Source organism: Methylophilus sp. DMC18, assembly GCF_056314005.1.
In genome coordinates, this window is sequence record NZ_JBQUZE010000004.1 from 229,659 (window position 1) to 345,001 (window position 115,343).

A 115,343-nucleotide genomic window follows, 5' to 3' on the forward strand; every position below is an offset into this window, starting at 1 on the left:
CCGGTTTGCGTAAACGGCGTTGTAATTTCCGACATTGGAGACACCAGTTCCCCATTCACGATATAAGGCTTGGTGGTCCCTTTCACGATGGGCTCCAACTTGGGCGTCACCGAGGTTTCCAGTGGAATGTTCGGATCAATGCCTTCGGTGGCATTGCCAGTGCTCTCGGGTTTGGGGTCAATATTAATGACTTTGGGTGCGCCTAGGGGCGCACTGCTGCCCGGCAATACCGCAGGCGGCGCAGGCGAGGCTGCGGGCGCGGCAGGGCGTGGCGTGGGCACGGGTTTTATTGGCGCAGGCGCCGTTGGACGTGACGGCATGCTGCTTTCGCAGGCAACCAGCCCGGCAGCCAGCAGCACGATAAAGAGTCTTTGTAGGGACAATGACATCGAGGTCCTTCAGTGGTTTCTGGCCACGTTAATCGGTGGCTACCAGCCGTTTATGCGACTGCACGCTCATCAGCAAACCCAGGCTTAGCCCTAAGGTCAAGAGTGAGGTGCCGCCATAACTGACCAGCGGCAAGGGAATGCCGACCACAGGCAGAATGCCGCTCACCATGCCCATGTTGACGAAGCAATAGGTAAAAAAGGTGGCGGCAATGCTGCCAGCCAATAAGCGGGAAAAAGTACTCTTGGCTTGTGACGCGATGATGAAAGCGCGGCCAATAATAATGGCGAACAGCAGCAATAACAGGCTGCAGCCTACCAGACCAAACTCTTCTGCAAACACGGCAAAAATAAAGTCTGTGGTGCGTTCTGGCACAAAGTCTAACTGTGACTGGGTGCCGTTGAGCCAGCCTTTGCCGGTCATGCCGCCAGAGCCAATGGCAATGGTGGCCTGAATAATGTGATAACCCGCGCCAAGCGGGTCCTGGCTAGGATCGATGAGAATTTCCACCCGCCGCCGCTGATAGTCATGCAGCATGGACCATAAAATGGGCAGCGCCGCGCCAAAGGCAATCGCGCTGCCAAAAATAAATTTCCAGCTCAGACCAGCCAGAAAAATCACATAAAAACCGGCGGCAAAGACCAGGGTGGCGGTCCCGAGGTCGGGCTGCTTGGCAATCAGCAAGACCGGCACCAGCAAAATGACCCCGGCGACGACATAGTCCGTGGTGCGTAACAAGGATTCACGTTTTGAAAAATACCAGGACAGCATAATCGGCACGGCCAATTTCATGAGTTCCGAGGGCTGGATTTTGGTCACGCCCAGATTGAGCCAGCGCCTGGCGCCATGGCTAATATCGCCGACCAGCGCTACCGCAATCAACAATGCCAGCCCGAACAAATAGGCGGGCAGGGCAATGCGTTCAATGTGTTGCGGCTGTGTGTTTGCAACCAGAAACATCACGCCCATCATTACCAGGATATTAATCAGCTGTGCATTGACCTTGAGCAGGGACTGGCCCGAGGCGCTATAGAGCACCATGAGCGCAACCACTAGCACCATGAGAACGGTGGCCAGCAAGATGGAGTCAATATGGCGGATAAAATGGCCGATCCACTGTTTAATCATGCTCTTCCTCCTCAACGACTGGGGGTGTGTTCTGTGCTTGTGTTTCGGCGGGCACCGCAGGGGCTGCCACTGCGGGTATTTTGCCCAGCAAATAATAGTCCATCACCTTGCGTGCAATCGGCCCCGCCGCCGAGCCACCGTGGCCACCGTTTTCCACAATGACGGCCACGGCAATTTTGGGGTCTTCAGCCGGGGCGTAAGCAATAAACCAGGCGTGGTCGCGATGACGTTCTGCAGTGGCTTTTTCGTTATATTTTTCATTTTGCTTGATACCCACCACTTGCGCCGTACCGGTTTTGGCAGCGATGTCATAGCCTGCATTGGCGCCCACTGAGGCTGCTGTGCCTCCCGGGCGTGTCACATCCATCATGCCCAGTTTCACAATCTCCAGATTCTCCGGGCTCAGGTTCAACTGGTCCGCCACTTTATGCGGCAACATCCTGACTTCGTTGGTTTTGGCATTCACAATCGCATTGACCAGATGCGGCTGGATGGCCTTGCCACTATTGGCCAGCGTGGCCGTGGCGTAGGCCAATTGCATGGGCGTGACCAGCGTATACCCCTGACCAATGCCTACAATGACAGTTTCACCCATATACCAGGGCTGTTTGAAGCGTCTTTGCTTCCAGCCCGGCGTCGGCAGCAAGCCCGCCAATTCGCCCTGGATATCAATATTGGTTTTTTCACCAAAACCAAAATGTCTGACAAAGTCGGTCAGCCGGTCTATGCCAAGCTCGACGGCCAGCCCATAAAAAAACGTATCGCAAGACACGGTAATCGCCTTGCGCATATCGACCGAACCATGGCCGGATGGTTTCCAGTCGCGGTAGCGGTGATGGCTGTTGGGCAGCATGTAGTAGCCCGGGTCGCTGATGGTAAACGGCGGTTGCCGCTTGCCTGATTCCAGCCCGGCCAGCGCGACAAAGGGCTTGAAGGTGGAACCAGGCGGGTAAATCCCCTTCAAGGTGCGGTTGATCAGCGGTTTATCCAGCGAATTGTTCAACAGGTTCCAGTTATCAAAATCAATGCCATCCACAAACAGGTTGGCATCAAACGACGGCATGCTGGCCATGGCCAGGACTTCTCCTGTTTTGGGTTGGATCGCCACCAGCGCGCCGCGACGTCCGGCAAACTCCTGCTCGGCGATTTCTTGCATTTTGGCGTCCATGGACAACACCACGTTGTTGCCCGAGGTGGGCGAGGCGCTTGACAGCACGCGCACAGCCCGGCCATCTGCATCAATTTCTACCTGCTGAAAGCCGGTGACGCCATGCAGCTCGGTTTCATAGGCTTGCTCGACGCCCGCCTTGCCAATATGCTCAGTGCCTTTGTAGTTCGACAGCTGGTTGTTTTCCTTGAGCTGCTTGAGATCGTGTTCATTGATCCGGCTGATATAGCCGATACCATGCGTGCCCAGGGTGCCATAGGGGTAATGGCGGAACAGGCGCGATTTGAGCTCAACGCCAGGAAACCGGAAGCGGTTCACGGCAAACTTGGCGGCTTCGTATTCATTAAGGTGGGTGCGGATCGGAATGCTTTCAAACGTATGGCTTTGCGCCCGCAGTTTTTTAAAGCGCTTGAGATCCGTTGGCGAAATCTCGACCAGTTTGCCCAGCTCGGCAATTGTGTCCTGCAAGTCTTCGGTTTTGGAGGGCGTGATTTCCAGCGTATACACAAAAAAGTTATGCGCCAGAATAATGCCGTTACGGTCAGAAATCAGGCCACGGTTCGGAGTGATGGGGACAATCGAAATCCGGTTGTTTTCTGCCAGTGTTTGATAATAGTCATAGCGAAAGACTTGCAGAAAATAAAAGCGGCCCAGCAGCGCAGAAAACGCTGCCAAAACCAACAGTACCAGAAAAACCAGACGAACCCGGAACTTGTGCTGTTCGTTTTGATGGTTTTTGAGTTCAGTGCTATACCCCATGTGCTTACAATTTCTTCGGGCGGGTCAGTTCGCCAAACCAGATAATCATGAATTGCCACAGTATCAGGTCAGACACGATGGGGAAGGCGTAGGTCCAGTCGGGCAATTCGCCGCCGGCAAACAGCTTGAGCAGCAAAATCAGCCCGCGCTCTACGCCAAACAAAAACAACACATATAAATAGAGCTGCCAGCGATTGAACAGCACCAGCCTGCGTTGATAGATCAGGCCGAGAAAGGCGGTGATTGCAAATGTCAGGGCATGTTGTCCGAGCAGGCTGCCCGTGGATAAGTCCACCAGCAAGCCAGCAAACCACACCCAGCCAATATTGCAGTGGTAGGGGGCTTGCAACAGCCAATACAGCATGATGACCAGCAGAAAATCTGGGCGCACAATAATGCCCGCATTTGACCAGGGGTAAAGTTGAAAAATCAACCCGACCAGCAAGGTGAAAAAGAACGTGCTGAACTTAACCGGTTTCATCGACGCTCCGGTGTGGTTGGTGGAGTGGGCGGCGCCACTGGGTCAGTAGGCGTTGCGCTGTCTGGTTGTGCGGTCATTTCGGTGTCTGGCGGCTGTCCGGCATCCAGTACGGGCGGTGTGGTGACCGGGTTGGGGTCAACCAGCGCATTGTTCTTTTGCAAGACATCCACCACTGACTGATCCAGGTGCTGCGCGTTGTTGCGTTGCAACATGGGGCGGCTTTCGGACATCGGATTGGTGGCCGGAGACTCTGGCACTTTGAGGATCAGCACATGTTTGTGGTTATTCACGCCGGCAATCGGGCGGCTGATGATCTTGGCAAACGGCGAATCCTGGCTTTGCTTGATCTGGGTGACGATAGCCACTGCCAAACCGGCGGGATAGACGCCGTCAATGCCCGAGGTTACCAGTTTGTCACCAACCTTGATGTCGACGCTGGTGGGCAGGTAGGGAATGTCCAGCGTGTTGCGTTTGCCCTCCCCAAAGGCAATGGCGCGTAATTGGTTGCGCTCGATCTGAATAGGAATCGATAGTTTTTTATCCGTGATCAGCGTGACTTCGCTGGTGAACGGATACACCCGGGTGATCTGACCCACCACGCCCTGTTCATCAACCACCGCTTGCCCGGGGGTGATGTGGTGGTGACTGCCACGGTTCAGCGTGATGATGTTGCTAAATGGGTCGCGCCCCATATGCATGACTTCACCCAGCGTGGCTTCCGGGATAATCGGTGCATCCCCGGCCAGCAATGTGCGTAAATGCGCATTTTCGGCATCGACAGTGGCCAGGCGCTGCAAGGCTGCATGATCGATCAGCGCCTGCTGTTTGAGCTTGAAGTTATCCTGAATCAGCTGGTTATGCGAGGTAAAGTAGGTATTGATGTTGCGCCCCCATTCGTTAGGGGCGCTGGCGATCACTTCAAGCGGGTGCAGGGCGGTACTGAACCATTGCCTTACCTGGCTCAAATAATCAAAGCGTGCATCGACCGCCATCATGACCAAAGACAGCGTACAAAAAAACATCAGGCGCGAGAAAGGCTTGGGCCCCTGGATAAAAAAGGCCGGCGACTCTTGCGGATCAAGCTGTTGGTGGATGCCTTTAAGCATAGTCAGGGTCGCGCCAACTGGGTGCGGATTTATTCGCTAGCGAATACGTTGCCCAGCTTGTCCATTTCCTCAAGTGCGCGGCCACAGCCACGGGCGACACAGGTCAGTGGATCTTCAGCCACGATGACTGGCAAGCCGGTTTCTTCTACCAGCAAACGGTCCAGGTCGCGCAACAAGGCACCACCACCGGTCAACACCATGCCTTTTTCGGCAATGTCTGCGCCCAGCTCTGGCGGCGTTTGTTCAAGTGCCGATTTCACTGCACCGACGATGGCATTCAGCGGCTCAGTCAGTGCCTCAAGAATCTCGTTGCTGGAGATGGTGAATTTGCGCGGCAAGCCTTCAGCCAGGTTGCGGCCAGTCACTTCCATTTCAAGCACTTCAGAGCCGGGGAAGGCGGAGCCGATTTTTTTCTTGATCGCCTCAGCAGTTGGTTCGGAGATTTGCATGCCGTAGTTACGGCGGATGTAGTCAATAATCGCCTGGTCAAACTTGTCACCACCGACGCGCTCGGACTTGGCGTAGACAATGCCGCCCAGTGAGATCACGCCAACTTCAGTCGTGCCGCCACCAATATCGACGACCATGGAGCCGGTGGCTTCGGCCACAGGCATATCGGCACCAATCGCAGCGGCCATCGGTTCTTCAATCAGAAACACCTGCTTGGCACCTGCGCGCTCGGCAGATTCTTTAATCGCACGACGCTCTACCTGGGTGGAGCCCACGGGGACGCAGATGATGATGCGTGGGCTGGGAGAGAACCAGCGAGATTCGTGTACCTTGCGGATAAAGAACTTGAGCATTTGCTCGGTGATGGTGAAGTCGGCGATCACACCGTCTTTCATCGGGCGGATGGCCTGAATGTTGGCTGGCGCGCGGCCCAGCATGCTTTTTGCATCAGAGCCGACTGCCAGCAGCACTTTTTTGCCGTTGGGGCCGCCTTCGGTACGAATCGCCACCACTGAGGGCTCATCCAGCACCACCCCTTTGCCGCGTACGTAAATCAGCGTGTTGGCGGTGCCAAGGTCAATGGCAAGGTCATTGGAGAAGTAGCTGTTGATTGAACCGAACATGTTTTATCCTGTGAAAATTCTGACTTTGGTGCTGCCCGCTGGGTGCGGCATAAAATCAAGGTATAATAGCGCAAAACGCACATGAAATTAAGATGTGTTTTCAAAATCTTATAGACAATTAACCACACATGGCACTGAATCTAGATGATATCAAGCGTATCGCGCACCTGGCCCGCATCGAGGTCAGCGACAGTGAAGCGCAAGAAACCCTAAGCAAACTTTCCGGTATTCTGGGGCTGATTGAGCAAATGCAGGCGGTGGACACCACCGGCATCACCCCAATGTCGCACTCGCAAGACGTGACACAGCGTCTGCGTGAAGACGTGGTGACTAAAACCAACCAGCGCGAACTGTTTCAATCCATTGCACCAGCCACGCAAGATGGCTTATACCTGGTGCCCAAAGTCATTGAATAAGCGCTTGCCAGCCCCTGCTTTGACGGTTCATTTTTACGGTTTCCATTATGATAAACAGTAGTTTAAAACAGCTGGGCCAGCAGTTGGCCAGCAAACAAGTTTCCAGCGTGGAGTTGACGCAGGCCTATTTGCAACGCATGGCCAAACTCAACCCCAGCATCAATGCCTATGTCACCATAGACGAACAAAAAACCCTGGCGCAGGCGCAAGCGGCAGATGCCCGTATCGCCGCCGGTACAGCCGGCCCGCTCACTGGCATCCCCATCGCGCAAAAAGATATTTTTTGTGCCCAGGGCTGGCGCACCACCTGTAGCTCCAAAATGCTGGAAAACTTTATTGCCCCCTATGACGCGCATGTGATCAGCCAGTTTGATGCGGCCGGTGCAGTGAATCTGGGCAAAACCAATATGGATGAGTTCGCCATGGGTTCCTCCAACGAAACCAGTTATTTTGGCGGCGTCAAAAATCCATGGGACTTTGATCGTGTGCCTGGCGGTAGCTCTGGCGGTTCCGCGGCGGCTGTGGCCGCCCGCTTGTGTGCTGCGGCCACCGGGACAGATACTGGCGGTTCCATCCGCCAACCCGCTTCATTGTGCGGCTTTACTGGCCTTAAACCAACTTATGGCCTGGTCTCCCGTTACGGCATGATCGCTTTTGCTTCGTCGCTGGACCAGGCAGGCCCCATGGCCAAGTCGGCTGAAGACTGTGCGTTGATGCTGAATGTCATGGCCGGTTTTGACGAGCGTGACTCCACCAGCGTGCAGCGCGAGCAAGAAGATTACACGCGTGGCTTGAGCGCCATGCAAGGCACGCAGCCGCTCAAAGGCTTGCGGATTGGCCTGCCCAAAGAATATTTTGCCGAAGGTTTGAATGCTGACGTGGCTAAAGTGATTGAAACGGCGATTGCAGAATACAAAAAGCTGGGTGCAGAGATTGTCGAGATCAGCTTGCCAAACAACAATCTGTCGATTCCAGTCTATTACGTGCTTGCCCCAGCCGAGGCATCGAGCAACCTGTCACGTTATGACGGCGTCCGTTATGGTCACCGTGCGGCGGAATACAATGACCTGCTCGACATGTACATGAAGTCGCGCGCAGAAGGTTTTGGTGCCGAGGTCAAGCGCCGTATCCTGATTGGTACCTATGTGCTCAGTGCCGGTTATTACGATGCCTACTACCTCAAGGCTCAGCAAATCCGCCGCCTGATTGCCCAGGACTTTGTGGAAGCCTTCAAGCAGTGTGATGTAATCATGGGCCCGGCCGCGCCTTCAACAGCCTTTAAAGCCGGTGAAAAAACCAGCGACCCCGTCGCCATGTATCTCGAAGACTTATACACCATTGCCGTGAACCTGGCGGGCTTGCCAGGCATGAGCATCCCGGCCGGGTTTACCACCAGCAGCGAAGGCAAGGCCTTGCCGGTTGGTTTGCAGATTATTGGCAATTATTTTGATGAGGCGCGCATGCTCAATGTCGGCCATGCCTATCAACAAGTCACAGACTGGCATACACGCATGCCAGTCGGTTTGGAGAACATCTAACATGCAGTGGGAAGTCGTGATCGGGTTGGAAACCCACGTACAGTTACAAACCAAGTCCAAACAGTTTAGCGGGGCCTCCACCACTTATGGTGCGGCGCCAAATACGCAAGCCTGTGAGGTGAGTATCGCGCTGCCAGGGGTGTTGCCTGTGCTCAACAAAAAAGCCGTGGAATGCGCGATTAAATTTGGCCTGGCGATTGATGCCGAAATGGCGCCACGCAGCGTATTCTCACGTAAAAATTATTTTTATCCCGATTTGCCCAAGGGCTACCAGATCAGCCAGTTTGAGCTGCCGGTAGTGGGCAAAGGTCAGCTGACCATTCAGGTCCCAGCGGGCAAAAATACCGAGGCCTATGAGAAGGTGATCAATATCACGCGTGCGCACCTTGAAGAAGATGCTGGTAAATCTGTGCATGGTGCCGTCGAAGGCATGTCCGGCATAGACTTGAACCGTGCGGGGACGCCCTTGTTGGAAATTGTCACCGAGCCCGATATGAGGAGTGCCGCCGAAGCGGTCGCTTATGCCAAGAAGTTACATGAGCTGGTGCAGTGGATAGGCATTTGCGACGGCAATATGCAGGAAGGTTCTTTCCGTTGTGACGTCAACGTCTCGGTGCGCCCCAAGGGAACTGAAAAGTTCGGTACCCGCCGCGAGATCAAAAACCTGAACTCATTCAAGTTCATGCAGCAAGCCATTGAGTATGAGACCCAGTGGCAAATAGAAACGCTGGAGGATGGCGGCACCATTCAGCAAGCGACTGTCCTGTTTAACCCGGACACCGGTGAAACGCGCGCCATGCGTACCAAGGAAGAAGCCAATGATTATCGCTATTTCCCTGACCCGGACCTGCTGCCGCTGGAAGTGACTGAGGCCGATAAAGCACGCGTGCGCGCCGATATGCCAGAGTTGCCACAAGCCTTGCAGGCGCGGTTGGTGAGCGAGTACCAACTCTCTGCTTATGATGCCAGCACATTGACGGCTTCACGCAGCATGGCTGATTATTTTATGGCCACGGTACAAGCAGGTACCGAGCCCAAACAGGCGGCTAACTGGCTGATGGGCGCGCTTTCTGCCAAGCTCAATGCGGAAGAAAAAACGATTACTGACAGTCCCGTCTCTGCCCAGCAGTTGGCTGCCTTGCTCAAGCGTATTGCAGACAATACGATCTCCAACAACGCTGCCAAACAGGTGTTTGAAGGCTTGTGGGCATGCGAGGGTGAAGTCGATGCCATTATCGAAGCCAAAGGACTCAAGCAAGTGTCTGATACAGGCGCGATTGAGGCCATCATCAAAGAGGTGCTGGCGGCGAACCAGGCCATGGTCGATGAGTACAAATCTGGCAAGGAGAAAGCCTTTAATGCGCTGGTTGGCCAGTGTATGAAAGCCTCTAAAGGCAAGGCGAATCCGGCGCAGGTCAATGAGCTTCTCAAGAAGATGTTGGGCTAGTCCCTTAATTGGCAGTTGGATAAAAAAACAAACCCCGCTTTTGGCGGGGTTTGTTTTTTGACACGACTCTCTAAGCTTTGTAGCTCAGGATTACTTGCAATGCTCTTTGTCGTGATGGTCTTTGCAATGCTCATCTGCAAAAGAAACATTTGAGAATACGGCCATCATTACCAATACTAAAGCTGCGAATTTTTTCATTCTGATCTCCTGTTAGCATTTCAAGTGTAAAGTCATTTGCTGCCTGCGCATGACGACCGTCACACGCATAACTGATTATCGGCTGGCAAGCATCAAACTAAAACTGGATAAACTCGGATTAGCCCCCTTAGTTCATCTATTTGCTATTGGCCCAGGGCATGGCAAATCAGCTGCCATGAGATCGTCATAAAGCCGATGGTGGTGAGCACGAAGCTGATGGCAGAATAGACTTTCCATTTGGTTTTGCTCCAGAAGTCGGGATCAAATGCGGCAATCACAAACACGGTCGGGTTGGTAAAGCCGCCGATAGCCACGCACACACAGGCAAAATAATGCAACTCTATGCCTGCGGCCTTGGCTGCGCCATAAAATCCCAGTCCAAACAGGGCCATAAGGGCGTAGTCGACATGGGCGCGTATCATGGTTTTATAGTCCACCAAAAACTCGCCATCTATACCCTTGATCGGAAACCAGCGGGCAAAAGTCATCAGCCATGCAGACAAAATCAACGCAGTGATACAAGCCACTGCACCTATTAATAACACGTTCATATTTTCTCTCCTGAGCCTATTAAAAAATTAACCCGTGATGTTTTTTGTGTCGGGCAGGTGAATTGTAGACAGGTCTGTCTACTTGTCAAGCGCAGGCAGACGCAAAACTTTGTTTTACTTGCGTTATCAGGCGTTTTCCCGCACAATTCGTCCGTTGCTAGGGGTCTGTAAATACTTCATTTTGTGAGGTTTTTGCAGTGAGAGTTACCCTTCGAACCTGATGCGGGTCATACCGCCGTAGGGAATGCAAGTCTTCGCATCCTTACGTCTTTTCTTTTAAGGATGCCTAATGAACGCTATTGATAAGAACATCAAATTCGTCAACGCGGATGCCAAAGTTGACGAAGCTGCTACCAAACCGTTTGCCAAATCGCGCAAAATTTACGTTGAAGGTTCACGCCCTGATATCCGTGTGCCATTTCGTGAAATTTCACTGAGTGATACCCCTTCCAGCTTTGGTGGGGATACCAATCCACCTGTGGTTGTGTATGACACTTCCGGCCCTTACACTGACCCGAATGTAGAGATCGATATCCGTAACGGTCTGCCAGCGTTGCGTGCGCAATGGATTATGGAGCGGGGTGATGTAGAGCAGCTGGATGGCCCGACGTCTGAATTCGGTCATCAGCGCCTGGTCGATCCAGAGTTGTCACAAATGCGCTTTAACCTGCATCGCAAACCGCTGCGTGCCAAAGCGGGTAAAAATGTCAGCCAGATGCATTATGCGCGGCAAGGCATCATCACACCCGAGATGGAGTTTATCGCCATCCGTGAAAACCAGCGCCGTGAAAACATGAGCGAACTGCTGCAAACCCAGCATCCGGGCCAGAACTACGGTGCCAGCATTCCTAAAGTCATCACACCTGAATTTGTGCGTGACGAAGTGGCGCGTGGCCGTGCCATTATCCCTGCCAACATCAACCACCCGGAAATCGAACCGATGATTATTGGCCGTAACTTCCTGGTCAAGATCAACGCCAACATCGGTAACTCGGCGCTGGGTTCTTCCATCTCAGAGGAAGTGGAAAAAATGGTATGGGGCACCCGTTGGGGTGGCGATACCGTGATGGATCTGTCCACCGGTAAAAACATCCATGAAACCCGTGAGTGGATTATCCGCAACTCACCGGTGCCAATTGGTACCGTGCCTATCTACCAGGCGTTGGAAAAAGTGAACGGCAAGGCCGAAGACCTGACCTGGGAAATCTTCCGCGACACGCTGATTGAACAGGCAGAGCAGGGCGTAGACTATTTTACGATTCACGCTGGTGTGCGCCTGGCATACATTCCCATGACCGCCAAACGCATGACCGGTATCGTGTCACGTGGCGGCTCTATCATGGCCAAATGGTGTCTGGCGCATCATAAAGAGTCTTTCCTGTATACGCACTTTGAAGAAATCTGCGAGATCATGAAGCAGTATGACGTGTCATTCTCGCTGGGTGACGGCTTGCGTCCAGGCTCTATCTACGATGCCAACGACGAAGCGCAATTTGCCGAGCTGAAGACCTTGGGTGAGTTGACCCAGATTGCCTGGAAACATGACGTGCAATGCATGATCGAAGGCCCGGGTCATGTGCCTATGCACCTGATCAAGGAAAACATGGACCTGCAACTGGAGCACTGTGGCGAAGCCCCGTTCTACACGCTGGGCCCATTGACCACCGACATTGCGCCAGGCTATGACCACATTACTTCCGGTATCGGTGCGGCCATGATCGGCTGGTACGGCTGCGCCATGCTGTGTTATGTGACCCCGAAAGAGCATCTGGGCTTGCCGGACAAGGAAGACGTCCGCGTAGGCATCATTACCTACAAGATTGCGGCGCATGCCGCTGACCTGGCCAAAGGCCATCCAGGCGCCCAGATCCGGGACAATGCCTTGTCCAAGGCGCGTTTCGAATTCCGCTGGGAGGACCAGTTTAACCTCGGGCTTGATCCTGAAAAAGCCAAGGAATTCCACGATGAAACCTTGCCGCAAGAAGGTGCCAAACAGGCACACTTCTGCTCCATGTGTGGCCCGCACTTCTGTTCAATGAAAATTACACAGGATGTGCGCGACTACGCCGATAAACTGGGGGTGGATGAACAGGTGGCGCTGGAAAAAGGCATGCAGGAAAAAGCCATCGAGTTTGTGAAAAAAGGCGCTGAGGTTTATCAAAAAGTGTAATTTTTTGGTGCCTTAAGCTTGTAAAAACCGGCCTCGTGCCGGTTTTTTTATGGCCAGCAATCTTGTCATTTAGTCCACAAAATGACTGTTTTTTGCGCCATGTCGCCATGGTCAAACGCGCTATAGTTTGCCATCACAATCGCGGTCAGGAGACTGCACATGCCAGACAATCTGCACACCAGTATCGTCAGGGATTTTCGGCAAACTTTGCTGTGGCCCGTGCAATTGATGACTGATCATCTTGTCCCCGGTGCCGTAGATGCGCCCTGGGAAACGCTCAATGCCATCAAGGATTCGCCCTGGGTAGAAATTGAGGACGATTTTTTACACAGCGCCCCGCACTTAAGTGAAACGCGCTATCAAGAATTCGTCACCTTTATGCCTTTTGCCCAGCGTTTTTTGTATGGCGAGGGCAAGCATGGCCATGCAGCTGGCGGCTATGGCGAATCGCCACTGCATATTTTTAGTCGTCAGGATATCCGTGCCGTCCGTATCACCTTGCCAGAGCATGCGACCCCGCTTACTTTGCGCGTTGCGCATATCGAGCTATATTTCTTTTTTGATATTGATGTTGCCATGCTGGCGCTTGAAGTCACTGCCAGTGATCTCGCGCTCAACGACGCTATGGAAATCCTCTACCGTCTGGGCCGCACCTATCCCAATTACTGGGATGATACCGGCGAGGGCGGGCATTGCGCAAAACGGGTGGAGTGGCTGGATCAGCACGATCAGGTCATTGCTGCCTCTGATTATGAAGACAAGGCCCGCTACCTGGCCTTTGTGAAAGAGAATCACGTCCCTTGTGTCTCATTGCACTGGTCAGCACTGATGTCGCCGCTCGTGCAACATTACTCCGGCCAGTCTGGCGAGTTGCGTTACCGTGAAATTGAATATCAGCGCATGCCCTTGATGGCTTATCTGGCGTTTGACGATGTGAGTACACTGTCGCGCGGAGACTTGATCCGGCTGGGTCTGGTTTGCCAGCCCTGGCATTCAGATACCTTGCCGTTTAGTGAGCAGTTTTTGCAAGACTTTGAGCAACAGCATTGCTATGACCGCTACTGGGATGAGGTCCGCCAAGACCCCTGGAGCACCACGCGCATAATGTGTACCGGCCAGAATTTTGTCGTGGTCGGCAGTCATCAGCACCGCGTGTTCAGCAATGACAAAAACGGCATCAAGCGCCATTACCAAAACCAGTATTTTCTATTGTTCTTAATCGCCCATTTTCAAAAAGCGGCCTTGCTGATGCTGTCAGACCGCATGGTGCAAGCCATCAGCCGTCTGAATATGCAGAGTGAGGACTCGGTCAAATCTTTCCGCAGCAACATCCGTCATGTCACGGCCGTGTTTCTGCGTTTTACCCACCGCTACTGGTTTGAAAATGTGTCTGATCAGGCCGTCGCCAAAGACCTGTTTGCCTTGATGCTCAAGCAACTGGATTCGGTCAGCCTGTTTGAGAAAACTCGCCGCCGCATTATGGATATGGCCGAATATCTGGAAGGCGAAGAAATCAAGCGGCAGGCGGATACGGTCGTCCGCCTTACCGTGGTCACTATTCTGGGCCTCATCGGCACCATGACCAGTGGCTTGCTGGGCATGAATTTAATCGACCTGACCCAAACCAGTCTGCTGGAGAAGCTGGCATATTTTGGTATCGTCTTTGTGCCTGTCAGCCTGCTTACTTTTTATACTGTGATTAAATCGCGTCGGTTGTCATTGTTTCTGGATGCGCTTTCTAATGAGAGCACAGGCATGCGCTATAAATTATCAAAACTGGCCCGTGTATGGAGCGGTCAATTAGAGGACCGTTAGTGATTCTGTTGGCGTGAGCCTGTTTCAGCCATACAGGTGTTAAAAAGTGAATCTTCAACGCATTCTTCTATCCATCAATATATTGATGACAATATGGATAGGAGAACACGATGAGACGCAGACTCTATTTTGTTTTACCCAATCTTCACAGTGCTCAGGCCGTGATGAATGAATTACTGCTTGATCGCATTGATGAAAATCACATCCATTTTCATGCCCGGCATGAACATTTGCTAGCGCAATTACCAAAAGTCGGTGCCGTAGAAAAATCCGATGTTCTTTATAGTGCGATGGCCGGGTTTGTCTTTGGCGCAATCGTTGGCTTGTTAAGCGGCTTACTCGCCTGCTTTTTCCCATGGTGGTTTGGCGAAGTTGCTTTCACCGTGATTCCGTATTGCATGGTCATTGGAGCACTCGCCTGTGCTGCGTGGGCAGCGGCCATCGCGACTGCGGCACCCGGGTATCGCTTGCGTGCCCACAGTCAACAGCTGGAGCAAGGCAATATCCTCATGGTTGTATCCGTCCCATTGCGCAGGTTACGCGAGATCAGGCAGCGCCTGATGCTACGCCATCCTGAAGCCTTGTATGGCGGTGTTTGGCCCGCCGAGCATCGCTTGTTTCCTTGAGCATACCTATGGTTTGCTGGCATTCACCTGGCGAGCAATCTCAGCGCATTGGTTGCCTAGGCACTTACTTTCAATAGCCATCTAAATAATGACATATGCCGTTAGGTATATACCAAACTACGTATATCGAGAGATTCTTTCTTGTCTGCTGGCTGGCAAAATGCAAACCATCGTGATTGAGCAAACATGTAAACGAGAAGACATGAATCACATTAACCGTATAAGGAGACACATGATGCGTAAATTTATTTCTGTGGGTTTTATGGTTTCAAGTTTGTTCGTGGCCTCAACGGCCGTGGCATTTGAAGGTGAGAAAAATATTCAACAAACCGCGCATACACAGCATTTTTTAAGCAAACGGCCTTATGCCACACCTGCCGTGGTGGCTAGCGCAGCGGCTGATCAAGCCTGGGTAGGTGCGACTTTGGTTGTAAATCCTGCATCCGCACAAGCGCAGCAAGTGATGAAAATGCATCAATTGTCCAAACGTGCGTTTTAGTCAGGTAGTTGTCAGGTAACTATGCCACCATAATCCTGACCGTTACTCACCCTAACGGTAAAAACTATTAAAGAATGAGCGATTTAAGGAGCGTAAAATGAGTAAATTGTTATTAGCAGTTCTGGTAACATTTGGCTTCATGGCGAATGTTCAAGCAGGCGATACCTCTGACGCTGAGAGTGGTGTACACAATCTGCATCAGAACCACTTCCTCGGCAAGCGGCCTTACAGTAAAGCCCCACAGGCAAAACAGCAAAGCCCTGAAGATAAATGGGAAGGCACAGGCTTGATCACAGATAACCCGGATAAAGGTTTGGACAAGCACCAGCAAATGCGCCTGAACTTTATTGGCAAGCGCCCTTACATGGGCTCACCGGCAGACTGAATTTAATTGAGTGCTGTTGAGCGCGGGCTGTGCCGGTGCAACAAAAACCCTTCATGTGATCCATGGAGGGTTTTGTTTTTGAGCCTGTGCTCAATCAGCTTCCAAGGCGTAAGAAGGATGCTAAGCCTTGAGGATGACGGGAGAAAGCTCAAAACTCCCGTTGTCATGACTCACTAATAATTGCTGATCTTGTATGGTGACGCTCATGCTCAGGCTGCGTGAGGCAGCGGCGGTCAGGGCACTGGTCTCTGGCAGGTTAATCACCGTGACATTATCCAGTTTAAGCATGGCTTTTTGGTGTTGCTCCCACCACATCTCTGCAGTTCTGCCACCATAAAGCACTTGCACCACTCGCTTGGCTTTTCCGCAGGCTTTGCGAATCTCACGCTCGTCAGGCAGGCCGACGCCTATCCAGCGTTCTATTGCCCCGGTAAGGTCTTTTTGCCAGAGATCCGGCTCATCGTCGTCACTCAGGCCTTTGCCAAATTGCAAGGCTTCGTCCGCATAGAGCACAAACGCCAGCAGTCTGACCATCAGTCGCTCTTCTGTTTCCGAGGGGTGCTTGGCCAAGGTCAGCATATGCGTCTGATAGTAATGCCTGTCCATATCCGCAATATTGAGATTGATTTTATAAATGGTGGATTTGAGAGCCATGGCGACTGCCTGCGATTAAAAAGTGCAGCGAGTATAACAAACTAAACTATGCTCTTAAGCGCTTTGTAGCCAGCCAGATACAACAAACTGCTTGCGCTTTTTTAGAATCTTCATAAAATTGAAAATAAAACGTTTTATTTTTATTTTATGGATACGCAGGACGACATGCCTTCTACACGCACAGCCGCTGCCAAACCTAAGGTGGGGCGGCCAAAAACCGGGACAACACAGGAGCGGCACGCCCAATTTCTGGCGCAGGCCCTCGAACTGTTTATGACCGAGGGTGTGGCACGGACCAGTATTGCACGGATTGCCGCAACCTGTGGCGTCTCGACGCGAACCATCTATGAGCGTTACAGCAACAAGGATGCGTTATTGATCGCTGCGCTCAAGCACATGGTGGAGCAGGATGTGCGTGCCATGACCAATCTTGAGCAGTTAGCCGACCCGTCGCTGGCCACGGTGCTCACGCATATCGGGCGACTGATGTTGAAAAAAGTCCTTGAACCGCGCATGGTGTCCTTTTTTAGAATTGCGATTTCAGAAGTATCACATTTACCGGAGTTGGCGAGGGCAGTCAAAGAAGTGGGGCCGGAGCGCATCTATCAAATGTTGGCAAATATCTTTAAAACGTATGCGGATAAAGGCGAGTTGCCACAACTGAATTTTATGCGGGCGGCTGAGTCTTATTGCGAGCTACTGATCGCCGGCCCTCGCCATAAAGCATTATTCGGGGTGCAAGAAGCAGATTGGGATGCAGAAGCACACATTGCATTTGTGGTGCAGTTATTCTTGAGAGGATTACACGGGATGGAACAAAAATGAAGCAGCCTGTCTTAAAGGTTGCGGTAAACCTGCGTCGCCTGCCGCTATGGTTGGCTGTCGTGTGTTTGCCGCTGGCGAGTTGCTCGGTGATGGATGAATATATCCGCCCAAAACCCAAGGTAGCTACAGAATGGCAAGCGCCGTTGCCGCATGGCGGCAATCTGGCGTCGCTGAACAATTGGTGGGGGCAATTCAACGATCCTGTGCTTGACCATCTGCTCACTGAGGCACAGAAAGAAAGTCCCTCGCTTGAAATTGCGCTGGCCAATATCCGTGTGTCGCGCGCCAATGTCTTGTCTGCCCGTGCGCAAGGGATCCCTGATTTAACCAGCACCGGCAGTGCCACCAAGAGTAAAGGCGGTGGTGGTGGCGCGTTTCCGGCCAGTACCATTGAAGTTGATTCGATTTCACTGGATGCCAGCTGGGAAGTGGATTTGTTTGGCAAGGTGAAAGCCGCCAAGCAGGCAGCCAAAGCGCAACTGGAGTCCAAGAAAATTGCCTGGCACGATGCACGCTTGAGCCTGGCCGCCGAGGTAGCAAATAATTATGTGAATTACCGTGCCTGCCAGGCATCGGTAGACGCCCTGCAACAGGCCTATGACTCTCGTAAAGAGACCGCGCGTTTGACAGGCATTTCTGCCAAGGCTGGTTTCTCCGCTCCGTCAGACCTGGCACTCGCAGAGGCAGCGACACGCGCCAGTGAGTCTACGCTGGATGGGCAGCAAGCCGAATGTGATGGACTGGTAAAAGCGCTGGTGGCGTTGACCAATTTGCCTGAGCCTGAGTTGCGTCAATGGTTGGCGAAAGGCAAAAGCTTGCCAGAGCCTGCCATGTTTGACGTGCAGGCCTTGCCGGCCAGTTTACTGACCCGGCGCCCAGACCTGGCCATTGATGAGCGCAACTTGGCGGAAGCCAGTGCCAATATCGGCGTCTCCAAAGCCCAGATGTACCCTAGCCTGACCCTGACCGGATCGATCGGCTATCGCCGCACCAACTTTAATGGCACGGTGACACGCACCGACTCCTGGTCGTATGGCCCTTCTCTCAAGTTGCCGATTTTTGATGGAGGCACTTTGCGTGCGGATCTGGCAGAAGCGCGTGCCAATTACGATAGCTTGCTGGCAACCTATCAGCAGGATGTGCGTAATGCTGTCAAAGAAGTAGAGCAGGCTTTGGTGAATCTGGAAAGTGCTACCCGCCGCGCTACCTCCGAGCAGGCCAGTGCCCAGCAATATCAGCAATATTTCAAGGCCGCCGAGATCAACTGGAAATCAGGCGGGCTGGATTTATTGTCACTCGAAGATGCCCGCAGGCAAAAAATTAATGCCGAGCTGAACGTTATCACCCAGCAAAAAAACCGTGTGTTGCAGTGGATTGCGCTATACAAGGCATTTGGTGGTGACTGGCTGGAAACACAGGCGACGGTGAAACCCATCATCCTCAAGCCCATGGAAAAAAGGTAAATAAAAATGGCGAGCAGACTGACAAAAAAAACCAAATTCTTAATCATTGCGGCCGTGCTGGTGGGTGTGAGTGCCTGGTTCTGGCAACATCCGCGGCATCAGGCCGAGCTGGCAGAAAAACGTGCTAACCGCGCGGCCGTCAATCAAACTGAAACAGAACATGCGCCGCAGTCAGCGGGCAAGGGCAAAGCCGCCTTGAGCGTGGAGGTCACCCGGCCCGTGAAGGTGCAATGGCAGACGACTCTGATGCTAAATGGCAGCGTCTATCCCTGGCAAGAGGCCCTGGTCAGTGCGGAAATAGCTGGATTGCGCATACAGCAAGTGCTGGCCGATGTCGGCGCGCAAGTGAGCAAGGGACAGTTGCTGGTTGTCTTGGCCGATGAAACCGTCAAGGCGGATTTGCAAAAACAGCTCGCCACGGTTGAAAAAGACAAGGCCGCGCTGGCTGAAGCAAAGAGTAATGCAGACCGTGCGCGTGAAATCAAGGACAGTGGCGCGCTATCGGCGCAAAAAATCAATGAATACATGATTGCCGAGCAGACGGCACGGGCCAATCTCGCCTTGTCCGAGGCGGAGCTGGAGAACCAGAAAATCCGCTTGCGCCAGACCAAAGTGGTGGCGCCTGACGATGGGGTCATTTCATCACGTTCTGCCAATTTGGGGAATGTGGTGTCGGCCGGGGCGGAGTTATTCAGACTGGTGCGGCAAAGTCGTATTGAGTGGCGCGGTGAGGTGAATGCGGATCAGCAAAATGCTTTGCATGCCGGACAAGCGGTCAACCTGAGTTTGCCGGGCGGCAAGAAGGTAGCCGGGACCGTGCGGTTGATTTCGCCGACCGTCGACAACAATACCCGTAATGCGCTGGTGTATGTGGATATCCCCAAAGGCAGTGCCAAGCCTGGCATGTATGTGCAGGGACAGGTGGATATCGGCCAGCAGCAAGGGTTGGCGGTCCCACTGAGTGCCGTCACCTACCGCGATGGCTTTGCCTATGTGTTTGAACTGGCGCCATCCGGGGCTGACGGTATCAGCCAGGTCGCACAGCGCAAGGTACAAACCGGCCGTACCCGCGAGCAGCTGATAGAGTTGCTTGGTGGCGTGGAGGCAGGGGCCTCGCTGGTGCTCAGTGGTGGCGCTTTTCTCAACGATGGGGATAGGGTCAAAATCGTGACGGTGACCAAACCTGAGGCTGCAAAATGAATTTTTCAGCCTGGTCTATCCGCAATCCGGTTCCCGCCATTCTGCTGTTCGTGGTGTTGAGCTTTCTTGGTCTCAAATCACTTAATCAATTAGGCAAACAGAACTTTCCGGATATTGAGCTGCCGGTGATTTCGGTCAGTGCGACGCTGGAGGGCGCGGCCCCGCCACAGCTGGAAACCGAAGTGGCCCGCAAGATTGAAGACAAGATTGCGACCATTGGTGGGATCGAGCACATGACCACCAAAATCACCGATGGCAGTGTCAGCATCAGTGTGCAGTTCACTATAGATACCAACAGTGAAGAGGCGCTGAATCTGGTACGCAATGCGGTTGATAGCGCCCGCTCGGAGTTGCCCGCTGCGGTACTGACGCCTACCGTGTCTAAAGTGACGACCTCCGGCAGCGCGATCCTCACTTTCGTCGCCTCGGCTGACAATATGGATGAAGGCGAGCTATCGTGGTTTGTTGACAACGAAGTGAGCAAGGCCATGCTGGCAGTGAATGGCGTGGGCAAGATTACGCGTACCGGTGGCGTAGACCGCGAAGTGCAGGTTAATCTTGATCCGACCTTGATGGCGGGTTTGGGCGTCAATGTCAGCGATGTGTCTGCACAGCTCAAACGCGTACAGCAGGATGCCTCGGGCGGGCGAGGGGATATTGGCGACAATATTCAGTCGGTACGCACCCTGGGCGCCTTGCATAGTGCGGATGAAGTCCGCAATCTGGATATTCCCATCGGCGATGGTCGCCACATCAAGTTGTCGCAAGTGGCGGAGGTGATTGATACCTATGCCGAGCGCACCACCTATGCGAGCTATGATAGCAAGCCAGTCATCCGGTTTGAAATTACGCGTAGCAAAGGCACCAGTGAGGTGACGGTGGCCAAAGATGTGCGTGCCGCGCTGGAAAAATTCAGGGTCTTGCATCCACAAGTGAAGATTGTGGAGGCCTTTAACATGGTCAAGCCGGTAGAAGATAACTATCACGGCTCCATGCAATTGCTGTACGAGGGGGCTTTGCTCGCTATTCTGGTGGTGTGGTGGTTTTTGCGCGACTGGCGCGCCACCATTATTGCCGCCGTCGCTCTGCCTTTATCCATGATCCCGACCTTTGCATTTATGCAATATTTCGGCTTCTCGCTCAATATTCTTACTTTGCTTGCCATGGCGCTAGTGGTGGGGATTCTGGTTGATGATGCCATTGTGGAAATCGAAAACATTGTCCGCCACCTGCGCATGGGCAAATCCCCTTATCAGGCCGCCATGGAGGCCGCTGATGAAATCGGCTTTGCGGTGATTGCCACTACATTTACGCTGGTGGCGATTTTTCTACCCACCGCATTTATGGGCGGTATTCCGGGTAAATTCTTCAAGCAGTTTGGCATTACGGCGGCCATTGCGATCATGGGCTCGCTGGTCGTCGCCCGCTTGTTGACGCCGATGATGTCAGCCTATTTGTTAAAACCGCACCCAGTCAAGGAAGAACAAATCTCTGGCTTTATGCGCGCTTACTTACGCAGTGTGGAGTGGTGTTTGCGCCACCGCAAAACCGTGGTGCTGGCATTTGTATTGTTCATTGTAGGCTCATTGAGTTTGATGCCACTGTTGCCCAAAGGCTTTGTGCCTTCCTCTGACAGTAGCCAGACCAAGGTCAATATTGAGTTGCAGCCGGGGACCGCGCTGGAACAGACGCGCGAAGTGGTTAGTCTGGCAGAGCAGATCGTCAAGCAGCACCCGGAAGTGAAGGCGGTGTTTAGCGCAGCGGGCACGGCCAGCACCGGTGGAGGTGGGCCCAATGCTTCTCAGAATAGTACGGATGTGCGCAAGGGCAGCTTGGTGATTAGTCTGACGGATCGTAGTGAGCGGCATCAGAAGCAATCCGAAATTGAAGCCGAGTTACGTGAGCGACTCAAGGCCTTGCCGGGCGCACGCGTCAACGTCGGCATTGGGGAATCCGGTGAAAAACTGCAGATCACACTGGCCAGCGATGATGGCATTGCGCTGGGCAATGCCAGCCAACAGCTGGAGCAACAATTGCGTACCTTGAGCGGTGTCGGCAACATCACATCCAGTGCCAGCCTGCAACGGCCAGAGGTGCAGATCATCCCCGATATCGACAAGGCCGCCGAGCTGGGGGTGACGGTAGAGTCGATTGCACAGGTGATTCGCATTGCTACCTCTGGCGACTTCTCCAATACCATGCCCAAGCTCAATTTGCCTCAGCGCCAGGTGCCAATCCGGGTGCGATTGGGTTCCAGTGTACGCACCAGTTTGCAAGAAATTGCCCAACTGCGGGTACCCGCACGCAACGGCAGTGTCAGTCTGGAAACCGTGGCCACCGTTCGCATGGGCAGTGGGCCGCAGCAAATTGACCGTATGGACCGCATGCGTAATGTGACCTTCGATATCGAACTCAACAAGCGTCAGATTGGTGAGGTCATGCGTGAAGTACAACAGCTGCCCGCCATGCAATCGCTGCCGCCCAGCGTGAAGCAGCTGGAGTCAGGTGACGCCAAACGCATGAACGAGTTGTTTGCCAGCTTTGGCGGCGCCATGGTCATCGGCGTGATGTGCATCTATGTGGTGCTGGTCTTGCTGTTTGGCGACTTTCTGCAACCAGTAACCATCTTGGGGGCGCTGCCCTTGTCACTGGGTGGGGCCTTCTTTGCCTTGCTGGTCACCCACAACAGCTTCTCCATGCCGAGTGTGATTGGGTTGTTGATGTTGATGGGTGTGGTGACCAAAAACTCGATCTTGCTGGTGGAGTACACCATCATGGCCAGAAAAGAGCGCCAGTTAAGCCGGTTTGATGCGATTATCGATGGGTGCCATAAACGTGCGCGGCCGATTGTCATGACCACCATTGCCATGGCTGCCGGTATGCTGCCGATTGCACTGGGCTGGAGTGCGGATCCTAGCTTCCGCGCGCCAATGGCGATTACGGTGATTGGCGGATTAATTACTTCAACCGTGCTGAGTCTGGTGGTGATCCCGGTGCTGTACACCTACGTGGATGATTTACTGGGATGGTTGAGGGGCGTAAGCAGCTGGCTTAAGAAGCATGCTTAGTGCACCCGCACGAAATGGTGATTACGATAGTGATGAGGGTGGGTATGCGTTACAACAGCTGTTGCAACACTAACTCCTAAATATCGAGGAGCTCTTTAAGCTTTAGCTATTGAGCGCACATTCCACTCGCATAGTTACAACGCGTTGTAGGTGATCCCGAACATCCTGTCTCATAGGCTGACTCTCGGAATCCCGCATAGCGCTGCCCCAGTGGCTATTCGGAAAGTGTTTGTCACTCTCGAATCTTGGCAACACATGCCAGTGCATATGCGGCGTTTTATTACCCAGGCTAGCCAGGTTGATTTTATCCGGTTGTATGACTTCCCGCAGTGCAGTTTCGACAGCAAACACGACTTTCATGGTGCGTGCTCGCGCTGCGGGAGGCAGGTCGGTCATTTCTTTGACGTGTGCAATTAATTCCACCCGGCAATAGGCAGGGTAATCTGCGTCGTGCAATAACACTACCCGGCAAAAATCATCCTGCCATAGCAAGTCGTAGGGGGTTGGTTGGCACAGCGGGCAATCACGCATCAGGAAACGGCCAGCATTCTATCCAGTGTGAGTTTGGCCAGTTTGGCTTCATGCGCGGGCACTTTAATCTGGTTGACCACATTGCCGTCGGCCAGGTTTTCCAGGCACCAGGCCAGGTGTTGCGGGTCAATACGCGCCATGGTTGAGCATTCGCAAACGACATGGCTCATGAACTGTACCAGCTTGTTTTGCGGTTTCATTTCTTCGGCCAGGCGTGTGACCAGGTTCAATTCGGTGCCTACCAGCCATTTCGTGCCAGGCTCGGCTTCACTCACGGTACGCAAGATGTATTCTGTAGAGCCAACATAATCTGAGTTGATGCAGACCTCAAACGCCGTTTCCGGGTGAGAAATGACTTTGCCATCTGGATGCTGGGCGCGGAACTGGTCGATATTCTGTTTGCGGAACATCTGGTGTACTGAGCAATGACCTTTCCACAGCAGGATTTTTGCGTCTTTGATTTGCTGTTCGGTCAAGCCGCCCATGGGCAGATCTGGATCCCAGACAGGCATTTGCTCTAATGGGATACCCATTTTGTAGCCGCTCCAACGGCCCAGATGCTGATCCGGAAAGAACAGGATTTTTTCGCGCTGGCTGAAACCCCACTCCAGGATTTTGGGGGCGTTGGTGCTGGTGCACACAATGCCGCCATGTTCACCACAGAAGGCTTTCAGGTCCGCCGCGGAGTTGATATACGTGACCGGTGTGATGGTCTCATCAAAATTAAGCACTTTGCTGAGTTCTCGATAGCTACGCTCAACCTTGGCCAGATTGGCCATGTCTGCCATGGAGCAGCCTGCGGCCAAGTCTGGCAAGATCACGACCTGATCCGGGCGGCTCAAGATGTCAGCCACCTCGGCCATGAAATGCACACCCAGAAAGACGATGTATTCCGCATCCAGGCTGTCACAATATTTAGACAGTTTCAGTGAGTCACCAGAGTAATCCGCATGGCGGTAAACACTCTCGTGCTGGTAATGGTGGCCCAGAATCACCAGTCGCTTACCCAGCTTTTCGCGGGCAGCCAGAATACGGGCCTGACAGTCATCGTCTTTGGCCGACTGGAACTTTTCAAATTTGATAGTGGCGGTTTGCATGGTCATAGCCATTAGTTGAGGGTAAAACGCTATTTTACAACCGATGTGGATTTATCCCAATTGCAAAGCTGGCAATTACAGTGTTAAACGGTGTTTTTCACCCAGCCGTCTAAGGGCATCCACATTCGTCCAGCTGAAGACTTTTTTAGCCGCTTGCCGCCAGTCTACCCATTCATAGCGCGTGTGTTCGTCTGGCGCCAGCGTGACTGGTTGTGGTTCCGGCAGACACAAGCCAAACAGGTGCTCGGTGTTTTGAGTGACGCCGGGCGCATATCGGTGACGCCAATGCGGATAGATTTCATACACATTGCTGGCGTGCCAATCTTCAAAGTCGTAAGCCAGCGCGTCCAGGCCGGTTTCTTCCCGCACTTCGCGAATCGCTGCCTGATAGGGCGATTCTTCTGCTTCTATGCTCCCGGTCACTGACTGCCAGTATCCCGGTTTGTCCGTACGCTCCATCAACAGTACTTGCAAATCTGGCGTATGAATCAACACCAATGCGGAAACGGGAATCTTGAAATGTTGTGTCATAAGGAGGATTGTCTATAAAGCCCGCGGCCTTGTCCATGGCTGACGGTGTTTACAATAGACTCTTTTTTGTCAGGATGCGTTCAGTGAAAGATTGTCGTAAGCAGATAAGCCTACTATGATAAGGATAATCAGGTGTATACCATAAAAATTTAAGTGATGAGCACAGGGATAGGTGTTATGTTGAGGCGTCAGCAGGGCTGGCTTTGCGTGTTGCTGATGGTCTGTTTTGAGGCGGTTGCGGATTCCGGTGTCGCTCCAGCCATTGCATGGGACCAGCTCAGCCTGCAGCAGGCGGAACTTGTGTTTGCAGGCAATAACCGTGATCTGCTTGCTGCCAAGCGGGCGATTGAAAGTGCAGAAGCCGATACCCTGATTGCTGGCCAAAAACCAAACCCGGTCTTGTCACTCGGCCTTTCCAGTCTCAACCTCAATCGCGGCCAAGGCAATAAAAACCAAAACGGCAAACGAGACCTGTTGGATCAAACCTATAACTCGGCGGTGCAGGTCACTCAGTTGTATGAGCGTGGTGACAAGCGGGCACTGCGTTCTGCCGTGGCGGAAAGTGCGGTCAAAGCGAGCCGGCTCGACCTGGGGGAAACCTATCGTCAACAGGCATTGGCCATGGCCACGGCCTATTTTGATCTCAAACTTGCCCAGGAAAGTCTGCTCATTCAGCAGGCGAATGTCAGTAGCTACGAGAAAACACTGCAGGCAGCGCAATTACGTCTGAAAGCAGGCGATGTGGCGTCGGCCGATGTAGCGCGCATCCGGGTAGATGCCCTGCGGGCCAGCAATGATTTGCGCCAGGCTGAGGCGACTGTGCAAAAAGCGCAAACCATGCTGGCTTACTTGCTTGGCAAGGATCAGGATGCGAGTAAGCTCCGTGTGACGGACCCCTGGCCCGCCCTGATTACAGAGCCCTCGGCCAATCCAGCGGCTGAGAAAGACACTGGCTGGTTACCACAACGTCCGGATGTGAAGGCTGCTGAAGCGCGCATGGAGCAGGCCCAGCAGACCAGAAAGCTTGCGGAGTCGCTCAAGGTCAGAGATTTTACCTGGTCGTTTGCTTACCAGCATTTTCCCGGGCAGGAGCCTGGATCGGCACCAGATACCATAGGCGCTTCATTGAGTATTCCCTTGTTTACCAATTATCAGTATGAGGGCGAGGCCGCACGGGCTGAAGTTGGCTATACCAGTGCAATCGAGGCCAGAGAGCGCGTGCAGGCGGCGGCGATTGCCGAAATGAGGCAGGCCAAAGCAGATTTGGATGCCGCGATTGATAAAAATCGACGTTTTGACCAGAGCATTCTGCGTGAAGCGCAAAATGCAGCAGACGCGGCAGAGTTTGCCTACAAGCATGGCGCCATGAATGTCATGGATTTGCTCGATGCACGACGTATTTTACGCACGCTCCAACTGGAGGCAGTCAGTGTCAAAGCTGATTATGCCAAGTCCCTATCCGCCTGGTTAGCGGCCACCCGCCAGGCATTTGTCTATCAAGAATAATTTTATGATGCGCTCATTCACTTCCATGGCTTCCCCTCCTGCTACCGTCAAGGCGATGCGCCAGTTCGTATTTATCTTGTGCGCGATAGTGGTTTGCATGGCTTCAGCCATGGCGGCAGACAAAAATGCCCGCGTGCCCGCGCAGCCTGCCAACCAGATTGTACTGACGCCGGGTTCGCCACAATTAAACAGTCTCAAAATTGAACCCGTCACCGAGATCCCGGTGCCGGTGACCGAGCCGCTCAACGGCAAGATTGTGTTTGATGAAAACCGGACAGCACGGGTGTATTCGCCGGTGGCCGGACGAGCGCTGAATATTCAGGCACAAATAGGCGAAGCCGTGAAAGCCGGTCAGCCCTTGCTGGTGATGGACTCGCCGGATGTGGGGGCAGCGGTCGCGGATGTGCGCAAAGCACAGGCAGATTTGGGACTCAAACAACAGGCGCTGGAGCGTAGCCGCATGCTGGTAGAGGGCGGCGTGCTGGCCAGAAAAGACATGGAAGTCGCACAGGCGGACTGGGCGAGTGCGCGTGCAGAACATGAGCGCGCGATGGCGAGGTTGAAAAACCTGCGGGTGTCGACCGGGGCCAGTGATCGCTATGTCGTGCGCTCGCCAATCGCGGGGGTGGTGGTTGACCGGAAAGTGAATCCCGGCAGCGAGGTCCGCCCCGATGCGGCAGATCCTTTGTTTTTGATCACGGACCCCAGCCACGTCTGGGCCAGTATCGATTTGCCAGAGCGGGACTTGAGCCGGATTTCGCAAGGGCAAAAGCTCAGTGTCCAGGTGGATGCCTATCCTGACGAGGTGTTTGACGGCGAAATTAAAACAATAGGCATCATGGTAGACCCGACCACGCGACGTATTCCTGTGCGTTGCCTGCTCGACAGCAAAGGCAAGCTCAAGCCAGAAATGTATGCGCGCATCACGCCGCTGGATACCAGCCAGCATCGCGTCATCCGCGTGCCCAACAGTGCCCTGATTACCGAGGGACTCTACAGCTATGTCTTTGTAGAAGAGCAGCCCTTGCATTTTAGCAAGCGTAAAGTCGTGCTGGATTTACAACGGCGGGAATATGCCACCGTGAAAACCGGCTTAAACCCGGGTGAGCGCATCGTGACCAGCGGCGCCATTCTGCTCAATTCAGATTTGTCCGTGAGTAAATAGGCGATGTTAAAAGGCTTGATCACCTTCTCACTGCAACAGCGTGTATTTCTGCTGATTGGCGCGGTTGTGCTCATGATTTTCGGCTGGTTTGCGGTGCAAAACCTGCCAATTGAAGCTTTCCCCGATGTTGAAGATGTGCACGTGATTATCGTGACACAATCACCAGGGATGGCGCCAGAAGAGGTCGAGCGCGTTGTTTCACTGCCGATTGAGCATGGGATGAGCGGGGTACCTGGACTGGCACAAATCCGTTCGGTGTCTATTACCGGGCTCTCCGTGGTCACCCTCACTTTTGCCGAGCGCACGCAAGATTATTTTGCGCGGCAGCAGGTGTTAGAGCGTTTACAAGGGGTGAGCTTGCCCATCGGCTTGCAACCCACGCTGGCACCGCTGACGACGGCGGTGGGGGAGGTTTACCGCTATTTGGTTGAAGCGCCGGCAGAAATGCCGCAACGCGAAATCCGCGCTATCCAGGACTGGAAAATTATCCCGCAACTGCGCATGGTGCCAGGGGTGGCTGATATCACCAGTTTTGGCGGGACGGTCAAGGAATACCAAATCAAGCTGGATCCTTACCGCTTGAAAAAGTTTGATGTGAGTATTGATCAGGTTAACCAGGCGGTCAGCAACAACAGCAGTAACGTGGGTGGCGGACTCATGCACAGAGGCGACGAGTCGCTGGTGGTGCGTGGCATCGGCCTGTTTCGCAGTCTGGATGATATTGCGCAATCCGTGGTGGATACGCGGGATGGCAAGCCTATTCTGGTCAGCGACCTTGGTCAGGTGGTGATTGGTGATCGCCCCCGTTCAGGCATCGTTTCCTTTAATCAGCAGGATGACATTATTGAAGGCATCGTGCTGATGACCAAGGGCCAGAATGCCGCCAAAGTGATCGACGCCTTGCGCGAGAAGGTGGATCTGGTCAATCAGACCCTGCCGCCCGGCGTCAAAATCGTGCCTTTTTATGACCGCACCGGCCTGGTTCATCACACCGTACATACTGTGGCAGAAAACCTGATTGTCGGCGCGTTGCTGGTGGTGACGATTCTGGTAGTGTTTTTGCGCAACTGGCGCGCCGCCCTGATTGTAGCTTCGGTGATTCCGTTATCCCTGTTATTTGCCTTTATTGTCATGGATTTACGCGGTGTCTCCGCCAACCTGATCTCGCTCGGAGCGGTAGACTTTGGCATCATTATTGATAGTGCAGTGGTACTGGTAGAGGCGCTGATGGTGCGCCTGGCGGTGGCTGAGGTGGATAAAACACAGGGCAATATGGGGCTAGCCTGGCGCATGCAGACACTTAAAAGCACGGCGATTGATATGGGGCACCCGATTCTGTTCTCCAAAGCCATCATCATCACTGCCTTTTTGCCGATTTTTACCTTTCAACGCGTAGAAGGAAAAATTTTCTCGCCGATGGCATTCACCTTGAGTTTTGCCTTGCTGGGCGCCATTATCCTGACTTTGACGCTGGTGCCAGCCTTGTTGTCATACACCATGAAGCGTGAGGATATGGCGGAAAAGCACAGCCACTGGATGCAAAGCTTGCAAAATGCCTATCGTCATATTTTGCTTAAAACCCGCAAATGCCGCGCATGGGTGGTCATTTTATCCGGGGGCATTTTGGTTATATCCGTGCTCTCTGCGCCCATGTTAGGCTCTGAATTCCTCCCCAAGCTGGATGAAGGCAATATCTGGCTCACCGTTGATCTGCCACCCTCGGCTGGCCTGGAAAAAACTAAAGAGATCGAGCGAGAAATCCGCAAGATTCTGAATAGCTACCAAGAGGTGAGGTTGGTGGTGTCGCATGTCGGACGGCCAGATGACGGTACCGACCCTAAGGGCCCCTACCACATGGAGATTCTGGCTGATCTTAAGCCGCACAGCGAATGGAAGTTTGCCGATAAGGAATCGCTGATCAAGGATATGTCGCGCCGTATCCACGAGATTCCGGGCGTGCCCACCAACTTTTCGCAAGTGATTCAGGACAGTGTGGAAGAGGCGTTGTCTGGCGTGAAAGGTGAAATTGCAGTCAAGATTTTCGGCCCGGATTTAACGATTCTCGAGCAGAAAGCGGCAGAGGTGGTCGATGTCATTAATCACGTGCGTGGCGCAACCGATGTGGCGGCAGTCCGCATTTCAGGCAACTCTGAGCTCGATATCACGCTTAACCGTGCCCAATTGTCGCGCTATGGCCTGATGGCGGGCGATGTTAACAATACGGTACAAACCGCTTTAGCCGGCAATCCGGCCAATACGTTTTACGATGGGGACCGGCATTTTGATGTTACGTTAAGGCTGGACAGACCTTTCCGCGATTCTGTGGATGATATTGACGAGTTACCGATTGCCTTACCAAATGGAAACGGTAGCATCCCGCTCAGCGAGGTGGCCGAGGTGACCATCAAAGAAGGGGCTTCTCGTGTCAGCCGCGAATCAGGCTCGCGTATTGTCTCCATCAAAGCCAATATTACAGACCGCGATCAGGGCAGTTTCGTGCAAGAAGCCATGCAGCAGGTCGAGGCAAAGGTCAAGCTGCCGCCTGGCTATAGCATGACCTGGGGTGGACAATTTGAAAACCAGCAACGGGCCATGAAGCGGTTGATGGTGATTGTGCCCTTGTCTGTGTTGTTGATTTTTGTCTTGCTGTTTTGGGCATTCAAGTCGGTCAAAAATGCCTTGCTGGTGTTGCTGATGATTCCATTTACGCTGGTGGGCGGCCTGGCGGGGCTGGCCGTGGCCGGACTGCATTTGTCTGTCTCTGCCGCCGTCGGCTTTATTGCGCTGGCCGGCATTTCGGTGCAAAACGGGGTGATCATGGTCGAGCAGATCAAGAGTTTGATGCGCGAAGGCAGAGAGCTGTCGGAATCGGTGATTGAAGGCGCAGTTGCCCGCTTGCGCCCGATATTGATGACGGCCTTGATGGCCGGGTTGGGCTTGATGCCAGCGGCGCTCTCGCATGGCATTGGCTCCGAAACCCAGCGGCCGTTTGCGGTGGTGATTGTCGGTGGGTTAATTACCGCGACCTTGTTCACACTGTTGTTGTTGCCTTTGTTGTTCCCGCTGTTTTCCGACCTGCGCCGTCCGCGCGCTGAATAACCACCAATTTGGTTCTATGAAACCAGAGTGGTGGTTGATATCAATCAATTCGTGTGGGCGAGTGCGCCCCATGTCTAGATTTATTCAATTAAAATCAAGTGCTTGGACTGTTTAAATGATTTGGCACAAATCATGCATACGTGAATAAGTGTAGTGGAATTCAATCGCAATGGCAGTTAACAACAATCACATGCGAGTTTCCCGACTATCCTTTCCCGAGGATATTGCTTGTCCCAAGCTGAAATGGCTTGGGCTTTTTTTTGCCGGTGGCCGGTCGGAATTTTTTGATGTGTGGATGGTGCCGGAGAAGGGAATCGAACCCCCGACCTTTTCATTACGAATGAACCGCTCTACCAACTGAGCTACACCGGCAAACAAGGCGAACATTGTTTGCCAATCTTAGCAAGGGACGGCCAGCCAATCAATGCGGCAAGCGTTTAAACCGTGCTGCGCTTCTCTGCATTGACCAGGTTTTTGGGCAGCTGGAACACGACGTTTTCCACTACCCCTTGCAACTCTTCCACCTGGTTAGCCCCCATGTTTTTCAAAGCAGCAATCACTTCCTGTACTAACACCTCAGGTGCTGAGGCACCGGCAGAAATGCCGATTTTCTTTTTACCTTGTAACCAGCCTGCTTGCAGGTGGCTGGCATTATCGACCATATAAGCTTCTACGCCCTGGTTTTTGGCAACTTCACGCAAACGGTTTGAGTTAGAGCTATTGGGTGAGCCGACAATAATCACCAGATCACAGTCTTTGGCCATGATTTTGACCGCGTCCTGCCGATTTTGCGTGGCGTAGCAAATATCATCGCTTTTGGGTGCCTTAATGTTGGGGAAGCGTGTTTTGAGGGCGTTGATGACCTGAGTGGCGTCATCCACCGATAAGGTGGTTTGTGTCACATAGGCCAGTTTGTCAGGGTCGGTGACGGTGAGGGCGGTCACCTCTTCCGGGGTTTCCACCAGATACATGCCTGCTTCGGACTGGCCCATGGTGCCTTCGACTTCTGGATGGCCTTTGTGGCCGATCATAATGATCTCCAGACCATCTTTGCGCATTTTGGCGACCTCGATATGCACCTTGGTCACCAGCGGACAAGTGGCGTCAAACGCCGTCAGGCCGCGCGACTCTGCCTCTGCGCGCACCGCCTTGGAAACGCCATGCGCACTAAAAATCACAATGCTGCCTGCCGGAATTTTTTCCAGATCATCAACAAAAATGGCGCCTTTGTTGCGCAATTGACCCACGACAAATTTGTTGTGAACCACTTCATTGCGCACATAAATCGGCGCGCCGAATTTTTCGAGTGCCTGTTCGACAATAATAATGGCACGGTCTACGCCCGCACAAAAGCCACGCGGGTTGGCCAATACGATCTCAGGTGTCACTTCTGTTTGCATAATGAATTCCGTCAAGAGTCTGCTGCTGTCTGTGCCTGCAAGTGCCAAGGTCAACCACAAGGGCTGGCAGGCATCAGGTATAATCTGCATTTTTGTTGCTCACTTAAAGCCCATGTTATGAAAAACACTGCTACCTTGCTGATTACCTGCCCGGATACCAAAGGGATTGTGGCGGCGATTGCGCAATTTTTGTATGAGCACAATGCCAATATTTTACACGCAGACCAGCATCAGGATGCGGAAAATAATCTGTTTTTGATGCGCGTCGAGTGGGACCTGACCAATTTCAATGTGGCGGTGGCCGATTTTGAGCAGGCGTTTGGCCCGGTGGCGCAACGCTTTGCCATGACCTGGCAACTCAAATTGTCTGAGCAAAAAACGCGCATGGCGATCATGGTGTCGCAATATGATCATTGCCTGGTAGACCTGCTGCACCGCCATCATAGTGGCGAGCTGGCCTGCGAGATTCCGCTCATTATCAGTAATCATAAAGATACGGAAAAACTGGCGCAGTTCTATGGCATCCCGTTTCACTATTTGCCGATGACCAAGGAAACCAAGGCTGAGGTTGAAGCGCAGCAGTTTGCCTTGTTTGATCAACACAAGATTGACCTGATTGTGCTGGCACGCTACATGCAGATTCTGTCCCCCGAGTTTGTCGCCCGTTATCCTCAGCGGATTATCAATATCCACCATTCATTTTTGCCAGCCTTTATCGGCGCGCGCCCCTATCACCGGGCATTTGAGCGCGGCGTGAAGCTGATTGGTGCGACCAGCCATTATGTGACTGAGGTATTGGATGAGGGCCCTATTATTGAGCAGGATCTGGCGCGTATTTCTCACCGTGACCAGGTGGAGGACCTGATTCAGAAAGGCCGTGATCTGGAACGGGTTGTGCTCTCCAAAGCCGTGCGCTGGCATATTGAACATCGTATTTTGCTTTATGCGAACAAGACCGTGATTTTTGATTAACACGTATCTTTATAACAATAAAAAAACCGAAGCAATCAAATGCTTCGGTTTTTTGTTGATTACTGCTGAAAAATTGCAATGACGGCCAATGTTACGGCAAGACGCGCTCCAGTTTAAACAGATCAGCAATCTGCTCGCGCTCGCGAATCACATACACCTGATCGCCGTCGACCAGTATTTCTGCGGCGCGTGCACGCGTATTGTAGTTGCTGGCCATGCTCATGCCATAAGCACCGGCAGAGTGTATGGCCAGATAATCGCCTTCAGCAATTGCCAGCGTCCGGTCATGGCCTAAAAAGTCACCACTTTCGCAGACGGGACCTACGATTTCATAGACCGCAGTCGGTGCCGTAGACGGGGCAATGGTCGTGATATTGTGAAAAGCGTCGTACAAGGCAGGGCGCATGAGGTCGTTCATGGCGGCATCGACGATGGCGAAGTTTTTGGTCTCACCTGGCTTGAGGTATTCGACTTTGGTCAGTAATACGCCTGCATTGCCGACCAGCGCGCGGCCGGGTTCAAACAGCACCTTGACGTTTCTGCCTGCCAGTTTTTGCAGGATGGCAGCCGTATAGGCGGCAAAGTCAGGCGGGCTTTCGTCACTGTAGGTAATGCCTACGCCGCCGCCGACATCAATGTGCTGAATAGGGATGCCTTTGGCCGCCAGCGCATCTACTAAACCGAGGACTTTATCCAGCGCATCTAGAAACGGCGATAACTCGGTAATTTGCGAGCCAATATGGCAATCGACGCCATGCACGGCAATGTTGGACAATTGCGCCGCTTTTTCATACAAAGCCAGTGCATCTTCAAATGCAACGCCAAACTTGTTATTTTTAAGGCCGGTAGAAATATAGGGGTGGGTTTTTGCGTCTACGTTTGGATTGACCCGCAACGAAACCGGGGCCTGTTTACCCAAGCGAGCCGCCACTTGCTGGATACGGTCCAGCTCATTGATAGACTCTACGTTAAAGCAATAGATCCCTGCTTCAAGGGCGGCCTCAATTTCAGCGTGGGATTTACCAACGCCAGAGAACACGACTTTTTTCGGATCACCGCCAGCTGCAATTACACGGGCCAGCTCACCGCCAGACACAATGTCAAAGCCGGCACCCAGGCGGGCAAACAGATTCAGTATCGCCAGGCTAGGGTTGGCCTTCACGGCAAAACAGATCAAATGGTCATTCCCACGCAGCCCGGCAGCAAAACGCTCAAACGCCTGCGTGAGTGCTGTCCGCGAATAGACGTAGGTGGGGGTTTGGTGGGTTTGCGCAATATCACGCAAGGCTACATTTTCGGCATGTAGCAGGCCTTGTTGGGTTGAAAACGGGATCACGATGGCGACTTGTCTGATGGCGGTTGTGGTTGTGGTTGAGGATACTGACGCTCAGGAAGATACAAATTGCCTTTGAGGCCACAAGCACTCAGTGTGCATAACAGCAGCGCAAGTGCTATTAATTTTGTAGAGCTGGCAAACATGATCCTGGCGTCCAATCAAAATAAAGCCAGATTTTACCACTAAAGCTGCGCAGGCCCATGCCTGGTCGCGCGTGCTTGGGCCAAGTCTACCGTTTGTCGGCCAGGGGTAACCGCTAGTCGGCTACTGCTAGACAGGAAGAATCGCTGTTTGCATGATAAGGCTGTGCAAAAAGGGGATATTCATGAAGCGTCTTTTACAACAAGGCTTTAGTCTGATTGAAGTGATGGTGGTGGTGGCCATTATCGGCTTGCTCGCCAGCATTGCTGTGCCGGGTTACCAGGATTATGTCAAAAGTGGCAATGCGGCGGAGGCACCTGCCAATCTGGCCAATTGCCGGGTGCAGGTCGAACAGTTTTACCAGGATAATTTTACCTATGTGGGCTTTGTCTGCAACCCAAGTGATGCCAAGTATTTCGATTACTCGATTGATAACCAGTCAGCGACGACTTACACCCTGAAAGCGACAGGCAAGTCAGCGCAGAACATGGGTAATTTTTCATTTACCGTCAACCAGGATAACGCCAAGACCTCTATTTACGACGGCACCACTGGCGCCACTTGCTGGCTGACTTCATCCTCAGGAAGTTGCTAATGCAGCAGCAAGGCTTTACCTTGATTGAGCTGGTCGTCACCGTGGTTGTGATGGTGGCGGTCTCCAGTATTGCCATCCCGGCTTTTCAGACGGCGATTGGCAATTCGCAAATCAGAACCGTGGCCGAGTCTGTCAGGAACGGTCTGCAGCAATCACGTGCCGAAGCGATCAAGCGTAATAGTCGAGTGAAATTCACATTGCAAACCAACAGTGCCTGGCAGATTGGCTGCGTTGCCATCACGCCAGCCTGCCCAGCGGTCATCACCCAGAAAAGTGCCACCGAAGGCGCATCCAGCAATGTCACCGTGACTGCAGATAACTATACCGCGGTGTTTAGCAGTTTTGGTACGCGCGACCCGGCCAGCCCGGATGCGCTGACCATGGTGAATGTGAGTAACAGCCAGGTCAAGGCAGAAGAACGTAAAGCATTGAGAGTGACATTGGCGGCAGGCGGCAACGTCAAGGTTTGCGACCCTGCGGTGACCACGGTTGGGGATACCCGCGCATGTTAAAAACATCCATTAACAGGGCGCGACGCACCTTGGGCCAGCAAGCCGGATCTGTATTGATTGAGGCGATGGTGGCGGTCGTGATTTTTAGCATGGGGGTGCTGGCCCTGGTTGGCTTGCAAAGCGCCATGATCAAGAATAGCAGTGACAATCGTTACCGTGCCGAGGCACAGCTGATTGCACAGACCCATATTGCCAATCTGATGGCCTATGGCGGTGATGCTGCGACTTATGTCAGCCAGGTGGATACGGAAAGTATTAAAACCCAGTTACCCAACGGCACCCTGAGTTTTTCTGCCATCACCAACAGCATGATCACCGTCACGGTGGGCTGGCAAGTACCGGGCGGCACGCGCCATTTAGTTAATGCGTCCAGCTATTTGTTTGATGTCACACCCTGAGCAAAGGCCAGCAGATGAATAGGGTAGGCACAAAATCACAGCGGTTGCAGTCAGGCTTTAGCCTGGTAGAGCTCCTGGTCGGGTTGCTGATTGGCCTGGTGGCTACTTTGGCGATCAGCAACCTGTTTACCGGTTTTGAAGCAAGAAAACGTGCCATTACCGGCGGTAGCGATGCTCAGTCGAATGGCGTGCTGGCCATGTACTACATGCAGCGTGATGCTCAGAATGCCGGATATGGACTGCCGGTTTATAACAGCTCAGACCCATCCCCGTTGTTGTGCCCGATAGAGACATCCATCAATCAAGGGGGCGTCGTCATCAATTTATCACCCGTGGTGATTGTGGATGGCGGCGCAGGCAGTGATATTGTGCGCATTCGCTATGGTAATCCGGCCAGCGGAGGTGCGTCACTGCGTGCGACGGGCACGATTACTACGCCTACCCTGGATGGCCGCCTGATTGGCTGCCAGGAAAACGATGTGGTGCTCTATCACCAAACGCCGAGCAGTCCCAACTGTAGTCTGGCCAGGCTGAAAAAGTTAAACGCTGACCGGACCATCAATACGCTGAGCGAGCTCAATACGCCACCCACCGCCAGCCCGGTAACGATTTTGAACGGGGCTGACTGGGTACGATTCTCTTGCCTGGGCGCCTGGAACCAGTATGAGTACCGTGTTAGTGGCACCTTGGAGTTGACCAGGAGCGGCGGCACGCCAGGGACAGATCCTTTCCCCAATGCCGCTGCGATCCCTGTTGCCAGTGACATAGTGAGCTTGCAGGCGCAATATGGCATCTCTGACACCATTGATCCTGCATCGCCCTCGGCCACGGCTGCCGGCTTTTTAAACCGGGTTGACCGCTGGGTGGATGCCACCGGCATCTTTGGTGACACGATTTCGCTCATCGACAGAAACCGTATCCGTGCCATCCGCATTGCGGTGGTGACCAGGGATGGCAATCTACAGAAAAAAGCCGTTAGCCAGGCTTGTAATGGTTCCGTTGCCGGGCTCGCCAAGGTCTGTGTCTGGCAGGCAGATGCCAATCCTGCCAATGTCGATTTAACAGCGGTGCCTCAATGGCAACAGTATCGCTACCGGACCTTTGAGGCCAACATTCCTCTCAGAAATATTCTTTGGAATCGTGATGCGCTCTGATCCGTATACCCCTTCCAATCAAGCCCGGCTGCCCTTAGCGCAGCGAGGGATCGTCTTGTTTTTTGCCTTGCTGGCGCTGGCAGTGATGTCTATTGCTGCCGTTGCCTTGATCCGTAGCGTAGATACCAATGCGCTGGTGTCCGGCAACCTCGTCTATCGCCAATCCGCGACGACCACGGCCAATGTCGTGCTAGAAGGGATTACTGAATATATTGCCAAAAACGTCGTGCTTGAGGTGAGTACCACCCATCATCCGCAGCTTGGCTATTACGCAAACTGCAGTCAGTTTGATACTAATCCGGATGCACAAATTTGTGATGGCAAGCAGCTCACTACCATGACCTGGGATGACAGCAACAGTAGCCAGGTCCCTAACCAGACCGACGGCAATGACGAAATTCGTAATGGCATGGACCGTCAGGGTAATCAGATTCGCTTTGTCATTGAGCGCATGTGTAACTTCAGCAATGCCGAAATTAATGCAGGCAGTGCAGCCACCAATGCTTCGCGCTGCATGATGGCCAGCTCGCCCAACAATGGTGAAAACTGCTCACACAATATCAACAACATGGAGCTGTTCAAACGTTGCGTCTCAAGTTCGGACTCGCCACTCTACCGCGTTACTTTGCGTATCGCTGGCCCTAAAAATACGGTGACTTATATGCAGTCATTTATCTCCAACTAAACAGGTGGAATGATGAAACCAACACGTTGCCTTCATACAATTGTTTTCCTGATACTAGCATTGCCTGGTTTGGTCATGGCGGAGTTTCTCGACCTGGCCACCATGCCGCTGCAAACTTCCGGGAGCTCGGATGTAAAACCCAATCTGATGTTTGTGCTGGATAACTCCGGCAGTATGGGCTTCAACTATACCCCTGACTGGGCCGCGGATGATCCTGATGGCCGTTCCTATTCCAGCGGCTGGTCCTGGTATACCTATGATGCCGCCGACTGGTTATTTAGTAACTCGGCCTACAATACACAGTTTTATAACCCTGAAGTGACCTACAGTACACCGCTCAATTACTTGGGGACGAGCCTTGCCAATAAAACCTCGTTCAGTGGTTTTTCTGAAAACGTCACCACAGTGTATGGCAATATTACGCGAGGCTCATCAGCCTATTACTACGCTTATGTGCCGGGTGAGTTTTGTACCACGCCTGCATTGACCAGTTGTGTAGTTTCAAAAACTAAAACCACGGTGAATGGCGTTGCCTATAATTATCCGGCCACCTTGCGCTGGTGTAACTCGGATGCTGCCTCTAAAAAAAGAACACTTGATTCCAGTGGTGGGACGCAAGACCGTTGCCAGGGCATCCGCAATAATGTCTCTACAGTGAATGATAGCAATACCTATGTTTACTTGAGGGAACCAAGCGCGCGGTATCGGCTGAGTTTTAGTATCAGTGGTTCGGTGAGAGTGACCAGCGTCAAAATCAATAATATTGAGTTGCTGTCTGCCGCGACCACCTCGAGTTCCAACGCCTCGACAGTCTCTAGCCGCGTACAAAATAATCTCTGTAACTCCTCCATGACAGGCGCTTGCAAATTGGCAGGCAATGTTGTCATCAGCAACAATGGCAGTAGTTTTGATTTTAGTACCTTTGCCGGGGATGCCCTCAACCCGGCCAGTCCGATACAAGTGACTTTTTCCGGGTCGGGAGGCAGCTATACGGCCACACAGTTATCCACAAATAACACGGATATTCCTGGCAGCCTGATATATCAGGAAATTACGACTGCCCAAACCAGTTATAGCGCGCCGGGGGCAACCAGCAAAGGCGCCGAGCGAACCGATTGTGCTGCGGCTACTTGCACCTATAGCGAAGAGTTTACCAATTATGCTAATTGGGTCACCTATTATCGTACACGCATGCTCTCGATGAAAACTGCCGCCAGCCAAGCGTTTAAAGCCCTGGATTCCAGGTATAGGGTGGGATTTGTGACGATTAATAATTCATCTTCTAATTATCTGCCGCTGGCTCCTTTTGACAGCTCGCAAAAGCAATCCTGGTACGATAAATTGTTTGCAGTCAATCCTGGTGGCGGGACGCCGTTGCGCACTGCCCTTGCCAATGTGGGCAAACACTATGCTGGCAAAAAGACGTTAGGAACCGATGATCCGATGCAGTATGCCTGCCAATCCAACTTTACCTTGTTGACCACAGACGGCTATTGGAACGATACCGGCAATCCTACGCGCATTAATGGGTCAACTGCGATAGGTAATCAGGATGGCGGCAGTACGCCTGCGCCACAGTTTGATAGCAGTAACAAATCCAATACCTTGGCGGATACGGCCAAGTATTTTTATGACACGGATATCCGTGACAGCACGCTCTCCAATTGCACGGGATCTTTGGGTTCATCCGTTTGTGGCACGGCGACGGATTACCCCAAGCAAAACATGGTCACCTTGACCTTGGGCCTGGGCATTGCAGGGACCCTGCTTTATACCGATGATTATAAAACGCAGACCATGGGCGACTTTAAAGACTTAAGCGCGATGCCCATGCGCAAAAACTGGCCTGATCCCACTCTGGCGGAAAACGGCACCCGCATTGATGATTTATGGCATGCTGCTGTGAATGCTGGCGGCACCTACTATAGTGCCAGCAACCCCAAACTGTTGCGCGAGTCCTTGGCCAAGGGTTTGTCGGAGATTAAATCCATCCAGGGTGCGAGTGCCGCGGCTGCGGCCAGTAGCCTGGCGCCGACCAATGGTGATAACTTCCAGTATGTGGCCAGTTATCAGTCAGTAAAATGGACGGGTAACCTGGAAGCGCGGACGGTCAATACCAATTCCTTGCAAACCTCAGAAACCGCAGTTTGGTGTGTGGAAAATGTGGCGGCCGAGGCCTGTACCTCTCCAGCTACAGCCTATACCGGACCAGACAGTAACTTGTATTGCAAAACCAGCAACTCCACCGATTCAACTTGTAGCAACGCTAACGGTTCTCTGGGATCAGTGCTGAATTTTGGTGACGCAACAGCATGCTATGTGCCCATTGCCCGTAGCTGTGATGGCAAGCTCAAAACGCAAATTGGGCAACGTAAAATTTACTTTAACAATAACAATGCCCGTGCTGACTTTAAACCTGGTAATTTACCGGCAGCGTATAGAACTAAACTGGAAGAAGGTTATAACGCTTTAAGCCAGATGAAAGCCTTGCCTGCCACCGATCCGAAAATGACAGATACTCAAAAAGCCGACAAGCTGGTTGATTACCTGATTGGGAATAAGACCTATGAAGACAACAGTATGAATACAGCGCCTGCCAACCGCTTATTCAGAGAGCGGCAGGCAACACTGGGCGATATCTCACAATCTCGCCCCAGTTATTTCAGGGCTTCGAACGTTGATTATCTCGATCCCGGCTATAAAGCTTACAAAACTTGGGCTAAAACACGTACAGCCGCCGTCTATGTCGGGGCTAACGATGGCATGCTACATGCGTTCAATGCCAATGACGGCACAGAGCTATGGGCTTTTATCCCATCTCCAGTCATTCCGAATCTGGCCAATCTGGCAGATAAGGAATATGGTGCCAATTACCATACCAATTATGTCAATGGCAGCCCGGTGGTCACGGATATCTGTATCTCAGCTTGCACCGGGGACAATGCGGAGTGGCGTACGATTTTGGTTTCCGGGCTAAACGGGGGCGGGCGTGGCTATTTTGCGCTGGATGTGACCACACCGGAAAACCCACAAGTCCTTTGGGAGTTTTATGCTCAGCCAGATGGCATAAACAATACGCTAGGCTACAGCTTTGGTAACCCGATGGTGACTAAAATGCTGGATGGGCGGTGGGTGGTGCTTTTGACTTCTGGGTACAACAACGGCACCAATGCTCGCAAACTCAACGATGGCACCTTTGTTGCAAACAATCCGGTCGGCGATGGCCGTGGCTATTTATATGTCCTCGATGCCAGAACAGGCAGCCTGTTAAAAACATTGACGACTGGCGAGGGGGATGCTGCCAACCCGAGCGGCTTGGCAAAAATTTCCGGCTACGCTGAGCAAATGTTTGAGAACAACACGGTATTAAATGTCTATGGTGGCGATTTAAATGGCAATATCTGGCGTTTTAATATCAATACCAATACCGTCAATAAAATTGCCAGCTTGACTTCGGGTGGCGGTACTGCACAAAAAGTGACTACCCAGCCAGAGTTGGGCAAGGTCGATAAGAATATGGTGGTCATGGTGGGTACTGGCAAGTTTCTGGAGCCTGCCGATTTGACCAATACGCCTCAGAACTCAGTCTATGTGTTCAAGGATAGCGGGCAGACCACGCCAATTGGCCGTAGTCAGTTAACGACGCAAGTGTTAAGCGGGGATCGTACGGTGTCCTCCACTGGCACGGTGAATTTTGATTCTGGCTATGGCTGGGTGCTGGATTTTCCTGTAGGGGAACGTGTCAATCTGGATCCATTGTTACTCAATGGCGCCCTGATGATGCCAACACTTGTACCAAGTAGCGAGGCTTGTAGTGGTGCCGGCTATGGCTGGTTTAACTTCTTTAACTATAAAAAAGGCGGCTCTTTGTTGCCTGGTGGTGCCATTTCTGAGCGTATGACCACACCCGCCGTTGGTTTTAATATTGTCTATGACGGGAATGGCGTGCCGCATGTTGTGGTGACTGGCAGTAATGACCCTACCCCGCAGCAATTAAGCCTGGATGACCAGATATTTGGGTTGTCGGGTTCCAGCAAGGCCACGGTGATTTTCAAGCAAAAAAGCAATGGTAGCTATGGCACCAAGCAAAGCTGGCGTGAATTGATCCAGTAACCAATCCCAGTAACCAATCTGAGTTGTGCAATAAAAAAGCCCCGTAAACGGGGCTTTTTTATGTGATACGGATTACTTTACCTTTTTTGCAAATACATACAATATCAGGCAAATTGCGACGACGATGCCAATCAGTGTGTAGATGCCTGCTGCGCCTAAAAACATGGTTGCCTCCTTCTCGTCCGGTTGAAGAGAAGTTTTATTGTAGGCAAACGTCAGGCGGGTGTCTATCAGTTGAGGGCTGGACCAGTTAGGTGTCTGGGCAAGCAACATGCGATGCAATGCCACGCTATGACCTGCGTAGCGGTGTGAGGCAAACTGCCGGTGTGTTTTACACGACTTCCAGCGTCAGCTCAGCAGGTTTGTAAATTGCCTGAATGTTGCTGTCTGCAGTGATATCTTCAGCCAGATACATAATGTCCTGCGCCGTCATCAATTCTGGCATGCTGGCGGTATAAGTCAGCGGCTCGTCTTGTTGCAAGTCTTTCATGGGGCGTCCTTTAGTTCTGTTTATGTATACTTGTATTAACGTCATCAGGTTTCCATTCTTGAATTAATTTGTTCATGCGATCATTTAAATCTATGTTAATGGTCTTGTATGACGCTTTAATGAAGTAATCCAGCTTTTATAAGGGCTGTCGGCCGGTTTGGCTTAAAATATTGGCAGGGTTGAACAACAAAAAGGAGTCGGATGCATGCGTGCGAGTCGGTTTATGTGGGTTGTGTTGATGGCCATGCTGGCGGCAGTGGGGTATTGGTATTGGCAATCGCTGCAGTTGCCAGCGTCTGCACCTGCGCAAAATGCGTTGGCTCATACCATCAATGAGTGTGATTTGATTGCTAGTAAGGCAGCGGCCGCGTTACCAGAGCAACTACCCTTCCAGAAGCTGGAAAAAGCGGCTAGACAGTCACGCGTGTTGGAGCATTGCATGCAAGACCGGAGCTATCAGGAAAATCCTGACTGGGTGGTTGCCGCGAACAAGCAGGCGAAAGCGATGGCCTCTGCCCAAGGAATTTCAGACAGCGAAGCCTATGAGACATTGCGCCGTAAAGCCATGTTGCAGTCAGACCAGCAACCGGGCTACTGGCGCAAACGGCCTTGAGGCATCAGCGCTTTTGACCCAGGTAGTCGGTTTTGCCCAGTGGCACCCCAATATGGCGCAAAATGTTGTATGCCGTGGTGACATGAAAATACACATTGGGCATGACCCATTTTTCGAGATAATCCAAGCCGGTGAAGGTCAGATCCACTTTACGTATGGTTAACACCACTTCTTTATGCTCGGCGCCTTCCAGCTGTGAAGGCTTGATGGCTTCGAGAAACGCGACTGTCTTGGCGATTCTGGCGTAGAGCTGTTCAAAACTCGCTTCATCATCCGCATATTGCGGAATGTCTATGCCTGCCAGTCGTCCACCCGCCCCTTTACTCATGTCGCTCACCAGTTGCACCTGTTTGGTTAATGGGTACATGTCCACATACAAACGGCTATTCAGTAGCACTTCTGGTGCGACTTTTTTCTGTTCTGCATAGGCTTCCCCTTGCCGCAGAATGTGCTCGAGATTTTGCAGGTTACGAATCAGCGGGGCGATACTGGCATCATAAAGTTGCATGTGGAATACGCTTTCAATAGTCATGACGCCGATATTGTAGCGCCTCTGCAATGTGCTTATCCAGAATGTATTCGGCCTGGGCCAGGTCAGCAATGGTTCTTGCGACCTTGAGGATGCGGTGATAGCTGCGGGCAGACAGTGAAAACTTTTGCACCGCCATTTGCAGTAAGTGATTCGCCTGGTCACCCAATTGGCAATGGGTGGAAATTTCGAGCGCACCCAAGGCTGCATTCGGTTTCTGTTGGCGGGTCAGTTGACGCTCTCGCGCCTGAATCACGCGTGCACGAATGGCCGCACTCTGTTCACCATGATGGTCATGTGACAACTCTTCTGGTTTTAGTGCTGGTACATCAATATTCATGTCTATCCTGTCCAGCAGCGGGCCGGAAAGTTTGTTTTTATAGCGCAGAATTTGCTCAGGCGTACAGCGGCAGCGTTGGTTATAGTGCCCGTAATAGCCACATGGACAAGGATTCATCGCTGCAAGCAATTGAAACTGGGCCGGGAAAGTTGCCTGTCTGGCTGCCCGAGAAATGGTGATATTGCCACTTTCCAGCGGCTCGCGGAGCACCTCCAGCACTTTCCTGTCGAACTCAGGCAGCTCATCCAAAAATAATACGCCGTGATGGGCGAGGCTGATTTCTCCGGGTCTGGGCACACTGCCGCCACCCACCAGTGCCACGGCAGAGGCGGTGTGATGTGGCGCCCTGAATGGCCGCTTTTTCCATTGGCTGGCCGGAAACTGGCCGGTCAGTGACAAAATTGCCGCACTTTCCAGCGCTTCCTGCGTAGTCATGTCTGGCAGAATGCTATTAAACCGGTTCGCCAGCATGCTTTTGCCTGTGCCTGGCGGGCCGCTCATCAATAAACTATGTTGGCCCGCCGCGGCAATTTCCAGGGCGCGCTTGGCGCGTAATTGACCTTTGACTTCGAGATAATCCGGAAAGCTTAACGAGGATTCTGACAGCACCAGCGGGTGAGGGGGCAGCGATTGTTTGCCAGACAGATGGGCACAGACTTCAAGCAGGCTATTCGCGGCAAAAATGGAACACCCCTCAACCAGGCTTGCCTCATGCGCACTCTCCTGGGGCAAAATCGCCGCCCTTTTGTGCGCCGGGCCCTGAATCAGTTGGTAAGTCATCGCCAGGGCGCCGCGTATCGGCCTTAACTCGCCTGTTAATGCCAGCTCACCAGCGATGACATAGTTGGCCAGCGCTTGTTTAGGTAATTGCCCGGAGGCTGCCAGAATCCCAAGCGCAATCGGTAAATCGTAGCGGCCCCCCTCTTTGGGCAGATCTGCCGGTGCCAGGTTAACTGTAATCCGCCGCGCCGGGAATTCAAACTGTGCGGTTTGAATCGCTGCCCTAACCCGGTCTTTGCTCTCTTTCACTTCGGTTTCTGGCAGCCCGACGATAGTGAAGCTGGGCAGGCCATTGGCGAGATGCACTTCTACCACCACTTCTGGTGCATCCATCCCACTCAGGGCCCGACTGTATAACACGGCCAAACTCATGTAGCACTCCCGCACCAAAGAATGCTAACAATTGTAAATTAAATTTTACTTTCTGGCGGCATTGGCTTGTTCTAGCTGGCTGATTTTTTCTTCAAGCTGTTTTAATTGTTGCTGCGTGCGTGCCAGCAAAGCGGCCTGAATATCAAATTCCTCGCGCGAAACAAGTTCCATTTTGGGGAGCATGCCCTGAATTAGTGCATGCAAGTTGCTTTCAAGCTCTGAAATGGGGCTTGAATCAATTAGTTGTTTGATTTTAAAAGATAATTCTTTAATTTTTTCATTTGAAAATAGCATGGCAGGCTCTCCTTGGGATCACATTTTAGCATGTAAGGCCCTCGAAAAAAGGGGTGTAAATGGTTGATTTTTATGTGTTTTCAATTAAAAACATGTTGTTGTGTTGCTAATGTAAGTATTTAATTTAAGTATTTTAATTAAGATATTGATTTTTAATAGCTATGTGGGTTGGCACGTGCCTTGCTTTTAGGTCAATGTTGTTTCATTCTCGTTTACAACAATTTGATCAAGATTTTCACAGAGAGAGGACCTATAAATGCGTCAATCTATTTTGCTCACAGCAGTATTGAGTGCAATGTCATTTGCACAAGTTTCATACGCAGCTGAAGAAGCCAAGGAAGAAGCCAAATCTGACTGGACTGCCACTGGTAACATCGGTGTGGTATCTGACTACTACTTCCGTGGTATTTCACAATCCTGGCATAAGCCAACCGTGCAAGGCGGTATGGATATTACGCATTCCAGCGGTTTCTATACTGGCCTTTGGGGTTCTGGTGTAACACCAAATACCTATCCTGATGCCACTACTGAAATTGATATCTATGCCGGTTATAACGGTACGATTCCAACCGTAGAGAAATTAGGCTACACCGTTGGTATTTACGGCTACCTGTATCCAGGTGGTTCATGGAAAAAATACAGAGGCTCTACTACAGTTGATAGTAATGGTAACCCAGACCCAAACAGACCTTTGACTCCAGGGGGTGGGCGTTGGGATACTTACGAAGCAAACGTTGGTGTTTCTTATGACTGGATCAGTGCAAAACTGTCGTACACTCTGACCGATTGGTTTGGTGCAGATAAGTCTACTGGTTGGGATGGCAGTACTAAAGGTTCAACCTATGTTGAGCTGAACGCTGCTTATCCATTGCCATGGTGGGATTTGACTCTGATTGCTCACGTTGGGCGTTTGAACGTCTCTGGTAAACTTGATAGAACGTTCTCCACCGACGGCATTAACTTGCCTAGCGATTCTCTTTCTAAAGCAACTGACCCAGACTACACAGACTGGAAAATCGGCTTAAGCAAAGCATTCAAAATCGGTGCTACAGAAGGCTGGAATGCGGGTGTGTATTGGATTGAGTCTGATAACTCACGCTACTGGGGTTACAGAGGCTACGGCGGCTCAAGCTTTAATGGTAAAGGCACTAACGGCGCAGTTGAAAGCAAAAACCTGAATGATGGTCGTTTAGTTTTAACATTAGGCCGTACATTCTAAGTAAGCAAGTTTTAGATCTGGCGGGCATGTGCCTGCCAGAGTTAACAACGGGAGAAGCAAATGAAATTTGTATCCGCAATAATCAAGCCATTCAAGCTTGATGAGGTGCGTGAGGCTTTGTCCAATATCGGCGTACAAGGCATCACTGTCACTGAAGTCAAAGGATTTGGCCGTCAAAAAGGGCACACTGAGTTGTATCGTGGTGCTGAATATGTCGTAGATTTTTTGCCTAAAGTTAAACTCGAAGTTGCGATCAAAGATGACATGCTGGATCAGGTCGTAGACGCGATTGAAAAAGCAGCCGCAACAGGCAAAATCGGCGATGGCAAAGTCTTTGTCTTCGATTTGGAACAAGTTTACCGTATACGTACCGGCGAAACCGGTCCGGATGCGCTATAAGAAAGGGCTTCTGTTATGAAGAAAATTCTTTCCATATTATCGCTGGTCGCCGTGATGGGTCTGGCGGCAAGCCCAGTCAGTTATGCAGAAGAAACTGTGACCGAAACCATCACAGTACAAGAAACCGTTTCTACTGATGCGGCACCTGCGGCCGAAGCGCCTGCAGCGGCCGAAGCTGCCCCTGCTGCTGAAGCAGCACCAGCCCCGACGCTGGATGTGGGTAATACCGCGTTTATGATTGTTGCCACTGTGCTGGTGATTTTGATGACGATTCCTGGCCTGGCGTTGTTCTACGGCGGTTTGGTACGTCAGAAAAATATGTTGTCAGTGCTGATGCAAGTGTTTGTTGTCTTCTCTATGATTTCTGTATTGTGGGCTGCGTATGGTTACAGCATGGCTTTCAGCGAAGGTAACATGATTGTCGGTGGATTAAGCAAGGCGTTTCTGGCGGGTATTACACCTGCTAGTTTGTCTGGCACGATTCCAGAGTATGTATTCTTGACCTTCCAGCTGACATTTGCTGCCATTACACCGGGGTTGATTGTTGGTGGTTTTGCTGAGCGTATGAAGTTCTCTGCTGTATTGTTGTTCACGGCATTGTGGGTGACTTTTGCCTACATCCCAATCGCACACATGGTATGGGGCGGTGGTTACCTGGCAGAGCTGGGTGCCAAAGACTTTGCTGGTGGTACTGTCGTACATATCAACGCTGGTATCGCTGCCTTGATTGGTGCCATCATGTTGGGCAAACGTATTGGTTACGGTAAAGAAGCCATGCCTCCGCACAACCTGGTGATGACCATGATTGGTGCTTCCTTGCTGTGGGTAGGTTGGTTTGGCTTTAACGTCGGTAGTGAACTGGCTGCTGATGGCATTGCCGGTATGGTGCTGATCAATACACAATTGGCTACCGGTTCTGCTGTACTGGGCTGGATTTTTGCTGAATGGTTGTTCAGAGGTAAGCCAAGCATGCTGGGTGCCGCTTCTGGTGCAGTGGCTGGTTTGGTTGCGATTACGCCTGCTTGCGGCTTTATCGGCCCGATGGGTTCTATCATCCTTGGCTTCACTGCCAGCTTTGTCAGCCTGTGGGGTGTGACCAAACTGAAAGGTGCGCTGGGCTACGATGACTCACTGGATGTGTTCGGTGTGCACGGCTTGGCCGGTATCTGGGGTGCGGTGGGCACTGGCGTGTTGATGTCACCAGGTTTGGGTGGTGTTGGTTACGCAGAAGGTGTGACGATGGGTGGTCAGGTCTCTACTCAGATCATCGCAGTGGTCGTGACCTTGATCTGGACAGGTATTGTGAGCGTCATTCTTTACAAAGTGGTAGATGCGGTTGTCGGTCTGCGCGTGAGTGAAGAATATGAGCGCGAAGGTCTGGACACGACTGAACATGGTGAACGTGCTTACAGCTTGTAATCGTTGTGTGGTATAAAGAAACGGCTCTAGTTAGAGCCGTTTTTTTTTGGGAACTAATATAAACGGTTGTTATCCATTTACAGGGCCTAGTTAACAACAATTCTTATTATGGCAAACATTCATACAACATCTCTCAGCCCTTTTCAAAGAGTCGTCAAATTACTCTCATTTGAAAAACAGGACATTTTGCTGCTGTTTTATTTAACTGCGGCTTACGGTGTGCTGGGTATCGCGACTCCTGTTGCCGTGCAGGCGATGGTGAATATCGTCACCATGGGCGGCGTATTGCAGCCGCTGTACGTAGTGGGGTTTATCCTGTTTTGTTTGCTGGCGTTGTCTGGTGCGATTTATGCGATTGAGAGTTTTCTGGTTGAGATGATTCAGCGACGGCTTTTTGTACGGTATAGCTTACAGATTGCGCAAAATACCGGGCAAATTCATATTTCTGTGTATGACAAATTCAATCCGGTAGAACTGGTGAATCGTTATTTTGATATTCAAACCGTGCAGAAATCGATGGCGACTTTGCTCACGGTTGGCTTGACCGCCTTGTTGCAAGGCATCATCGGCAGCATTGTGCTGCTTTTTTATAGTCTGTATTTTGGCATTTTGGTGATCCTCATGCTGATTGTGTTGTGGGTGATTATTTTTGGCTTGGGTAAACAGGCTGAAGAGACATCGATCAAAGAGTCTAAAGCCAAATATGAAATGGCGGCCTGGCTGGAAACCATTGCCCGCAATAAATGGCTCTCAAAGTTTTATGGTGCGACTCAGCGCAACACGGCGAATACCGCGCAGCTTGCAGAAGGCTATCTGCAAGTCAGGACCAAGCACTTTAAAGTACTCATGATGCAACTGATAGGCGCGGTGGGCCTCTATGCCTTGATTGGTACGGGCATGCTGATATTAGGCGGGACACTGGTGATTAAAGGCCAGATCAATCTGGGCCAGTTTGTTGCCGCAGAGCTGATTATTTTTGGGGTGCTTTCTGCGTTTGTGCGATTTGTGACCAAGCTGGAGTATTTCTATGATCTGCTTGCGGCGGTCGATAAACTTGGTGTGCTGGAAACCTTGCCTGTAGAGCGCTCTGGGGAGCATCAGTCAGGTCAGGAAGGCTACACTACCCTGAAGGTGCATCAGCTGACTTTTCAACACGCGGATCAAGCTGCTTTGGTCAGCAACCTGAGTTTTCACTTGCAACGTGGTGAGAGCCTGGCGTTGATCGGTGGCTTAGGCAGCGGTAAAACGACGTTGCTGGAGCTGATCACCGGTATGAGGCAGCCGCTGCAAGGACATGTCAGCTACAACGACATTGATGTGCGCCAGCTTGACCTGGCACATTTGCGTGACCGGATTGGCGTGGCGAACAAAGTCGAGTGGCAGCATGGCTCTATTCTGGATAATCTGAGGTTGCAACGGCCAGAGGTGACACTTGATCAGGTGATTGAGTTACTGCAGGTGCTTGGGTTGTGGCAAGAAATCAGCAAGCTGCCCAATGGGGTAGAAACAGTCTTGACTGACTTTGGCGCACCGATGACGCATACACAGTTACAACGGTTAATGCTTGCCCGTGCGATGCTGGGTCAACCGGATGTATTAATCATTGATGGCCTGCTGGATCAACTGGCGCAACATGAGCTGGATCAGGTGCTGATGTTGCTTAAGCGTCACCAGCAGGACTGGATGGTGTTGATCACCACGCGATATCAGCATATCGCCCAGCAATGCAAGCAAGTCATTCATCTTCAAAGCCAAGCGGCGACAGACGTGGCAGGAGGTCAGCATGCGTAATACGGTTGAAAGTATGCTGACACAAAGCGTACAAACCCCTGAGCATTTAAGGGTTTGGATCAAACGGATGGCCTGGCTGCTCGTTGTGCTGCCCCTTGCTTTTTTGCCTCTGCCATGGCAACAAAACGTGACCGCGCTGGGCAAGGTCACGGCCTATTCTCCTTCCGAGCGGGTGCAAACCGTCGATGCCCCCGTGAGCGGGCTCATCCAGCACTGGTATGTGCAAGAAGGCTCGCAAGTGAAACAAGGCGATGTATTGCTGGAAATTAGCGATACTGATCCTAACTTCCGGCAGCGCCTGCAAGCGCAGCGCGATAACCTTGAGGACAAACTCGCTTCCAAGCAAAGCGAGTTATCAGCTTACTCGGTGCAGCGTGACAACCTGGCCGCCGGCCGCGATGCCAAAATCACCGCCGCCCAATACAAGTTGGATGTCGCTAACCAAAAAATTCTCAGTGCACGTGAAGCTGTGAACTCTGCTCAAGCGACGCTGGATGCTGCCACGATGCAGGTCAAGCGTATGCAACGCCTACTGGGCGATGGCCTGGTTTCCAAGCGAGACACCGAAGTGGCTGAGCGTGACCATACGATTGCCAGCCGAAACTTGAATAGCGTGCAGGCTCAACTGCAATCGGCTATGGCCGAGGCGCAGTCGGCACAGGCAGAAATTCGGCAGGTGCGTGCCGATACGCAAGCATATCTGGATTCGGTCACGGCCAATATCAACAAAATCAAAGGCGAGGTCTCAGATGCTGAAAACAGCCTGCACAGCTCCGAGATTTCACTGGCGCGGCAAAACATGCAGAAAATCATCGCGCCCCGCGATGGCACGATTTTCCGTTTACCGGTCAATTCACAATCCCAGATAATCAAGCAAGGTGATCCATTGCTGATTATTGTGCCACATACCTCTCAGCGTGCCGTGGAGTTATGGGTTGATGGCCGTGATGCGCCACTGATTACTCGCGACAGTGTTGTGCGTCTCGAATTTGAGGGGTGGCCTGCGATTCAGGTGCCTGGCTGGGCGCAAGTCGGTGTGGGCACTTTTGAGGGCAAAATTGCTTTTGTCGACCCGACTGACAATGGTACCGGGCATTTCCGTATCATGGTGATCCATAAAGAAGGCACGCCGCAATGGCCAGAAGCCCGCTTTTTGCGTCAGGGTATCAGTGCCAAGGGGTGGGTATTGTTGGAGAAAGTGACGATAGGCTATGAATTGTGGCGCCTGCTCAATGGCTTCCCGCCCAGAATCCCGCATGAGCCAACACCGCTCAATCTGCCTGCTGGCGTTGGGGCAAGTAAATGAAGCGTGGTGTGCAAATACCGGTTTTGACCAGGCTGTTTGGTCTGGCCAGTATGCTATTGGCCACAGTTGTCGGTGCGGATGAGTCATTGAGTGACAGCCGGGCGCGCCAGCGATTGCAGAACACAGAAGGCCGCGGCCTGGAGCCATATGCCAAGGGCAAGGGTGTGCCGCTGCATGATGCGGTCAAACAACAGCAGCAGCAACGCAATAAGTCGGTAGTGATAGACCTGAAAAGTGCGCTGCAACCGTTTGACTCGCCAGAAACTGCAAATATGCTCAGCAATGCACCCAAGCAAGGGCCGCAACTGAGTATTGCGGATGTGCGGCAGAAGGCGTTGCAAAATAATCTTAATCTGCAAGTGGCAAAAATCGATCCGACCATTGCGGCGCAATCGTTGCGTGAAGAGCAGGCCAAGTTTGACCAGGTCATTTTCGCCTACGCCAAATATGGCCAGAAAGACTTGCCTGCGATGGCGGGCGACAAAGTGATTTTCAAGTCGGATAATCCGGCGCTGGATAGCGAGCTGGTCAAACTGAATCCGGCAGCCCAAAACAAGGAATTCTGGGAGTTGGAAACGGGCATCAAAGTGCCGTTAAGAACTGGTGGTAGTGTTACCCTGAGTGCGCCACTGGAAAACTACCAGAGCAAGGGCAGTCTGGCCAGTGACCAATACCGCAGTGCTTTGCGCTTCTCCTTTAGCCAGCCGTTGTTGCGTAATGCCGGGCGACAGGTGAACGAGGCCAGCATCCGCATTGCAGCACTTGATCAGGATAGCGCCCAGCTCAGAACGCGGTTGCAAAGCATTCGTATAGTCACCATGGTGGATAAAGCCTACTGGGATTTATACGAGGCTTGGGCGGCCCTGGATGTGCGCCGCAACCAGTACGAATATGCCAGCCAAAATCTGGCCATGGTCAAACGCCGCGTGCAGGAGGGTCTCACCGCCGCGATTGAAGTCAACCGTGCTGAAATTGGTGTCGCGGATCGCATGGAAACGCTGATTATTGCCGAAACCAACCTCAAGCTGGCCCAGCGCCAGTTACAGTTTTTGCTCAACGAATTGCCGGAGCAAGGCATGACTAGTTTGCCGTGGGTACCTTCTACCATGCCCAATCTGGTCAAGTTTGAGTTTGACCGTGAAAAACTGCTCAAAGATGCGTTGGATAGCCGCATCGAGCTACTCGATCAGGAGCTCAAACTGAGCGCAGATCAATTACAAATTGATTATCTGCAAAATCAGACCCTGCCGATGTTTACGCTGGATTACCAATACGGCGCCCTGTCCAGTTCTGCCAACCGGGCAGGCAATATCGGGCAGGACTTGCTGAATGGCCAATACAATGACTGGTCCGTGGGCCTGAAGTTTGAAATGCCAGTGAGCAATGAAGCGCGCAAAGCCAAGCTGGATAAAGCGATTGCCCAGCGTATGCAGCGCCTGACAAACAAAACGCTGCAAGCGCTGACCGTCAAACGCGAAATTCACGACGCCCTGGATAAGCTTGAGCAAAACTGGCAGCGCATCCTCGCGGCACGCCAGCAGGTGATGATCGCCGGCTATAACTACGAAGCCGAACTCAAGCAGTTTAATGAAGGCTTGCGTACCATGACCGAGGTGCTGGAAACACTGACGCGGCTAGGCGAGGCGCAAATCAAGGAAATTCGCGCCATTAATGACTATCAGATTGCCCTGATAGACCTGACCTTTGCCACCGGAACGGTGTTGGGCTATACGCAGATTAGCATGCAGTAAGGTAGCCTCGGATAACGTGCAAGGCAGATGAGGCTACTTGAATCAAGCCTGTGCGCTAGTGATTTAAGAAGCGGTGCGGATGCCTGGATCAGAAAAACTCAGGCGTTTATTCAGGTTTTTCTCAGGATTCTCTGAGGACAAGCATCAAAGTGATCGCACACTTTAGATACTTTTTGCGATGGGATTGGCTATCAGAAGAAAACACGCATTGTTTACTGTGCAGGCATGCCTCCCTACGCAACGATTTTCTATGCTGCCTAACAACCTGGCCAGTAACGCTTATCCTTCATAAAACACGGCTAGTCAGAGGGTCTCTCTGTTTGGCTAGGACCATTTCACCCGGTGTTTAGCGGCAATATTCAAACAATCTCCAGCTTTAAGGCTGAGGATGCCTTCTTCAAATGCCCGTTCTCCTTCACCTTGCAAGCGCAATAACCACGCAGCTTGCGCTTGGTCATCCTAGAAGTCCGCTGGCGATGAATGCCCCTAGTAGATGATGCGTTCAATATACAGTTGAGGTGAAGAGATCAGCACTTGAAGGCATTGCTCAGGCAAGAGCACGGGAATCTCTGCAAACAGGTTGAGTTGTTAAATGAGGGATGTCACGCGCAGTCGAGCTGCGGAAGTCCGATTACTCGGTCAGGACTGGTTTAAGCAGCGCTTCCACCTGCGCCAGCGTCATCCGGTGGATTCCCGCCTTTTCCCCGTGTTTACGCGGGGCGGTACGCAGGTCGTCGGCTTCAAAAATACTGATGCGTTGCGTACCGTACCGGGTTTCTACCAGTACCACCGGCACCCGTTTGCGTAGCAATTCGTGCTTTTGTTTGCTCGGACGGTCTGACAGGCGGTAGTGCTGTTCGTCTAGGCGGTAGGGGATATTCTGGTTGAGCAAGTAGATTTCCAGTTCTTTGGCGCTCTCGGCAAAGACATGGATTTCGGTATCGGCATGGGGCCCGGCGGTACCTTCCATGACGGCGCCGGTCAGGTAGGGCTGGAATTTTTGCAATAGCCGCATGGTATGCAGCGCGGCCTGCCGCAGTTCCAGCAGGTGAGCGGCATCGCTTTCATCTGCGTAAAGCGCGTGATATTCACGCAAAGCTGCATCAATTTCGCCGTTGGTCGGCAAGGGCGCATCTTGCGTGATGCCCATGGCTTTGATGGCTTTGCGTTTGGCGCGCGCATAGTCACTGATGCCTTCTTCAAACATCAGGCGCGCAGCAGATTGGGCAATTTCTTGCCTCAAGTCACTCGTAAAATCATCAAACATACTTTAGGCTTTTCGTAGATTGATTGCTAATTCGGGCTCAGCAGCTTGGCTGCCGGATTGGCTGGCAGTTTTCTATCCTCATTGTTGCCACTGTGTTCGCCGATCAGGCGCTCCAAAAAGGAGGGCTCTTCCTCTTCGGGCGCATGTTCACCCTCCGGGTCAAACAAGCCAGGCAGTGTTTCGGGTTTGGATTGTGGCAAGTGCTCTTCATAAAAATACTCATAAATGCCCGCATCGTCTTCGCTGATCTGCGCTCCGGTGTAAGCATCTACTTTCAATTGCAAGACGCCCTCAGGCACTTTGTATTGATAAATCGGCTGACCTGACAGGGTTTGCTGCATATAGCGTATCCAGATAGGTAAAGCTGCGCGGCCACCGGTTTCGCCTCGGCCCAGGTTGTGCGGGTTGTCATAACCCACCCACGCGACTGCCACCTCTTTTGGGTGGTAGCCAGCAAACCAGGCATCAAACTGGTCGTTGGTGGTGCCAGTTTTACCGGCAATGTCGGGGCGGCGCAATGACAGCGCTGCGCGCGCAGTCCCATCTCTCACCACGTCTTGTAGCATGGTGGTAATGATGAAAGCGTTGCGCTGGTCAATCACCCGCTCGGCGGAGACATGTTTGCCTGGTTGCACGGCCTGAATCACCTTGCCGCGGCTGTCCGTGATCTTTTCGATCAGGTAAGGATGCACCTGATAGCCACTATTGGCAAAGGTGGCATACGCGGCCGTCAGCTGCCAGACCGTGGTTGAGCCCGCGCCCAAGGCGGTAGACAAATAGGCCGGGTGATCCTTGGGGTTAAAGCCAAATTTGCGCAGGTAGTTTTGGGCATAACGCGCGCCAATCGCATTCATAAGCCGGATTGAAATGGTGTTTTTGGATTGCGCCAGTGCTTCACGCAAACGCATCGGGCCAGCATATTTTTCATCGTAGTTGCGCGGCTCCCAGCTACTGTTGCTGCCTGTCTCGGTGGAGGTGAAACTGATCGGTGCGTCTTCAAACACACTGGCAGGGGAATAGCCTTTTTCAAGCGCGGCAGAATAAATAAATGGTTTAAAGCTGGAGCCGGGTTGACGGCGACCCTGGGTGACATGGTTATATTTGTTGCGCTGGAAACTGAAGCCACCGATCAGCGCTTGTACCTGTCCGGTTTCAGGATTGAGTGCCATAAAGCCACTTTCCACTTCTGGCAGTTGTACTACCGACCATTCTTCACCATTTTGATACACGCGAATGACCGCGCCCGGCTTGAGTGACAAGGGCGTGGGTTTGGCGGGCGGCATATGGTTTTTGACCAGTAGCAATGATTTGTCTTGCAGTTTGAGCACCTGGCCGCGCTTGGTGACCAAAGTGAGCAGGTTGGGTTCAACCTTGGTGACCAAGGCGGGCACAAATTGGTTGTAAGTGACAAAATCACGCAATAAATCAGCGGCTTCCGACGCCCTGAGTGTTGCCGGTAATGGCAACATTTGCTCTGCGCCGCGGAACCCGTGCCGCAACTCAAAATTGATGATGCCTTGAATCATGGCCGTATTGGCAGCAGCCTGGTGTTTGCTATTGATAGTGGTGTAAACACGCAGCCCGCTGGTATACGCCTTCTCACCATAGCGTTTATACAAGCTTGCCCTGACGATCTCGGCCACGTATTCCCCGCCCAGTGCCTGGATCTGGCGTCTGGATGACTGGAATTTAAGCGGTGCCTTTAATGCTTCTTCATAGGCTTGATCAGAGATCATGCCATAGCGGTGCATGTCGCGGAGTACTTCGTGCTGACGGTTAATGGCGTAGTCAGGATGAATGTATGGATCGTATTTGCTCGGTGCTTTGGGCAAGCCTGCCAGTAGCGCGGCTTCGGCCAGGTTCAGTTGTTTCAAGTCTTTGTCATAGTAGGTTTTGGCGGCGGTCGCAAAACCATAGGCGCGCTCACCGAGGTAAATCTGGTTGAGATAGAGCTCCAGAATCTTGTCTTTGCTAATGGCATGTTCAATTTTGATCGCCAGCAAGGCCTCTTTAATCTTGGTCCATAGATTGCGTGGCGTATCTGGATTACTGAAAAAGTTTTTAGCCACCTGCATGGTGATGGTGCTGGCGCCTTCGTGCCCGCGCCCGGTCAGGTTGTTGCGAATCGCCCGCAAAATGCCTGTGGTATCAATGCCGTTGTGCTGGTAAAAGCGACGGTCTTCAATCGCCAGAATGGCGTCTTTCATGACTTTGGGCGTTTGTTCAATCGGTACGAATGCGCGGCGTTCCTGACCAAATTCAGCCATCAAGCCGCCATCGGCGTCATAGACCCGTAGGGGCAATTTGGGATGGTAATCCGTCAGTGCATCAATCGAAGGCAGGGAAGGATAGAGGATGCTGATCATCAATACCAGCAAGGCTGCGACGATCAAACTGCCAGTAATGAAGAGGAAAAGAAGGGACTGCAACCAGGTTCTTGAATTCATGCGTCTTGCTGCCATCGAGAGAATTACCTATGAATTGTAATCTTTTTTTGCTGATTCATAGGCAGTTAATTATGGAATCATGCAAATAATCAGGAATTCCCTGACTCGCAAAAATACATGTAAGCCATTGTTTACCCACTCGAATGCATGAGTTGGCATGGATGATGCATAGCAAGTCGGGCATGTAACTATTTATGAAGGGCAATACCGTTGAGTCTGGGCTTTTTACAGCGCAAAAAAACCAGTTTTATTGGTGTGGATGTCAGTGCAACCGCCGTCAAGATGGTGGAGCTTAGTGCCATTGGCAAGCAGCAATTCCGGCTGGATGGCTATGCCAATGTCACGTTGCCTAAAGGCGCAATCAGTGACGGCAATATCAATGATCTCACCCAGGTGGCTGAGAGCATGCGTGCCGCCTGGCGATTGCTGGGTTCGCGTGCGCGTCAGGTAGTCTTGGCCCTGCCAACTGCGGCGGTGATTTCCAAGCGCGTGATTATGCCTGCCGGATTGCGCGAAGAAGACATGGAGCTGCAAGTCGAGTCTGAGGCAAATCAGTACATCCCGTTCCCGCTCGACGAAATGAATCTGGACTTTCAGATCTTGGGCCCGATGGGGAAAAGCACCGATGAAGTGGAGGTGCTGATTGTGGCGGCCAAGAAAGAAAAAATCGATGACCGGGTGGCCGTGGCTGAAGAAGCCGGGCTCAAGGTGCAGATCATGGATGTTGAGGCCTATGCGACAGAAACGGCTTACCGTCAGATTTTGAGACATTTGCCTGATCACAGTAAAAAAACTGTGACCATGATTCTGGATATCGGTGCCTTTGTTACCCATATCAATGTGATGGTAGGCACACACTCCGTCTATGCACGAGAGCAAGCCTTTGGTGGGGCGACCTTGTCGCAAGAGATTCAGCGCCGGTTTGGCTTGTCGCCTGAAGAAAGCGAAATCGCCAAGCGTCAAGGCGGATTGCCAGCTTCTTATGCGCAGGAAGTGTTGCAGCCGTTTTTACAAAATCTGGCGGCCGAGGCTGCCAGAGCCGTTTCATTTTTCACTAACTCCACCCAATACAACAAAGTTGATCATCTGTTGTTGGCCGGTGGCGTGGCGGCAACCGATGGCTTGGCGGCACTTATTGAAGAAAAAACCGGCGTGCATAGCTTGGTGGCGAATGCTTTTCAGGGCATGGCGCTGGCCAGCAAGATTAAACCTTCCCAGCTTGAGACAGATGCCCCAGCACTCATGATTGCCTGTGGTCTAGCGTTACGCGGGGTGGATGCATGATTAAAGTCAATTTGCTGCCGCATCGTCAGATCCGGCGTGCCGAGCGTCAACGTGAGTTTGGCTTGATGGCGGCATTGGTGGCCGTCGCCGCCGCAGCCATTTTATTTGTGAGCTGGAGCTATATCCACAGCAAAATCCAGGCGCAGCAAGCACGGAATCAGCGGCTGCAAGACGAAATGGCAAGGCTGGATACCGAAATTGCCAATATTGGCAAACTGAAGGATCAGATCAAGCATGTTTTGGAGCGCAAGCAGATTGTTGAGGGCTTGCAAAGTGACCGTAACCAGGCGGTGCTGATTTTGGATGAATTGGCCAGACAACAACCCGAAGGTGTCTATCTCAAGAGCGTAAAACAGCTTGAGGATGAAATTGAGCTCAAAGGTGTGGCCGATACCAATGCCCGAGTGGCGACGCTGGTGCATAACCTGGCTAGCTCAACCATTATGCACAGCCCTAACCTGGTTGAAATCAAAGCCATCACCAACGCACAAGCAATCAAGGAGTATGAGTTTGTCTTGCGCGTGACCTTGAAGCGGGATGCTCCCCCTACGGCGGACAAGCAAACCCCGGTGCCGGCTAAAGGATGACCTCGTATGCAATTGTCTGACTTTAACAATATTGATTTAAAAAATGCCGGTAACTTGCCGGTGCCAATGAAGGCGGCCTTGCTGGCGATGCTGGCTGCTGCCTTGCTGTTACTTGGCTACTTGTTTCTGCTCAATCCCAATCTCAAGGAATTAAAAGCAGAAAAGGAAAAAGAGCAGGGGCTGCGTGATGAATACCTGGCCAAGAAAGTCCAGGCCTTGAGAATGAATGCCTATGAGCAACAGGTGGTCGAGATTCAGCATACCTTTGGCACGCTGTTGAAACAATTGCCGGATAAATCCGAAATGGATGGCTTGCTGACCGATATCAATCAGGCTGGATTAAGCCAGGGACTTTCATTTGAAGGCTTTGTGCCTTTGCCTGAAATATTTGCCGAGTTTTATGCCGAGAAGCCCATCAATATCAAGGTGTTGGGGCATTACCATGATCTGGGCGCCTTTGTAACAGAGGTCGCCAAGCTGTCACGCATCGTGACCTTGCATAACTTGCATATTCAGCCTGCAGGCAAAGATGACAAGCAGCCGCATAAAGACATGCTGGTGATGGAGGCCGTTGCCAAAACATATCGCTATCTCGATGCCGAGGAAGTGGCGGCGCGTAAGGCACTGGAAAGCAAGGCGGCTAAAAAATGACGATCAATCTGCAATGGATCCCGGTTGGATTGGCGCTCCTGCTGACCGCATGCGGTAGTAAGCAGGATGATGATCTCACCCAGTTTATGAATGAAGCAAACCAGACCATGGTGGCGCCGATAGAGGCATTGCCACAGGTACAAGGGTTTGCGCCCAAACAATACAACGCAGACGGTGCGTTGCATGATCCGTTTGTGCCCCGCAAGGCCGCGGTACACAACACGAATCAGCCTGACTTGAAACGGCCTAAAGAGCCGCTGGAAGCCTATGCGCTCGAAAGTCTGAAGTTTGTCGGCGTGATGAGCAAGAAAAGCATTATGTTTGCCACCATCCAAACGCCGGATAACCTTATTTACCAGGTCAGGCCGGGGTCTCATTTGGGAGAGCGGTTTGGTGTGGTCACGGCTTTGGGTGAGAACCGACAAAGCCTGAAATATGAACTGAAGGTAAAAGAGACGATTCAAGACCCGGTTAGCGGTGAATGGTCTGAGCAAATGACAACGTTGGAACTGCAGGAACATCAATGATGAAAATATTTCCTAATCATATTGTCCGATTGGCATTGCTGATCGCCATGGCTGCCCAGATTGGTTTTGTGGCAGCAGAACCAACAGACGGAAAAACCCAGCTGCAGGCCGTTGAAGCTACCTTGCAACCCGGAGCCAAGCTGAATGTGCAGTTGCAGTTGTCGCAACCATTGGCAAGCGCGCCTGTTAGCTTCACCTTAAGTAATCCGCCCAGAGTGGTTTTTGATCTGCCGAATGCCATCAATGCGACAGGGAAAAATGTGATCCCGATCAATCAGGGGGTATTGAAATCGGTACAGATCGCGCAAAGCAATGACCGTAGTCGTGTGGTGTTGAATTTAACCAAATCTGTACAGCACCAATTGCAATTACAGGGTGCATCCCTGATGGTCGGGTTGATTCAGGAGGCTCAGGAGGTGCCAGTCGCTGCGGCTGCAGCGAAACGCTTTTCGGAGCAAGCGTCGGGTGCAGCACATAAAATTGAGCACATTGATTTTGTGCGTGGCAGAAATGGTGAAGGCCGGATACTGGTTGATTTGTCGGATAGCCGGGTGGGCGTGAATGTGCGTAATGCCGGTAAAACCGTGGTGATTGACTTCGCCGATACCGAGTTACCCGAAGCGCTGCAACGCCGTTTAAATGTGATTAACTTTAATACCCCCGTGTTGTATGTGGATGCATTACGTCACGCGCATCAAGCGCAAATCGTGATTGAACCGCAAGGCGATTGGGAGCAATCGGCTTATCAGACCGATAAACGGTTGGTGGTGGATATCCGTCCGTTGGCAAAAGACCCGAACAAGCTGATTCAAGGCTCCAAGCAGGGCTATGCCGGGGAGAAGTTATCGCTTAACTTCCAGCGCGTTGATGTGAGGGATGTGTTGAAAGTGATCGCTGACTTCACCGGTAAAAATATTGTGGTCAGCGATGCGGTTTCGGGCAGCGTGACCATTGGTCTGAAAGATGTGCCCTGGGATCAGGCGCTGGATGTGATCATGAAAAGCAAAGGGTTGGACATGCGCGTCAATGGCAGCGTGATCTCGATTGCGCCGGCCGAGGAGTTTGCCGCGAAAGAGAAGGCACAGCTGACCGCAGAAGCCGAGCGCGAGACTCTGGAAGCATTACGTACAGAAGTCTTTTCGCTCAAATATCAGAAAGCCATGGATTTCAGAAATATGCTGCTGGGGGGTGGTACGGGCACCACCGGAAGCAGTGGTGGTGCCAGCTTGTCTATGAGTGGTGGTGCTGGCGGCTCTTCAGGCGGACGGATGAACCGTATCTTGTCTCAACGTGGCAGTGTGACCTTTGATGCCAGGACAAACACGATATTTGTGCAGGACACGCCGAGAAAGCTGGACGAGGTGCAAGCCATCATCAACAAGGTGGATGTACCTGTGAAGCAGGTGATGATTGAGTCACGCATGGTGATTGCTTCAAATACCTTCTCCAAAGCGTTGGGCGCACGGTTTGGTATTTCACAAACCGGTACACCGGGTAGCAATACCAATCTTTCTATCGGCGGAGGCTTGGGGAACAAGGCAACCGCATTCACGGCACCGACGACGGCGGGTAGTAACGGGACCTATACCTTGGGTGCTCAAGGAGGCACGGTACAAAGTGCCACGATAGGCAACTATATTATTAGCTCCAATGGTCAGCCTGATCTCATGTCCAATTTGCCGGTCACCAATGCTTATGGCGGCATCGCGCTCAGTTTGCTCAAGCTCTCGGCTAACTTGTTGCTGAATCTGGAATTGTCTGCACTGGAAGCCGACGCACGCGGCAAAGTGATTTCAAGTCCGCGCGTAACCACAGCCAATCAGCAAAAAGCCCGTATTGCACAAGGCGTGGAGATTCCATACCAAACTGCGACCAGCAGTGGGGCGACAGCCGTCAGCTTTAAAAAGGCCGAGTTGAGCCTGGAGGTGACGCCACAAATTACACCAGACCAGAAAATTATTATGGATCTCGATGTGCGCAAGGATAGTAAGGGTGAGGATACCCCCGGCGGTGTCGCGATCAACACGCAAAACGTGCAAACGCAAGTGCTGGTGGGTAACGGTGAGACCGTGGTATTAGGTGGGATTTATGAGCAAGTGTCGCGTAAATCTACGGACAAGGTGCCATTTTTTGGTGACTTGCCTGTGGTGGGTTATGCCTTCAAGCGCAACACCAGACAGGAAGATAAAACTGAGTTGCTGATCTTTATCACGCCTAAAGTCATGGACGAGACGCTGGCCTTGAACTGATCATTGCATGGCTTGCTGAACGATTACTGACAGCAGACAGGCTTTGCCTTAAAATGCCCAACTGAACAGTTGGGCATTTTTATGGGTACGCAAATACCAAATAACATTTTTTTGATCGGGTTGATGGGGGCAGGCAAGACCACAGTTGGCAAATTGATTGCCAAAAGTCTGGGCAAGACCTTCTACGACACGGATCATGTCATTGAGCAGCGCACGGGCGTTAAAATCCCGACCATCTTCGAGCTGGAAGGCGAAGCTGGCTTCCGCAAGCGCGAGACCGCCACGCTAGAGGAGTTTGCGCAGCAGGAAAATATCGTGCTGGCCACCGGCGGTGGTGCCATCATCGCCCCGGAAAACCGCGAAATTCTCAAAAAATATGGCTATGTGATTTATTTGCGTGCAAATGTGAATGAGCTGTATTTACGCACGCGCAATGATAAAAACCGACCGCTGCTACAGAATGTCGATGTCAAAGCCAAATTGGAACAATTGTTCCATGCCCGCAATCCACTCTATACCGAGACTGCACACCTGATCGTCGATACCGGTCATCAGCCAGTCGCAGTGATTATCCAAAAAATTGAGAGCGCCCTGAAAGCGTTGGAGCCGTCATGCAAACCTTAACCGTCAGCCTGGCTGACCGTAGCTATCCTATTCATATTGGGAATGGCCTGTTACATCAGGTTGACCTGATTTTGCCCCACCTCAAGCGTAAGCAGGTGGCGATTGTCAGCAATACAACGGTCGCGCCTTTGTATATGCAGAGCATTGCCCAGCCGCTGCGAGAGGCAGGCGTGAGCGTGATTGAAATCATTTTGCCGGATGGCGAGGCCTATAAAAATAATGAGACCTTGCAAACGATTTATGATCATCTGCTGCAACACCGCTGCGAGCGGAATACCACGCTGATTGCCTTAGGTGGGGGGGTGATTGGCGATTTGACCGGCTATGCTGCGGCAACCTATTTGCGCGGCGTGCCGTTTATTCAGGTGCCTACTACTCTGCTCTCGCAGGTGGACTCCAGTGTCGGTGGTAAAACCGGCATCAACCATCCGCTCGGTAAAAACATGATAGGCGCGTTTTATCAGCCCAAGCTGGTACTGGCGGATATTGATACCTTGAGGACCTTGCCGCAACGCGAGTTGTCTGCCGGCGTGGCTGAGGTTATCAAGTACGGGCTGATTCGGGATGCTGATTTTTTTAATTGGCTGGAAACCAATATGTCCGCCCTGATGGCGCTGGATCATGCCGTAGCCAGCTATGCCATTTACCGTTCATGTCAGAACAAGGCCGAAGTGGTGGCTGCTGATGAGCATGAGCAAGGCGAGCGCGCCTTGCTCAATCTGGGCCATACGTTTGGTCATGCCATCGAAAATGCCATGGGTTACGGTGTCTGGCTGCATGGCGAGGCAGTGGCGGCGGGTACCGTGATGGCGGCTGACTTGTCGCAACGCATGGGCTGGCTGGATGCGGCACAAGTCGCGCGTATCAAAACCATCATGCACGCTGCCAGCTTGCCGGTGACTGCCCCTGATTTGGGCGCGGATGAGTATTTGCGTTTGATGCAACTTGACAAGAAAGTGGCCGATGGCCGCATTCGCCTGATTCTGCAACAGGCGATAGGCAAAGCCGTGATCACGGCTGATTACGATGCAGATAAACTTAAACAGACGCTGTCGCTGACGGCCTGATTCAGAAAGCCCATGATGACACTCGCCGTTTTTGCTGCCCATCCAGAACAGTCTCGTGGCCGCAAGGTCGGCGAGCAGGAGTCACCGTTGCGCAATGTTTTTCAGCGTGACCGCGACCGGATTATTCATTCCACAGCCTTTAGGCGGCTCGAATACAAAACGCAGGTATTTGTAAACCATGAAGGTGACCTGTTTCGCACGCGTCTGACGCATAGTATCGAGGTCGCGCAACTGACACGCGGTATCGCGCGCACCTTGGGCTTGCACGAAGATTTGGCCGAGGCTATCGCGCTGGCGCATGATCTTGGGCACACCCCGTTTGGCCATGCCGGACAAGATGCGCTCAATCATTGCATGAAAGACTATGGCGGTTTTGAGCACAACCTGCAGTCCTTGCGCGTGGTTGATCTGCTGGAAAACCGCTATGCCAGTTTTGATGGCTTAAACCTCACTTTCGAAGTCCGTGAAGGCATCCTCAAACATTGCTCGCGCAAAAATGCGCAACTTCTAGGCGATGTTGGTGAACGTTTCTTGCGCGGTGAGTCGCCCAGCCTTGAGGCCCAAGTCACCAACTTTGCTGACGAAATTGCCTATAACAATCATGACGTGGATGACGGCTTACGTTCCGGCCTCATCACCATCCAACAGCTATCCAATATCCAGCTATTTGCCGAAAATATGCATGAGGTTAAAAAGCAATATGGCGAGATTGAGGAAAAACGGCTCATCCATGAAACCATCCGCCGCATGATCAATGTGCTGGTGGTCGATTTATGTCAGCATAGCCAGCAAGCGATTGCGCAGTTGAATCCGGGCAGCGTAGACGATGTGCGCAAAGCACCCGCTTATCTAGTCGGCTTTAGCCAGCCGGTCGTGCAAAAGAATCACGAATTAAAACAGTTTTTGCGCAAGCACCTCTATCAGCACTACCGGGTGAATCGCATGAGTGCCAAAGCCAGGCGGATTATTGAAGAGTTATTTAAGACCTTTATGGATAATCCGGCCTTGATGCCTGACGAGCACCAATTGGCAGCCAAGCAAGATCAGGCGCGGGCGGTGGCTGATTACATTGCCGGCATGACTGACCGTTATGCCATCCGTGAGCACAAACGCTTGTTTGCGGTTGAGGAGCACTGGTAGTGCGTGGATGCATTGCGATGCAATAAAACCAGTGCAATAAAAAAGCTGCCCTTAGGCAGCTTTTTTATTGCTTGATAGCTTTAGCCTTATTTGGCGACTTGTTTCTCGCGCATTTCATCCAGCGTTTTGCAGTCTATGCACAAGGTGGCGGTTGGGCGGGCTTCCAGGCGCTTGAGGCCAATTTCGATCCCGCAGCCTTCGCAGTAGCCGTAGTCACCGCTGTCGATGTTACGCAAGGTTTCGTCGATTTTCTTGATCAGTTTGCGCTCACGGTCACGGTTGCGCAGTTCCAGCGCCATGTCAGATTCCTGGCTGGCGCGGTCATTCGGGTCAGCAAAGCTGGTCACTTCGTCCTGCATGGTATGCACGGTACGATCAATATCGTGACTCAATTCTGCTTTCCAGTCATTCAGGATTTTGCGGAAGTGATCCTGCTGCTTTTTATTCATGTATTCCTCACCGGCGGCGGGCTGGTAAGGGGTAAAGGATTTGTTAACGGTATCTGCCATGATGGTTCCAACGAACGAAACTTCGAATAGTGAATGCCTGTAGCGGCATGGTTTATTGCATTACGTCAATCAACAATCGCGCGAGTTTACACCAGTTTCAAACCCCTGCAAAGCCTATTCGCAAGGGCAAGACTGCTTCGGCTTAAGCTTGCTCACTGAGTTCCAGCGCCTTCAAGGTATTTTCCATCAGCGTGGCTACAGTCATTGGGCCGACGCCACCAGGCACCGGCGTAATATGGCTGGCACGCTGGCTGGCAATCGCAAAGTCAACGTCGCCGGTGATCTTGCCATCAGGCAGGCGATTAATCCCAATATCGACCACAATAGCGCCAGGTTTAATCCACTCACCCTTGACCAAGCCAGGCTTGCCCACCGCGGATACAATGAGATCGGCACGACTAATATGGCTTTGTAAGTCTTTGGTGTGCCGGTGACAGCTGGTGACGGTGCACCCGGCCAACAGGAGCTCCAGGCCCATAGGGCGCCCAACGTGGTTAGACACGCCAACGACAACGGCGTCCAGCCCCTTGATCACGATCCCGCTGGCTTGCAGCATCTTGATGACTCCGTAAGGCGTGCAGGAACGTAATAAGGGCTGGCGTACCGCCAGGCGGCCTATATTGTAGGGGTGAAACCCATCCACATCTTTGCCGGGATCTATCAGCGCCAGAATGGCAGACTCATCAATATGATGGGGGAGCGGGGATTGCACCAGAATGCCGTCAGTGTCAGGGTCGGCATTCAGTGTTTGAATGAGCGCGAATAAGGCCTCTTGCGTGGTGTTGGCTGGCAGGTTATGCGCAATTGAGACGATCCCGACTTTTTCGCAAGCCAGACGCTTGTTGCGCACATAAATGGCAGAAGCCGGATCATCACCGACAAGGACAACGGCCAGGCAAGGAGCACGTTTGCCATCAACTAGCCGTTGGTCGATTTTGGATTTGATTTCTTCTAATAGTTGATTCGCAATTTGCTTGCCATCAATAATCTGAGCGCTCATGAGCAAAAAATTTGTCGTAAAAAAGATAATTTTATCACATCGAGATTGACACAAATTCGTGAAATCGGTTATATTTCTGCTTTCGGCGTGTAGCGTAGTCTGGTAGCGCGCCTGCTTTGGGAGCAGGATGTCGGGAGTTCGAATCTCTCCACGCCGACCAGTTTCTCTGGATTGCCTGATCGGCATGTAACTACTTTATCTGCTCGTAGCTCAACTGGATAGAGCACCAGCCTTCTAAGCTGGGGGTTACAGGTTCGATTCCTGTCGGGCAGGCCAAAATTTCAGCCAATTTCTCTCAGTGGTGGCTATAGCTCAGTTGGTAGAGCCCCGGATTGTGATTCCGGTTGTCGTCGGTTCGAGCCCGATTAGCCACCCCATTTTCACTTTTCTGCTTCAACCTCACAATTTAGTCCTACAAATCGGTTCTTTTCCTAATTAAGAATCATTCTTCCCTTTGTTAAAGTGTTCGAAACAACATCTGTCGAACACATGCCTAGTCATTTAAATTTGAAAAAGTTTATGCAAAGCCTGATCGGCCTGACACAGGTCAGGGAGAGCCTTGCATTGGATCCAGCGCTGCTTTCGTTGATGCAGCACTGGATGTGTATTTTTGCTGCCGAGGAAAAGCCGATCCGGATGCAGGTATTGTCGCGTCGGCAGTTGGTCTCGGTGATGGACTCTCAAGATGAGATGGATCCTGCTTTTGAAGCGTGGCCTAGCGATGTTTATGCGTTGCTTTTAAATTACCTGGATCAGGAAACTCGGCAATCTGTTTGCCTGGACACTGCAGCGGGCAAGTTGCACATTTTTCCGCTCAAACAAAGTGTTGCCCATAAAAATGCCATACTGTTGATTCAGCATGCGCAGTTATCCGCAGAAGCGATCGCGCTGGTCGAACAATGTTTGCAGGTATTTAATCACTATGCCGGCTTGATTATTGAAAACGAGCGGGATGCACTGACTGGTTTGCTCAACCGCAAAACTTTTGATAAGTGTGTGAGCAAGATTTTGCTTAATGACTACAAGCCAGAATTCCGGTTTCCGTTACACCATTATCTAGTTATTTTTGATATCGATTTCTTTAAAAAGATCAATGACAGCTATGGTCATTTGATTGGTGATGAAGTCTTGCTGCTTTTATCCCGCCTCATGCAGGAAACCTTTCGTGATGGCGATTTGCTGTTCCGCTTTGGTGGTGAAGAATTTGTGGGCGTGTTTTCATGTGCTGATAAAGATGACATCGTCATGCTGCTAGAGCGCTTTCAGCAAGCCCTTGCTGAATATCGTTTCCCGCAAGTCGGGCGAGTCACCATCAGTATCGGTTATTCCAAAATGTCACCGCATTTGCTGCCGAACACTGTGCTAGAGCGGGCAGATGAAGCACTCTACTATGCCAAAGAGCATGGCAGAGACCAGGTCTGCTGCTACGAATCCCTGGTTGAGCAAGGCTTACTAAACGACAGCATCATTAGCGGCGAAATCGAGCTTTTTTAAACGCCCTCTCTCGCACTGGTTGACCAGATTGCGCCCGATGGATTGACAGTTAACATCTATTAAAATTAATATATGTTAAAAAATGTCAATAATCATTTGGAGGGGGTTGATGCGTATTGTGCTCATCCTGTGGTTGGTGATTGGACTCGCTGCATGCAAAAGCCAGCCTCCGGGCAGCGCTATGCATGCGCAGTTGCATTTACCTTCACTGCCTTTAACCCTTCAGGCCGACAACGGTTCGGCTAGCTTCCCAGAAATTGATACGGCAGATATCGTTTCTACCCCTGCCATCAAGCCCCCCGCGCTCAAGTCGGCCATCCCCACCATCTTGATCAATCTGGTTGTCCGCGAAGCCCCCGTGCAGGAGGTCCTGTTTGCGCTGGCCCAAGAAAGCGGCCTGAATTTTGATGTGCATCCGGCCTTGATCGGTAAAGTCACTTTAAATGCGCAGCAGCAGTCGGTGCACGCGATTCTTGCGCGCATGGCCAGGCAAGTCGATATGTATTATGAATGGTCAGACGGGGTGTGGCTGGTGACACCAGACACGCCGGTGATCCGTAGCTACAAACTCAATTATGTGAACATGAGCCGCGATACCTATGGCTATATTGGCGTGGCCAGCGAAATCAATGGCGCTGGCCGTGGCGGCATGGCCGCAGCCAGTAACAGTAATGCGCAGGTGCAAGCATTGCCGGCACAAGGCGGCAGTAGTAATAGTTCCAGAACCGCAGTCACCTCTCAATCCCGCTATCACCTGTGGGAGAGCGTGGTAGACAATGTGCAGCTTCTGCTGGATGAAACAGATAAAGCCGGTAGTGCTCGGGCAGAAGTGATGGATCACCTGCCCGCAACCGTGATCATGCCAGCGAGCGGTACTGATAGCGCGCCAGGTAGCGCCGCAGTCAGTGAACTCAAAACCACAGCAGAATCCGTCTTACCATCACCATTGCAAGAAAAGTCGCAGCAAGCGCAACGCCGTTGGCGGGCTTCCAAACTGATTGCAAACGCCGAAACCGGCATCTTGACCATACGTGCCTCGCAGAGTCAGCAGGCGCAAGTCAAAGCCTATCTGGAATCTGTGATGCAGGTTGCCGCCAGGCAGGTCTTGATTGAAGCTACCATTGTAGAAGTTGAGCTCAATAAAAGTTTTCAGATGGGCATAGACTGGAGTCGCCTGTCAGCCTCGGCGCAACAACGGGGCTGGCTGCTTTCGCAATCTTTGGGCAGCGATGCGGCCCAGTTTAACCGCACCACTGGTCAGTGGGAGAGCAATAACAGTAAAAATGCCTTGGGCCAGAACAATGGCAACGTGGCGTTTATGTTGAGCTACTTAAATCCTCTCAGCCGCTTTGGTAATTTAAGTGCCAGTGTCACCTTGCTTGAGCAGTTTGGCAAAACGCGTGTCCTCTCCAGTCCCAAGCTCATGGTGCTCAATAATCAGACGGCCATTCTCAAGGTGGTCGATAACTTGGTCTACTTCACCATCCAGTCGCAAATTTCGCAAAGCAGTAGTAATAGCGGTGCTAATTTGCAAGCAGTGACGACCACGGCCAATACGGTGCCGGTAGGCTTGGTCATGGCTGTCACGGCACAAATCAATAGTCGCCAGCGCGTCAATTTAAATGTCAGGCCGACGGTGTCCAAGGTGCTGCGCTATGTCGAAGACCCCAATCCGCAATTAGGCAGTGGCAGCAGTCGGATTGTGAGTAGCGTGCCCGAAATCCAGGTAAGGGAAATGGAGTCTGTGCTCAATGTTGCCAGCGGCCATATCGCTGTTTTAGGCGGCCTGATGCAGGATGATCAGCGTGAATTTAGTGACCGCGTGCCTGGCCTCTCGCGACTGCCTGTCATCGGTCAGGCATTTATTGGCAAAAATCAGGCCGCCAAAAAGACCGAGCTGATTGTGTTTTTGCGGCCCACTGTGATTGGTCGGGCCGATGTTAACACGGGCGATTTGCGATCGTTTCAACCCTTGCTGCCTGACGCTTTGCCTACTGATGCATTTGAAATGAATGTCGAGGAGCCATCATGATGGATGTTCGAGCATGGCTGGCTGATTCAAAACGCCCCTTGCGCTTAAATAAAAATGCATATGCAAAATCGCTGATGGTCACCGATTGGCAGCAGCTTGAGCGGCGTATCATGGGATGGTTGTGGCTGATGCTGATCATTGCGACTTGCTGTGTAGTGCGACAAGGCTGGGATATCTTTTCAGCGGCATCCGCGCCGGACAATCATGCTGCGCCCCGATGGGTAGATGCAAAGCCATTCGTCACTCCGGTTGAGCCGTCACCAATCGGTGAGCAAAAGTCTGCATTGCAGGAGGGACCTAGTGTATTTGCTTTACATGCGCCAGCAAAAGCTGAGCAACCTTCCGTAGCCACCCCCAGTCAGAGTGAGCCTGCGCAGAGCCCATCACCCTCACCCCGTCAAAATACCCCGCCTCGTTGGGTTATGCAGGTACAGCGTGGACCATTGCCGACCTTGTCATCCATCAGCTTGTTGGCGCAGGCGCGTACGGCATTACAGCAGGAGAAACTGCAAAATGCGCAGCCTCTTTATGCGCAACTGTTGGTGCAAGATCCGCATCAACTCGAGGCATTGGTCGGCATGCTTTATATCAGCCAACGGCTGGGTGATCAGGCGCAATACGAGCACTATTGGCTGCGCGTTCGGCAACTGATGCCAGGGGTCGAAGCCAATGCTGCTTTATTTGCGCAACTACTGGAGCAAGAGTGATGCGGATTGGAGAGTGGATGCTGGCGAAAGGCATGATTACTTCGGATCAGCTTGATATCGCACTCATCGAGCAACGCAAGCAGCAATTGTTGCTTGGCCAGCAGTTGGTTAGGCTGCACTTTGTCACCGACGCTATGGTGAGAGATGTGCTGGCCCAGCTCCATGTGCAAGAGAGTGTGGATTTGCAGCATGTGATGCCCGACCCGGCGTGGATCGCCAAAGTGCCAGAAACCTTTGCCAGGCAACATCGCTTGTTACCGCTTGATCTGACACCAGACCAGCAATCGTTGCGGATTGCGGTACAGGATCACCAGAACGCACACGCGATTGAAGCACTGAAACATTTATTAGGCGGTGGCATTGCGCTGTCGCCTGTTCTGGCGACCGAAGTCCAGATAGAGCAGGCGCTGGATCGGTGTTATGGACATAGCCTGTCGCTGGAGCGCTTGTTGCAGGAAATCGAGCAGCAAGAGGCTGCAGTTAGTCTTTCGCCGGTGGCTTCCGCCTCTCATCCCGTGATCCGGCTGGTGGATGCCATCTTGGTCGATGCCGTCAAACAAGGCGCCTCGGATATCCACTTCGAGCCTGAACAGGCGTTTGTCAGGATACGCTACCGCATTGATGGCGTGCTTTGGCAGATCCGCTGTTTGCACGATCGCTATTGGCCCGCCATGTGTGTGCGCCTCAAAGTCTTGGCTGGCATGGATATCGCTGAGCAGCGTATGCCGCAAGACGGCCGCGTGAATCTGTTCTTGTGCGGGCGCGAGGTGGATTTCAGGGTCTCCAGTCATCCTACCCTACATGGTGAAAACCTGGTACTGCGCGTGCTGGACAGGCATAAATCCATTATTCCGCTGTCGCAGATGGGTATACGCTGCGCGCAGTTGGCGTCTTTAAAGGCCATGCTGGCAAAACCGGAGGGTTTGTTAATCGTGACGGGCCCGACCGGGAGCGGTAAAACCACCACACTTTATTCCATGCTAGGGCATCTCAATCAGACCGGGGTGAATATCATGACATTGGAAGATCCGGTTGAGTATCCACACCATCTAATGCGGCAAACCTCCGTCAACGAAGCCAATAAGGTGGATTTTGTCACCGGTGTGCGCGCCATTTTGCGACAAGACCCTGACATTATGCTGATAGGCGAGGTCAGAGATGAAGCCACGGCCGCTATGGCGGTGCGCGCCGCCATGACTGGACATCTGGTGATGACCACCTTGCATACCAATCATGCTGCAGCTGCCTTTTTGCGCTTGCAGGATTTGGGGATTCAGCCGCAGACCCTGGCCGGTTGCCTGGTTGGGGTGATTGCCCAGCGCTTATTGCGACGCTTATGTCAACACTGCAAGCGCCAAGCCTCCCCGGACCCACACCTTTTAGCCATGTTTCAATACATCGATTCAGCGTGCATTCCTGAAAGTTTCACGTGTTTTGAAGCGGTTGGTTGTCAGCATTGTCGACAAAGTGGTTATCAAGGCCGGACTGTGGTGATGGAAATTTTGTCCATGCATTCTGGCTTGGAGGAGGCGCTCACGCCACTCTCGCTGCCAAGGTTACAGCAGAACGCACGATCATATGGTTACACCACGCTGGCCGAGGAGGGGGTGCGATTAGTGATGGCAGGCGAAACCAGTCTGCAAGAATTAAAAAGAGTGGTCGATTTAAGTGTGCTTGAGGCCAATGTGCTGGATGTAAGCAGGCCTGTTTAAAACGATGACAAGCTACCGATACACCGCGATTGATAAGACGGGCCACTTAACACGGGGCTATGGCACCTCCGACTCTGAAGAGGCGCTGGCTGCATCCCTGCAGCAGCAAGGCTTGGAATTGCTGACGGTGAAGCTGGGTGAGCCATTGCGCTGGCGACAGCCACGCGTGCACCCCAAAATGTTGATCGTATTTTGTGTGCAGCTGGAGCAGCTATTGCAAGCCGGCTTGCCTCTCTGTCAGGCCATTGCGGTCTCGGCAGAACAAGCCGAACAGGCGGTGATGGTCGAGGCCTTACGTGGTTTGTTGCGCGATCTTGAGGCGGGCAAATTACTTTCACAAGCGTTGCAAGCGCAGCCCAAGGTCTTCCCAGCCTTGTTTTATCAACTGGTCAATGCTGGTGAACGGACGGGTCAGCTCCCTGAAACATTTGGCCAATTGAAGGCCACCCTCACGTGGCAATTTGAGCTGAGTGCGCAAATCAAGCGGGGACTGAGCTATCCCGCTGTGTTATGCGTGATGGTGATGATTGCCGCATACGTGATGCTGACCTTTCTGGTGCCGCAAATGGCAGGTTTTTTGCAAAGCCTGGGGCAGTCTCTGCCATGGAGTACACGATGTTTGTTAGCCCTGTCAGAGGGTGTCATGCACTATGGGGCTTATCTGCTATTGGCGATATTGCTGTCCCTGGGGAGTGTGACTCTAATCGTGCGGCGCTCGGAAAAATGGGCTTATAAATGGGATAGACTGATGTTGCGATTGCCGGTGTTTGGCCGCTTGCTAAGAGCATGGGTGATCACGCGGCTGTGCAGGTTTCTTGGATTGATGTACCAGGCCGGGATTCCGCTGTTACAGGCATTGCAATGGTGCCAGCCCTTGCTGACGCAGCGTGTCATGGCCCGCGCACTTGAGGATGTGTCTGCGCGCGTACAGGCCGGTGAAAGCCTCACCACCAGCTTTGCGGCTACCGGGCAGTTTCCGCCACTGATGCTACACCTGCTCAAGGTGGGTGAAACCACAGGTGGACTGGATCGCATGTTGTTTCAGTTGGCTGACTATTATGACCGGGACGTGCAAGTGCGGATCCAGTCGCTATTGCGTATGTTGGAGCCCGCGCTGACCATTTCACTGGGGTTGATGTTGCTGTTTTTGATGGCCGCCGTCATGTTGCCGGTCTATGACAGTTTTTCAACCATCAGGTACTAAAGATGTCCGGCCAGCGCTTCATTCTCCTGATCGATGCACAAGCATGGCGGCTGGTCTTATTTAAGCGCAATCAGTATTGCGAGCTGCGTTCGTTTGGTCCGGATGAAGCAGGGCTAGCGGCCATGTTAGGGTGGATGCAAACTTTCCCAGGTGCGCGTGTGGCGGTGTTAACCGATCTGCCAGAGGAGCACTATCACCTTGAGCTGATGCCTGTGGTGCGTGGGGCCGCTGGTCGTGCACTACTCAAGCGCAAGCTGGCGGCTTGGCCACATGCACAAGGCTTGCATACCGCCTTTCTACTCGAAACGATCAAGACGAGCCGTTTAGAAAACCGTTTTTTGTTTGCCGGGCTGTTTTCCCCACCACTGACTCACTGCTTGCCCGCGCTGCAAGCGGCAGCACTCAGCCTGCAAGGCATTTATACGCAAGCAATATTGTTGCCATATTGCTTGCCTGCAAACGCTCAACGCCTGAGTGATTGCATCTGTGTGCACGCGGAGCACACGACCCTGTGCTTGAGTTATTTCAAGCATCAACGGTTGTGTTTAAGGCGCCGCCTTTCAATGCCAACACAAGGGATGCAGGATGTGGCGTCTGTGATCCCGGCGCTGACTCAGTTGCATCGTGAGCTGGTCAGCCAGTTTGGCTTATCCGAATCTGCAAGTCTGCCGGTGTTTTGCATCATCGCAGAAATACAGCAGGCTGAGAGGCTCACCTTACCCGCCCCTTTTCAATATCAACCTCTGACTGAGGCCGCGCTCATTGCGGCCGTGGGTCAAGGCTCGCTCCCTACCGGTCTCCGCGCGGTCGAGTGGGTCGCCATGCATGCGATATTGGCAGACCAGGCGCTCCCTAACTTGGCCCCTGAGGCCAGTCTCTTGCCAGAGAAGCTCAAGCGGTTACAACGAAATATCCACGTGGCAGGCGTGGGGCTTGCGTTGCTATTGGCGCTGCTAGCCGGCTTCAATGCGCTGGCAACTCAGCAACTGAATACGCAAGCCGGGCTGGTGAAGGCCCAGCTTGATGAGCCAGAGGCGATGCCATTCGCCGGGGGACTGCGCGCTGAACAATTGCCAGCGATTCATGCCTTAACCCGCACGATGCAAGCGATCAGCGCCTCCGCCCAATTGCCCGATCAAGCCTTGCATGACTTGCAGCCGATACTCAGTGGTTTGCGTGATTGGCAACTGATCCGACTCGAATGGCAGGCAGAGCCTCCTGAATCAGCAGACCCTGATGCGCATCAAACTCAGTCATTGAAAATGACTTTTCAACAACGAGAAACAAGTCAGCACACGCGTGCCGTACTTGAATGGCAACAGTTGATGCAGCGTTTAAATCAGTTGCCATCAGTCAAGCAGCTGCAAACAGAGAACTCCAGTCAGCAAAGCACGACGAATGGTCGCCAGGGCAGTACAGATCCGCTAGCCATGCTGGGGTTGCAGCCGATGCTCACGCTGACTTGGGCAGCCGTGCAACAGGAGGGGTGGTGATGGTTCGGCAAGTGTGGGCACCATTAAAACAAACCTTCTTGTTTTGGTTAGGCGTGATGAGTTTGTTAGTGGTGTGTACCCTGTTGCAGTATCAAAGACGTGAAGAAGCCGAACAAGTCTTGTCTCAACTAGAGGCACAGTGGCAGCAACGCCAACAACAAGCGGCTTATCAGCAGCGTTTTGCTGCAGAGATCGCCACCTATTTGGCGCATCGTGAGCAATGGCAAAACATCGGGGTGATGTCGCCCTTGAATGTGCCTGCATGGGAAAAGTCCCTTGCCGAAATGCAGCAGGCATCTGGCCTGAGTCATCTACGCTATGAGTTCTTGCCGACCACTCCTTGTGACCTTGCCCTGTGTTTGCCGCATGCATCCTCTGGCCAGCAAGCCGACATCAAAGTGATGCTTAGCCGTCTACAGCTCGCATGGTCGGTCAAGCATGAAGCAGACATATTGGCATGGTTACAAGCGTTGGCCAAACAATATGCAGGTGCGATTAAAGTCCATCATTGTGTCTGGACAGTGACGCCGTCATTCGTCCAGATTGATGCGCAATGTGAGCTTCATCTGTTTAATTTCCCTGACGTGTTTCCCAATCCGTCGCCTGTGCAGCCATGATTGTTTGTTCACATTTTCAAAGAGGAATTGCGATCTGGGCGCTTTTACTGCTGTTGTCCGGCATGGCGAGCATGCTGGTTTATCCCTTGGTGGGCCGTGAGTTTTCCAGTCAGGCGTCGTTGCACAAAACCATGACGGCCTTGGCCAAGGCCGAGCAGGCCTTGCTTGCCTATGCGCAGCAACCCTTGGGCACCACGCCTTGTGAGTTGAATTGCCCTCGCCCGGGCGATTTGCCTTGCCCAGACCGCAATAACGACGGCATTGCCGAAACCTCATGCAGTAACTCCGCCCGCTTGGGCAGGTTGCCCTGGAAAACACTGGGCTTAGGCGACCTGCGCGATGGCAGTGGCGAGCGCTTGTGGTACGCAGTGTCAGAGCGCTATAAAAATAATCCGCGCCTGCGTCCTTTGAATCTGGACACGCAGGGCAGCTGGAGCGTGATGGCCAACAGTGGGCCGACTTGGGATGCAAATGTGGGCAATGGCGTTGTGGCTGTGGTAATTGCTCCCATGCAGCCGCTGTTGAGGCAGGATGGCTGGCAGCAACGCCGCTTGCAGCCTGACGATGGTGCTAAGGAGTATCTGGATATTGAGGGGACCTTGGATAATGCCAACCCGACAGAGTACAGCGATCACGGCTTTGTCATGTCGCCTCCGACTACACAATTTAATGACGTGGTCTGGCCAATCTCGGCCAGCCGCATGCATCAAGTCATGCAAAAGCAGGTGTTATCAGAGCTTAAGCGAGCATTTACTTGCACGTCCAGGCCATGTCCACCTTTACCTGTGCCAGCATCCATTTCAGACGCAAGTTGTTTAGGTGCACAATCATTGCAAGCAGGTCAATGTATGTCTGCTCAAACGACTACGCTGGGCCGCTTGCCGGTCGATGGCGACCTGCATGGCCCACTTGCAAATCAAGCCATGCTGGATGGTCAGGCCATGCATCACTGGTTTCAGCAAAATGGCTGGCGGGAGCAGGTGTTTTATCTGCCGCGGTCCTCGCAAGTGCTCTTGGTTGTGTCTGGCGAGATGTTAGCCGGACAATTACGACAGACGACTACGCAAAAAAGTGAGTATGCCAATTTTATCGAGATGCCGACAGTCGCTGCGCTGGGTCTGGCCGGCGTCACGGCATGGGATGCACCCAGCAATGATCAACTGGAGCAAATCGCCAGATGAAGGGCATGACTGCATATTCTCCTCGATCACAATCCTCTCTGTATGGCTTCAGCCTGCTTGAAATGGCGATCGCCTTGGTGATTTTAAGCCTGATGATGGGCTGGCTCATGACGCCCCTCAAGGTGCAATACGGATTGCAAAAATATCAGCAAACCGAACAGCGGCTGAATACGGCGCAACAGGCCTTGCTTGGCCATGCACTGATTTATCATTACCTGCCGTGTCCTGATACCGACCAGCCGCCCGATGGGTGGGAGAATGTATTATCCAACCAGACCTGCGCCAGTGATGAGGGCTGGTTGCCATCGCAGCAATTAGGGGTAGTCGCCACCGATGCCTGGGGCCGTTTCTTTCGCTATCGCGCAGACAGCACGTTTACTCATCACAGCCAGTGGTTCTCGGTAGCCGCGGCCGAAGGTGCCAGCAATATTCAAGTCAGCAGTGAGACTGGCCCGGCCACCAGCGGGCCTAGCCGACCGGCGGCGATTATCCTTTCACATGGCGAAAACGGGCTGGGTGGCATACAATCCGTGTCTGGCGGCGGCGCCTATGCCATGCCCGCACCCGAGCACGCGGATGAGCGTGAAAATGCAGATGGCGACCTGGCCTTTGTTGATCAGGCACAACAACAAACCGGTACGGCCGTGTTTGATGACCGGCTGATCATGCTGTCGCCCAAGGTGTTGATTCAGCAAATGGTACAAGCGCAACGCCTGCCATGAATAATTGGAAAATACATGCAAGACGATTTGTTGTTACGCTACAGTCGGCACATCATGTTGCCGCAAATTGAATATGCAGGGCAAGAAAAGCTCACGCAAAGTCATGCCCTGATCGTGGGAGCTGGCGGCTTGGGGGCTCCGGTGGCGATGTATCTGGCCGCAGCCGGGGTAGGTACGCTGACCATTTGTGATTTTGATCAGGTAGACCTCACCAACTTGCAACGTCAAATTATCCATACCACGGCAGCGGTTGGGCAAAACAAGGCCTTGTCGGCCCAGGCCACGATTGCGGCCCTCAATCCTGAAGTCAACGTCCATGCCGAAACGACACGGCTCAATGACGAGGCGCTTGCCGGACAGGTCTTGGCAGCAGATGTGGTGATTGATTGCTCGGATAACTTTGCCACGCGCTACTTGCTCAACCAGCTTTGTTTTGAGAGTAAAAAGCCTCTGGTCTCGGGGGCGGCCATCCGCTTTGAAGGGCAATTGAGTGTGTTTGATTTCCGCCATGCTGACAGCCCTTGCTACCACTGCCTGTATCCAGACGTCGGCGATGACCAGGCGTTGCGTTGTGCAGACAACGGCGTATTTGCTCCGCTGGTGGGTATGATAGGCACAGCGCAAGCCGCTGAAGCCATTAAGGTGTTGCTCAATATGGGTCAGAGCATGGAAGGCAGGTTGCTATTGCTGGATGCGCTCAGTGCAGAATGGCGCACCATACGCCTCAAAAAAGACCCTTCTTGCCAGGTGTGTGGTCAGTCTGAATCGGTGGCCTGAGACTGTAACGAGGTCACCAACTCCGTAATCTCCCATTCGCAGCCAGCGCAGCCTGACAGCGCGCCAGAATAGCGCGAGATGCCATCCAGATCTTTACCTTGCCTGACTAGCTCGATAATCAGGCCGCGCGTGGTGCCGCTGCAACTGCACAGCACCTCTCGGGGATCATTTTCAAGCAGGTCGGCCATATTTCCTTTTGTGCTCAAATCCATTGTGTCTAAGCGCAGACAGATGGTGTGATCGTGCTCACAATTAACGGGTTCATTTCAAGCTAGACCAACAATAAAGCAATTGGTTTATCTCATTGTTTAATCTACGCCGATACGTCCAACCCGCCTAAGCTGATCGCACTCAGGCGGTATGTCCACGAGCCAATTAACTGAGTTTGGCCAGCTGCACCTGCAGTTTTTCCAGACTGGTGCTAAATTCGGCCAGACGGGCTTTTTCCTGCTCGACCACGGCCGCCGGGGCACGGGCGACAAAGCTTTCGTTGCCCAGTTTGCCATTGGCTTTGGTGATTTCGCCTTGCAGTCTGGCGATCTCTTTGCCTAAACGCTCTTTCTCGGCGGCAACATCAATTTCCACCTTGAGCATCAGTTTGAAGTCACCCGCCAGCATCACAGGCGCATCGGCTTCTGGCAGGTCGGCGACGATATCTACATTTTCCAGCTTGGCCAGCGACTTGAGGTAAGGCGCATAGGCGGTCAGTGCCTCGGCATCGCCCGCGGCAATGAGTGGCACTTTGGCCGCAGGTGAAATGCTCATTTCGCCACGCAGACTGCGGCAGGCTTCCACTGCAGTTTTGAGCGTGGCTACCCAGGCTTCAGCCTGTTCGTCGATTTTCTCCAGATCCGCTTTCGGGTAGACCTGCAACATAATGCTCTCAGTGCCACGCGACTTGTCCTTGAGTTCGGTCATCGGTGCCACCGTCTGCCAGATTTCTTCGGTAATAAACGGAATAATCGGGTGCGCCAGCCGCAAAATGGTTTCCAACACTCTTAACAGGGTACGACGGGTCGCGCGCTGTTCGGCTTCAGTGCCACCTTGTAACTGCACTTTGGCAATTTCCAGATACCAGTCGCAATACTGGTCCCAGACAAACTCGTAGATCGCCTTGGCAGCGAGGTCAAAGCGGTAGTCGTTAAAAGCGCGTTCCACTTCGGCTTCGGTGCGTTGCAGCAAACTGACGATCCAGCGGTCGGCCTGACTGAATTTGCGGCCACCGGCTTCGCAACTCTCGGCGCCAAAGCCATTGTCTTTGCCTTCTGTATTCATCAGCACAAAGCGGGTGGCGTTCCACAGCTTGTTGCAGAAGTTACGGTAACCTTCACAACGTTGCAGGTCAAACTTGATGTCACGGCCGGGTGAAGCCAGGCTGGCAAAAGTAAACCTTAAAGCATCCGTACCATACGCTGCAATGCCTTCCGGGAATTCCTTGCGGGTACGTTTCTCGATTTTTTCCGCATCTTTCGGGTTCATCAGGCCGGTGGTGCGTTTTTTCAGCAGCGATTCCAGATCAATGCCATCAATCAAATCAATCGGGTCCAGCACATTGCCCTTGGACTTGGACATTTTCTGGCCTTCGGCGTCGCGGATCAGGCCGTGCACATACACATGCTTGAACGGGATTTTGCCGGTCAGGTGTTTGGTCATCATGACCATACGCGCCACCCAGAAAAAGATAATGTCAAAACCAGTGACCAGTACTGAGGAGGGCAGGTATTGCTGCAAGGCCTGATTCTGCGCGTCCAGTGCCTCGTCGCCGGTCCAGTCTAAGGTGGAAAATGGCCACAGGGCAGAGGAGTACCAGGTATCTAACACGTCATCATCGCGCTTTAAATTACCGGTGTAACCTGCTTTGGCCGCCATCTCGGTAGCTTCTGCTTCATCATGCGCGACAAACACTTCGCCGTTTTCACCATACCAAGCCGGTATTTGATGCCCCCACCATAGCTGGCGAGAAATACACCAATCCTGAATATTGTTCAGCCACTGGTTATAGGTGTTGACCCAGTTTTCCGGGTAAAACTTGATCTCGCCATTGGCCACCACTTCGAGCGCCTTTTCGGTGATGCTTTTGCCGTCTTTACCCGGCTTGCTCATCGCCACAAACCACTGGTCGGTGAGCATGGGTTCAATCACCACATTGGTACGATCGCCCCGCGGCACTTTCAATTTGTGTTTTTCAACTTTCACCAGAAAGCCGCCAGCCTCAAGGTCGGTAACCACTTGTTTGCGGGCAGCAAAACGCTCAAGACCCCAGTAATTCTTTGGAATACCTAGATCAGCAGCAGTTGCTATAAAGTCTTGAGGAGGAAGCATTTTTCCACCATCGCTTTGAGGAGCGACATAATCAAATTTGGACTCGTGACCAGTATGAATGTCTGCAGTAATTATGTGTCCAGTTAAGTCAATTACCTGTATTGGTTTTAATCCATGACGCTGACCAACGGCATAGTCATTAAAGTCATGTGCAGGCGTGACCTTGACCACGCCAGTACCAAACTCCTTATCCACGTAATCATCCGCGATAATCGGAATTTCGCGGTTGCACAACGGAAGAGTCACGTTTTTGCCGATCAAATGCGCATAACGCTCATCCTCAGGGTGCACCATCACCGCCACGTCACCCAGCATGGTTTCTGGGCGGGTGGTCGCTACGGTTAAATGGCCGGAACCATCCGCCAGCGGATAGTTGATATGCCACATCGAGCCGTCTTCTTCTTCCTGAACGACTTCTAGGTCAGACACGGCAGTGCCCAGTTTCACATCCCAGTTCACCAGGCGTTTGCCACGGTAAATCAGGCCTTCGTTGTACAGACGGACAAAGCTTTCGGTGACGACCTTGTTGAGGCCGGCATCCATGGTGAAACGCTCACGGCTCCAGTCTGGCGATGTGCCCAGGCGGCGCATTTGTTTGGTGATGGTGCCGCCGGAGTATTCTTTCCATTCCCAGACTTTTTCGAGGAATTTTTCGCGGCCAAGGTCGTGGCGGCTCACGCCTTGCGCATCGAGCTGGCGCTCGACCACAATCTGCGTGGCAATGCCTGCGTGGTCGGTGCCTGGTTGCCACAAGGTGTTATCCCCGCGCATACGGTGATAGCGGCTCAGCGCATCCATGATGGTCTGGTTAAAACCGTGGCCCATGTGCAGCGTGCCGGTCACGTTGGGTGGCGGCAGCAAAATGCAGAAATTATCTTTGACCTCCGGGTTCATGCCGGCGGCGTAATAGCCTTTGCCTTCCCAAAAAGCATACCACTGGCTTTCAATGGTTTTCGGATCAAAGGATTTAGCGAGTTCGCGAGGTGTTTGTGCGTTTTGAGTAGAAGTAGTCATGCGCGTGATTTTACCACAGCCGCTTGGTTGATCTGGTGCTTGCCGCCATGTCGCGCTAGTCCTGTCATATTAAATTCACTGTCAGCGATTAATTTAGTCAAAATTTTTTAATTCTGGAGTTTTGACATGACTTTTAAACTAGCCGCCATGACCGTGGCGATTTCACTGGCATTGCCTACCTTGGCAAATGCAACCCCTTCATTGATCGCGATGGGCAGTTTGTCCGGGACCACGGACTTGTCCAGTTTCACTGGCATGTTGGAAAATGGTGTGGATCATCAGAATGTATTGGGTGGCATGGGTTCTGGCCTGGCTTGGGCAGGTGGTAGTACTTTCCTGGCGTTGCCAGACCGTGGCCCGAATGCTACCGAGTATAATCCGCTGGTAGACAATACCACTTCTTACATTTCGCGCTTTCAAACGCTGAATCTCAGTTTGCAACAAACCTACAATGGTTCGAGTTACAGTTATAGCCTGACTCCGACTTTGACTGGCACCACGCTGTTATACAGCAATACGCCGCTTAACTACGGCACGGGCGCCGCTGGTACAGGTAGCGCGGGCGGCCAAAACTACACATTGGGCAGTGGCGCGACTGTAAATGCAGGTAAATATTATTTCAATGGCCGTTCAGATAACTTTTTGGCAGGCACCAACTCCAGCAACTCGAATAATGGCCGTTTCGACCCAGAGGCCATCCGCGTTTCTAACGATGGCAAAAGCGTTTATATCAGCGATGAATATGGCCCTTATGTCTATCAGTTTGACCGTGCGACCGGCGCTAGAACCAATGTCTACAACTTGCCTTCTGCATTTACTGCGCAAAATTTGAGCAGCCAGGGTGCGAATGAAATCAGTGGCAATACCAGCGGCCGTGTGGCCAACAAAGGCATGGAAGGCCTGGCCATTACGCCTGATGGCAAAACACTGGTTGGCTTTGAGCAAAGCCCGCTGATTCAGGATGGCGGCGATGGTGGTCGTACCAACCGTATCGTGACGATTGATACGAAAACGGGTGCTACCAAGCAGTATGTCTATGACAACTTCCTCTCTGATAAAAACAAGACCTACAACAGTAGCGAGATTCTGGCGGTCAATGACCATACCTTCTTTGTGCTTGAGCGTGATGGCAAGGGCGCGGGTGATGGTTCCAAGGCGGATGTGAAACGTATCTACAAAATCGACCTGAATGATGCAAATGGCGATGGCGTCGTGGGTGACCAAGCGGTAGATATTGGCTCATTGAACAGTGGTGCTGGCATCAGTGGCCAAAATAACCTGCAGAGCTATGCTGTGCAAAAAAGCTTGTTCCTTGACCTGAAAGCGGCGCTCATCAATGCCGGGATTACCAATACTAACATTCCTGCCAAGCTCGAAGGCATGACTTTTGGCGAGGACATCATGGAGGGTGGCGTGCTGTATCACACCCTGTATGTGGCCAATGATAATGACTTTGTGCCAGGCATCGCAGGGGACAACAAGTTCTTTGTGTTCAAGTTTACCGATGCAGACTTGAATGGCAGTCAATTTGTGAACCAGGCATTGTCCGTCAGTGCCGTGCCTGAGCCAGCCAATGTTTCGATGCTGATTTCTGGCCTGTTCCTGATGGGTTGGTTGCAACGTCGTCGTCAGCGCTAATCGAGCTGTTGTGAGTAAAAAGCCGCCTTTACAAGGCGGCTTTTTTTATGCGGCTGGATCGTTTGAAAATCGTTCATCGTCGTTGGCAAACACCAGCGGCTCAACTTTTTTCCAGTAGCGGCTAAACCGCATCAGCTCATGGTCGCTGAAGTGGGTGTCATAGAGGCTGGGTTCTTGTAGCCAAGTAAGTCGTGCATCGTCAGCCGCTGCTTTGAGCAGCGCGTTCGGAGTGTTCTGGCTGATGATATGCCTCTGCGAATAGCTTGCCAGTACTTGTGCTGTGCTGCCAAGCCATATGTCTGTCTCTGGGATTTCGCTCAGGCAATCGGCCATGAATTGCAGGCGTTTCAGGGGCCATTGCCCATAAAGTGCAGGGTCAAATGCAAAGACGCGAGGGGCCTTACTCTTTAGTAGAGCATGCTCTGGCGATAACATTTCGTCATGAAGCCAAACCACAGCACTGTTGTCACGAAGGGGCAAATGCTGCGCTGTTATTTCCACAGGCAAATACACGCTGTGGCTGGCAGCAGCCTCATCACCTGTTTGCGGCGGAGGGGCGCCAAACAATTGTTGATGCAATGTTTCGTAGCTGGCATCGAACGGGCAACGCACAGGACATTGCTGGCACCAGTGTCCGCCGCCGAATTTGACGATATTCTCTTTGTTGAAGAAATAAGGTTTATGGCTAAAGCTGGCGCCTATCCATTGCCATGAGAGGTGATTGGAAGCTAGGTCACCATCCAGCAGGTTTTGTTCAAACCAGTCTGCCGCCTGGCGCCAGTCTACTTTTAACCAGTGCAATACATAGGCTGCAAACCACATGCGGGCATGGTTGTGTACGTAACCCTCTTGTCGCAGCTGACGCACAATTTCATCCATGCATACCAGCCCGGTGAATCCCTGCGCAATAAAGTCAGGCAAGGGTTGTGTACCCAGGGCCACTTTAGGTGACTCCATGGGTTGTTTGATTGCCTCACCAAAACGGTACCAGACCTGCCTGAAGTAGTCGCGATAGCTGAGCTCGGCAATCAGTTTGACACCGCGCTTGCCAGCGCTTTGGCGGACGCTGTTCACCGTCTCTTGCAAGGACAGACAGCCATGGCGCAAGTAAGGCGAAAGCCGGGTGGCTGCGCCATCCAGATGATTCCGGGTCTGGTGATACGCATCGGCATCAATGGTCGCCAGTCGCTGCAATGCCGTGACGCGGCCGCCTTGCCAGCGGTCGTCCAAATCTGGTCCGCTGGCCTGCGGAAAGCAGGTGCGGATTTGTGCCAGCCGTTCCCGGCGGTCAGTCGCAAGCGTAAGGCGGACAGGCGGTTGAGTCATTCCCCCATTTTGACACAAGTAGTGATACCATGCGCTCAAAGATTCGTGGTCGTTTATTCATCGTGGTTTGGGGGGGCGGGTTATGCAGACAGGATGGTGGTGGTGCGGATTGGGCCTGGTGCTGTTATGCTCGGAAATGTTGCTCGGCACCTTGTACTTGTTATGGCTAGGCATTGCCGCACTGGCAATGGCAGCGCTCACTCTGTTTTGGCCTGAGATGTCATTGGCCTTACAAGCCCTGAATTATGCCGTGCTGGCGGCACTGGCCTTGACCATCATGCGCAAGCTGGAGAAACGCAAGCCTGACTTGCGGGTTGGACAGGCGCAGGGCGAGGAGATCGGTCGTGAAGGCGTGGTGATTGAGGCTATTTCTCCCATGCAACCGGGCAAGATCCGGTTTGCACAAGGGGTATTGGGTAGCCGCGAATGGGTGGCATATGCCGATACGGCCATGGCTGTGCAACAAGCGGCAATCATTGTCGCCGTGGAAGGCAACAGCCTGCGTGTGGCGCCTGCCCACCACGGTTAATCGTTTTAATTATTGAGGGGAGTCGTTATGACCGAAGTCAGTGTCATTGTGATCGTACTGGTAGTGATCGCCATCGTGAAAGGGGTACGTATTGTGCCGCAGGGCGAAGAATGGGTGGTCGAGCGGCTCGGTAAATTTGCCGGCATTCTCAAGCCAGGCCTCAATGTGATCAACCCGGTATTCAGTAATGTCAGTTACAAGGTGACCACCAAAGACATCATTCTCGATGTCCCAGAGCAGGAGGTGATCACCCGTGATAACGCGGTGATTCTGGCCAATGCGGTGGCGTTTATCAAGGTGACCAATATCGAGCGTGCGGTCTACGGCATCGAAAATTTTCGTGAAGCCATGCGCAATATGGTGCAAACCAGTTTGCGTTCGATCATCGGTGGCATGGATCTGAACCATGCGCTGACCTCGCGTGACCGGATCAAGGCGGAGCTTAAAGAGGCGATTGCCGATGAGGCGCTGGACTGGGGTCTCACCGTGAAAAGTGTGGAGATTCAAGACATCAAACCCTCTGCCAATATGCAGGATGCGATGGAGCGCCAGGCAGCGGCCGAGCGGGAGCGTGTTGCTGTGGTGACCGAAGCCGAAGGCGCCAAGCAGTCTTTGATCTTGAATGCCGAAGCCCGCCTGGAAGCCGCGCGTAAAGACGCAGAGGCGCAAATGGTGGGGGCCCAAGCCTCAGCGGCGGCGATTAAAATGATTGCCGAGGCGGTCAAGGAAAACAATACCTCCGCCACCTTTTTGCTGGGGGACCGCTATATTCAATCAATGCAAAAAATGGCCGACTCCAACAATAGCAAAATTGTGGTGTTGCCAGGCGATGTGGTGAGTGCGGTCAAAAATCTGGTAGGCGGCAGCAAATAAGTCGATCAGGGTTAGCGTTTAATTGCCGCCACGCGCTGGGTTTTGGCGTGGCTGGCATATTTCCTGCATCACACTGCTTAAAATCATAATATTATTGAGGATCAGCAGTGGCTATACGCGTCGCTTTACATCACCGCACCCGCTATCAATTTGACCGCCTGGTCAATCTTTCGCCACACGAAGTCCGCCTCAAGCCCGCTGCCCACGCGCGCACGCCGATTTTGTCGTATTCTCTGACGGTTAATCCTCAGCAGCATTTTATCAACTGGCAGCAAGACCCCTACGGCAACTACATTGCCCGTTACGTATTCCCCGAAATGGTGCGTGAGCTCGACTTTACGGTCGATTTGGTGGCAGATATGACCGTCATCAATCCGTTTGATTTTTTTGTCGAGAAATATGCCGAGCATTACCCCTTTAACTATACTGCGCAGCAGGCGTTCGAGCTGACCGCCTATTTGCAGCCCGATCCGGTCGGGCCCTTGTTGCAGGCGTGGATGACGGAAATGCGGCAAGCCGTGATCAAACCCGAAGTCGGCATTGTCGACTTTCTGGTGGCCGTCAATCAGCGTTTGCAGGCTGAAATCGGCTATACCGTGCGCATGGAGCCGGGCATACAAACCCCGGAAGAGTCTCTGCAGAAGCGCACAGGGTCTTGCCGGGACTCCGCCTGGTTGCTGGTGCAAATCATGCGCCACCTGGGCTTGGCCGCGCGCTTTGTTTCCGGCTACCTGATTCAGCTCAAGGCCGACGTTGCGGCGCTGGATGGCCCCAGTGGCACCGACAAGGATTTTACCGATTTGCATGCCTGGACCGAGGTGTTTATTCCCGGCGCAGGATGGGTTGGGTTAGATCCTACCTCTGGACTGATGGCCGGAGAGGGGCATATTCCGTTGGCGTGTACGGCGATCCCTTCCTCGGCAGCGCCAGTGACTGGCTTTACCGATATCGCCGAGGTCACGTTCACGCATGAGATGACAGTAACGCGCATTCACGAAGACCCGCGCGTGACCAAGCCTTACAGCGAAGCGGACTGGCAGGCCATCCTCAAGCTGGGTGACAAGGTGGATGTTGAGCTCAAGAAGCACGATGTGCGGCTGACGCAAGGCGGCGAACCGACTTTTGTGTCGATTGATGATATGGATGGCGCACAATGGAACACTCTTGCACTGGGAGATCACAAGCGCCAGCTGGCCGGTGACCTGGCTTTGCGTCTGAAAGCGCACTTTGCCCCGGATGGCTTTTTGCATTATGGCCAGGGCAAGTGGTATCCCGGTGAGCCTTTGCCGCGCTGGGCCATCAATATTTACTGGCGCCCGGATGGCAAGCCGGTGTGGCGCGATGCCAGCCTGTTTTCAGCCGAAGGTCATAATGACGGCTATGGCGTAGCGCAGGCAGAAGCTTTTTCCCGGCATCTGGCTGACATGTTGGGCTTTCCCAAAGCTTGTGTGATTGCCGCTTATGAAGACGTGATGAGTCTCGCGCAACAAGAGCAGCAGTTACCGGTGAATCTCGATCCGCTCAAGCTGGATTTGCAGGATGCGACAGAGCGCAAACGGCTGGCAGATTTGCTCAACCAGGGCTTGGGGCAAGTGGTTGGCTATGTTATGCCGCTCAAGCCGGACGAGAGCCAGTCTGCCGGGGCATGGCTGACCAGCAAGTGGCCCTTGCGCCGTGAACATTTGTATCTGCTGGGTGGCGACTCGCCCATGGGCTTGCGCTTGCCCTTGTCCTCGCTGCCATGGCAGTTGCCTGCAGAAATGGAGCCAGAATTTCCCCTGGACCCGTTTGAGCCACAGGCAGCGTTGGCGACCGCCAAATCACCCACGGTGCGGATCAAGCACAAAACAACGCAGCCGCTGGCTCGGGAAGTGGTCCATACCGCGTTATGCGTACAGGTGCGCAATGGCCGGCTGTATGTGTTTATGCCGCCAGTGAGTCGACTGGAAGACTATCTGGATTTACTAAGTGCCATTGAGCAAACTGCGGCCGATTTGAAACTCAAGCTGTGGCTGGAGGGGTATCCCCCGCCGCGCGACAGCAGGCTCAAGTTGCTCAGTGTGACGCCGGACCCCGGCGTCATCGAAGTGAATATCCACCCGGCGAAAACCTGGAAAGAGCTGGTGACAAACATCAACGTCTTGTACGACGAGGCGCGTCTGTGCCGGCTAGGCACTGAGAAATTCATGCTGGACGGCCGCCACACCGGCACCGGTGGCGGTAACCATGTCACGCTGGGTGGGGAAACGCCGGCGGATAGCCCCATGTTGCGGCGCCCGGATGTATTACGTAGTCTGATTACCTACTGGCAAAATCACCCCGCCTTGTCTTATCTGTTTTCAGGGACCTTTATTGGCCCGACCAGTCAGGCACCGCGCGTGGATGAGGCCAGGGATGACAATTTGTATGAGTTGGCGATTGCTTTTCAGCAGATGGAACAAGCCTTACCCGCAGGCAAAGAAAGCGAGCAGCCGTGGCTGGTCGACCGGCTACTACGCAATTTGCTGGTGGATTTAACCGGTAACACGCACCGCTCGGAGTTTTCCATCGACAAACTCTATTCGCCGGATGGCCCCACTGGCCGCCTTGGGCTGGTGGAATTCCGTGCTTTTGAAATGCCGCCGCATGCGCGCATGAGTTTGCTGCAAAGCCTGTTACTGCGTGCGCTGGTGGCCCGCTTCTGGAAAACGCCATATACCGGCAAACTGGTGCACTGGGGCACCGAGCTGCATGACCGCTGGATGTTGCCGCACTTCGTGACGCAAGACATCGCCGATGTCGTGGCCGATTTGCGCGATGCAGGTTATGCCTTTGAACAGCGCTGGTTTGAGCCCTTTGTCGAGTTCCGTTTTCCGCGCTATGGCACCGCGGCCTATCATGGCGTGGAGTTGGAATTGCGCCAGGCCATAGAGCCTTGGAATGTACTGGGTGAAGAAATGGCGGGTGGTGGCACCGCGCGTTACGTGGACTCTTCCGTCGAGCGCATGCAGTTGCGTGTGCGGGGCCTGACCGATGGCCGCCATGTGGTGACCTGTAATGGCCGACCCTTGCCGCTGCAACCAACCGGCCATGCCGGGGAATATGTGGCTGGCATCCGCTTCCGTGCCTGGAGTCCGTGGTCAGCGCTGCATCCGACCATTCCGGTGCAAGCGCCGCTGGTGTTTGATCTGGTCGATACCTGGAGTGAAAAATCCCTGGGAGGATGCACCTACCATGTCTCGCACCCAGGGGGGCGCAATTACAATACGTTCCCGGTGAATGCCAATGAAGCTGAGGCACGGCGTTTTGCACGCTTCTGGGCGCATGGCCATACGGCGGGCAAGGTGACTGTGGTAAAAGAACCACCGAATCCACGTTTTCCATTTACGCTGGACCTGCGATGGCAGCCGAATGTGTGAACATCCTGTTACACTCAAGGTCTTGTTTAAGAGGCCGCGCGTTTGAGTCGCACCATGATCCTCGCTTAACCACGCATGCAACCAGTGCTTAATCAACTTTATTTTTCTGACCGCTATAACGAACTGTTGGATGGCAGGGGCCAGCCACGTCCGCACTGGCAGGCCCTGGTTTCTCAGCTGGAGAGTGAAGAGCCTGCCGTCATGCGCAAGCGCATGGAGGCCGTGCAGCGTCAGATTCGTGATAATGGCGTGACGTATAACGTCTATGCAGACACGCATGGCGTGCAGCGGCCGTGGGATCTGGATGTCTTGCCGCTGATTATTCCCTCGCATGAGTGGCAGCATATCGCTGCTGCCGTGGCGCAGCGGGCCACCTTACTCAATCAGGTGTTACTGGACGTATATGGTGAACAACGCCTGTTTGCCAGCGGCCAACTGCCGCCGGCGCTGATTTACGGTCATAACGGCTTTTTGCCTTCTTGTGTCGGCATTCCGCATTACGACAATATTGCCCTGCATAACTATGCCGTGGATATTGCGCGCTCGCCCAACGGGCAGTGGTGGGTGGTGTCTGACCGGACCCAGTCGCCCACCGGGGCTGGTTATGCGCTGGAAAACCGTACCATTATTTCCAGTGTGTTCCCCGAAATGTTCCGCGACCTCAATATTGAGCGCTTGAGCGGCTTTTTTGCCAGCATGCGTGACAGTCTGGCACATTGGGGGCACCGCGTTGCACAAAATCAGGCACAGACTGTCCCTGGCATCGCGCCACTGAGTCAGGGGGAGCCGCCACTGGTGGTGATTTTGACGCCAGGACCGTATAACGAAACCTACCACGAGCAGTCATTTTTAGCTGGTTATCTGGGCTATCCTCTGGTGCAAGGCAACGACCTGACGGTGCGCAACGGCGTGGTCTGGCTCAAAACCATCGCCGGGCTCAAGCCTGTGCACGCCATTTTGCGCCGCATTGACGATGATTATTGTGACCCGTTGGAACTCAACGCCGAGTCGCTGTTAGGCGTGGCCGGGTTGACCCAGGCCGCCCGACTGGGCAATGTGCTGATTGCCAATGCGCTGGGCGCCAACTTGTTGCAATCTGGGGCTTTGCTGGGCTTTTTGCCCAACTTGTGCCAGTCGCTGCTCGGGGAGTCGTTGCACATGCCTTCGGTGGCGACCTGGTGGTGTGGTGAATCTGCGGCGCTTGACTATGTGATCCAGCATCTGGATGATCTGGTGATCAAACCGGCTTACCCGCAAATGCAATCTTCGCCCATTTTTGGCGAGGATCTCAATGCCACGCAAAAAGAGGCGCTGATTGCCAAGCTGCGTGCGCAGCCCGGCCATTATATTGCCCAGGAACAAGTGGATATTTCACATGCGCCTGTGCTGAGCAATCATCATCACCAACCACAAATGGGCAGCTTGGCAGTGAGTTTGCGTGTCTATGCCTTTGCTACCCCCAATGGCTATGCGGTGATGCCTGGCGGCCTTTCCCGCGTCGCCAGCGGTAAAGATAGCCGCGTGGTGACCATGCAGCGTGGCGGCACCAGCAAAGACACCTGGGTGCTTTCGGAGTTTACGCAGTCGGCGTTCAGTTTGTTGCGCAAAACCACCTCCAGTCAGGACCTGGTGCGTGAAAATACCTCGCTCTCCAGCCGCATGGCAGAAAACATGTTCTGGTATGGCCGCTATTCAGTGCGTAACCTGCAAAAAGCCATGATGTTACGCGCCACCTTGCGCGCCTTGCTCGAATACACGCCAGAATCGCGCGAAGGCGAGTGGCCGACCATGCAGGGCTTGTGTCAGTGGTTTGACCTGTTGCCCTCGCCTAAAGATGATGAAGAATGGGCGAAATGGCAACCTTACAGTGATGATGATATTGAGCCGTTGCTGGTACAAGCCGTGTTCTCGCAGCAGTCCGGCAGTCTGGCCACCAGCGTGCAGCAGTTGTATCAACAGGCGTTCAACCTGCGTGAGCGCATCTCCAATGACCACTGGCGGACCGTGAACGTATTGTCACGGCAGTTTATTACCCGGCACGCGCATGCCACCTTGCAGGATGCGATGTCGTATATCGAGCAGGCTGTGAATCATTTTGTTACCTTGACCGGCTTTGCCATGGACTGGATGACGCGTGATCTGGGCTGGCGGTTTATGTCGCTCGGACGGCGGATTGAGCGCTTGCAGTTTATGTGTGTGTTATTAAGCCGTGCCTTGCAAATGCCACAACATAGTAATCTTGAGTGGTTGCTACAAGTGACCAATAACCTGGTCACTTACCGTGCCCGCTACGCCTCGCAACCCGAATGGTTGCCTGTGCTGGATTTACTGTTGATGGATGGCAATAATCCCAATGCCATCGTTTTTCAAATCAAGGGCTTGGTGAAATATCTCGAAGAGATGGATGCCCATGATAATGCAGGCGGCATTGCCGCCGAGCTGAAAGCCTGCTGGCAAGCCTTGTTGCAACTGGACCCGGACACCTGCTTTATGCAAGGCAGTCCAGAGTTGTCAGCCTGGCTCAATCACACCTACGAGGTGACTTTAACGCTGTCTGACCGCCTCAGCCTGCGCTTTTTCAGCTATGCCAGTCCGGTCGTCATCTCTGGGCATTAAGGACCCGCATGCGCTATCAGGTCGAACACCAAACCATTTATCGCTACGATGTGCCTGTGATTCAATCGCAGCAATTACTGCATTTAATGCCCCGGCAAACCGCATTTCAGCAATGCGTTTCTTATACGCTGGCCTGTGAGCCGCAGCCGGCGGAACAGTCGCGGCGGCTGGATTTCTTCGGCAATCACAATGACTACTTCACGCTACTGACACCGCACCAGTCACTCGAAGTCACCTCCAGATTCCAGGTCGATATCCAGCCACGGCCAAAGATGGCTGAGCTTGTGCAAAGCCCGCCCTGGGAGCAGGTGCAGACTTTGTTAAAAGATCAGGACACACACCACCTGGATGCTGCGCCCTATGTGTATGCCACCAGGCGCGTGACCTGTAGCGAAGCGCTGGCCAGTTTCGCCCTGAGCTGCTTTACCCCGCAGCGACCGTTGCTAGAAGCCGCCATGGCGCTGACGCAAAAAATTTATACCGAGTTTGAATTTGATCCACAAGCCACCGATGTCTCCACCCCGCTGGATACGGTGCTCAAAGGCCGCCGCGGGGTGTGCCAGGACTTTGCCCATCTGATGATAGGCGCGCTACGCTCTACCGGCTTGGCCTGCCGTTATGTCAGCGGTTATATCCTTACCCATCCACCCGCAGGCCAGCCGCGCCTGGTCGGCGCCGATGCATCGCACGCCTGGGTGTCTGTCTATTGCCCGGTCTATGGCTGGGTAGACTTTGATCCGACCAATAATTGTCTGGTCCAGCAAGAGCACATTACCGTGGCCTGGGGCCGCGATTTTGGTGATGTCTCACCTATGCGTGGCGTGGTGCTGGGTGGCGGTCAGCAACAACTCAAGGTCAGTGTCACCGTCACGCCGTTGGCCTACGCCGAGCAAGCGTGATATTCCTGTGATCCCACCTGCAAAGACGCGATAAAATAACGCTTTGTTCGCCTAACGGGTTTGCCAGTGATTAAAGCCGCAATTTTTGACATGGACGGTCTGCTGATCGATTCTGAACGTATCATCATGCAAGGTTGTATTGAAGCCGCCGCCAGCATAGGCATTACCTATACCGAGCAGCAATATGTGCAACTGGTGGGGCGGATCTGGTCAGACTCCAGCCGGATCATGGCCGAGCAACTGAACGGCGAACATCATATGCAGCAGGTGATTGCTGGCCTGAACACCTATCTTGATGCACGCAACCATGTGTTCCCGCTCAAAACGGGTGTGCTTGAGCTATTACAGTTTTACCGTGACGCAGGCATCACCTGCAGTGTCGCTTCTTCTTCCCCCATCCCGCATATTACCCACCGTCTGAGCCATACGGGCGTGCTGGATTACTTTGACCATGTCACTAGTGGCCAGGAGGTGCAGCGCGGCAAGCCCAACCCGGACATCTACCTGCTGGCCCTGGAAAAACTGGGCTTGCAGGCAGACGAATGCATTGCGTTTGAAGACAGTGAACTCGGCGCACAAGCCGCTATTGCCGCAGGCTTGCGCGTGATTGTGGTGCCTGATTTAAAACAACCGGGCGACCTGGTGCGGGCACAGGCGTTTCATGTCGTGGAAAGCTTGCTGCACTGGCATCAGCATCATGATGCGCTCATGGGCTGCGTGCCAAGCGCCGACATGGCTGAGTGACGTTCCTAAACTCGTTCTTTTGCCTGCAACAACCAGACTTGCTCTTGTGCCGGGCATTTGCCCTTAAGGCCACCCGCCAGCTGTACATCGGCCAACAGGCTTAATCTAAAGTCCTGGCCGTACAGTTGTTGCACTGCTTGGGCATCGACACTAAATGGTGGTCCGGCTTGCAGCGACTGGTCGTAGTCAAAACTCACCAGCATTTGTTTGGCGTGCGCGGTCAAGGCGGTCAAATGCTGACTGTAGCGTGGGCGCATGTCGGCGGGCAGGGCCACCAGTGCGGCGCGGTCATAGACCGCATCTATCTGACCCACTTGCGCCTGCTTCAATTGCGTCTGGCTGAGGGCAAAAAAGTCGCCATTAAACACAGTCAGTGGCCCGGCACGGTAACAGGTGATCGCCCCCATCTCGTCTACTTCTGGCGTCAGCGCCAGCTCTTGGAACAACGCTTTTACCGCGAGTGGGCTCAGTTCTATGCCCACCACTTGTAGTCCTTGGTCTAAGAGCCAAGGGATATCCAGCGATTTTCCGCACAAGGGCACAAAAATACACTGCCCAGCCGTTAATGCCAGATGATGAAAGTGGCTGACCAGCAGCGGGTTGGCTTGGTCGAGATGAAAGCCAATTTGCTGGGTTTGCCAGCGACTGTGCCAGAATGCGTGATCCATACAAAATCCTTGGTCTAGGCGTCAAAGCCTGAGCGTAAAGAGCTTAAGTATAGATCAACTTGTGCGCGTCTGTTATTTCCCTGTGCGCTGACTCAATCTTGCCTGTTGCTCCAGCACGCCTTCTTCCACCCCGGCGGCCTCTGTTAGCTTGGCTACATTATCCCGGGTGAAAAAGCCATCAAAGCCGTCATAGCGTTGTACATATTCAATAATTAGCGAGGAGTGCTCCGAGGCATTGGAGAAAATCTGTTTCAGGCCTTCTTCCTTGGAGCCAATCACATCGAGCAGAAAGCCTTTGCCCTGGCTGGCAATGGCATCGACGACAAATTCGATATTTTCCTTGCCGTCCCGGGTGCCATCTTTGACTGATAAGGCGATATGGTGCAAGCGCGGGCCATAGTTACGCACAAAGGTCTCGGTCGGCGAGGGCAGTTTTTCCAGGTGGTTCACAAAATAAGGCGTATTGTTGGCGGTAAACACTTTGGCCGGGCTCTTGGTTTCTGGGAAACCATGCACGCTCTTGGTGACATTGGTGGAGGAGTTCTGATCCCAGATGTTATAGGCGCCCCAGAAAAAGTAGCTGGACCAGGACAGGTATTCGAGAATCGCCACCTCACGGTTTTGGCTATAAACGCGGGTGGCCAGGTGATCCACTGGCAAAATCAAATCGTCTATGCGCAGCTTGGCCTGCAGGTTTTTAGCCTCTTCATACGCGGCTTGTACATCGGCGCGGATGGTACTGATGCCCAACGCATACACGCGTAATTCATCCGGCTCGCGTTTCATATAGCCAACGATATTATGCGTGTAGGGAGAAGGTTTGCTGATCGCCACATTGCCCGGCAATTCCAGTTTGCGCACTTCGTCCTGGGTAAAAAAGCGGAATTCGCGTTCTTCCTGTAACTTCACCACCTCGTGCATATTGGTAACGCGGATGATTTCACCCATGTAGCGGCTATTTGGTTTGCGCGCCCCAACAGGATAGATCTCGTTGAGTGCGCGGAAAATCCCCCTGAAGTTAGGGTCTTTCACCTCTCGGACCAGTAAATCCGGCGAGTCGAGGTCTATGCGCAGAATATGCGTCCAGTGCTTCTCACTCTCCAGTGTCACCAGATAATGGTAAGAGGTCATTAAAGACAGTTCGGCGATGTACTGGATCGAATGATCAGGGTCTACCGTAATCATCAGCGCATCGATTTCCTGAATCATGTCGGTCAGCCCGAGCTGGTCGCGCTCTTCGAGCAGCTTTTGCAAATACTCTTCAAAAAAGGCGGAGTTTTGTTTGTCGCCGTGGCGGGCAAAATCGAGAGAATTAATCATGAGGCTCCATCAATGCATCTAAAACCTGAAATAAGCAAGTGGCGTTCCTACTGGGGGACGTTGGCTAAATATTGCGCACAATGGCTTGTGCTTGCGGCCCGTGCCCTGCACTTGCTGTGCGCGGGATATTTGAAAATGACACAGGGCAGCGATGGCTGCCCTGTTTTAGTGCTTGTCTGAGGTTCGCGTGGCCGCAAATTAGCGGCCCTTGCCGCTCAGTGAACCCCGCTTGAGGATGGGATCGTCAAACGCGATGCAACGGCCGACACCCAAAAAGCTGGGCCGCATACCCAAGGGACAGCTATTACTCCGCTCAAATTGCTCGACTTTGACTTTGGCTTCCTCGGCTTTTTTGGCATCCTTAAACTCCCAGTAGCCATTGGCGTGCAGCACCACTTCATCGCCATTGGCGGTTTTGGCTTGAATATCATCTGCTTCTTCTTTGGCGGCAAACGCCACCGCCGGCAACAAGGCAATCAGTAACACACAGAGGGGCAGACGAGACATTTTTAATCCTTAAAACGATCTGGCTAGCATAGCGGGTGCGTGTAAAAAAGCCAAGTGTCAGACACTTGGCTAGATGTACAAAGTGATTAATTTGCCATGCCGTTGTGGCGTAACAACGCATCCATACTCGGCTCGCGACCTCTAAAGGCAACAAAAGACTCCATGGCCGGACGTGCGCCACCTTGTGCCAGCACCTCGTTTTTAAAGCGGCTGCCTGCCTCGGCAGACAACACGCCCAGCTCTTCAAATAGGCTATAGGCATCCGCAGATAGCACTTCTGCCCATTTGTAGCTGTAGTAGCCTGCGGCATAACCGCCTGCAAAAATATGGCTAAAGCTATTGGGGAAACGGTTCCATTTCGGCGGACGCAACACGGCCACTTCATCACGCACCTGTTCGAGCACGTCGAGTGCCGTCTGCTTGCCTGCCGGGTCAAAGCTGCTGTGCAAACGCATATCAAACAATGAAAACTCGATCTGGCGCACGGTTTGCATGCCGGCCTGGAAGTTTTTGGCGGCGACCATTTTGTCGAACAGTGCGCGCGGCAGTTGCTCACCAGTGTCGACATGCGCCGTCATATGGCGCACCACGTCCCATTCCCAGCAAAAGTTTTCCATAAACTGGCTGGGGAGTTCGACCGCGTCCCATTCCACGCCCTTAATGCCGGAAACACTGTATTCCTCGACCTGGGTTAGCATGTGGTGCAGGCCGTGACCAAATTCATGGAACAGCGTGATCACTTCGTCATGGGTGAACAGCGCAGGTTTGTCGCCAACGGGTGCCGAGAAGTTACAGGTCAGGTAGGCAACCGGCAGCTCAATGCCATTGGCAATTTTGCGGCGGGTAATGCACTCATCCATCCAGGCGCCCCCGCGTTTGCCTTGCCGCGCATACAAATCCAGATAGAAATAGGCAATCGGCTGGCGCTGCTGGTCGCTGATCTCATAAAAACCCGCATCCTTATGCCATAACGGCGCATCGGTTTTGCGCACCTGCACGCCAAAAATGGTTTCCACCACTTTAAACAGGCCTGCCAGCACCTTGTCTTCGGGGAAGTATTGTTTGACTTCCTGATCGGAAAACGCGTATTTGTCCTGGCGCAGCTTTTCGCTGATGTAGGACACATCCCAGGCCTGCATGTCGCTAAAGCCCAGCTTTTCGGCATAGGCCTTGAGTTCGACCATGTCTTTTTCGGCATAGGGTTTGGCCCGCTTGGCCAGGGTGTCCAGAAATTCAATCACCTGTGCCGGCGTATCTGCCATTTTGGTCGCCAGGGACAGTTCAGCATAGTTTTTAAAGCCTAACAGTTGCGCTTCTTCCTGCTTGAGTTTGAGCAGGTCAGCGATCAGGGCTGTGTTATCCCATTCGGGTTTACTGAATTCTGAGGCGCGCGTGGCATAGGCCCGATACAGCGTTTCACGCAGGGCGCGGTTGTCGCAGTATTGCATGACCGGCATGTAAGACGGGAAATGCAGCGTAAACAGATAGCCGGTTTTCTCCTCGGCTTTTGCGGCTTCGGCGGCCGCTTGCAGCGCGTCTTCAGGCAAGCCCGTGAGCTCGGCTGCGTCTGTCACCAGATGCTTGAAGTCGTTGGTGGTATCGAGGATATTTTCTTCAAACTTGCTGCCCAGTTTGGACAGTTGTTCGGCGATTTCCTTGAAGCGTACTTTTTCGGCTGGCGGCAGTTCGGCACCGCCCAGTTTGAAGCCACGCACTTCGTTGTCGATAATCTTGCGTTGTGCCCGGCTCAATTGTGCGTAACCTGCGCTGGCCTGGATGGCTTTGTACTTGGCGTACAGGCGCTCATCCTGTGACAGGTCGCTGTAAAAATCGGTCAGTTTGGCCAGGTTTTCATTATAGGCTTCACGCAGTTCTGGCGTGTTGACCACGGCGTTCATGTGTCCGACCGGCCCCCAGCTGCGAGACAGTCTTTCCGAGTAGTCTTCAATCGGCTGCACAAAGTTTTGCCAGTCGGGCGTCTCGCTGGCAGTCGCCAGGCGCTCTACCAGGGCGCGGCCTTCTGCCAGTAACTGGTCAATGGCGGGTGAGACGTGCTCTGGACGGATATCGTTAAATTTGGGCAGGCCACTAAAAGCAAGTAATGGGTTGGTGCTCACAGCAAATCCTTTGTTGAATGCGATAGATGATAGAGGCGTATTATTCGCCAAATGTTCGCATTTGGCTCATTGTATATATTGATGATGGTGATGAGTTTTGTTTAATACAAGGGCATCCGTGCAGCGTTAGTGCACTTCGCCATTTAATTTTTTAATCAGCGGGTCAATTTTCTCCAGATCATTGAGCGACAGAATTTTTCTGGCTTGTTTGGCCAGCACGTTTTCTTCGCTCTGCAGGATTTGCGACTTCACGCTCAGGATATGCGCCGGATGCATGGATAACTGGCGCATGCCCATGCCGACCAGCAAGCGCGTCAGTTTGATGTCACCCGCCATTTCGCCGCAGACCGAGACCGGCTTGTCATATTTGGCGGCGGCGGCAATCGTCATCTGGATCAAGCGCAAGACGGCTGGGTGCAAAGGGTTATACAAATGTGCCACCGCATCGTCGGCACGGTCAATCGCCAGCGTATATTGAATCAGGTCATTGGTGCCTATGGACAAAAAGTCCAACTCCTGCGCAAAGGCGTCAGCATTGATGGCAGCGGCCGGTACTTCGATCATGCCGCCGATAGGCACTTGCTCGTCAAACGGGATGCCTTGCTGGCGCAGCGATTCTTTGGCACGGGCGAACAGCAGTTTGGTTTGCCGCAGTTCTGCCAGGTTGGACAGCATGGGAATCAGGATTTTCACCTGGCCATAGTGCGAGGCACGCAACAGGGCGCGGAACTGGCTGTGAAAAATATGCGGCTCGGCCAGGCAATAGCGCACGGCACGCAAGCCCAGCGCAGGGTTGATGGCCGTCACCACTTCATCCGGGTTCAGTTGCTTGTCGGCGCCAATATCCAGCGTGCGGATAGTGACCGGCTGGCCTTTCATGGCCTCCGCCACATGTTTGTAGGCTTCAAACTGCTCCTGCTCATCGGGCATTTCGGTGCGATTCATAAACAGGAACTCGGTCCGGTATAAGCCTACGCCGACGGCGCCCGAGGCTTTGGCGGCAACCACATCGTCCGGCACTTCAATATTGGCCAGCAAGTCAATCGCCACCCCATCCACGGTGACAGCTTTGGTGGTTTTAATCCGTTGCAGCTTTTGCTGGGCGAGTTGCCACTGGTTTTGTTTGAGTTGGTATTCCGCCAGCACCTCAGGGTCAGGATTGACGATGACCACGCCTTCGCTGCCATCGACGATCATCAGTTCGCCGTCATTGATCAGGTCACGGGCGCGCTGCAAGGCAACGATGGACGGAATATTCAGGCTACGGGCCAGAATCGCCGTATGTGACGTAACCCCGCCGACATCGGTGATAAAGGCTGCAAACTGGTGATGTTTGAACTGGATGGCATCTGCCGGGGAGACATCATGCGCCACCAGAATCATGGCGCGCTCTTGTCTGGCTTGCAGTTTTTTCTCGCTGGCGGCGAGTTGGTCGCGGCCCAACAAGACCTTGATCACACGCTCGACCACCTGCACCACATCCTGCTTGCGCTCACGCAAATAGGCGTCTTCAATCGCGTCAAACTGGGCGACGATATCATCCATTTGCTGTTTGAGCGCCCATTCGGCGTTGCACAGCTCATTACGGATAATGGCTTTAGGCGCTTCTGACAATGATTTGTCAGTCAGCATGGCTAAGTGGGTATTGATAAAGGCACTTAGTTCAGCCGGGGCATTTTTGGGCAGTTGTGCTTTGAGTTGTTCCAGGTCGTGCTTGACCAGACCGATGGCGCGTTCAAAGCGGGCAATTTCCTCGTCGATGGCAGACGCCTCAATTTTGAAGTGCACGACTTCGAGCAGGGCATGCGAAATCAGGTGTGCATGGCCGATGGCAATGCCACTCGATACACCGACGCCATGCATGCTAAAGCTGGTCAATTATTCACCCTCGCCAAAATAGTCGTTAACCAGTGCTTCGAGTGCGGCCAGCGCCTGCTCTTCATCCGGGCCGGTGGCTTCAATGTCAATGGTGCTGCCCTTGGCGGCGGCCAGCATCATCACGCCCATAATGCTTTTGGCATTGACTCGACGGCCATTCTTTTCCACCCAGACTTCGCTCTTGAACTGGCTGGCAGTTTGGGTGAATTTGGTGGAGGCGCGTGCGTGCAAGCCGAGTTTATTGATGATTTCTAAAGAAAGTTTGGCCATGTTTTATGTGGTTATTGTGCGTGATGACAAGTGGTTTTGGTAAAGTGGACAACGCCGTCGCGGCCACCGCTGAGGGCCTTCTGGATGCAGGAGTGCAAACCCTCGTGACGGTAGTTGAGCACGCGCACCAGCATGGGCAGGTTCACGCCAGCCACGCCCTCGGTCTCGTCTGGTGTCAGCAGTTTGGTGACGATGTTGCACGGGGTTGCACCATAAATATCTGACAACACCAGCACCCCCTGGCCACTGTCCAGGCTTTGCACCAGTGCCTGCGCCTTGGGCAGTACCGTTGCCGGGTCATCATTTTTTGAAATTTCCAGATAATCCAGCTGTGCCGGGCGGTTGCCCATCACATGCGTGGCGCAGTCAATCAGGCTGGGTCCCAGGCTACCGTGCGCAATAATCAAAACACCAATCATAAATGTACTTTCAGAGTCTCGTTACGGGGTAGCGATCGCGGCGGCATCCTGCAGTTCGCGGTGGCGAATCATGACTTGATGCTGTTGCTTGAAATACGCCCCCAATTGTTCCACCAGATAGACGGAACGGTGTTGCCCCCCGGTGCAGCCGATGCCTACCGTGACATAGCTGCGATGGTCGTGATAAAAGCTTGGTAGCCATTTTTCGATATAGTGCTGAATGTCTTGCTGCATTTCAAGCACCTGTGCTTCATTTTGCAAAAACTGCTGTATCGGCGCCTGCGTGCCATTGTAGGGTCGCAAAATCGGATCGTAATGCGGGTTGGGCAGGCTGCGCACGTCAAACACAAAGTCGGCATCGAGTGGAATGCCATGTTTAAAGCCAAACGAGATAAACGACAGCACCAGGGAATGCGAGCGGGCGGGCAAATAGCTTTGTTCAATTTGCAGCATCCAGTCCCGGGTGTGGTTGCGCAAGGCATTGGATGACAAGTTGCTGGTATCCACATGGTGGCCCAGATTATTCAGGCCAGACAGCAAATCACGCTCATGTTTAATGCTCTCGGCCAGTGCTTGATCTGGCGTGCTGAGCGGGTGTTTGCGCCGGGTTTCAGAGAAGCGCTTGACCAGCGTCTCCAGGCTGGCATCCAGAAACAGCAGATGCGCGGCAATGCCCTGGCTCTTGAGGGTTTTCAGGATGTCGGGTAAAGACTCAATCGCAATGCTGCGGCTATCAATACTCACCGCCACTTTGGCCGCATCACGGTTGGCTACATGGCTCTGGATATGCGGCAGCAAGGTGGCAGGCAGGTTATCAATGCAGTAATAGCCGCTGTCTTCAAACACGCGCAAGGCAATGGTTTTACCTGAGCCGGAGAGCCCGGTCACAATCACCAGTTGCATGTGCTTAACCCTGTGGATGTCATCGTAATTTGCTTTCTCTGAGCATGATCTGTTTTTGCCGCTGTGTCAGTTGTTTGGTGGCATTCACGCCACGCAACAGCAACATGTGATTGCGTACGGCGGCTTCTACCAGTACCGCAATGTTGCGTCCGGCCGCAATCGGGATAATGACCTTGCTGATCTCTACATCCAGCACTTGTTGCGTCTGCCGGTTGGCACTGAGCCGGTCCAGGTCTTGCGGTTTCAATTCGTCGGCCAGCTCCAGCTGTATCATCATATCCAGCGGCTTGGTTGGTTTGACTGCATTATCGCCATAGAGTGCGCGGATATTCAAAATGCCAAGACCCCGCACTTCCAGAAAGTCTTGCAACAGCTCCGGGCAGCGGCCTTCAATGCGTTCGGGCGAGACCCGGTAAAAATCCACAATATCATCTGCCACCAGCCGGTGTCCCCGTGAAATCAGCTCGAGCGCCAGCTCGCTTTTACCAATCGCCGCACTGCCGGTAATCAGCACACCAAAGCCTTGTACTTCCATAAACACACCATGCAGGCTGGTGGTTTCTGCCGTCGCCACTGCCAGATAATGGCTGAGTAATTCCATGAGTTGCGGGCTGATCATGGGTGTCGTGAATAAGGGGGTTTGCGATTGTTGTGCGGCTTCCAGCATGACCGAGGGTACTTTTTCACCATTGGCGACCACGACCATGGCCAGGTCGGTTGAAAACAGGTTGCTTACCGCCTGTTGCATGGCCAGGATGCTGAGCCCACCGAGGTAGTCCATTTCGGCACAGCCCAACACTTGCACCCGGTTGGGGTGCACAAAATTCAAATGCCCGACCAGAGCCAGTGAAGGCTTGGTCACAGTGCCTGAATTGAGAATTTTCTGACCGCCAGACTCGCCTGCTACCCATTTCAATTTGAGTTTGCTGCGAATCTGCTTGTATAAATCGGCTACGGAGATTTGAGCCATAAGTTGTTAACGCATCAACAAAGTGTTGGACTCATTTTACAACTGAATTGATTCGGGTGGCGTGAAACGGCGTAAAAGTAGCGGGGGCGGGGTGAATTCTCTACCCGGTCGGGTAGAGAATGGCGTTAAGGCTTATGAGCTTAACTGGTGTTTCACAGCGCCACCGGATTTGTGGTGGTCGCCATTTTTTTCCTTGTGTTTCACGACCTGGCGGTCAAGTTTGTCGGTCAGCATGTCGATGGCACTGTACATGTTTTCGTCTGAGCAGGCGGCGTGTAAGTCGTTGCCTGGCACATGCAATGTCGCTTCAACCTTTTGGGCAAGCTTTTCAACAGACATGGTGACTTTGACATCAATCACATGATCAAAGTGATTGCTGATACGCGAGAACTTGGATGATACGTACTCGCGCAGTGCTGGAGTGATTTCTAAATGGTGTCCTGTAAGTTGTAAATTCATGACAAACTCCTTGTTTTCGGAAAGGGTCTTATCAGGGTTTTGCTGGATCATTCAGCAAATGTTGGATAGATAAGACAGTTTCAGTTTACTCTTTTGAAAAACAGATGCAACCCGGAAGTGAGCGGGGTTTTTGATCTTCATCAGCGTTTATGCGGCTATTCTTAAGGCGTTGTCAGGGCGAGATGCTAACGCGCTTTTCTCAAGGTGAGGTTAATGCGTTGCGGGCCAATGAGCGGGTGCTGCCCAAGCTGAACTGGCGCGACACCATGATAAAAGCGCCGGCTGGCGCCGCCCCAGACCACCACATCGCCATGCACCAGCGGGATTTTCACCGGCTTGTCCGTCCGCCTGGGGCCGCCAAATAGAAACGTGGCGGGCAGGCCGAGCGACACTGACACAATCGGCTGCGTAAAATCCTGCTCATCTTTATCTTGATGCAAGCCCATTTTGCTGCCGGGAGCATACACGTTGATCAAACAGCTGTCGGGCACAAAGTCGGCATAGCCTGCCTGCTGCGCGGCGGTCGCAGCCAGCTGTAAAATCACCTCCGGCATCGCTGGCCAGGGTTGATGGTTGGCGGGGTCAGCCGCCTGGTAACCATAGCCAGCCGCACTGCCTACCCAGCCCCAATCACCCATGCTGCTGGTGCGCACTGACATCGGGTAACCCATGGGCGTCATCATCTGCCGGGGTGGATGGGCAGACAGATGCTGTGCCAGACAAGACCAAAGCACTGGCATGCAGGGCAGCGCAAAGCCGGATAGCCAGCAGGCACCCGGGGCCAGCATCACTTTAGAGGGGGTGTCTTGTGCAAATAAGTCCATGCGTTCTCGCGGCGATTAGGGCATCCACACCAACGTGACATTTTTCTGTTTTGCCAGTCGCTGCATGTGGGGAATGGCGCGCTCCAGTTGCAACAGGTAGTCTGCAGCCGATTCCTGATGAAATCCCAAGACCATGACGGCAGGGGCATGGTTCAATAAAGCTTCAAACAGGCGCAACAGTTGTTGCGTGTTGGTGTAATCCGCCAGGGCGGCGTTATCCGGGTATTCCATCAATTGATAAGACAAAGCATACGGTTGTTCCAGCGGTGTGCTGCCCGCATGCAGCTGTTGCAATCCCTTGATCAGGGGACTGTCGCTGGGCCAGCGCGTGGTCAGCAAACGCGCATCAATGCGCGAGCTATCCCAATAAAAGCCATTCGCAACCAGTGCGGCTTGCAACTTGGGCCCCAGTTGCCAGGCGCCGGCGCGGAAATGCCGGGGACGGTTAAAGCCGTTTTGCACCATCAAATCACTGCTGCAATGCACCAGCCGCGTCAGCTCGGTCTCGCTGTAAGCAAACTCCAGGCTGACAGAATGACCGCAACTGGCCTGTCTGCAATGTTCATCGCGGCCAGAAATCGAGGGCGTGGCCTGATAGGTGAGCCCGCAATACTCAACCAATGTGCGCATGGGGTGCAGATGCAATCCCACCGTGTCCTGCGGTAAAAACGTGCTGCGAATCAGGCTGCCTACCTGGGCGCGATGGACCCCAGGCTGGATAAAATAGACCGGATTGACCAAATGCAACATCGGAATGTCTGGAAACTGCTGCCGAAAGCGTTGCATGGCCTGTAGATTGTCTTCATCCAGCGACAAGCCTTCCCAATCGACGGTGATCCAGAGTTGCATGGTGTCCGCCGCCATGGCGGGGGATGTCAGCAGTAATGCCAGTCCCAGCAACAGTCTCTGGATCACGATGCGCATCTTAGCCTCGCATGAGCTTCTCGAGAGTTATTCCTGGGGACACTTGATGGTATGGTTCACAATGTTTCCATCCACCAGATGGATCGTTTCCTCGCCCAAGCGGCATTTATTGTCGGCGTCCATGGTCCAGGTATTTTTATAGGTTTGTTTATAACGCGTATTGTCCCAAGACCAGTGCGTCTCACTCCCTGCCGCTGCATCGCCGTCGGTTTCGCCCAGTTTTTGGTAGCCATCAAATTTTTTGTCTAATACGGCCACCTTGATTGCGGCAGGGGTATGCCAAATGAGCTTGGCCGCCGCCCCTCTCATTTGAAACAACCACACCGGGCAAGCGGCATCGCGGCACAGGCAAGCATGTGCTGGTTTCACCAAATAAGCTTTTGCCGTTTTGCTCAGGCGTAACACTTGCGTTTCCAGTAAAGCGGCAGGCTTGGATTCCCCGCAACTGGCACTATTGGCCACCGACGGCTCTTGCGCCAGCAAAGTCACGATGGCCGAAGGCATTTTTGCCGGTTGCCTGAATGGCTCTTTGGTGACGAAACTTTCCTCTGCATGTGCGCAAAGCGTCACAAACCAGAGAAAACACAAACTGAATACTGAAATACGTGATGTCATGAAAATAAACCTTTAGTTAAGGGGCAGACTGCTTGCGATAGCAGGCCGGCATCTTACCCGATTAAATCTTGCCGCATTTAATCGGTTGCTTAAGACTTGCGGGTGCGCCCCATCTATATCGGCAGAGTCGCACGGAGTCAACGACGGCTCATCAGCGTTACCGCCTACTGCCTGATTCACCGCACCCGCTTGCAGATTGTAGGCGATTTTGCACGCCGCAGCCATGTGAAGCGATAGCGTATAATCTTGCCTATGTCTTTGTCCATCCGCCAGATTCTTGCCCATCAGGGCTATGCATTCCCCAAGTTGCTTGCCTACCGCATCCTCATGGTGCTGTCGTACCAGATGATGATGGTTGCCATCGGCTGGCATATCTACGAGTTGACACACGATCCCTGGTCCTTGGGGCTGGTCGGCCTGGCAGAAGTGGTCCCTTACATGGGTAGCGCACTGTTTGCGGGGCATGCCGTGGATCATTACTTCTCGCGCCGCGGTTTTGCCGCCGTGTCGGCTTTTTTTCTGGCGGTGAACGCCGGGTTACTGGTGATGATTACGCAACAACAGCCCGCCCATACTGCCTGGTGGATCTATGGCACGGTCTGCCTGACCGGCTTTGCACGTGCGTTGATCTCCCCCAGCTATAACACGCTATTTGCCCTGATTATCCCGCGTGCCTCCATCGCCAAGGCCTCTGGCATCGGCAGCTCCATGTTTCAGATTGGGCTCATTGTCGGTCCCGCCATCGGCGGTTTGCTGATTGGGTTTGCTGACAAATCTATCGCTTATGGGCTGTCTGCACTGCTGGCATTGGCCGCATGTGTTGCTGCGCTGGCCTTGCGCGTGACCGAGCACCATAGCCATGAGCCAATGAAAGTCTTTGCCAGCATCGCTGAAGGCTTGCGTTTTGTCCGCCGTACGCAAGTGGTGCTCGCCGCGCAACTGCTCGATATGTTCGCCGTGCTATTTGGCGGTGCTGTCGCCATGCTGCCTGCCTTTGTGCACGATATCTACCAGATGGGCCCCGAAGGCCTGGGGTTATTACGTGCCGCCCCCGCACTGGGCGCCATTGTGTCCGGCATCTGGCTTGCCAAACACCCGATTCATGAGCACAGTGGCCGCTGGCTGCTGTTTGCCGTGGCCGGTTTTGGTGCGTGCATGATTGCATTTGGCTTGTGCACCAATTTTGAATTAGCCATGCTGATCCTGGCCATCTCCGGCATGATGGACGGCGTCTCGGTGGTGTTACGGCAAACCATTCTGCAACTGGCCACGCCCGATGGCATGCGCGGCCGCGTCTCGGCCATCAACGGCATTTTTATCGGTTCTTCCAATGAGCTAGGTGCGTTCGAGTCCGGGCTCACCGCCAGACTCATGGGGTTGGTGCCCTCGGTGGTGTTTGGGGGCTGCATGACGCTGGCAGTGGTAGGGGTGACGGCGTTCAAGGCGCCAAAACTGCGAGATCTGCACCTTTCGCAGTTGCACTGATTGTGGTGTGTAGGCCATGCGCGATCTCGAAGCCTTGTTTCAAGCCCTGCAACGCTCCGATTTTCGCGCACGGTTCAAATTAAACCCTAAAGACCAGCACTATTTGCAACAAAAAGGGTTGGCGGTGGTGCTAGACCATGCAGAAAAATTTATTGCCGAGCGGCTGGCCCCGGCTACTCCGGCCAATGACGGTCAGCAAACGCCGATGCGCGGACATCCGGTGTTTGTCGCGCAACATGCTACCGCTACATGTTGCCGGGGATGTTTATCCAAATGGCACCAGATTCCTGCTGGCCGAGCGCTGACCCTGGAGGAACAGGCGTATCTGGTGGTGGTGATTGAGCATTGGCTGGCGGCAAACTTACAGCAAGCTTAATTTGGCACCGTCTTTGCGAACATTCGGGCTGCATCAATATCAATCATTCAGGCAAATCGGTTAAGATGTTGCGCGTGGGTGAGCGGTGGCGAGGGCCACTACTGCCTCTATCTTTAGTTAGTGGAGCGTGTGTTGCAATGAATAAAAAAATGATGCGGATTGTCACCCTTGCCATCGCGGTAATCGCGTTTGCCTGGGGGATTTATGAGATACAGATTCCGCACAAGATGGTGGCTATGGCCGCATTTGCCTTGACGCTGATGGCGCTGGCGGTGAATTATTTTGGCATTGAGGTATTTGAGAAGCAGCATCGTGGCCTTTCCCTGGGCATGCTGATTTTTCTGTTTGGCTTTTATGCGGTCATGAATGAATACAAGCCTGCCGGTACGATATTGACGGTGGACCAAACCCGCTATGAAGTCGGTGCACAATTGATGGAGGTTGACGGCAGTGCGGCTTGCGGCAGCCTGAGCGATGCGCGCGAGGCTTTGCGTGAAGCGGCCAAGAGCTGTTTCGCGTTGTCTAAGGACAAGCGCGTCATGTGGTTTGGCAACAAATCAGTCCCGCCGCGCAAACCAGCAGATTTTGGTTTGACCGTGCCAGCCAGCCAGCAACCTTTAGACGGTTGTGCAGCTTGGGTCGCCGTCATCAACCAGCAATGCCCGACCTATTTGGGCGCACTGGACCAGCGCTCGCTGGATAACCTGCTCGGCAAATAAGCACCCATTCTAATAACTTGCCCGTGGCTAGCCTGTTTGGTTAGGCACGGGTGAGTGCTTGTCAGCGTCATCTACACGGCGTAATTTTAACGCCGACGCCTTCTGTCCCTCAGACTCTCTGCCACAGCGCTCGTTACGCACACGCCTGTTTAAACAGGGGTGCCTTCATCCTGCAGCAAGGGTATTTGTCATGGGGAGGGTCGCTTTTGAGCGGATTGGGTGAGTGGTGTTTACTCGTTATTCAACTTAGGCTGTGTACCATATGCATCGTTAAGGCAGCACATGTGCCATGTAGCCTACTTGCGTGCCGAGGTCGATTGAGTGCTCTCAAGCATTGCTACGCTCAGGTGGTCTAGGTGACTTAGACAAAAGGGATGGTTGAAGGCGTGGATTGATTTCGCAGGACAGCAAAAACAAAGGGATTCCGTTTTGCGGAATCCCTTTGTTTTGTCAGATCGCCTGCTTTAGCCTGGGCGATCTGCTTAGGCTTGGTTTGGGTTACGCTTAACGCCAGCCACCGCCCAAAGAGCGATAGAGATTGATCATGGCAGACATCTGTTGCTGCTTGGTGTCTATCAACTCCATTTTGGCATCCAGCGCATCACGTTGCGTCAGCAGTACTTCACCGTAATCCGCGCGGGCATTTTTAAACAGCTGGTTGGCCACGTCAATCGACTGCGTCAACTGGTTAACTTGGTCGGTTTTCAGGCTGAAGTTTTTGCTCAGGTTATCGACGTTGGCAATTTGATTCGCCACTTCCATATAAGCATTGATGATGGTTTGCTCATACTCGTAAGCTTTTTCAATTTGCGAGGCACTGGCATTTTTATACTCGGCAATGATCGCGTTCCGGTTGATCAATGGCCCCATCAAGCCCGCGCCCAGTGAAGCGCCCAGTGCATCTGGGATATTCAGCAAATACTGCGGCTTGAAGGCCTGAAAGCCCAGTCCGGCGTTCATGGTGAACGAGGGATAGAAGTTAGCCCTGGCCACATCAATATTCAGCTTGGCCGCTGCCAGTTCGAGCTCGGAGCGACGGATATCCGGGCGGTTGGCCAGCATTTGTGATGGCAGGCCAGTCTCGACTGCTTTGGGCTGTAGTTCCATGAAGCCATCGCTGTTGCGTGCAATTGGTTGCGAGGTGCGACCCAGCAGCATATTGATGCGGTTCTCAGCCTCGGTAATTTGCTGCTTGATCACGTACTGCTTGCTCTGGTTCTTTTTCACTTCGGCTTCAAACCGTTTGACCGCAAGTGAGGTTGAGCGCGCGTATTTCTGCAGTTCACGAATCACATTGAGCGCATTCTGCTGAATCTCAATGTTTTTTTGCAGCGTCAGCAACTGGTTATCCAGCGCGACCAGCTCGTAGTAGCTGTTGGCCACCTCAGCCACCAAATTGGTGACCAGGAAGCTTTTGCCTTCTGTGGTCGCCATGTAGTCGAGCACGGCAACTTGTTGTGCATTACGCAGTTTGTGCCAGATGTCGACTTCCCAGGAGGCTACCAGCCCAAACTGATAGTCGCCAAGAAAGGTCGGGAAGGATTGATTATGAATCTTGAGGCCATCTTCGACCGCACCCAGCCGGGTAAACTTGCTGGTTTTTTCATAATTGATGCCACCACCGGCATTCACAAAAGGCAGGTAAGCACCGCGTCTGGCCTGAATTTCGTTCTGCGCCATCGAAATACGCTGCGCCATCATCTGGATCTCTTTATTGTTGGCCACGGCCGTATCAATCAGAGAGACCAGATTCTGGTCCTGGAAGAACTCTTTCCAGCTCACACTGGCACTGCTTTGGGTGTCGGCTGCGGCCGCTTTACCACTATATTGCGCGGGTAAGGCGGTGTCGGCCTCCTTGGTCATGATGTTGGGGATCGCACAGGACTGCAGCATGGCTGCAACTGCACCGCTTACCAGCCAATACAGATATTTATTAGTGGTCATGTTCGTCTTCTTCTTCATGTCTGTTGTACTCGTAGGACTCAGTCAGTGGGTTCTGATCTTCCTTGCGGATCAGCGTTTTACCGTCCGCCAAGCTGGCGAATATATAGTAAAGGCCAGGAATCACGACCACACCAAAGAGCGTCCCGAATAACATGCCGCCCAAGGCCGAGGTACCGATGGTCCGGTTACCAATCGCACCGGCCCCGGTCGCGACCGTCAATGGAATCAGGCCGGCAATAAAGGCAAACGAGGTCATCAGGATCGGTCTGAAACGTGCTCTTGCCCCGGCGATGGCGGCCTCTTTGATGGAAGCGCCTTTTTCACGCGCCTGCACCGCAAATTCCACGATCAGCACCGCGTTCTTGCCAAGCAAGCCTACCAGCATGATGAGGCCAATCTGCGCATACACGTCATTGGCCAGCCCGGTCATTTTGAGCAACAGGAAGCTGCCGAAAATACCTGCGGGCAAGGACAGCATGACCGCAAACGGGATAATGAAGCTTTCATACTGGGCGGCCAGCACCATGTAGACGAATACCAGCACCACCATGAAGATAATGATGTTTTCGTTACCACGACGCTCTTCATCAAAGCTCAGGCCTTCCCAACCAACCGAGTAGCCTTTAGGCAATGACTTGGCCGTTTCTTTAATCGCGTTAATCGCTGAGGCGGTGGTGTAGCCAACGGCTGGTTCAGCACGGACAGCCGCAGAGTTAAACAGGTTGTAACGGGTAATCTCGTTAGGACCCTGCTGTTTCTTCATGGTCATGAAGGCTGAGTAAGGCACCATCTCGCCATCTTCATTGCGTACATAGTAGTTCAGGATGTCGCTAGGGAAGCGGCGGAACTCAGGCGCAGCCTGGGTATACACCCGGAAGTAGTAGTTAAAGCGGATGAATGCCAGCTCAAAGGTACTGCCCACCAGCACGTCGAGGTTGTCCATGGCATCGGCAATCGTGACTTTTTTCTGCATGGCACGTTGCGGATCAATGATCAAGTCGTACTGTGGATAGTTGGCCGCATAGAATGTAAACAAACCGGTTAGTTCTTTGCGTTTTGCCAGGTCCTTCATGAAGTCTTTGTTGATCTCATCAAACTTCTGGTAGTCCAGCGAGCCGGTTTTATCCAGCAAGCGGAAGGCCAGACCGGAAGCGGTACCATAACCAGGCACTGCAGGCGGCTCAAAGTACTCAATCCGCGCACCAAAGTTTTCGGTGGCTTTTTCGAGCAACTTGAGCACGTCAGCCACGGTCTCTTTACGCTCTTCCCAGTCCTTGAGGTTGATAATACACGTCCCCGCGTTAGAGCCGCGCCCTTCGGTCAGCACCTCGTAACCCGCCAGGGCGGTCACAGACTGCACCGCAGGGATTTTTTTCGCTACTTTTTGCAGCTCTTGTGACACCTGATAGGTGGTCTCAAGGGTAGAGCCTGGTGGCGTCTGGATAATCGCATAAATCATGCCCTGGTCTTCGCCCGGAATAAACCCTTCCGGGATGATTTTAACGATGGAAACAATCCCGAATGAGAACAGCCCGATCACGAGGAAGGTCAAGGCACGTTGGGTGACCAGTTTGCCGAGGAAGGCCGTATAGTAGTCGGTCACCTTGTCAAAGCCCTTGTTGAACAGATCCAAAAACAGGTTGATCGGGTTACGGCTTCTGGGCTGGCCATGCGTATTCTTCAAGATCATCGCGCACAGCACGGGAGTCAGGGTCAGCGCAATAATGCCTGACAACACGATGGAGGACGCCATGGTGATCGCAAACTGGCGGTAGAACACACCCACCGGACCCGGCAGGAAGGTGATCGGCACAAATACCGAGGTCATCAGCAAGGTGATCGCGACCACTGCGCCGCCGATTTCACCCAATACACGTTGTACCGCGGCGTAAGGGCCGACATGGTCAGAAGCCATTTTGGCGTGCACCGCTTCCACCACCACAATCGCATCGTCCACGACCACCCCGATCGCCAGCACCATGGCAAACAGCGTAATCAGGTTGATACTCAAGCCGAAGGAGCTCATCACGGCAAACGCCCCGATCAGCGAGATGGGCACCGCGATCAACGGAATCAGGGTAGAGCGCCAGTCACCGAGGAAAATGAACACCACCAGTGATACCAGCACAAACGCTTCAACCAGCGTATGCAAGACCTTGTGGATAGAAGCATCTACAAAGCGTGACACGTCGTAGTTGATTTCATAGGTCATGCCAGCCGGGAAGGTGGGTTTGAGCTCTTCCAGCGTTTTCTTGACGTTTTCAATCACTTCTTTCGCGTTGGTGTTGTAGTTTTGCTTCAACACAATCGAGGCAGAAGGATAACCGTCTTTGTTGGAGTAAATGTCGTAGAACTCACTGCCCAGCATGACTTTGGCAATGTCTTTCAGGCGCAGAATCTCACCTGAGGGTGTGGAGCGGATCACAATATTTTCGTATTGCTCAGGCTTTTCATAGCGGCTGGCGCTATACACCAGGGTGTATTCTTTGGCTTGCGCCTGCAGCCCCGAGCTTTGCCCCAAACGGCCGGGACGACCAATCAAACTCTGGTTGGACATCGCATCCATGACTTCTTTGGAAGACACGTTGTAAGCCCGCATGCGGTCAGGGTTTAAATACACCCGCATGGCATATTGGCGGCTACCCAAAATCTGCGCCCAGGCAATGCCGTTCACGCGCTGGATTTCAGGAATCACGTTAATTTGTGAGTAGTTGTAGAGGAATTTCTGGTCCGCGTTTTTATCGGTACTGTACATGTTCACGTACATCAACATGCTGGGCTGTACCTTGTTCAGGATCACCCCTTCCAGTTGTACCAGCTGTGGCAGACGGTTGATGACCTGGTCCAGCCTGACCTTGGTGTTCACCATCGCTTCGTTCGGGTCTACCCCCTGGTCAAAATAGACCTGGATGGTGGCTTCACCCGCACTGGTCGCGTCGGACACGATGTATTTCATGCCGGGCACACCGTTAATGGCGCGCTCCAGTGTAATCAGTGACGATTGCACCAGCACGCTGGCGCTGGAGCCAGGATAAGCCAGGAAGATCAATACGCGCGGTGGCGCAATGTCTGGAAACTGCTCGACCGGCAGACTTTTAATGGACAAGAATCCAGTAAACGTCAGGAGCAGGGACAGTACGATGGCCAGTACTGGGCGTTTGAGGAATATGTTAAGCATATGTGTTCACCTGATGTTTCGTTATTCTGCGTACAGCTTCAGTTCAGGAACAACCTTGTCGGGTGTTTTAAAGTCCTCAATGATCTTGTCACCTTTGGTGACGCGGCGCAGGCCTTCAATCAACACATGATCGGTGTCTTGCAGGCCGCTCTCGATGATGGACATGTCTTGAATGTCAGCCGCCACTTTAACCAGTCGTTGTTCCAGTTTGTGATCCTTGCCCACCACGAACACATACTGTTGGTCGAGAATTTCAAAAATCGCTTTTTGTGGAATCAGCATGGCGTTTTTGTAAGGGATATCCATCATGATGTTACCGGTCTCGCCATGACGTAACAGACGCTCAGGGTTCATGAAGCCTGCCCGGAACTCGATGTTACCGGTTTTGTTGTCAAAGTCGGCTTCGATGGTTTCGATGACCCCCTGTTGGTTAAACACCTGGCCATTGGCCATGCGCAGATGCACCTTGACCTGTTTTTCATCTTCATGACGGGCTTTAAAGTCCAGATACTCGGATTCTGGCACGTTAAAGTAGACCCACATTTTGCTGATGTCAGACAGCGTGGTCAGCAAGTCACCCTCTTGCATCAGGCTACCTTTCCGCACAAACAGGTGGTCCATGATGCCGTCAAACGGCGCATTGATGTCGGTAAAGTTCAAGTGCGTCTGGTGCAGGTTCACTTCAGCCAGCGCCTTGTCGAGTTTGGCTTTGGCAATCGCCAGCTCGTTTAGCGACACAACATTTTTTTCGGCCAGCGCCTTGGTGTTTTCGTATTCAATCTGAATGGCATTGGCCTCAGCCTTGGCGCGCATCAATTCCGCCTGGTAGATATTCGGCATGATCTTGAACATGGGCTGGCCAGCTTTGACATATTTGCCTTCGTCGACAAAGATATCCTGCAAGTAGCCACGCTCCAGCGCGCGCATTTCAATATGCCGGATGGCATGAATCTGGCAGACATACTCTTTAATCAGCGTGGTGTCTTTGCGCATCGGGGTGGTGACTTCCAGTTTGGGAAGCTCTTCCTTGGGCGCTTCTTCTTTATGACAAGCGCCTAGCAGGGAGCCAAGCAAGCCTAAAACGATTAAGTGCTGTTTCATCATAAGTGTGTTCTTATCTTAATTAAATTGAAGAGGAATACTGGTTAAACAGCCATCTGGCATCTTGTAGGCGTATGCCGCCAGGGAATGTTCACCCACCGTTGGACTCTGGGCGCCAGTACCATGTCACCGGGCATGATGCAGGACAGGGAGGGCGCATCGGTTACAAACACTATCAACTTGAATCGGGTAGTAACAGCATGCGCATGGGCACAGAGTGGCCTAAACAGATGCGGGGGGAGCCCGTGAGTGCAGGTGGCGAACCACCGTGCGGTGTTTAATCAGGCGCTGACGTGGCAAAGCCAGTAGCGCAAACGGAATCACGCAGGCAATGACGAAGCTTGCGGGCAGGTTAATCAAAGGCAATAATGAGGGAAACGGCGATTCACCATCGGCGGAAGGTTCGCTAATCTCGGCAATCCGCACGCGCACCACATCATCACGGTAGCTGGAGTGGTCAGAGAACTCTGCCACCAGGGCCACCCCGAGCACAGCCAGCAGCACTGTGACGACCCACAGTC

100 protein-coding genes, 4 tRNA genes and 1 riboswitch (2 of these 105 cut by a window edge) are annotated in these 115,343 nt (G+C 52.9%); of the genes, 60 read left to right on the top strand and 44 right to left on the bottom strand.

The window, feature by feature from the left end; translation table 11 throughout:
* The 6 genes in view from ACT53G_RS11050 to ACT53G_RS11075 are tightly spaced (at most 29 nt apart) and all read right to left on the bottom strand, a layout consistent with a single transcriptional unit that may run on beyond the window.
* Window positions 1-389, bottom strand: partial view of a septal ring lytic transglycosylase RlpA family protein gene (locus ACT53G_RS11050; RefSeq protein WP_194749043.1) — the 5' end (the start) only. Its footprint begins 616 nt before the window's first position; only the first 389 of its 1,005 coding nucleotides appear in the window; the start codon lies at window positions 387-389; its stop codon lies beyond the left edge, outside the window.
* A 28-nt stretch (window positions 390-417) separates the two neighbouring features.
* Window positions 418-1,515 (bottom strand): rod shape-determining protein RodA, encoded by a 1,098-nt coding sequence (rodA, locus tag ACT53G_RS11055; RefSeq protein ID WP_194749041.1) that lies wholly within the window; start codon window positions 1,513-1,515, stop codon window positions 418-420.
* Window positions 1,508-3,442 carry a penicillin-binding protein 2 gene (gene mrdA, locus ACT53G_RS11060; RefSeq protein ID WP_476169423.1) on the bottom strand — a complete coding sequence of 645 codons (1,935 nt, stop codon included), beginning with the start codon at window positions 3,440-3,442 and terminating at the stop codon, window positions 1,508-1,510. Before mrdA ends, rodA begins: the two co-directional genes overlap by 8 nt.
* Window positions 3,443-3,446: 4 nt before the next feature.
* Window positions 3,447-3,923, bottom strand: coding sequence for a rod shape-determining protein MreD (mreD, locus tag ACT53G_RS11065; RefSeq protein WP_194749038.1), 477 nt, complete (start codon window positions 3,921-3,923; stop codon window positions 3,447-3,449).
* A complete protein-coding gene (gene mreC, locus ACT53G_RS11070; protein ID WP_476169424.1) occupies window positions 3,920-5,029 on the bottom strand; it encodes a rod shape-determining protein MreC in 1,110 nt (369 codons plus the stop codon). Before mreC ends, mreD begins: the two co-directional genes overlap by 4 nt.
* A 29-nt stretch (window positions 5,030-5,058) precedes the next feature.
* Complete coding sequence (locus ACT53G_RS11075; protein ID WP_194749035.1) at window positions 5,059-6,102, bottom strand: rod shape-determining protein; 1,044 nt, start codon at window positions 6,100-6,102, stop codon at window positions 5,059-5,061.
* Between the two features lie 128 nt (window positions 6,103-6,230).
* Between ACT53G_RS11075 and gatC the strand changes: the two genes are divergently transcribed.
* The 3 genes from gatC to gatB are packed head-to-tail and all read left to right on the top strand — an operon-like array spanning window position 6,231 to window position 9,503.
* The gene (gene gatC, locus ACT53G_RS11080; RefSeq protein WP_194749033.1) at window positions 6,231-6,518 is read left to right on the top strand and encodes an Asp-tRNA(Asn)/Glu-tRNA(Gln) amidotransferase subunit GatC; all 288 of its coding nucleotides are present in this window, start codon (window positions 6,231-6,233) and stop codon (window positions 6,516-6,518) included.
* Between the two features lie 47 nt (window positions 6,519-6,565).
* Window positions 6,566-8,056, top strand: coding sequence for an Asp-tRNA(Asn)/Glu-tRNA(Gln) amidotransferase subunit GatA (gene gatA / locus ACT53G_RS11085; protein WP_476169425.1), 1,491 nt, complete (start codon window positions 6,566-6,568; stop codon window positions 8,054-8,056).
* A gap of 1 nt (window position 8,057) precedes the next feature.
* The gene (gatB, locus tag ACT53G_RS11090; RefSeq protein WP_476169426.1) at window positions 8,058-9,503 is read left to right on the top strand and encodes an Asp-tRNA(Asn)/Glu-tRNA(Gln) amidotransferase subunit GatB; all 1,446 of its coding nucleotides are present in this window, start codon (window positions 8,058-8,060) and stop codon (window positions 9,501-9,503) included.
* Window positions 9,504-9,844: 341 nt separating this feature from the next.
* On the opposite strand, the gene ACT53G_RS11095 is transcribed toward gatB, so the two are convergent.
* Window positions 9,845-10,252, bottom strand: a complete 408-nt coding sequence (locus tag ACT53G_RS11095; RefSeq protein ID WP_476169427.1) for a hypothetical protein — start codon at window positions 10,250-10,252, stop codon at window positions 9,845-9,847.
* Window positions 10,253-10,401: 149 nt separating this feature from the next.
* Window positions 10,402-10,514, top strand: a riboswitch (TPP riboswitch).
* 27 nt (window positions 10,515-10,541) lie between these two features.
* Between ACT53G_RS11095 and thiC the strand changes: the two genes are divergently transcribed.
* The 5 genes from thiC (at window position 10,542) to ACT53G_RS11120 (ending at window position 15,747) form a co-directional block, all read left to right on the top strand.
* Complete coding sequence (thiC, locus tag ACT53G_RS11100) at window positions 10,542-12,422, top strand: phosphomethylpyrimidine synthase ThiC (RefSeq protein WP_476169428.1); 1,881 nt, start codon at window positions 10,542-10,544, stop codon at window positions 12,420-12,422.
* A 159-nt stretch (window positions 12,423-12,581) separates the two neighbouring features.
* Window positions 12,582-14,237 carry a hypothetical protein gene (locus tag ACT53G_RS11105; RefSeq protein ID WP_379074024.1) on the top strand — a complete coding sequence of 552 codons (1,656 nt, stop codon included), beginning with the start codon at window positions 12,582-12,584 and terminating at the stop codon, window positions 14,235-14,237.
* Between the two features lie 110 nt (window positions 14,238-14,347).
* On the top strand, window positions 14,348-14,863 hold the full coding sequence (locus ACT53G_RS11110; RefSeq protein ID WP_476169429.1) for a hypothetical protein: 516 nt from the start codon (window positions 14,348-14,350) through the stop codon (window positions 14,861-14,863).
* Between the two features lie 232 nt (window positions 14,864-15,095).
* Entirely contained in the window at window positions 15,096-15,362 is a 267-nt protein-coding gene (locus ACT53G_RS11115; RefSeq protein ID WP_313984455.1) for a hypothetical protein, read from the top strand.
* A 97-nt stretch (window positions 15,363-15,459) separates the two neighbouring features.
* Window positions 15,460-15,747: a hypothetical protein gene (locus ACT53G_RS11120; protein WP_194749024.1), complete on the top strand. Its 288-nt coding sequence runs from the start codon at window positions 15,460-15,462 to the stop codon at window positions 15,745-15,747.
* Between the two features lie 120 nt (window positions 15,748-15,867).
* On the opposite strand, the gene ACT53G_RS11125 is transcribed toward ACT53G_RS11120, so the two are convergent.
* Window positions 15,868-16,401 (bottom strand): YaeQ family protein, encoded by a 534-nt coding sequence (locus tag ACT53G_RS11125; protein ID WP_476169430.1) that lies wholly within the window; start codon window positions 16,399-16,401, stop codon window positions 15,868-15,870.
* 165 nt (window positions 16,402-16,566) lie between these two features.
* Here ACT53G_RS11125 and ACT53G_RS11130 point away from each other — a divergent pair, with 165 nt between their 5' ends.
* From ACT53G_RS11130 to ACT53G_RS11145, 4 genes are read left to right on the top strand one after another with little or no spacing between them, the layout of a single operon-like run.
* Window positions 16,567-17,226 carry a TetR/AcrR family transcriptional regulator gene (locus ACT53G_RS11130; RefSeq protein WP_194749021.1) on the top strand — a complete coding sequence of 220 codons (660 nt, stop codon included), beginning with the start codon at window positions 16,567-16,569 and terminating at the stop codon, window positions 17,224-17,226.
* Window positions 17,223-18,689 carry an efflux transporter outer membrane subunit gene (locus tag ACT53G_RS11135; RefSeq protein ID WP_194749020.1) on the top strand — a complete coding sequence of 489 codons (1,467 nt, stop codon included), beginning with the start codon at window positions 17,223-17,225 and terminating at the stop codon, window positions 18,687-18,689. Before ACT53G_RS11130 ends, ACT53G_RS11135 begins: the two co-directional genes overlap by 4 nt.
* Before the next feature lie 6 nt (window positions 18,690-18,695).
* Complete coding sequence (locus ACT53G_RS11140; protein WP_379074031.1) at window positions 18,696-19,889, top strand: efflux RND transporter periplasmic adaptor subunit; 1,194 nt, start codon at window positions 18,696-18,698, stop codon at window positions 19,887-19,889.
* Window positions 19,886-22,957 (top strand): efflux RND transporter permease subunit, encoded by a 3,072-nt coding sequence (locus ACT53G_RS11145; RefSeq protein ID WP_379074033.1) that lies wholly within the window; start codon window positions 19,886-19,888, stop codon window positions 22,955-22,957. Before ACT53G_RS11140 ends, ACT53G_RS11145 begins: the two co-directional genes overlap by 4 nt.
* Before the next feature lie 102 nt (window positions 22,958-23,059).
* Here the strand turns inward: ACT53G_RS11145 and ACT53G_RS11150 are convergent, their stop codons facing one another.
* The 3 genes from ACT53G_RS11150 to nudB all read right to left on the bottom strand — a co-directional run bounded on the left by ACT53G_RS11150 (window position 23,060) and on the right by nudB (window position 25,116).
* Window positions 23,060-23,488: an HIT family protein gene (locus tag ACT53G_RS11150; protein ID WP_379074035.1), complete on the bottom strand. Its 429-nt coding sequence runs from the start codon at window positions 23,486-23,488 to the stop codon at window positions 23,060-23,062.
* On the bottom strand, window positions 23,488-24,585 hold the full coding sequence (gene nadA, locus ACT53G_RS11155) for a quinolinate synthase NadA (protein ID WP_275357573.1): 1,098 nt from the start codon (window positions 24,583-24,585) through the stop codon (window positions 23,488-23,490). The genes ACT53G_RS11150 and nadA overlap by 1 nt, the downstream gene beginning before the upstream one ends.
* A 75-nt stretch (window positions 24,586-24,660) precedes the next feature.
* Window positions 24,661-25,116 (bottom strand): dihydroneopterin triphosphate diphosphatase, encoded by a 456-nt coding sequence (gene nudB / locus ACT53G_RS11160; protein WP_476169431.1) that lies wholly within the window; start codon window positions 25,114-25,116, stop codon window positions 24,661-24,663.
* Between the two features lie 177 nt (window positions 25,117-25,293).
* On the opposite strand from nudB, the gene ACT53G_RS11165 reads away from it, so the two are divergent.
* From ACT53G_RS11165 to ACT53G_RS11175, 3 genes are read left to right on the top strand one after another with little or no spacing between them, the layout of a single operon-like run.
* Window positions 25,294-26,622 (top strand): TolC family protein, encoded by a 1,329-nt coding sequence (locus ACT53G_RS11165; protein ID WP_476169432.1) that lies wholly within the window; start codon window positions 25,294-25,296, stop codon window positions 26,620-26,622.
* A gap of 4 nt (window positions 26,623-26,626) precedes the next feature.
* Window positions 26,627-27,787 carry an efflux RND transporter periplasmic adaptor subunit gene (locus tag ACT53G_RS11170; RefSeq protein WP_476169433.1) on the top strand — a complete coding sequence of 387 codons (1,161 nt, stop codon included), beginning with the start codon at window positions 26,627-26,629 and terminating at the stop codon, window positions 27,785-27,787.
* A gap of 3 nt (window positions 27,788-27,790) precedes the next feature.
* Entirely contained in the window at window positions 27,791-30,886 is a 3,096-nt protein-coding gene (locus tag ACT53G_RS11175) for an efflux RND transporter permease subunit (protein WP_194749013.1), read from the top strand.
* A gap of 296 nt (window positions 30,887-31,182) precedes the next feature.
* Here ACT53G_RS11175 and ACT53G_RS11180 read toward each other — a convergent pair.
* Window positions 31,183-31,258, bottom strand: a tRNA-Thr gene (locus ACT53G_RS11180).
* 65 nt (window positions 31,259-31,323) lie between these two features.
* Entirely contained in the window at window positions 31,324-32,286 is a 963-nt protein-coding gene (gene ispH, locus ACT53G_RS11185) for a 4-hydroxy-3-methylbut-2-enyl diphosphate reductase (protein ID WP_476169477.1), read from the bottom strand.
* A 117-nt stretch (window positions 32,287-32,403) separates the two neighbouring features.
* Between ispH and purU the strand changes: the two genes are divergently transcribed.
* A complete protein-coding gene (gene purU / locus ACT53G_RS11190) occupies window positions 32,404-33,258 on the top strand; it encodes a formyltetrahydrofolate deformylase (RefSeq protein WP_379074045.1) in 855 nt (284 codons plus the stop codon).
* Window positions 33,259-33,349: 91 nt separating this feature from the next.
* Here the strand turns inward: purU and lysA are convergent, their stop codons facing one another.
* Window positions 33,350-34,594: a diaminopimelate decarboxylase gene (lysA, locus tag ACT53G_RS11195; protein WP_476169434.1), complete on the bottom strand. Its 1,245-nt coding sequence runs from the start codon at window positions 34,592-34,594 to the stop codon at window positions 33,350-33,352.
* Window positions 34,591-34,737: an LPS translocon maturation chaperone LptM gene (gene lptM, locus ACT53G_RS11200; protein WP_476169435.1), complete on the bottom strand. Its 147-nt coding sequence runs from the start codon at window positions 34,735-34,737 to the stop codon at window positions 34,591-34,593. Before lptM ends, lysA begins: the two co-directional genes overlap by 4 nt.
* 182 nt (window positions 34,738-34,919) lie before the next feature.
* On the opposite strand from lptM, the gene ACT53G_RS11205 reads away from it, so the two are divergent.
* The 6 genes from ACT53G_RS11205 to ACT53G_RS11230 all read left to right on the top strand — a co-directional run bounded on the left by ACT53G_RS11205 (window position 34,920) and on the right by ACT53G_RS11230 (window position 42,192).
* Window positions 34,920-35,330, top strand: coding sequence for a type IV pilin protein (locus tag ACT53G_RS11205; protein WP_194749010.1), 411 nt, complete (start codon window positions 34,920-34,922; stop codon window positions 35,328-35,330).
* Complete coding sequence (locus ACT53G_RS11210) at window positions 35,330-35,842, top strand: GspH/FimT family pseudopilin (RefSeq protein WP_194749009.1); 513 nt, start codon at window positions 35,330-35,332, stop codon at window positions 35,840-35,842. Before ACT53G_RS11205 ends, ACT53G_RS11210 begins: the two co-directional genes overlap by 1 nt.
* On the top strand, window positions 35,836-36,240 hold the full coding sequence (locus tag ACT53G_RS11215; RefSeq protein ID WP_194749008.1) for a type IV pilus modification PilV family protein: 405 nt from the start codon (window positions 35,836-35,838) through the stop codon (window positions 36,238-36,240). Before ACT53G_RS11210 ends, ACT53G_RS11215 begins: the two co-directional genes overlap by 7 nt.
* 14 nt (window positions 36,241-36,254) lie before the next feature.
* Window positions 36,255-37,394 carry a PilW family protein gene (locus ACT53G_RS11220; protein WP_476156066.1) on the top strand — a complete coding sequence of 380 codons (1,140 nt, stop codon included), beginning with the start codon at window positions 36,255-36,257 and terminating at the stop codon, window positions 37,392-37,394.
* Window positions 37,384-38,079 (top strand): pilus assembly PilX family protein, encoded by a 696-nt coding sequence (locus ACT53G_RS11225; RefSeq protein ID WP_379074054.1) that lies wholly within the window; start codon window positions 37,384-37,386, stop codon window positions 38,077-38,079. The genes ACT53G_RS11220 and ACT53G_RS11225 overlap by 11 nt, the downstream gene beginning before the upstream one ends.
* Window positions 38,080-38,154: 75 nt before the next feature.
* The gene (locus ACT53G_RS11230; RefSeq protein ID WP_476169436.1) at window positions 38,155-42,192 is read left to right on the top strand and encodes a pilus assembly protein; all 4,038 of its coding nucleotides are present in this window, start codon (window positions 38,155-38,157) and stop codon (window positions 42,190-42,192) included.
* A 72-nt stretch (window positions 42,193-42,264) separates the two neighbouring features.
* On the opposite strand, the gene ACT53G_RS11235 is transcribed toward ACT53G_RS11230, so the two are convergent.
* Window positions 42,265-42,480: a hypothetical protein gene (locus ACT53G_RS11235; RefSeq protein WP_476169437.1), complete on the bottom strand. Its 216-nt coding sequence runs from the start codon at window positions 42,478-42,480 to the stop codon at window positions 42,265-42,267.
* Window positions 42,481-42,523: 43 nt separating this feature from the next.
* Window positions 42,524-42,682 (bottom strand): hypothetical protein, encoded by a 159-nt coding sequence (locus ACT53G_RS11240; protein WP_194749004.1) that lies wholly within the window; start codon window positions 42,680-42,682, stop codon window positions 42,524-42,526.
* A gap of 205 nt (window positions 42,683-42,887) precedes the next feature.
* Here ACT53G_RS11240 and ACT53G_RS11245 point away from each other — a divergent pair, with 205 nt between their 5' ends.
* On the top strand, window positions 42,888-43,295 hold the full coding sequence (locus ACT53G_RS11245) for a hypothetical protein (RefSeq protein WP_476169438.1): 408 nt from the start codon (window positions 42,888-42,890) through the stop codon (window positions 43,293-43,295).
* A gap of 4 nt (window positions 43,296-43,299) precedes the next feature.
* On the opposite strand, the gene ACT53G_RS11250 is transcribed toward ACT53G_RS11245, so the two are convergent.
* The 3 genes from ACT53G_RS11250 to ACT53G_RS11260 are packed head-to-tail and all read right to left on the bottom strand — an operon-like array spanning window position 43,300 to window position 45,610.
* Window positions 43,300-43,803: a DUF1993 domain-containing protein gene (locus ACT53G_RS11250; protein ID WP_476169439.1), complete on the bottom strand. Its 504-nt coding sequence runs from the start codon at window positions 43,801-43,803 to the stop codon at window positions 43,300-43,302.
* Window positions 43,804-43,816: 13 nt separating this feature from the next.
* Entirely contained in the window at window positions 43,817-45,316 is a 1,500-nt protein-coding gene (locus tag ACT53G_RS11255) for a YifB family Mg chelatase-like AAA ATPase (protein ID WP_476169440.1), read from the bottom strand.
* 45 nt (window positions 45,317-45,361) lie between these two features.
* Window positions 45,362-45,610 (bottom strand): accessory factor UbiK family protein, encoded by a 249-nt coding sequence (locus ACT53G_RS11260; RefSeq protein WP_194749000.1) that lies wholly within the window; start codon window positions 45,608-45,610, stop codon window positions 45,362-45,364.
* A 256-nt stretch (window positions 45,611-45,866) separates the two neighbouring features.
* Between ACT53G_RS11260 and ACT53G_RS11265 the strand changes: the two genes are divergently transcribed.
* The 6 genes from ACT53G_RS11265 to ACT53G_RS11290 all read left to right on the top strand — a co-directional run bounded on the left by ACT53G_RS11265 (window position 45,867) and on the right by ACT53G_RS11290 (window position 53,495).
* Window positions 45,867-46,829, top strand: a complete 963-nt coding sequence (locus ACT53G_RS11265; RefSeq protein WP_476169441.1) for a TorF family putative porin — start codon at window positions 45,867-45,869, stop codon at window positions 46,827-46,829.
* A gap of 60 nt (window positions 46,830-46,889) precedes the next feature.
* A complete protein-coding gene (glnK, locus tag ACT53G_RS11270; RefSeq protein ID WP_018986930.1) occupies window positions 46,890-47,228 on the top strand; it encodes a P-II family nitrogen regulator in 339 nt (112 codons plus the stop codon).
* Between the two features lie 15 nt (window positions 47,229-47,243).
* On the top strand, window positions 47,244-48,647 hold the full coding sequence (locus tag ACT53G_RS11275; RefSeq protein ID WP_194748998.1) for an ammonium transporter: 1,404 nt from the start codon (window positions 47,244-47,246) through the stop codon (window positions 48,645-48,647).
* A 108-nt stretch (window positions 48,648-48,755) separates the two neighbouring features.
* Entirely contained in the window at window positions 48,756-50,438 is a 1,683-nt protein-coding gene (locus tag ACT53G_RS11280; RefSeq protein ID WP_476169442.1) for a peptidase domain-containing ABC transporter, read from the top strand.
* Window positions 50,431-51,744 (top strand): HlyD family secretion protein, encoded by a 1,314-nt coding sequence (locus tag ACT53G_RS11285; RefSeq protein WP_476169443.1) that lies wholly within the window; start codon window positions 50,431-50,433, stop codon window positions 51,742-51,744. The genes ACT53G_RS11280 and ACT53G_RS11285 overlap by 8 nt, the downstream gene beginning before the upstream one ends.
* 8 nt (window positions 51,745-51,752) lie before the next feature.
* Window positions 51,753-53,495, top strand: a complete 1,743-nt coding sequence (locus tag ACT53G_RS11290; protein ID WP_476169444.1) for a TolC family protein — start codon at window positions 51,753-51,755, stop codon at window positions 53,493-53,495.
* Window positions 53,496-54,126: 631 nt separating this feature from the next.
* On the opposite strand, the gene ACT53G_RS11295 is transcribed toward ACT53G_RS11290, so the two are convergent.
* Together ACT53G_RS11295 and ACT53G_RS11300 are read right to left on the bottom strand one after the other, a co-directional pair.
* Entirely contained in the window at window positions 54,127-54,762 is a 636-nt protein-coding gene (locus ACT53G_RS11295) for a hypothetical protein (RefSeq protein ID WP_476169445.1), read from the bottom strand.
* A 26-nt stretch (window positions 54,763-54,788) separates the two neighbouring features.
* Window positions 54,789-57,209: a penicillin-binding protein 1A gene (locus tag ACT53G_RS11300; protein WP_476169446.1), complete on the bottom strand. Its 2,421-nt coding sequence runs from the start codon at window positions 57,207-57,209 to the stop codon at window positions 54,789-54,791.
* Between the two features lie 210 nt (window positions 57,210-57,419).
* Here ACT53G_RS11300 and ACT53G_RS11305 point away from each other — a divergent pair, with 210 nt between their 5' ends.
* The 8 genes from ACT53G_RS11305 to ACT53G_RS11340 all read left to right on the top strand — a co-directional run bounded on the left by ACT53G_RS11305 (window position 57,420) and on the right by ACT53G_RS11340 (window position 65,338).
* The gene (locus tag ACT53G_RS11305; protein ID WP_194748992.1) at window positions 57,420-58,493 is read left to right on the top strand and encodes a pilus assembly protein PilM; all 1,074 of its coding nucleotides are present in this window, start codon (window positions 57,420-57,422) and stop codon (window positions 58,491-58,493) included.
* The gene (locus tag ACT53G_RS11310; RefSeq protein WP_194748991.1) at window positions 58,490-59,080 is read left to right on the top strand and encodes a PilN domain-containing protein; all 591 of its coding nucleotides are present in this window, start codon (window positions 58,490-58,492) and stop codon (window positions 59,078-59,080) included. Before ACT53G_RS11305 ends, ACT53G_RS11310 begins: the two co-directional genes overlap by 4 nt.
* A 6-nt stretch (window positions 59,081-59,086) precedes the next feature.
* The gene (locus ACT53G_RS11315) at window positions 59,087-59,731 is read left to right on the top strand and encodes a type IV pilus inner membrane component PilO (RefSeq protein ID WP_194748990.1); all 645 of its coding nucleotides are present in this window, start codon (window positions 59,087-59,089) and stop codon (window positions 59,729-59,731) included.
* On the top strand, window positions 59,728-60,258 hold the full coding sequence (locus ACT53G_RS11320) for a pilus assembly protein PilP (protein ID WP_476169447.1): 531 nt from the start codon (window positions 59,728-59,730) through the stop codon (window positions 60,256-60,258). The genes ACT53G_RS11315 and ACT53G_RS11320 overlap by 4 nt, the downstream gene beginning before the upstream one ends.
* Window positions 60,255-62,507 carry a type IV pilus secretin PilQ gene (locus tag ACT53G_RS11325; protein WP_379074080.1) on the top strand — a complete coding sequence of 751 codons (2,253 nt, stop codon included), beginning with the start codon at window positions 60,255-60,257 and terminating at the stop codon, window positions 62,505-62,507. Before ACT53G_RS11320 ends, ACT53G_RS11325 begins: the two co-directional genes overlap by 4 nt.
* An 81-nt stretch (window positions 62,508-62,588) precedes the next feature.
* Entirely contained in the window at window positions 62,589-63,131 is a 543-nt protein-coding gene (locus ACT53G_RS11330) for a shikimate kinase (RefSeq protein ID WP_194748987.1), read from the top strand.
* Window positions 63,119-64,198, top strand: a complete 1,080-nt coding sequence (gene aroB, locus ACT53G_RS11335; protein ID WP_476169448.1) for a 3-dehydroquinate synthase — start codon at window positions 63,119-63,121, stop codon at window positions 64,196-64,198. Before ACT53G_RS11330 ends, aroB begins: the two co-directional genes overlap by 13 nt.
* Window positions 64,199-64,210: 12 nt before the next feature.
* Window positions 64,211-65,338 (top strand): deoxyguanosinetriphosphate triphosphohydrolase, encoded by a 1,128-nt coding sequence (locus ACT53G_RS11340; RefSeq protein ID WP_194748985.1) that lies wholly within the window; start codon window positions 64,211-64,213, stop codon window positions 65,336-65,338.
* Between the two features lie 86 nt (window positions 65,339-65,424).
* Here ACT53G_RS11340 and dksA read toward each other — a convergent pair whose 3' ends face one another.
* Both dksA and folD read right to left on the bottom strand, forming a co-directional pair.
* Window positions 65,425-65,847: an RNA polymerase-binding protein DksA gene (dksA, locus tag ACT53G_RS11345; protein ID WP_018986915.1), complete on the bottom strand. Its 423-nt coding sequence runs from the start codon at window positions 65,845-65,847 to the stop codon at window positions 65,425-65,427.
* A gap of 142 nt (window positions 65,848-65,989) precedes the next feature.
* Complete coding sequence (gene folD, locus ACT53G_RS11350; RefSeq protein ID WP_476169449.1) at window positions 65,990-66,847, bottom strand: bifunctional methylenetetrahydrofolate dehydrogenase/methenyltetrahydrofolate cyclohydrolase FolD; 858 nt, start codon at window positions 66,845-66,847, stop codon at window positions 65,990-65,992.
* 83 nt (window positions 66,848-66,930) lie between these two features.
* Between folD and ACT53G_RS11355 the strand changes: the two genes are divergently transcribed.
* From ACT53G_RS11355 to ACT53G_RS11415, 13 genes are all read left to right on the top strand, one after another.
* A tRNA-Pro gene (locus ACT53G_RS11355) sits at window positions 66,931-67,007 on the top strand.
* Between the two features lie 39 nt (window positions 67,008-67,046).
* A tRNA-Arg gene (locus ACT53G_RS11360) sits at window positions 67,047-67,123 on the top strand.
* A gap of 25 nt (window positions 67,124-67,148) precedes the next feature.
* Window positions 67,149-67,224: transfer RNA gene (locus tag ACT53G_RS11365), tRNA-His, on the top strand.
* Between the two features lie 112 nt (window positions 67,225-67,336).
* Window positions 67,337-68,341, top strand: coding sequence for a GGDEF domain-containing protein (locus ACT53G_RS11370; RefSeq protein WP_476169450.1), 1,005 nt, complete (start codon window positions 67,337-67,339; stop codon window positions 68,339-68,341).
* Window positions 68,342-68,450: 109 nt separating this feature from the next.
* Complete coding sequence (locus ACT53G_RS11375) at window positions 68,451-70,373, top strand: type II secretion system protein GspD (protein WP_476169451.1); 1,923 nt, start codon at window positions 68,451-68,453, stop codon at window positions 70,371-70,373.
* Entirely contained in the window at window positions 70,370-71,080 is a 711-nt protein-coding gene (locus ACT53G_RS11380; RefSeq protein ID WP_476169452.1) for a tetratricopeptide repeat protein, read from the top strand. Before ACT53G_RS11375 ends, ACT53G_RS11380 begins: the two co-directional genes overlap by 4 nt.
* A complete protein-coding gene (locus ACT53G_RS11385) occupies window positions 71,080-72,792 on the top strand; it encodes a GspE/PulE family protein (RefSeq protein WP_476169453.1) in 1,713 nt (570 codons plus the stop codon). Before ACT53G_RS11380 ends, ACT53G_RS11385 begins: the two co-directional genes overlap by 1 nt.
* A gap of 4 nt (window positions 72,793-72,796) precedes the next feature.
* Window positions 72,797-73,996, top strand: a complete 1,200-nt coding sequence (locus tag ACT53G_RS11390; protein WP_476169454.1) for a type II secretion system F family protein — start codon at window positions 72,797-72,799, stop codon at window positions 73,994-73,996.
* 2 nt (window positions 73,997-73,998) lie between these two features.
* Window positions 73,999-75,489 carry a hypothetical protein gene (locus tag ACT53G_RS11395; RefSeq protein WP_476169455.1) on the top strand — a complete coding sequence of 497 codons (1,491 nt, stop codon included), beginning with the start codon at window positions 73,999-74,001 and terminating at the stop codon, window positions 75,487-75,489.
* The gene (locus ACT53G_RS11400; protein WP_476169456.1) at window positions 75,486-76,106 is read left to right on the top strand and encodes a hypothetical protein; all 621 of its coding nucleotides are present in this window, start codon (window positions 75,486-75,488) and stop codon (window positions 76,104-76,106) included. Before ACT53G_RS11395 ends, ACT53G_RS11400 begins: the two co-directional genes overlap by 4 nt.
* Window positions 76,103-77,287: a hypothetical protein gene (locus ACT53G_RS11405; RefSeq protein WP_476169457.1), complete on the top strand. Its 1,185-nt coding sequence runs from the start codon at window positions 76,103-76,105 to the stop codon at window positions 77,285-77,287. Before ACT53G_RS11400 ends, ACT53G_RS11405 begins: the two co-directional genes overlap by 4 nt.
* A gap of 5 nt (window positions 77,288-77,292) precedes the next feature.
* Window positions 77,293-78,009: a type II secretion system protein gene (locus ACT53G_RS11410; RefSeq protein WP_338655779.1), complete on the top strand. Its 717-nt coding sequence runs from the start codon at window positions 77,293-77,295 to the stop codon at window positions 78,007-78,009.
* A gap of 15 nt (window positions 78,010-78,024) precedes the next feature.
* On the top strand, window positions 78,025-78,786 hold the full coding sequence (locus ACT53G_RS11415; RefSeq protein WP_476169458.1) for a HesA/MoeB/ThiF family protein: 762 nt from the start codon (window positions 78,025-78,027) through the stop codon (window positions 78,784-78,786).
* On the opposite strand, the gene ACT53G_RS11420 is transcribed toward ACT53G_RS11415, so the two are convergent.
* Together ACT53G_RS11420 and ACT53G_RS11425 are read right to left on the bottom strand one after the other, a co-directional pair.
* Window positions 78,765-78,974 (bottom strand): (2Fe-2S)-binding protein, encoded by a 210-nt coding sequence (locus ACT53G_RS11420; protein ID WP_476169459.1) that lies wholly within the window; start codon window positions 78,972-78,974, stop codon window positions 78,765-78,767. The genes ACT53G_RS11415 and ACT53G_RS11420 overlap by 22 nt on opposite strands.
* A gap of 187 nt (window positions 78,975-79,161) precedes the next feature.
* Window positions 79,162-82,122, bottom strand: a complete 2,961-nt coding sequence (locus ACT53G_RS11425) for a valine--tRNA ligase (RefSeq protein WP_476169460.1) — start codon at window positions 82,120-82,122, stop codon at window positions 79,162-79,164.
* A gap of 126 nt (window positions 82,123-82,248) precedes the next feature.
* On the opposite strand from ACT53G_RS11425, the gene ACT53G_RS11430 reads away from it, so the two are divergent.
* Window positions 82,249-83,760: an esterase-like activity of phytase family protein gene (locus tag ACT53G_RS11430; RefSeq protein ID WP_476169461.1), complete on the top strand. Its 1,512-nt coding sequence runs from the start codon at window positions 82,249-82,251 to the stop codon at window positions 83,758-83,760.
* Window positions 83,761-83,805: 45 nt separating this feature from the next.
* Here ACT53G_RS11430 and ACT53G_RS11435 read toward each other — a convergent pair whose 3' ends face one another.
* Window positions 83,806-85,086, bottom strand: a complete 1,281-nt coding sequence (locus ACT53G_RS11435; RefSeq protein WP_476169462.1) for an FAD-binding domain-containing protein — start codon at window positions 85,084-85,086, stop codon at window positions 83,806-83,808.
* Window positions 85,087-85,168: 82 nt separating this feature from the next.
* Between ACT53G_RS11435 and ACT53G_RS11440 the strand changes: the two genes are divergently transcribed.
* The 6 genes from ACT53G_RS11440 (at window position 85,169) to ACT53G_RS11465 (ending at window position 94,145) form a co-directional block, all read left to right on the top strand.
* Window positions 85,169-85,615: an NfeD family protein gene (locus tag ACT53G_RS11440; protein WP_194748971.1), complete on the top strand. Its 447-nt coding sequence runs from the start codon at window positions 85,169-85,171 to the stop codon at window positions 85,613-85,615.
* Window positions 85,616-85,642: 27 nt separating this feature from the next.
* The gene (locus tag ACT53G_RS11445) at window positions 85,643-86,488 is read left to right on the top strand and encodes an SPFH domain-containing protein (protein WP_194748970.1); all 846 of its coding nucleotides are present in this window, start codon (window positions 85,643-85,645) and stop codon (window positions 86,486-86,488) included.
* 107 nt (window positions 86,489-86,595) lie between these two features.
* Window positions 86,596-89,886 (top strand): transglutaminase family protein, encoded by a 3,291-nt coding sequence (locus ACT53G_RS11450; protein ID WP_476169463.1) that lies wholly within the window; start codon window positions 86,596-86,598, stop codon window positions 89,884-89,886.
* Window positions 89,887-89,961: 75 nt separating this feature from the next.
* Window positions 89,962-92,502 carry a circularly permuted type 2 ATP-grasp protein gene (locus tag ACT53G_RS11455; RefSeq protein WP_476169464.1) on the top strand — a complete coding sequence of 847 codons (2,541 nt, stop codon included), beginning with the start codon at window positions 89,962-89,964 and terminating at the stop codon, window positions 92,500-92,502.
* Between the two features lie 8 nt (window positions 92,503-92,510).
* The gene (locus tag ACT53G_RS11460) at window positions 92,511-93,401 is read left to right on the top strand and encodes a transglutaminase family protein (protein ID WP_476169465.1); all 891 of its coding nucleotides are present in this window, start codon (window positions 92,511-92,513) and stop codon (window positions 93,399-93,401) included.
* Between the two features lie 66 nt (window positions 93,402-93,467).
* Window positions 93,468-94,145 (top strand): HAD family hydrolase, encoded by a 678-nt coding sequence (locus tag ACT53G_RS11465; RefSeq protein WP_313984929.1) that lies wholly within the window; start codon window positions 93,468-93,470, stop codon window positions 94,143-94,145.
* A 5-nt stretch (window positions 94,146-94,150) separates the two neighbouring features.
* On the opposite strand, the gene tmpT is transcribed toward ACT53G_RS11465, so the two are convergent.
* The 13 genes from tmpT to ACT53G_RS11530 all read right to left on the bottom strand — a co-directional run bounded on the left by tmpT (window position 94,151) and on the right by ACT53G_RS11530 (window position 106,019).
* Window positions 94,151-94,813, bottom strand: coding sequence for a thiopurine S-methyltransferase (tmpT, locus tag ACT53G_RS11470; protein ID WP_476169466.1), 663 nt, complete (start codon window positions 94,811-94,813; stop codon window positions 94,151-94,153).
* A gap of 72 nt (window positions 94,814-94,885) precedes the next feature.
* Entirely contained in the window at window positions 94,886-96,133 is a 1,248-nt protein-coding gene (locus ACT53G_RS11475; protein ID WP_313984935.1) for a hypothetical protein, read from the bottom strand.
* Between the two features lie 198 nt (window positions 96,134-96,331).
* Window positions 96,332-96,640: a hypothetical protein gene (locus ACT53G_RS11480; protein ID WP_313984937.1), complete on the bottom strand. Its 309-nt coding sequence runs from the start codon at window positions 96,638-96,640 to the stop codon at window positions 96,332-96,334.
* Window positions 96,641-96,726: 86 nt separating this feature from the next.
* Window positions 96,727-98,757, bottom strand: a complete 2,031-nt coding sequence (locus ACT53G_RS11485; protein ID WP_476169467.1) for a M3 family metallopeptidase — start codon at window positions 98,755-98,757, stop codon at window positions 96,727-96,729.
* A gap of 126 nt (window positions 98,758-98,883) precedes the next feature.
* Window positions 98,884-100,635, bottom strand: coding sequence for a phosphoenolpyruvate--protein phosphotransferase (gene ptsP, locus ACT53G_RS11490; protein WP_313984942.1), 1,752 nt, complete (start codon window positions 100,633-100,635; stop codon window positions 98,884-98,886).
* The gene (locus ACT53G_RS11495) at window positions 100,636-100,905 is read right to left on the bottom strand and encodes an HPr family phosphocarrier protein (protein ID WP_476169468.1); all 270 of its coding nucleotides are present in this window, start codon (window positions 100,903-100,905) and stop codon (window positions 100,636-100,638) included.
* An 11-nt stretch (window positions 100,906-100,916) separates the two neighbouring features.
* The gene (locus tag ACT53G_RS11500) at window positions 100,917-101,324 is read right to left on the bottom strand and encodes a PTS sugar transporter subunit IIA (RefSeq protein WP_194748958.1); all 408 of its coding nucleotides are present in this window, start codon (window positions 101,322-101,324) and stop codon (window positions 100,917-100,919) included.
* A gap of 21 nt (window positions 101,325-101,345) precedes the next feature.
* The gene (gene rapZ / locus ACT53G_RS11505; protein ID WP_338655754.1) at window positions 101,346-102,227 is read right to left on the bottom strand and encodes an RNase adapter RapZ; all 882 of its coding nucleotides are present in this window, start codon (window positions 102,225-102,227) and stop codon (window positions 101,346-101,348) included.
* A 19-nt stretch (window positions 102,228-102,246) separates the two neighbouring features.
* Window positions 102,247-103,197 (bottom strand): HPr(Ser) kinase/phosphatase, encoded by a 951-nt coding sequence (gene hprK / locus ACT53G_RS11510; RefSeq protein ID WP_194748956.1) that lies wholly within the window; start codon window positions 103,195-103,197, stop codon window positions 102,247-102,249.
* 132 nt (window positions 103,198-103,329) lie between these two features.
* Complete coding sequence (gene hpf, locus ACT53G_RS11515; protein WP_194748955.1) at window positions 103,330-103,656, bottom strand: ribosome hibernation-promoting factor, HPF/YfiA family; 327 nt, start codon at window positions 103,654-103,656, stop codon at window positions 103,330-103,332.
* Between the two features lie 185 nt (window positions 103,657-103,841).
* Complete coding sequence (alkB, locus tag ACT53G_RS11520; RefSeq protein WP_476169469.1) at window positions 103,842-104,480, bottom strand: DNA oxidative demethylase AlkB; 639 nt, start codon at window positions 104,478-104,480, stop codon at window positions 103,842-103,844.
* Window positions 104,481-104,495: 15 nt separating this feature from the next.
* A complete protein-coding gene (locus ACT53G_RS11525; RefSeq protein WP_338655752.1) occupies window positions 104,496-105,404 on the bottom strand; it encodes a polysaccharide deacetylase family protein in 909 nt (302 codons plus the stop codon).
* 27 nt (window positions 105,405-105,431) lie between these two features.
* On the bottom strand, window positions 105,432-106,019 hold the full coding sequence (locus ACT53G_RS11530; RefSeq protein ID WP_275357889.1) for a hypothetical protein: 588 nt from the start codon (window positions 106,017-106,019) through the stop codon (window positions 105,432-105,434).
* 252 nt (window positions 106,020-106,271) lie between these two features.
* Here ACT53G_RS11530 and ACT53G_RS11535 point away from each other — a divergent pair, with 252 nt between their 5' ends.
* The 3 genes from ACT53G_RS11535 to ACT53G_RS11545 all read left to right on the top strand — a co-directional run bounded on the left by ACT53G_RS11535 (window position 106,272) and on the right by ACT53G_RS11545 (window position 108,599).
* Window positions 106,272-107,504: an MFS transporter gene (locus tag ACT53G_RS11535; protein ID WP_275357888.1), complete on the top strand. Its 1,233-nt coding sequence runs from the start codon at window positions 106,272-106,274 to the stop codon at window positions 107,502-107,504.
* A gap of 16 nt (window positions 107,505-107,520) precedes the next feature.
* Window positions 107,521-107,880: a DUF4186 domain-containing protein gene (locus ACT53G_RS11540; protein WP_194748951.1), complete on the top strand. Its 360-nt coding sequence runs from the start codon at window positions 107,521-107,523 to the stop codon at window positions 107,878-107,880.
* A gap of 137 nt (window positions 107,881-108,017) precedes the next feature.
* A complete protein-coding gene (locus ACT53G_RS11545) occupies window positions 108,018-108,599 on the top strand; it encodes a hypothetical protein (protein ID WP_313984966.1) in 582 nt (193 codons plus the stop codon).
* A 504-nt stretch (window positions 108,600-109,103) separates the two neighbouring features.
* On the opposite strand, the gene ACT53G_RS11550 is transcribed toward ACT53G_RS11545, so the two are convergent.
* From ACT53G_RS11550 to ACT53G_RS11565, 4 genes are all read right to left on the bottom strand, one after another.
* Window positions 109,104-110,543, bottom strand: a complete 1,440-nt coding sequence (locus ACT53G_RS11550; protein WP_228518856.1) for a TolC family protein — start codon at window positions 110,541-110,543, stop codon at window positions 109,104-109,106.
* Window positions 110,533-113,721: an efflux RND transporter permease subunit gene (locus tag ACT53G_RS11555; protein WP_476155994.1), complete on the bottom strand. Its 3,189-nt coding sequence runs from the start codon at window positions 113,719-113,721 to the stop codon at window positions 110,533-110,535. The genes ACT53G_RS11550 and ACT53G_RS11555 overlap by 11 nt, the downstream gene beginning before the upstream one ends.
* Before the next feature lie 21 nt (window positions 113,722-113,742).
* Window positions 113,743-114,825 carry an efflux RND transporter periplasmic adaptor subunit gene (locus ACT53G_RS11560; protein WP_275357881.1) on the bottom strand — a complete coding sequence of 361 codons (1,083 nt, stop codon included), beginning with the start codon at window positions 114,823-114,825 and terminating at the stop codon, window positions 113,743-113,745.
* Between the two features lie 219 nt (window positions 114,826-115,044).
* Window positions 115,045-115,343: the 3' portion of a hypothetical protein gene (locus ACT53G_RS11565; protein ID WP_313984976.1), read on the bottom strand. Its footprint extends 37 nt past the window's final position; the window shows 299 of its 336 coding nt (coding positions 38-336); the start codon falls outside the window, past its right edge; it ends in the stop codon at window positions 115,045-115,047.

Bases quoted from the DNA above. Each gene is read 5' to 3' on its own strand.
- ACT53G_RS11420 (WP_476169459.1), bottom strand. From the start codon at position 78,974: ATGGCCGACCTGCTTGAAAATGATCCCCGAGAGGTGCTGTGCAGTTGC.
- ACT53G_RS11150 (WP_379074035.1), bottom strand. From the start codon at position 23,488: ATGCGTGATTGCCCGCTGTGCCAACCAACCCCCTACGACTTGCTATGG.
- rapZ (WP_338655754.1), bottom strand. From the start codon at position 102,227: ATGCAACTGGTGATTGTGACCGGGCTCTCCGGCTCAGGTAAAACCATT.
- ACT53G_RS11120 (WP_194749024.1), top strand. From the start codon at position 15,460: ATGAGTAAATTGTTATTAGCAGTTCTGGTAACATTTGGCTTCATGGCG.
- ACT53G_RS11280 (WP_476169442.1), top strand. From the start codon at position 48,756: ATGGCAAACATTCATACAACATCTCTCAGCCCTTTTCAAAGAGTCGTC.
- purU (WP_379074045.1), top strand. From the start codon at position 32,404: ATGAAAAACACTGCTACCTTGCTGATTACCTGCCCGGATACCAAAGGG.
- ACT53G_RS11135 (WP_194749020.1), top strand. From the start codon at position 17,223: ATGAAGCAGCCTGTCTTAAAGGTTGCGGTAAACCTGCGTCGCCTGCCG.
- glnK (WP_018986930.1), top strand. From the start codon at position 46,890: ATGAAATTTGTATCCGCAATAATCAAGCCATTCAAGCTTGATGAGGTG.
- ACT53G_RS11375 (WP_476169451.1), top strand. From the start codon at position 68,451: ATGCGTATTGTGCTCATCCTGTGGTTGGTGATTGGACTCGCTGCATGC.
- ACT53G_RS11275 (WP_194748998.1), top strand. From the start codon at position 47,244: ATGAAGAAAATTCTTTCCATATTATCGCTGGTCGCCGTGATGGGTCTG.
- ACT53G_RS11560 (WP_275357881.1), bottom strand. From the start codon at position 114,825: ATGATGAAACAGCACTTAATCGTTTTAGGCTTGCTTGGCTCCCTGCTA.
- ACT53G_RS11210 (WP_194749009.1), top strand. From the start codon at position 35,330: ATGCAGCAGCAAGGCTTTACCTTGATTGAGCTGGTCGTCACCGTGGTT.
- ACT53G_RS11260 (WP_194749000.1), bottom strand. From the start codon at position 45,610: ATGCTATTTTCAAATGAAAAAATTAAAGAATTATCTTTTAAAATCAAA.
- ACT53G_RS11295 (WP_476169445.1), bottom strand. From the start codon at position 54,762: ATGTTTGATGATTTTACGAGTGACTTGAGGCAAGAAATTGCCCAATCT.
- ACT53G_RS11240 (WP_194749004.1), bottom strand. From the start codon at position 42,682: ATGAAAGACTTGCAACAAGACGAGCCGCTGACTTATACCGCCAGCATG.
- ACT53G_RS11500 (WP_194748958.1), bottom strand. From the start codon at position 101,324: ATGATTGGTGTTTTGATTATTGCGCACGGTAGCCTGGGACCCAGCCTG.
- ACT53G_RS11315 (WP_194748990.1), top strand. From the start codon at position 59,087: ATGCAATTGTCTGACTTTAACAATATTGATTTAAAAAATGCCGGTAAC.
- ACT53G_RS11170 (WP_476169433.1), top strand. From the start codon at position 26,627: ATGATGCGCTCATTCACTTCCATGGCTTCCCCTCCTGCTACCGTCAAG.
- ACT53G_RS11140 (WP_379074031.1), top strand. From the start codon at position 18,696: ATGGCGAGCAGACTGACAAAAAAAACCAAATTCTTAATCATTGCGGCC.
- ACT53G_RS11130 (WP_194749021.1), top strand. From the start codon at position 16,567: ATGCCTTCTACACGCACAGCCGCTGCCAAACCTAAGGTGGGGCGGCCA.
- mrdA (WP_476169423.1), bottom strand. From the start codon at position 3,442: ATGGGGTATAGCACTGAACTCAAAAACCATCAAAACGAACAGCACAAG.
- ACT53G_RS11460 (WP_476169465.1), top strand. From the start codon at position 92,511: ATGCGCTATCAGGTCGAACACCAAACCATTTATCGCTACGATGTGCCT.
- ACT53G_RS11300 (WP_476169446.1), bottom strand. From the start codon at position 57,209: ATGAATTCAAGAACCTGGTTGCAGTCCCTTCTTTTCCTCTTCATTACT.
- ACT53G_RS11550 (WP_228518856.1), bottom strand. From the start codon at position 110,543: ATGACCACTAATAAATATCTGTATTGGCTGGTAAGCGGTGCAGTTGCA.
- ACT53G_RS11525 (WP_338655752.1), bottom strand. From the start codon at position 105,404: ATGCGCATCGTGATCCAGAGACTGTTGCTGGGACTGGCATTACTGCTG.
- ACT53G_RS11370 (WP_476169450.1), top strand. From the start codon at position 67,337: ATGCCTAGTCATTTAAATTTGAAAAAGTTTATGCAAAGCCTGATCGGC.
- ACT53G_RS11075 (WP_194749035.1), bottom strand. From the start codon at position 6,102: ATGTTCGGTTCAATCAACAGCTACTTCTCCAATGACCTTGCCATTGAC.
- ACT53G_RS11495 (WP_476169468.1), bottom strand. From the start codon at position 100,905: ATGGCCAAACTTTCTTTAGAAATCATCAATAAACTCGGCTTGCACGCA.
- ACT53G_RS11215 (WP_194749008.1), top strand. From the start codon at position 35,836: ATGTTAAAAACATCCATTAACAGGGCGCGACGCACCTTGGGCCAGCAA.
- nadA (WP_275357573.1), bottom strand. From the start codon at position 24,585: ATGCAAACCGCCACTATCAAATTTGAAAAGTTCCAGTCGGCCAAAGAC.
- rodA (WP_194749041.1), bottom strand. From the start codon at position 1,515: ATGATTAAACAGTGGATCGGCCATTTTATCCGCCATATTGACTCCATC.
- ACT53G_RS11340 (WP_194748985.1), top strand. From the start codon at position 64,211: ATGATGACACTCGCCGTTTTTGCTGCCCATCCAGAACAGTCTCGTGGC.
- ACT53G_RS11430 (WP_476169461.1), top strand. From the start codon at position 82,249: ATGACTTTTAAACTAGCCGCCATGACCGTGGCGATTTCACTGGCATTG.
- tmpT (WP_476169466.1), bottom strand. From the start codon at position 94,813: ATGGATCACGCATTCTGGCACAGTCGCTGGCAAACCCAGCAAATTGGC.
- ACT53G_RS11535 (WP_275357888.1), top strand. From the start codon at position 106,272: ATGTCTTTGTCCATCCGCCAGATTCTTGCCCATCAGGGCTATGCATTC.
- gatB (WP_476169426.1), top strand. From the start codon at position 8,058: ATGCAGTGGGAAGTCGTGATCGGGTTGGAAACCCACGTACAGTTACAA.
- ACT53G_RS11530 (WP_275357889.1), bottom strand. From the start codon at position 106,019: ATGACATCACGTATTTCAGTATTCAGTTTGTGTTTTCTCTGGTTTGTG.
- ACT53G_RS11425 (WP_476169460.1), bottom strand. From the start codon at position 82,122: ATGACTACTTCTACTCAAAACGCACAAACACCTCGCGAACTCGCTAAA.
- ACT53G_RS11555 (WP_476155994.1), bottom strand. From the start codon at position 113,721: ATGCTTAACATATTCCTCAAACGCCCAGTACTGGCCATCGTACTGTCC.
- ACT53G_RS11385 (WP_476169453.1), top strand. From the start codon at position 71,080: ATGCGGATTGGAGAGTGGATGCTGGCGAAAGGCATGATTACTTCGGAT.
- aroB (WP_476169448.1), top strand. From the start codon at position 63,119: ATGCAAACCTTAACCGTCAGCCTGGCTGACCGTAGCTATCCTATTCAT.
- ACT53G_RS11115 (WP_313984455.1), top strand. From the start codon at position 15,096: ATGATGCGTAAATTTATTTCTGTGGGTTTTATGGTTTCAAGTTTGTTC.
- mreD (WP_194749038.1), bottom strand. From the start codon at position 3,923: ATGAAACCGGTTAAGTTCAGCACGTTCTTTTTCACCTTGCTGGTCGGG.
- folD (WP_476169449.1), bottom strand. From the start codon at position 66,847: ATGAGCGCTCAGATTATTGATGGCAAGCAAATTGCGAATCAACTATTA.
- ACT53G_RS11230 (WP_476169436.1), top strand. From the start codon at position 38,155: ATGGCGGAGTTTCTCGACCTGGCCACCATGCCGCTGCAAACTTCCGGG.
- ACT53G_RS11445 (WP_194748970.1), top strand. From the start codon at position 85,643: ATGACCGAAGTCAGTGTCATTGTGATCGTACTGGTAGTGATCGCCATC.
- ACT53G_RS11245 (WP_476169438.1), top strand. From the start codon at position 42,888: ATGCGTGCGAGTCGGTTTATGTGGGTTGTGTTGATGGCCATGCTGGCG.
- ispH (WP_476169477.1), bottom strand. From the start codon at position 32,286: ATGCAAACAGAAGTGACACCTGAGATCGTATTGGCCAACCCGCGTGGC.
- alkB (WP_476169469.1), bottom strand. From the start codon at position 104,480: ATGGACTTATTTGCACAAGACACCCCCTCTAAAGTGATGCTGGCCCCG.
- ACT53G_RS11125 (WP_476169430.1), bottom strand. From the start codon at position 16,401: ATGGCTCTCAAATCCACCATTTATAAAATCAATCTCAATATTGCGGAT.
- ACT53G_RS11480 (WP_313984937.1), bottom strand. From the start codon at position 96,640: ATGTCTCGTCTGCCCCTCTGTGTGTTACTGATTGCCTTGTTGCCGGCG.
- ACT53G_RS11105 (WP_379074024.1), top strand. From the start codon at position 12,582: ATGCCAGACAATCTGCACACCAGTATCGTCAGGGATTTTCGGCAAACT.
- ACT53G_RS11220 (WP_476156066.1), top strand. From the start codon at position 36,255: ATGAATAGGGTAGGCACAAAATCACAGCGGTTGCAGTCAGGCTTTAGC.
- ACT53G_RS11110 (WP_476169429.1), top strand. From the start codon at position 14,348: ATGAGACGCAGACTCTATTTTGTTTTACCCAATCTTCACAGTGCTCAG.
- ACT53G_RS11380 (WP_476169452.1), top strand. From the start codon at position 70,370: ATGATGGATGTTCGAGCATGGCTGGCTGATTCAAAACGCCCCTTGCGC.
- ACT53G_RS11250 (WP_476169439.1), bottom strand. From the start codon at position 43,803: ATGCAACTTTATGATGCCAGTATCGCCCCGCTGATTCGTAACCTGCAA.
- ACT53G_RS11255 (WP_476169440.1), bottom strand. From the start codon at position 45,316: ATGAGTTTGGCCGTGTTATACAGTCGGGCCCTGAGTGGGATGGATGCA.
- ACT53G_RS11415 (WP_476169458.1), top strand. From the start codon at position 78,025: ATGCAAGACGATTTGTTGTTACGCTACAGTCGGCACATCATGTTGCCG.
- ACT53G_RS11455 (WP_476169464.1), top strand. From the start codon at position 89,962: ATGCAACCAGTGCTTAATCAACTTTATTTTTCTGACCGCTATAACGAA.
- ACT53G_RS11310 (WP_194748991.1), top strand. From the start codon at position 58,490: ATGATTAAAGTCAATTTGCTGCCGCATCGTCAGATCCGGCGTGCCGAG.
- ACT53G_RS11545 (WP_313984966.1), top strand. From the start codon at position 108,018: ATGAATAAAAAAATGATGCGGATTGTCACCCTTGCCATCGCGGTAATC.
- ACT53G_RS11145 (WP_379074033.1), top strand. From the start codon at position 19,886: ATGAATTTTTCAGCCTGGTCTATCCGCAATCCGGTTCCCGCCATTCTG.
- nudB (WP_476169431.1), bottom strand. From the start codon at position 25,116: ATGACACAACATTTCAAGATTCCCGTTTCCGCATTGGTGTTGATTCAT.
- ACT53G_RS11225 (WP_379074054.1), top strand. From the start codon at position 37,384: ATGCGCTCTGATCCGTATACCCCTTCCAATCAAGCCCGGCTGCCCTTA.
- ACT53G_RS11390 (WP_476169454.1), top strand. From the start codon at position 72,797: ATGACAAGCTACCGATACACCGCGATTGATAAGACGGGCCACTTAACA.
- ACT53G_RS11435 (WP_476169462.1), bottom strand. From the start codon at position 85,086: ATGACTCAACCGCCTGTCCGCCTTACGCTTGCGACTGACCGCCGGGAA.
- lptM (WP_476169435.1), bottom strand. From the start codon at position 34,737: ATGTTTGCCAGCTCTACAAAATTAATAGCACTTGCGCTGCTGTTATGC.
- ACT53G_RS11265 (WP_476169441.1), top strand. From the start codon at position 45,867: ATGCGTCAATCTATTTTGCTCACAGCAGTATTGAGTGCAATGTCATTT.
- ACT53G_RS11440 (WP_194748971.1), top strand. From the start codon at position 85,169: ATGCAGACAGGATGGTGGTGGTGCGGATTGGGCCTGGTGCTGTTATGC.
- mreC (WP_476169424.1), bottom strand. From the start codon at position 5,029: ATGCTTAAAGGCATCCACCAACAGCTTGATCCGCAAGAGTCGCCGGCC.
- hpf (WP_194748955.1), bottom strand. From the start codon at position 103,656: ATGAATTTACAACTTACAGGACACCATTTAGAAATCACTCCAGCACTG.
- ACT53G_RS11205 (WP_194749010.1), top strand. From the start codon at position 34,920: ATGAAGCGTCTTTTACAACAAGGCTTTAGTCTGATTGAAGTGATGGTG.
- ACT53G_RS11395 (WP_476169455.1), top strand. From the start codon at position 73,999: ATGTCCGGCCAGCGCTTCATTCTCCTGATCGATGCACAAGCATGGCGG.
- ACT53G_RS11095 (WP_476169427.1), bottom strand. From the start codon at position 10,252: ATGAACGTGTTATTAATAGGTGCAGTGGCTTGTATCACTGCGTTGATT.
- ACT53G_RS11285 (WP_476169443.1), top strand. From the start codon at position 50,431: ATGCGTAATACGGTTGAAAGTATGCTGACACAAAGCGTACAAACCCCT.
- hprK (WP_194748956.1), bottom strand. From the start codon at position 103,197: ATGGCTCAAATCTCCGTAGCCGATTTATACAAGCAGATTCGCAGCAAA.
- thiC (WP_476169428.1), top strand. From the start codon at position 10,542: ATGAACGCTATTGATAAGAACATCAAATTCGTCAACGCGGATGCCAAA.
- ACT53G_RS11410 (WP_338655779.1), top strand. From the start codon at position 77,293: ATGACTGCATATTCTCCTCGATCACAATCCTCTCTGTATGGCTTCAGC.
- dksA (WP_018986915.1), bottom strand. From the start codon at position 65,847: ATGGCAGATACCGTTAACAAATCCTTTACCCCTTACCAGCCCGCCGCC.
- ACT53G_RS11475 (WP_313984935.1), bottom strand. From the start codon at position 96,133: ATGATTAATTCTCTCGATTTTGCCCGCCACGGCGACAAACAAAACTCC.
- gatC (WP_194749033.1), top strand. From the start codon at position 6,231: ATGGCACTGAATCTAGATGATATCAAGCGTATCGCGCACCTGGCCCGC.
- ACT53G_RS11320 (WP_476169447.1), top strand. From the start codon at position 59,728: ATGACGATCAATCTGCAATGGATCCCGGTTGGATTGGCGCTCCTGCTG.
- ACT53G_RS11330 (WP_194748987.1), top strand. From the start codon at position 62,589: ATGGGTACGCAAATACCAAATAACATTTTTTTGATCGGGTTGATGGGG.
- ACT53G_RS11405 (WP_476169457.1), top strand. From the start codon at position 76,103: ATGATTGTTTGTTCACATTTTCAAAGAGGAATTGCGATCTGGGCGCTT.
- ACT53G_RS11175 (WP_194749013.1), top strand. From the start codon at position 27,791: ATGTTAAAAGGCTTGATCACCTTCTCACTGCAACAGCGTGTATTTCTG.
- gatA (WP_476169425.1), top strand. From the start codon at position 6,566: ATGATAAACAGTAGTTTAAAACAGCTGGGCCAGCAGTTGGCCAGCAAA.
- ACT53G_RS11325 (WP_379074080.1), top strand. From the start codon at position 60,255: ATGATGAAAATATTTCCTAATCATATTGTCCGATTGGCATTGCTGATC.
- ACT53G_RS11540 (WP_194748951.1), top strand. From the start codon at position 107,521: ATGCGCGATCTCGAAGCCTTGTTTCAAGCCCTGCAACGCTCCGATTTT.
- ACT53G_RS11165 (WP_476169432.1), top strand. From the start codon at position 25,294: ATGTTGAGGCGTCAGCAGGGCTGGCTTTGCGTGTTGCTGATGGTCTGT.